Below are 112,563 nucleotides of genomic sequence, written 5' to 3'. Positions count from 1 at the left end.
GTCTCCTGGGGGCCGGTCCTGAAACCGAACGAGTCGCTGCAGATGATCGAGGCGACCAAGGGCATCAACAGCTATTACCTGACGTCGGACGGGGGCACCACCAGTTACCGCACCCGCATCCGCACGCCGAGTTTTCCGCATCTGCAGCAGATCCCGTCCGTGATGCGCGGCGGTTTTATACCGGATCTGATCGCGCACCTGGGCAGTATCGATTTTGTCATGGCCGATGTGGACCGTTAACCGGATGGATCGATTATGAGTGAGCAGGCTGACAAGACACTGGCGACCGACGGCTTCGAACTGCACCCGGACGACCGGGCGGCCATTCAGGCGGAGTTGGGGCATTTCGAGCAGCCGCAGGCGGCCTGCATCGAGGCGTTGAAGATCGTCCAGCGGCGTCACGGCTGGGTGCCGGATGCGGCCATTCCGGCCATCGCGCGCGAACTGGGCGTCGGCCCGGCGGCGGTGGAGGGCGTGGCCACCTTTTACAGCCTGATCTTCCGTCAGCCGGTCGGCCGGCACGTCATTCTGGTGTGCGACAGCAGTTCCTGTTACCTGACAGACTACGAGATGCTGCGCGATGCGCTGTTCGACCACCTCGGCATCCAGTACGGGCAGACCACGCCGGACAACCGTTTCACGCTGTTGCCGGTCTGCTGCCTCGGCGCCTGTGATTCAGGCCCGGCGATGATGATCGACGACGACACCTATGGCCCGGTCGCCCCGAAAGACCTGGCCGAGCTGCTGGAGGGCTATTCATGACCGACGGCACCCCCGGAACCGTGAATCGCGTCCGCTACCGGAGCCGGTTGCACCAGACCGAAAGCGAGCGCAAGGCGGAGACGCATCCGCTCACCTGGCGGCTGAAAGACACCGGCGAACGGGTCGATCTGGCGGATTACGAGGCCAAAAACGGCTACACGGTAGTCAAAACCGCGCTGAACGGGCAGTCGCCGGACGACGTCATTGAGTCCCTGAAGACCGCGAACCTGCGCGGTCGCGGCGGTGCCGGCTTCTCGGCGGGCCTGAAATGGAGCCTGACGTTGCGCGGCGAAGGTTACCCGCGCGGCTACCTGGTCTGCAACGCGGACGAGATGGAACCCGGCACCTTCAAGGACCGGCTGTTGATGGAGCAGCAACCGCATCTGCTGATCGAGGGGATGATCCTCGGCGCCTACGCGAACAACTCGAAACTGGGGTACATCTTCCTGCGCGGCGAATACATCGAGGCCGCCCAATCGATCCAACAGGCGCTGGAAGAGGCCCGCCAGGCGGGCTGGCTCGGCGACAATATCGCCGGCAGCGGGTTCGATTTCGACATCGTGCTGCACACCGGCGCCGGGCGCTACATCTGCGGCGAAGAAACCGCGCTGATCAATTCCCTGGAAGGCAAACGCGCCAACCCCCGCGCCAAACCACCGTTCCCCGGCCAGTCCGGCGCCTGGGGCAAGCCGACCGTGGTCAACAACGTCGAAACCCTGTGCAACGTACCGGCGATTCTGGAACACGGCGCGGACTGGTACCTGAACCTCTCCGGGGACCGCAGCAGCGATGGCGGCACCAAGCTGTTCGGCGTCTCCGGCCGGGCGGAGAAGAACGGCCTCTGGGAACTGCCCATGGGCACCACCGGGGCGGAGATCCTGGACCGGGCCGGGGGCATCCGGAACGGGGCCAAACTGAAAGCCTGGTTGCCGGGTGGTGGCAGTACCGGTTTGTTGTTGCCGGAGCACCTGGACCTGCCGCTGGATTTCGACTCCATCGGCAACGCGGGCAGCCGACTGGGCACCGGCTTGCTGACGGTGGTGACGGAAGAGCAGAGCATTGTCGGCTTGTTGCGGAATCTGGAGGAGTTCTTCGCTCGGGAATCCTGCGGGTGGTGTACCCCCTGTCGGGATGGATTGCCCTGGTCCGTCAAATTGCTGCGGGCGCTTGAGAAGGGCGAGGGTGAAGAAGGCGATATCGAGATATTGGAGATGCTGGCCCGGGATCTCGGGCCCGGTAAGACGTTTTGCGCGCATGCGCCCGGGGCGGCGATGCCGTTGGAGAGTGCGTTGACGTTTTTCCGGGAGGAGTTTGAGGCCGGGGTTGGGCGGAAGAAGGGGCCGGCGGGAGTGGAGACTGTGCCGCTGGGTGAAGTCTAAGGCACGAACCCTGTAGGAGCGCAGTCCCCTGCGCGACCTTTGCTCCTTCTCCTGGGGGAGAAGGCTGGGATGAGGGGGCTTTTTCTGACGCCTGCGGCGTCCCCTCTCCCTAGCCCTCTCCCGGAGGGAGAGGGGATTGATGGGGTTGCTCCTTCTCCCGGGGGGAGAAGACCGGGATGAGGGGATCTTTTGATCTTTTAAGAGGCACAACAGGTCATGGCGACAATCTTTGTAGACGGCCACCCCTACGAGGTGGATGAACAGGACAATCTGTTGCAAGCCTGCCTGTCGAAAGGGCTGGACCTGCCGTATTTCTGTTGGCATCCGGCCATGGGCAGTGTCGGGGCCTGCCGTCAGTGCGCGGTGATCCAGTATCAGGATGAGCACGATACCGAAGGCACGCTCACCATGGCCTGCATGACGCCGGCGGCCGATCAGACCCGCATTTCCATCGAGAACGCCCAGGCGAAAGAGTTCCGGGGCGAAGTCATCGAGTGGCTGATGATCAACCACCCGCACGATTGCCCGGTCTGCGAGGAAGGCGGCCATTGCCACCTGCAGGACATGACGGTGATGACCGGCCACGACCGGCGCCGTTACCGCTTCCGCAAGCGCACCCACCGCAACCAGGATCTGGGCCCGTTCATCGCCCATGAGATGAACCGCTGCATCACCTGTTACCGCTGCGTGCGGTTCTACAACGACTACGCCGGCGGTGAGGATCTGGGCGCGTTCGGGGCGAACGACAATGTCTATTTCGGCCGCTACGAAGACGGCACCCTGGAAAGCCCGTTCTCCGGCAATCTCACCGAGGTCTGCCCGACCGGGGTGTTTACCGACCAGACCCATTCCGAACAATACACCCGCAAGTGGGACCTGATGTTCGCGCCGAGCATCTGCCACCAGTGCGCGGTGGGCTGCAACACGAGCCCGGGCGAGCGCTATGGCTCGATCCGCCGCATCGAGAACCGGTACAACGGCAGCGTGAACCGCTATTTCCTGTGCGATCGGGGCCGGTTCGGTTATGGCTATGTGAACCGCGCCGATCGGCCGCTGGTGCCGCGCTGGCGGGAATCACGCTCGACCGATCCGGTCGATCTGAGCGTCGATGCGGCGCTGGACCGGGCCGGAGACCTGTTGCGCCAATCGCGCCGCATCATCGGCATCGGCTCGCCGCGTGCCAGTCTGGAGAGCAATCATCAGCTCCGCCTGTTGGTCGGGGCGGAGAATTTCTCGACCGGCATCGCCCGAGCGGAATGGGACTGCGTCCGCCTGATGGAGACGCTGAACCGCGAATGCGGGCTGACCACACCGACGCTGCGCCAGGTGGAAGACCACGACGCGGTCTTTGTCCTCGGCGAGGACCTGATCGAAAGCGCGGCCCGGGTCGGGCTGTCGGTCCGCCAGGCGGTGCTCGGCCTGCAGTTCGATTTGGCCGGGGAGCGGGGCATTCCGGAATGGAACGCCGAGGCGGTGAAAACCCTGGGGCAGGACGCCGGCCACCCGCTGTACACGGCTTACCCGACCCGCACCGGGCTCGACGGCATCGCCACCGGGCACTGGTCGCTGGCGCCGGACGACATCGCCCGGTTCGGGTTCGCCGTCGCCCATGCACTCGACCCCAAGGCCCCCGAGGTGCCGGACCTGGACGACGCCATGCGCGAGGCCGCCGAACGCATCGGGCAGGCCTTGCTGGACGCCCACAACCCGCTCGTCGTCAGCGGCGGTTCGCTGCAATCGACCGCGATACTCGAAGCGGCCGGCAGCGTCGCCCACGCGCTGGCCAAACGGGAAGGCGAGGGCAGTTTGTTGCTGGTCCGCCGCGAGGCCAACACCACAGGCCTCGGTCTGATGGGCGGGCACACGCTGGAATGGGCGCTGGAAACCCTGCACCACAACGATGCCGATGCGGTGGTCATCCTCGAGAACGATCTGTATCAACGGTTACCGGCGGAGCCGATCGATACCGCCCTGAACATGGCCAACGCGGTCGTGGTGCTCGACCATCAGGCCACCCGCACGCTGGACCGGGCCGATCTGGCGTTCCCGGCGGCGAGTTTCGCGGAAGGCGACGGCACCCTGGTCTCCCTGGAGGGTCGGGCGCAGCGGTTCTATCAAGTGTACGACCCGGCCTATCAACGGCCCCAGACCCGGATCCACGAAAGCTGGCGTTGGTTGCACGCCATTCGCAACAACGAACTGCGCCACCCGGTGGCGGACATCAACCTGGATGCGGCCACCGAGGCTTGTGCCATGGCGCATCCGTCCCTGTCGCCACTGCAGCAAATAGCGCCTGATTCCGACTACCGTGTAGACGGTATGCGCTATTCCCGCGCGCCGCACCGCTACAGCGGGCGCACCGCCATGCGGGCCAACCTGAACGTCAGCGAGCCCCGGCCGGAGCAGGATACGGACACGCCGTTCGCGTTTTCGATGGAAGGCTATTACGGTCACGACCGTCCGCGTCGGGACGTGCCATTCGCCTGGGCGCCGGGCTGGAACTCGCCCCAGGCCTGGAACAAATTCACCGATGAAGTCGGCGGGCATCTGAGCGGGGGCGACCCGGGCGTTCGGTTGATCGAACCGTCCGGGCATCTGCACCGGTACTCGCCGAATATCCCGGCACCGTTCCAGGTCCGGGAAGGGCAATGGCAGTTGTGCATCCTGCCGCGTCTGTTCGGCGGCGAGGAGACATCCAGCCGCGCCGAGCCCATCCAAGTGCGCTCTGCCGAGCCCTGTGTGCGCCTGCACCCGGATGATTTGGCTACACTGTCGACGATTGAGGGCGACCGAATCGCGCTGCAACAGGGCGAATTGACCGTTGAAATGCGGGTCGAGCCCGATGACGGGCTGCCCCACGGGGTAGTCGCTCTGCCGGCCGGCCTGGAAACCAGCCTGGTCCATGGCGACTGGGTGCGGCTGACGACGAAGGAGGGCACGGTATGAACTGGTGGACGCCCACGGTCGAAGCCGCCGTGATCGCCATGGCCAAGGCCCTGGTGATTTTGCTGGTTGTGGTCTTGCTCGGCGCGCTGCTGACCGTCATCGAACGCCGCCTGCTGGGGCTCTGGCAGGACCGGTACGGCCCCAACCGGGTCGGCCCGTTCGGCTCGCTGCAACTGGTGGCGGACATGATCAAGATCTTCTTCAAGGAAGACTGGATACCGCCGTTCGCGAATCGGGTGCTGTTCGTGCTCGCCCCCGGCCTGGCTATGGCCTCGCTGCTGCTGGCTTTCATTATTATTCCGATCACCCCGGGGTGGGGCATCGCCGAATTGCACATCGGGCTGTTGTTTTTCCTCGCCATGGCGGGGCTCAACGTCTACGCCGTGCTGCTCGGCGGCTGGGCCAGCGGCAACAAATACGCCCTGTTCGGGGCCATTCGCGCCTCGGCGCAGACGGTGAGCTACGAAGTGTTCATGGGCCTCTCGCTGATGGGCATCGTCGCCATCACCGGCAGCTTCAATATGCGCGAGATCGTCGAAGCGCAGGCCGGGCTCTGGTTCATCGTCCCGCAGTTCTTCGGGTTCTGCACCTTCCTGATCGCCGGCATCGCCGTCACCCACCGCCACCCGTTCGACCAGCCCGAGGCCGAGCAGGAACTGGCCGACGGCTACCACGTCGAGTACTCGAGCATGAAATTCGGGCTGTTCTTCATCGGCGAATACGTCGGCATGGTGCTGATATCAGCGCTGATCGCGACCTTGTTCTTCGGGGGCTGGTTGGGGCCGATCCTGCCGCCGGTCGTCTGGTTTGCGTTGAAGACCGGGTTCTTTTTGATGTTCTTTATTTTGATTCGGGCGTCGTTGCCAAGGCCGAGGTACGACCGGGTGATGAGTTTCGGGTGGCTGGTGTGTTTGCCGCTGACTTTGGTGAATTTGTTGGTGACCGGGGCGGTAGTGTTGTTGGTATGAGTGTAACTGTAGGGCCGAAGAGTGATAACGACATCGGCCGCCGACGTGGCAATGGTCCGATTCTCGGGCAATGCGTTCTTCCACGGCCGATGTCGTTATCACTCTTCGGCCCTACAAATGGGGTTAATACGGTTATCCAGGGGGTCGAATATGCACATATTTCGAGGAGGTGAATCATGCTTGGCTGGCTGATACGAGGCACCGGCACCCAACTCCGGACCATCTACAAAATCTTCCTGCACACCTTCCGCAAGCGGGAAACCTTGCAGTACCCGGAAGAGCCGCTGGAACTGCCCCCACGCTACCGGGGCCGCATCGTGCTGACGCGGGATCCGGACGGGGAGGAGCGCTGCGTCGCCTGTAACCTCTGCGCCGTGGCCTGCCCGGTGGACTGCATCTCGCTGCAAAAGGGTGAGAAAGACGACGGCCGCTGGTATCCGGAGTTTTTCCGGATCAACTTCTCCCGCTGCATCTTCTGCGGCATGTGCGAGGAAGCCTGCCCGACCAGCGCCATCCAGCTGACGCCGGATGTGGAAATGGCCGAGTACAAGCGGCAGGAGCTGGTGTATGAGAAGGAGGATTTGTTGATCAACGGGCCCGGGAAGGACCACGACTATCACTTTTACAAGGTGGCCGGTATGGCCATTGGTGGTAAGGATAAGGGTAGGGGGTACAACGAGGCGGAGCCGGTGAATGTTAAGGGGTTGATGCCGTAGGAGCCACTGAACAAGTAGGGCAGAAGAGCGACAGCGACATCTGCCGTCGGAAGAACGTTCTGCCCAGGAACCTTGCTATAGGCTCCGTATGCGACCCACGGCAGATGTCGCTCCGCTCTTCTGCCCTACGAGAGCAACCTGTGCCAACACAAACAACAACCAGGAGCACACAATGGAACTCGCATTCTACCTAAGCGGCCTGGTCGCCATTCTGGCCACGCTGGGCGTCATTTCGGGCACGCACGCGGTCCATGCGCTGCTGTATCTGATCGTGTCGCTGCTGGCGGTGGCGATGACGTTCTTTGCGCTGGGGGCGCCGTTCGCGGGGGCGTTGGAGATCATCGTTTATGCGGGGGCGATCATGGTGCTGTTTGTGTTCGTGGTGATGATGCTGAACCTGGGTGAGGATACGCAGGAGCAGGAGCGGGCCTGGTTGAAGCCCAAAACCTGGCTCGGGCCGAGTCTGCTGGCCGGGGTGCTGATGCTGGTGATGATCACAATGCTGATCGAGGCCGGAGACGGTCGGCTGATCGATGGCGATCTGCTCACCGCCAAGGCCGTCGGGCAGTTGCTGTTCGGGCCCTGGTTACTGGTCGTGGAACTGGCGGCCTTTCTGCTTCTGGCCGCTTTGGTTACGGCCTCTCACGTCGGGCGCCTGTCGGCGTTTCAGGGGGAGCGCGAATGAACGGGATACCGATGGAACACGGCCTGATCCTGGCCGCGATTCTGTTTTCGCTCGGGCTGATCGGGCTGATGATCCGCCGCAATCTCATTTTCATGCTGATGAGCCTGGAAGTGATGCTCAATGCCACCGGTCTGGCCTTCGTAGTCGGCGGTACGGCCTGGGACCAGCCGGAGGGGCAGGGCATGTTCCTGCTGGTCATCACTCTGGCCGCCGCCGAGGCCGCCGTGGCGCTGGCGCTGTTGTTGCAGCTCTACCGGCGCTTCCAGACGCTGAATATCGATGCCGCCAACAGGATGCACGGATGATGAGCGATTGGATGGGTGTACTACTGGTTCTGACGTTTGCCGTGCCGCTGGCCGGCACCGCTGTGCTGGCGTTATCGCGCGGGCGCTGGTCCGAGTCGGCCAGCGCCGCTGTGGGCGTGACCACGGTGGGCGTGGCGGCGCTCTCGACTCTGGGGCTGTACATTGGTTTTTTGTCCGGCACCGGCGAGGCGCAGACACTGACGCTGTGGAACTGGATCACGGTTGGCCATTTCCGACCCACCATTGGCCTGGCGGTGGACGGGTTGTCGATCACCATGCTCGGCGTCATCACCGGCGTCGGCTTTCTGATCCATCTGTTCGCGTCCTGGTACATGCGCGGGGAAGACGGCATCACCCGTTTCTTCGCCTACATGAACCTGTTCGTGTTCAGCATGATCCTGCTCGTGCTGGGCGACAACGTCCTGATGCTGTACCTGGGCTGGGAAGGCGTCGGCCTGTGCAGTTATCTGCTGATCGGCTATTACTACAAGACCTCGGCCAACGGCTGGGCGGCGTTCAAGGCTTTCATTGTGACCCGCCTGGGCGATGTCTTCCTGGCCATCGGCCTGTTCCTGATCTTCCGGGACCTGGGCACGCTGAACATCGCGGAAATCCTGGTCCGGGCGCCGGTGATCTGGGGCGAGGGCGACCCGATGGCGACCTGGGCGGCGCTGCTGATTCTCGGCGGGGCGGTCGGCAAATCCGCCCAGCTGCCTCTGCACACCTGGCTGGCGGACGCCATGGCGGGCCCGACGCCGGTTTCGGCGCTGATCCACGCGGCGACCATGGTGACCGCCGGGGTCTATCTCATCGCCCGCCTGAACGGCATCTTCCTGCTCGCGCCCGAGGTGCTGGAACTGGTCGGCGTCGTCGGCGCCATGACGTTGCTGATCGCCGGCTTCGCGGCCCTGGCGCAAACCGACATCAAACGGGTGCTGGCCTATTCGACGATGAGCCAGATCGGCTACATGTTCCTGGCGCTCGGCGTCGGGGCCTTCGACGCCGCCATCTTCCATCTGATGACCCATGCGTTCTTCAAGGCGCTGCTGTTCCTCTCCGCCGGGGCTGTGATCGTCTCCTGCCATCACGAGCAGGACATGCGCCGGCTGGGCGGGCTCTGGCGCACTCTGCCATTGCCGTACATGGGGTTTGTCGTCGGCGGGGCGGCGCTGGCGGCTCTGCCACTGGTCACGGCGGGCTTCTTCAGTAAAGACGAGATCCTCTGGCAGGAATTCGCGGCCGGAAACTACGGGTTCCTCGCGGCCGGGCTGATCGGCGCCGTGTTGACCTCGATCTACACGGTGCGTCTGGTGGTCGGCATTTTCCACGGCGAACCCCGCAGCGAGGCCGCGGCGCACGCGGAACACGGGCGAGGTTTCAGCCATGGCTTGCCGTTGGTGGCCCTGGCGGCGCTGTCGACCTTCCTGGGCGGCTTGCTGCATCCCCCGGCGTCCGATGTGTTGCCGCCCAGCCCGGCCGCTGATGTGCATGAAGGTCATCTCACGCTCGAGATCCTGGCTTCCGGCATCACACTGGCGGCGCTCGCCTTCGCGCTCTGGCTGTTTATCACCCAGCGCGCTCGGCTCGCCCGGGTTGTTCAGCGGGGCATCGGCCGCACGCTCTGGCAGCTGTGGAACCATGCCTGGGGCTTCGACGGTTTCTATCACCGCGCACTGGTGCGCCCCTATCAGGCGCTGGTGCATGGGCTGCGATCGGATTGGCTCGACCGCTTGCTGGCGCTCTCCGCCTGGGTGGCGAAAGGGCTCAACGCGGGGCTGACACGCACACAAAACGGCCAGCTACGGGCATACGCCACCTGGATGGTTGGTGGCTCCGCCGTGGTGCTGGTGTTGTTGATGGTTTGGGCTTGAGACTTTGAGTATAAGACAAGGATACGGCTTACGATGACGTTGCTTTGGTTGATCCTGATTCCCTTTATCGGCGGGCTGCTGTCGTGGCAGGCCGAACGGTGGGGCGAGCAAATCCCGCGCTGGATCGCGCTGTTGACCATGGTTCTGGTGATGGTGCTGACGCTCGGGCTGTGGTGGACGCGCGACTTCAACCTGCCCGGCGACACCGCCACCTGGGCGCTGGAATGGCAACGGGCGTGGATTCCGCGCTTCGGAATTTCCATCCATCTGGCGCTGGACGGGCTGTCGCTGGTGCTGATCGCCCTGACCGGGTTCCTCGGCGTGCTGGCGGTGTTGTGCTCCTGGCGGGAAATCAATCGCCGCATCGGCTTCTTCCACCTGAACCTGCTGTGGATCCTGGGCGGGGTGGTCGGGGTCTTCCTGGCGATCGACCTGTTCCTGTTCTTCCTATTCTGGGAGATGATGCTGGTGCCGATGTTTTTCCTGATCGCGCTGTGGGGCCACAGCGGCTCGGCCGGTCGCACGCGGATCCGCGCCGCCATCAAGTTCTTCATCTACACCCAGGCCAGCGGGCTGATGATGCTGGTCGCCATTCTGGGGCTGGTGTTCGCCCATCAGGCGCAGACCGGCAGCTACAGTTTCAGCTACGAGGCGCTGCTGGGCACCGAGTTATCGGAACCCTTGGCGAACATCTTGATGCTGGGCTTTTTCGTGGCCTTCGCCGTCAAACTGCCGGTAGTGCCGTTCCATGGCTGGCTGCCGGACGCCCACGCCCAGGCGCCGACGGCCGGTTCGGTCGATCTGGCCGGCATTCTGCTGAAAACGGCGGCCTACGGCCTGTTGCGCTTCGCGCTGCCGTTCTTTCCCGAGGCGTCACAGAATTTCGCGCCCGTGGCCATGGCGCTGGGCGTGGTGGGCGTCTTCTACGGCGCCATCCTGGCCTGTGGGCAAAACGACATCAAACGGCTGATCGCCTACACCAGTATTTCCCACATGGGCTTTGTGCTGATCGGCATCTACGCCGGTACGCCGTTGGCGTTGCAGGGCGTGATCGTGCTGATGGTCGCGCACGCGTTTTCCGCCGCCGCGCTCTTTATCCTGAGCGGGCAGTTGTACGAGCGGCTGCATACGCGGGACATGCGCAAGATGGGCGGACTTTGGGGGCGTTTGGGCAGTTTGCCGGCGTTTTCGCTGTGTTTTGTCGCCGCCTCGCTCGGCCTGCCGGGCACCGCCAACTTCGTCGGCGAATTCATGGTGCTGTTCGGCAGTTTCCCGGTGGCGCCGGTGATGGTCGTCATCGCCTGTGGCGGGTTGGTGCTGGCGGCGGTCTATTCGCTGTTCCTGATGCAGCGGGTGCATTTCGGGCCGCCCGAGGACGACAGCCGGCTCGGCGGTCTCGACAAGCGCGAGTTCGCGATGATGCTGTTCACGCTGGCCCTGGTGTTTTGGGTCGGGCTCTACCCGCAGCCGTTGCTGGACACCACCGAGTCGGTCACCAACGCAGTGTCCGTAGTGTTCAATGAGACGCCTTCCGATCGCGTGGCCGAACTGGCCGGGGGAGGGCGCTGATGCAGACGTTCAACGATGTTTTCGCCCTGATGCCGCTGATGCTGGTGGGCGCCACGGCTGTGGCCATCATGGTCGGGATCGCCTGGCGCCGCCAGCACGGCGCAACGGCCATTGTCACCGCCGTCGGTCTGAACTTGGCGCTGCTGTCGCTTGGCTGGTTGAGCCTGCTGGGCATCCCGGGCACGGCCTATTTCGTGCTCGACGGCCTGACCTACATGGCCAGTGTGCTGATTCTGGTGTCGGCGCTGGCCTGCGTGACGCTGGCGCATGATTATCTGGGCGGCTATTCCGGCGCCCGCGAGGAATTCTATCTGCTGTTGTTGTGTGCCGTCGGCGGCGGGCTGGCCCTGTCCGCCAGTCAGCATCTGGCGACGCTATTTTTCGCGCTGGAGCTGATGTCGATGCCGCTCTACGGGATGCTGGCCTACACCTATCGTGACCAGCGCTCGCTCGAGGCCGGCCTGAAATACCTGATCCTGTCCGCGGCCGGGACGGCCTTCCTGTTGTTCGGCATGGCGTTGCTCTACGCCCAGAGCGGCCGCCTCGATTTCGAGGGCCTGGTCACGAGCATGACCTCGCGCGGCAGCCTCTGGACGCTGGCCGGGGTCGGCCTGATCCTGGTTGGGCTGGGGTTCAAGCTCTCCATCGTCCCATTCCACCTGTGGACGCCCGATGTCTACGAAGGCGGGCCCGGCCCGGCGATCACCTTCCTGGCGACCGCGAGCAAGGTGGCGGTGTTCGTCGTTATATTAAGGCTGATTCTGGCGGCGCCGGCGTTCCAGTCGGGGGCTTTGGAACAGGTGCTGGTCGTGCTGGCGTTCGTCAGCATGCTGGCGGGTAACTTGCTGGCGTTGCTGCAATCGAACCTCAAACGGCTGCTGGGCTATTCGTCCATCGCCCATTTCGGCTATCTGATGGTCGCGCTGGTGGTCGGGGAGGGCCTGGCGGTCGAGACGGCCGGGGTTTATCTGATCTCCTATCTGCTGACCAACCTGGGGGCGTTCGGGGTCGTCACCCTGGTCTCAAGCCCGTACAAGGGCGAGGATGCGGCCGCCTTGCACCACTATCGCGGTCTGTTCTGGCGGCGGCCGTATCTGGCCGCTGTGCTGACGGTGTCCCTGCTGTCGCTGGCGGGCATTCCCTTCACCGTCGGGTTCATCGGCAAGTTCTACGTCATCGCCCTGGGTGTGGAGGCCGCGCAATGGTGGCTCGTCGTCGGTGTCATCCTGGGCAGCGCCATCGGCCTGTTCTATTACCTGCGGGTGATGGTGACGCTGTATCTGGTCGAACCCGGCATGCGCCGCCGCGATGCCGTCGATGCCTGGGGCTGGCATCCGAGCGGCCTGGTGGTGGTCGGGGTCGTCATGCTGGTGGTCGTGCTCGGCATTTACCCGACGCCGATGATCGACTGGATGCACTGGGTGGCGGCCGCCAGCCGCTAACCCGGGATTTTCCACCCGGTTGAAATCCTCTGTTTGGCTCGCATAGACAGGGACAAAGCCTGCTGAACAGGGGAAACCTAATGGATATCAAAAGCTTTCAGGACCTCATCGACTGGAGCCGGGAGCTGCACCACCACTTGGCGCGTTGCATGCGCGAGAGCATGGACCAACAGAAGGACGAAAAGGCAAAGGCACTGCTCGAATACCTGGCCGATCACGAAGACCGGCTGGAAAAGGTGGTCGAGGCCTACGAACGTCAGACCAGCGAGAACACCCTCAACACCCGGGTCTACGACTACCTGGCCAACGGCCCGGTTACCTCGCACCGTACCTGCAGCGTGGCCTACAGCCAGCTCGACTACGAAGGCATCTGCAAAGAGGTGTTCGACTACCACGATCAGGTCATCGACCTCTACAAGAGCCTGATTGGCAAGGCCGAAACTGCCGATGCCCATGAGGTAATGAAGTCATTGCTGGAAATGGAAGAACACGAAGCCATGCTGCTGGCGCAGCAGGTGGATCAGGGGCGTTCGCTTTAATCTGATTGGAACATTCAGGATTAACCCGTTAAGGTATAATCATGAATTGTCCCTATATAGAGCAGTATTAAGCTATGTTCGACGATCCAGTGCTTATATTCCAGCTGATGATTATCTCAGCTGGATTTTTATCGGCGTGGTTTATTCTCCCTTACAAGAAACTATACATGTGGATCGCGCCCCGTGGTTGGAGGCAGCATTTATTTTCAATAGCCATCGCACTGCTGGTTGTCGTCGGGGCAGAGATAATGGTCTCCGTTCTGGAATTGAAAACCGTAGCAATTGTTGGTGGTGAACTTTCTGCCATCGCCTTGTTAACCCTTTATGCACTCGCAATAATGTCCATATTTGCTATGAACTGTGCGAGAATTTGGGAATATCGGCGTAATCGATATCCCCAAACCCAAGATAAATCAACAGAGTCTGAGTTAGATACCAAATGAGCGAATTCCATTGGTATTTAAATCGCTGCTCCTGAATCTCCCTTCCCATTCAGTTTCATAGTGTTCCGCCGGGAAGTCGTCCGGCGACTCGCCCCGCTCGAAGCGTTCCTTGCACTGACGTGCATACTGGACGTTTTTCTCGCACCAGGGGCTGGCGGGAATGTACATGACGTTTCCCCAGCCTTGCTGATCTTCCACCGGGTCCACCCCGTGTATTACATCACAGTGCCACCAGACAGAATCGCCCGCTACTACATCCGGGATGGTGGTCTTGCCGCGCATCAACAGAGGGTGCCATTGCTCGCTCACTGGCAGCACTCGACGCGGGCTGACGCCACACAGTTCGTCCTCGGGGACGTCGTCCAGCAGTGGCCGCAGCAGTATGTACGCCATGGCGGCCGGAATCGGAATGGTGAACAGCACGCCCTGGTCGTGTTTCATGTCCGACAGGGCCGTCCACCCCTGAAAGGTTCGAAACGAGGAACACAGGGTGGTGCCGCCGGCGTATTCGTTGACCTCGGTCCGGTAGGCGGCGTCCCAGGGGTCGTATTGGCTGAAATCGCCGTTGTAGAGGTGCCGGAACACCTTCTGGTAGGCCGGCAACAGCCATCGTTCCAGTGCGCCGGAGTCGGTGTGGGCGCCGAGGCCCTTGGAGGTGGTGCCCGGTGGTCGGCGGCGGATGCGGTCCGGGTAGATGCAGTTTTGCGTCGGGTCGAACCAGGTTTGTCCGTTCGATTCATGCTTCCAGAGCCGGTTCAGGAACACCTGAACCGCCGCCATGCGCTCGCTCTGACGGGCTTCCATCTGCGGGGGTGACCAGTAAATGGGGTAAATCTCTGGTCGGGAAGCGGCGAGCGTGCCGAAGAAGTCATCGCCCGGGCCGCAGTATTGGTTGTCAAAGTCGTTGCGCTCGACGTAGTCGACCAGTTGCCGGTCCCAGTTTCGAGCGGTTTCTGCCGGAAAATGCCCCTTGATCACCGCACAGCCCCGGCGATGCAACAGTCGAATCTCTTCGTCGGTTACGCGACCGGCTTCGATATCCGCATAGTCGATCACCGGCCAGACGGGCTCACCCCGGGCCTTGCGGGCTTCTATATCCTCGATTTCGGACGTGATAAAGGCACTGACCTCGTCGAACAGCGCCTGGACGTCCCCGATCTGATCGCGCAACTGGCGTTTCATGGCGCGAATCGCTTCGGGTACATCGTCGGGTAGGGTCGCGGAAAAAGGAGTGTCGGTCATGTCGATCACCTCAGGTAAGTAAGCTTTCCTAACTAATAGTGAAAAGGTATGCTGATCGCTCGTAGAGGTAAAGCCTTCCACGCAAAAAGTTACGTTTAGTTACGTTAGGAGAACCGATGGCCCGTCCGGATACCCGGCGACGACTCCCCCGACCCAGTGAACTGGCGACGATGACCGACCGGCGGTTCTTCCGTTGCCTGCTCGAACAGGGCCCCATGTCCCGGGCCGCCATCGCTCAGGCGACAGGGATTTCCAAACCGACCATCTCCGAATCCGCGCAGCGGCTTCTGGCTCAGTCGCTGATTGTTGAGACAAGTCGGCGCACTCAAGGGCATCAGGGGCGCAGCGGGGTGCTGTACGACATCAACGCGGAACGGGGCCACAGCCTCGGCATCGCCCTGGAAAGCGGGCGGCTGCAGGCCCGAGCGCTGGATCTTAAAGCCGGTGAAGTCTGGCGGCACGAGGTGCCGCTGGCGACAGCCGGGTCGCCGGACGATCTGGTGGCGCTGGTCCATAAAATGATCGCGCTGGGCCGAGAACAGACCGGTACCGAGCTGTTGTCGCTTGGCTTTTCGGTGGCGGACCCTGTGGATCCGAAGACCGGGGAGGTGGTGCCACTGCCGGATTCACCGTTTCCCGTCGGGCATGACTTGAACCTATTGAAGGACTTCGATACCGCCGGCTATCCCGTCACGCTCGACAACGACGTGAATTGGGCCACACTGGCTGAGAAGGCGTTGGGCTGCGCCCGTGATGCGGATGACTTTCTGTACGTCTATCTGGGGCAGGGCATCGGCGCCGGGCTCTACCAGTCCGGCCGGTTGCAGCGCGGCAATGAAGGGCTGGCGGGAGAGATCGGTTATGTACAGACACCCGACGGTGAGACGCTGTTGAGCCTGACCAACCGCCAGGCCGGCCAACCCTGGGATGACTTAACACTGACTTCGGTTGGTCACGCCATCGCGATGGCCACGGTGCTGTTGAACCCGGCTCTGGTGGTGCTGGGTGGGCCTCGAGTGGACGCATCGGATGCATTCAACCGCCTAAAGGCGGTTATTGAAGCCCGTACACCGCGCCCGGTGAGCATTGAACCCAGCGGGATGCGATCGGACGGACCTCTGGTTGGGGTGTCCATAGGTGCCCATCAGGCGGCTCTGCGGCATTTGGGCATGACCGAGCCAGCCTGATCGCCAATGTAGCGGGCGGGAATGGCTCATAACGTCTACGCTGTAGACAAAATAGAGCCTGACGCATGATCCGGAGAACGGCGAATCAAAAACCGTTCGGCCGCTTGATCCAGGTCAGCATCGCTGGGAGAGAGCGGGAGTAGCGTTAAGGCTTGACCGCTGTGTGCTTCTCGCGTGGGAGGGAATGGCTCAATGCGCGAACGGATGTCCAATGTCGATACTGCCTGGTTGCGTATGGATCGGCCCACCAATCTGATGATGATCACCGGGTTGATCATGCTGCACGACCCGCTGCCCTTCGAGACTCTGCGCAACCGGGTGGAAGACCGTTTCCTGGCGTTTAAACGCTTCCGTCAACGGCCGGTACTCTCCGGCAATACCGCGTACTGGGAGAACGACTCGCATTTTGCCATCGAGCGGCATGTGCACCGCGTCGCGCTGCCCGGCGAGCATGGCCGGGCGGAGTTGATGGACCTGGCCAGCGATTTGATGAGCACGCCGCTCGATTCAACAAAACCGATGTGGCAATTCCATCTGGTCGAACGGTATAACGGCGGCTCGGCCGTCATCGTGCGCATTCACCATTGCTATGCCGACGGCATCGCCTTGATGCGGGTGCTGTTGTCGCTGACCGACACCCACCCCATGACGGCGTCGCCAACGGTGTTACCCCATCGGACGGAAGACCACGAAGATCTCTTCTATTCCCTGGTCGCCCCGGTCTCGGGGCTGTTCAACAGCACCGCCAAACTGGGCGCCGGTGTTCTGCGCGGTGGTCTGGCGTTGATGCGCAACCCGGTCAAATCCTCGATGGAATACGCCCGCACCGGCGCCCGCTACGCGGCCGAAGGCACCAAGTTGGCCACCATGCCGGCGGATTCGCCCACACGGTTCAAGGGCAAACCCGGCGTCAACAAGCGGCTTGCCTGGATGGAGCCCATTCCGCTGAAGGAGGTCAGGGCCATCGGCAAAACGCTGAATTGCTCCGTAAACGATGTCTTGTTGTCCAGCGTGTCCGGTGCGTTGCGCGAGTATCTGGTGGAGCAGGGCGATTCGGTGGATCGGGTCAATGTACGGGCCCTGGTGCCGGTCAACCTGCGTCCGCAGGGCGACTTTGGCCTGGGCAATAAATTCGGCCTCGTGTTTCTGGAACTGCCGATCGGCATCCAGCATCCGCTTGAACGTGTGTTCGAGGTCAAACGACGCATGGCGCAATTGCGCGACTCAGTGGAGCCGGTTTTCGCCTATGGACTGCTCGGCACCGTGGGTGTGGGCCCGACGATCCTTCAGGAAACCGTTCTGGGCATGCTGGCGGCCAAGGCCAGCGCCGTGATGACCAATGTCCCGGGGCCGCCATACCCGCTGTACATGGGCGAGTCGGAAGTCGACGAGGTCATGTTCTGGGTACCGCAAAGCGGCGAAATCGCCATGGGCGTGAGCATACTGAGTTACAACGACAAGGTGCTGTTCGGCGTCGCCACGGATGCCAAGCTGGTGCCGGACCCGGAGGACATCGTGAATCGGTTTGCCCAGCAGTTCGAACAGCTCGTTCTGGCGACTCTGATGAGTGCGGATTGACCGGTAAATACGAGTAAAAGCCAAACATCTCAATAGAGTGACAGCCCTCACAAAAACATGAACCAGCGACTGAAAATCGATATGAGATGTTCCCAGAGGAGTCTTTTTTAGGGTAGATTTCACCCGTTTTAATTTGCCATCCAGGGTGGGGCGGTTCAGGAAACAGGGAGCCGGGCTCGCCGCACAGGGAATATTGCAGTACCCATAACGAAAAAGGAGCAAACCGTTATGTCCGTAATTCCATTCTCTCCTTCTTCCCAAAAGTCTCTTAGCGTACAAAAACGGTGCGAGGCCGTCGTCCTTGAAACCACGGATTCCGGGCGCTGCCGCCTGTTAGCCGTCGATGGCGAACCCGTCCCGGTTCCCTCTGACAAGGCTGGACGCCTATTGGTGAGCGTCCATGATGTTGTCATGGCCGATGTTATGGAGGACGGAACAGCCCGGGTCGCCTATGTAATCGCAGACGACGGCGATTGTGTGACTCCTTCGATGCGTCTGCACGGCAACGCGGCCCGCTGGGAACTTCCCGAGGGCATCGACCGCCTGTTGCTCCAGGTGGATGCCAACAGCCTTCTGATTGATCGAGACGGAGTGCAGGTTGTCGCCGGTCGGATACAACTCAGCTCCGAAGGTCGGCTAACGCTGGCCGGCCGGGACCTGAACGCCGAAATCGACGATTTGTGTACTCTCGAAGGACGAGAGATTCACCTCAACTGACCCACCTGGTCAAGCTGACCACTTCTTCGCGATCAGGGATGCCATGAACCACCCACACCTCGATGGAGCCAACAGCGCTTTGCGTTCTCGCGATCGCCGGTTGGTCCGATTTCATCTTGCCGAGCTCGATCATTTGTCGGGCATTGAACACAAACTGTATGGCTATTTACTCGGCCTGTCCGAAACCGTGACGGAACCGGACCTCACCGATGAAAAGCACCGTCTCCTGAACCTGTGCCTTCTTGCCTTCCAGCCCGGATTCCAGGCCGAAGCAAAACAAAGAGCAGCCGATCTGATGTCGGCGGGTGTCCCGGACTGGGCCGAGGACTTGCTCAAGGCCATCGACATTACCGGTGCTTGCCACTGGCGACCGGTAATCCAGGCGTTATTACAGCATGAAGACTTATCTGAAACCCTGTACTGGCGCTTGCTCACCTACTGGCCGGACAGCACCTCGCCGGAACAGTTGGCGGGTCCCCTGCGCTGGACAGGTGCCCAGTTCGGTGAGATTGCAGCCCGGGTGCGACTGGAATGCCCCGACTGGACTGATTTTTCGTCCGAAATTCGCGACAGCTTTACCGACCCCGATCGTCAGGAGGATTTGCTCTGGTTAGTACTGGGCGGACTGGTCGATACCGACAAAACCGCCGCCCATGCGATGCTGCGGGATTGGTTGATCGCCAACCCCAACTCGACCGACGCTTTGTGCGCGGCCACGGTCAGTGGCGACCCTGACTATAACGATGTCCTGCAACTCGGTGTGCGAGACGGCCACATTCCAGCCTTCTGGCTCGCGGTGCATGGCCAGTCGGCCCACCTCGAATTTTGTCTCAATCTGCTGCGTAATCCCGCCGACAACCGGCAAACAGAAGCCGCCTGGTATGGTCTGACCGGGCAACGGCTGTCGCGTGTACCAGGAGCGGACTTGGGCCTGCCAGCGGCATCGAATAAGAAAAAGCAAGTACTGGCGGATTTTCGAATGGCTCAGCACTGGCTGCAACAACACCAACCCCAAGGGCGGTTGTGCCTGGGCCAGGACCACACAGAACGCCCCTTTCGCCCGCAACTGGGGCTCTTTTTCGGCGAGTGGGCGCGACCGGCCGCGCTTAGCCTCTGGGTGGACAGCGGCGGTACCGTCTTCACCCGCCACACGGAGTGCCACTGGCGTCGGGTTCGCGCTCTGCGGGAGGCCACAGTATGATCCTGATCAAACCCCGTCCTCATCCGTACTACCAGGCGTCGATAACCCCGGGGTGGACCGCGGATGGTCAATCGGCCCACGTTCTGGTGGTCAAGGCCAGCTATCAATCCGATCAGAATGGCTGTGTAACCCCGCTCGAACAAAGCGCTCCACTCTGTGAACAGGACCAATATCCCGACGATGATGCTGTTGGGCGTGCTCTCGAATTGGCCAGTGACCTCGCTCCCTTCAAGGCCGGTTCGGAAATTCTTTTGTACGCCCATGCCTGGTGCGCCAGTCCGCGCCCCAGTGTGAAGGTGAGCGCCGAACTCAGGATGGACAACGGCATTCAATGGGACAAGTCACTGGCCGTGATCGGTCGTCGTGTGTGGAAAAACACCCTGTTCGGCGCGACCCCCACCGAGCCAGAACAGTTGAGTGATCTGCCTATCCGTTTTGAATACGCTTATGGTGGCCATCACCCAGACGATCCGGACGATGCCTGCCCAACCAACCCGGTCGGGGTGGGGTATCTCGGGCGTGCCGGACGCCGCGTTGCCAGCAAAGGCATGCCATTGCCCCAAGTGGAAAATCCAAAGCGGCTGATGACCCGCCCCAACCAACGTCGCGAACCCCAGGGGTTTGGCCCGCTTCCATCGCACTGGCAGCCCCGGCAAAAAGCATTCAGTGGCATGAACGACGAGAAAGCCGCTCGAGGCGACTACCCCTACGACGGGCCGCTACCCGAAACAGCGTATCACAGCGCCCCGGGTGACCAATGGTTCGACCGGCCGCTGGAAGGGGACGGCACTCTGACGCTGACCGGTTTGACTAAAGGTCTGCCTGAACATCAACCGTTGAAGATTGACCTGCGGATTCCCCGGCTGGCCGTGGCCGTCAGGGACGAGAGTGAGCAGAGCCTCTCTCTCGCCGCCGACACCCTGATCGTGGAGACCGAAAGCCAGCAGTTCCATGTTCTGTACCGTCATGCCTTCCACGGTCTGCCCGAGCGTTATATAGCGGAAGTCGAGCTGGATGATGACTCGCCCACGCGCCGACAGGAGAGCCCCGATGCCTGAACGCATTTATACCGTGACCGAGGCATACGGTCGAACACTGGGCGGAGAGACTCCTATCGGGGCCTATGCCACCCTGGCCACTCGGCAAGGCAGCTTTCATGCTCCCGATCTGGATGAGGCCGACGAGTTAACCGTTCGGTTTCAGGGCATGGAGCTGCCGTGTTTCGCCCGCCCGCTCGGCCCACCCAGCGCGGACGGCCACCATCGCACCCTGGAATTGGCCGCCGATGCCTTGGCAGGCCTGTGGCATACGGCCGACAGTTGGCCTGATGATGCCGTGCTGGCGCTGAACCTGGCCTCATGTCACAACCCGACACCGAATTGGGATCGACTGCGGGCCGACCTGATCCATACTCTGGAACTGGCCGGAGAATTGGCCCTGGCTGGATGGTGTGAACACGCCCTCTGGTTCCCATTGCACCGGCCCGAAGACTGGCAGGCGATTGAACCGAACCAGACCGTTATATGGCTCAGCGCTGACTCTCTGCTTAACCAATCGACTGTAAAAAAACTGGCAGGGCGGGTTGCCACCCGCTATTTCGATGCGGGCCTGATCCTCGGAGAAGCCGCCACCGCTGTCCGGCTGGACTCTCAGCCCGGTGTCGGCAAACCCCGCCTGACCATCCATACCGATGCCCTGACGCCGCTCGACCGCGAACAGCCCGCATTGACCGGATTCAATCCCTATAGTGAGGCTCTGGTTGCTCATCTGGATCCCGGTCAAAAGCACGAAGTGCGTTGGCAACGTTGGCTTGACCAGTATCCCTGCCCCTCGCCGTTCGACCGCATCCAATCGCTGCCGGCAGTGCTTGGCTTTGGTTACGTCGGCAGTGCCGGGCCTGGTTTGAACGTCCTGTGTGCGTTGGGGCGGCAACGGTTGCCGTGTCCGCCAGCCACGCGCCAATGGATGTTCCACCAATCGTTGGACAACCGCTACCAGCTCATGGTGCTGGATGTCCCAATGAACAACGCATCTCACCCCACAACCCAAGCCCCGGAGCAAAAAGGAGGTCTCAGTGGCTGACAACGTACAATTTAACGCCCGTGGTGCCGTTCACGCCGGTTCCAACGGCGTTTTGAATACCATTGACGTCTGCCTCACACCCAGCGGAAACTCTGTGGTGCCTATCCCCTATGCCAACATTGCCCGCTCAGCGGACGCTGATAAAACCGCCGGCAGCGTGTTCGGGAATGGCAATCCACTGTGCCATAACAAATCCGAATTCAGTAAAAGTACCGGCGACCAGCCCGGGCGCAACAAAGGCGTCGCCTCCGGCACCACCGAAGGCAAGGCAACCTTTTTAACCGCTTCGACCAATCTATATAACGAAAGCAACCCGGCCGTGCGCTCGTTGGACATGATGGTCTCCAACAACCGCAATACGCCGCCATCCGCACTGATGCAAGACGTCGGTCTACCTGCACTGCCAACTCCGGTTCAGGCTTTGGAAGAACAGGAGCCCGACGGCCCGGACCGTCTTCCCGTACGAATACGCGGCGCCTCCGGCCTTGGTCTGGATTGGCTGACCGGCGAAACCGACGACTAACCCCTGGGCTAACAAGGAGAGCACCCATGAGAATGATCAGCGTCGCCCAGCCGGGCCACCCCGAGGGCAACAACGCCGAGCACCAGCGGGAATTGATTCTTGAGAAACTCACCCCTGGCCGAAAACGGCTTTCCCTCATGCTGCCGGACACACAGCACGAGTTTCATAAAATTCCGCTCGGGTTCGGCGAGACCGTCGCATTCGACGCCGACCTCGGCGAACCGCCGGCCGACCTGGTGCCTGTCACCTTCCTGCGGCAGATCCCCGACGAAGGGCTCGGCCCACTGCGGGATGGCTGGGTCTACGTCTTTGTCAACGGCTACCTATGGCGCGAAGTTCGCTTCAGCCTGGAAGGGCACCAATTGAGAGACGTTCACCTCGGCTGGGAAAAAGGCCTGGACAAGCGCCGTGCCAGCGGCCAGGCCAACGACGTGATGATTCTGCCCTGGAAGCTGGACCATGCCGAATGCACCGTTCAATTGGCGTTCTCTGAAGAACAGTGGAGTTGGGACCGCATCGACCAGTTGGGCGGTATGAACCCCGAAGATCCGCGCCAGAAACAGGGCGAGCGCTTTGAGAGTGCCTACGATACGGACTTCAGCAAACAGCAACGTCTTGACCGCCTGGTCACACTCGACCTGTCCGCTGTCGAGGACGACTTCCAGTCGGTGCCTGAAGATAGCCCCATCCGCAGCGTGGAACCGGGCGAACTGGCCCACACCCGCCAACACTACAACACCCACTTCGACAAAGGCGTCGCCAGCGTCATTCTGCCCGACCGGTTGGGCGAAGCCCGCTACGCCGCCGAAAGCCATCACGAATACCTGACGTTGCTACAGGCCGTTGTCGATGAAATGCTCGGCGTCGCCCCGGACAGCGCCCCGAAAACCCTGGACGAACAAAACGCACTGGCCGAACGCAAGCTCGCCGCCCTGTTCGCGGACCAATTGTTCGCCGGCGCCGACCGCAAATTGCGCGATGGCCCGGTAAGCGACGCCGAAAAAGCCGCCATCGACAAACGCATCGAGGCCCGGGAATTGCTCGACCGCGATGCCCTGGAAACCGCACTGGAAAAGGACGGCTGCCGCCAACTGCTCGACGACGCCCTGAACGAACGTCTGACCCTGATGGCGCTGCTCGACGACCCCGCTTTTTACGCCGAACTCCTCGACCTGCACACCCTGAGCAACCCGGGTTACGTCAAGTTTTTCGAAACCGTCGGTCGCTTGATCCGGCATTTCAACATGCCCATCACCCAACCGTACAAAGACGGCTTTCTCGACCTTGCCGAACAGGAACAACTGCAAGCCCAGGACCCGGGCCCGGACTTCCTGCTGCGCCTGACCGGGGCCCACCCCGAAGAGAAACCCCACAAGCTGCACGCACTGCTGTTCCCGCAAGCGCCGGACGGCGACCCTGGACACGCTAACCCGCTGGTGTGGGATACCACCGAGCCCGATGAGGAAGAACACAGGCTGAGTCCGGCCAAGGTAGAAGAGCTGTTCAAGGACCTTCACTTCGATGCCGGACAGGACTTGCAGCACGACGGCAAAGCCTTCAAGGCCTCGCTCTACGCAGCCCACGCCTTTAACACCCTGCTGGAGCCGCTGGCCGTGGTGGTGCACAAGGATGTGCGGGGCGTACAGGGGACGGAGCAGGACAGAGGAGAGACTTCCCACCAGAAGCAGCAAAAACAAGACGCTTTCGATGCTGCTGTTAATCGGCGGCGCGATCTGATCCAAGAAAACCGCCAACACCACCGCGACTACCAAGCCTCCCTTGATCGCACCCGGGAATCGGCTCAGCAACGTGACCAGTTGATGGATGAGCGCCAACGCTTGTTGGGTAACACCACGCCTGACGAGTTGCGCCGCAACAACCGGGTGGCGGCCGCACGAGTTGACCGGCTTGAGGAACGCATCGCCGAGCTGGACCAGCAACTGGAGATGGAGACTGAAAACCAAGGCCGCCTGACTGCGAAGAAAGCCCACGTTGGTCGCTCGTTGGAGGCCATGGAGAGCCGTATAGAAACACTCCAAAAGATCGGTGACGATACCGGCCCGTTCTCCCTGTTCCAGCGCGCCCGCTTCAACCCCAACACCGCCCCGGTGCGGCTCTATGCTCTGATAGCCGGCGAACAGCTCGAATCCCTCTCGATCAGCCACGACGACTGGATGCACGGCCGGACCCCCGCAGGCATCCTGCCGCCCGGCCACCAGGCCCGCATGGCACGGCTGACTCGCATACGCGACATCGCCGAACGCATCGAGACCCATCGCGGCCCACGCGTTGAATTTGAGTTACCGAACGAGAAGACGATCCGCGTACCGGCTGATCTGGCATTGGAAGACACCGCCAAGTTACACGAATACCTAGCCCACTACGCCCGCCAGACCATGGACACAGCCGAATCCAAGCAGGCCGAGAAGATCGTCCAGATCGGCTTGCGACGCGACGCCAATGTCCGCGCCCGTAACCAGACGCAACTCACGATGGTCGCCCACGACCAGCGCGCCACCATGGCCGAGATCATGGATGAGGCCATTGCCAAGGCCGATGCCGAACTGGTGGAAAACCGCGAAGGCCTGTTCATGTACGAACAGAATTTTTACGCCAGCCGACAAGCCCTGCGGGACAACGCCCAGTTTATGGCGACCACACGCCAGACCATCGCCGACCTGAACGCACACCTGGCGACCTTGGACGAAACCCAAACCCGAGTGCGGTTCGAGAACCGGCTGAAGGGGATGATCCTGGGTGGCCGGGCCATGGGGGTATTGGAGGCGTTTAATGTGACCAATGCGTTGGCAAAGGTGAGTTATGAAAACAAGCGGAGCTTGGCAGACGCATTTTCTGCAATAGTCGATTTAACGGCCACCATCTTAGGCGCTTTCAATGTCGTCCACGAAGGCAAATACGGCGATGTCAAAACCATTAGAGCCCGACTAAAAAACAGGGCGTTAGAAGCCTACGTCAAGACGTTTCCTGTAGATGAGAAAATCCTGGAAAAAGCATCAAAGTTAGCCAAAGCCAGCAAAGGCTTTAACTTGGCATCTGGAGCCTTGGGATCCGCCCTCAGCGCCCTGGATGCCTACGACCGCTGGCTGATGGGCGATCGGGATGCCGCCATGGCTCACGGTTTAATCGCCTCCGGTTTTATGCTCACTGCGGTGAGTGTGTTTACCGATGCCACAATTGGTATATTCACCGTCTCCACTCTTGGGGTATTTGCTGGTTTTTCCATAGTGGTGGGCGGCATTATCTGGAGCGTGTTCGCAGAAGACACTCCCTTGGAGCAGTTGCTGAACAATTCACCGTTCGCGGTTGACCGGACCAAAGCATTCAGCGCCGACCGGGCGGACACGCAAGAAGCCATGGCGCGTTGGGGCTTGTTGACGCCCAATACCTTCGAACACTGGCGCCTGCAAAAACAATGGGCTTTCCACGAAGCGGCGACTCACTTTTTCCACCCCCGGGTCCACTTCTTCAAAGACAGCTTCGTGCGGGACTTCTTCGAGATCAACATCCAGACTCCGTCACTGGAAAGCAGCGGCGACTGGAAACGGGACATTCAGATACGAATCCTGCCTGACGAGCACTGGCACAGCCTGGCTTTGACCACCGGTGCCGGAAATTGGAAACAGGAAGCCAAACCCGGACAGGTCAAAATAAAGTCGGCTGGTGAGCGCCACCGAATATTGATACACCGCGACCTGATCAAGGCGTACGTGCCTGATACCGCCTTGAGCGGAGCACACTTGAGTGTAATGGTCCGAATACGAGTGCAAAGCTGGCCCTTTGGTGAAGATAATGGGGTGCTTCCCGGCTCGGAAGTCCCCTACGTGTTGCCTGCTCCGATGCGCAACGCCGAAGGCCAACCCTTGGTGGACGATAAAGTTGTTTCCGAGCAAGAAGCCGCCGAGCAGAGCTGGCTGATTGCCGAGGGTGAAATCACCTTGATCAAAGACCTGACCTGGAACTGAGTGCGATGCCCTATCTTGAGGAAAAAATGCTTGATGCCCTGGATAAGATAACTGACCCAATAGGCAGGGTCCTATTCGGGCAACAGCGTAAACTCTGGCCCAATCTAAACAGCACAAGAATCTTGACCGAAACAGTTAAGCCTGCCAGGCGCCGAAAGCGTGGCCGAGGCCGGCTGGTCAAGCCTCTCAAGAATTACAGCTTTCACACAAATTTCGATGTTCGAACGGATGGGAAGCAGTGGTTGATTCGATGTGCAACCGGGTACATAGGCAGTAGAGCAACGGGGGGGGTAGTCGCTTTCCTGGCATCCATGCTCTTATTTTTTGGTATTATGGAAGTTTTGACTAATCAGCCACCCTTTTTATTTTTATACCTAGCCTCTCCACTAGTCCTCATAGAAATTTACTACATCCTCAAAATCCGCACCGGCGGCGAAGACACCTGGATCCTTCTCGACCGAACTACCGGTAACGTCTGCTTCTGGAAGCGTAATTCCAAAAAGTCACTGACGGTGCCCTTCGACCAGGTGGACTGCTACTGGTCCACCCGGGCCGGCAGGGGCGGGCCCAGTCACCAGATCGCGCTTATGCCCAAAGTCAACCTACCCAACGAACGTTATCGCTACTGGGAGATCATGCTCGGCTCCGCGGCCATGTATGAACAAGCCCAATATTTCTGGCGGGTTATGAACGACTTCATGGACCGCACACGACCCATTCCCGAAGTACCGGGCCTCATCCATCAAGTCCGCTCGATGGAAAAGCTGGGCTGGAGACTGGAGGACATCACCCACGGCGGTAAAGAGGTACCCATCGAGGAATGGGAGGAAGTGGAAAAGGAGCTCCGTCGAGATGCCGAGGCGCTGGAAGCACGCTTGGAGCGCTTGTTCACTCCTGAATACTTCGATGCTCAAACCGTTTACGACTTTTACCAGAAAGCTCCGGTTCACTTTAAGCGGGATGCGTTGCGTAACATTCTGAGTAAATATGAGATGTTTGCGGGGGCGGGACGTTATCCTGGTTTTGAGTATTGGAAAGAGGAATACGACTCGGAAGTCATCAAACTAGGTGAATTGCTATCCAAACTCCCGTCCCGGGAAAGCTTTTACATGGATTACAGTTAATACTCCAGAGGCACACTTTTGAACAGTTGATGAACAATTCGCCATTCGCGGCGGACCCGACCAAAGCATTCAGCGCCGACCGGCTGGACGAACGCAAGTGGTCCCTGTTAACAAACTGGCTTTCCCATTAAATACAACAGGATCCCACCGCCCGGTGCCTGACCGGGCGGTAAGTGCCTGTTTTAACTCAATTCTTCCTTGGCCAGTACCCAGTCGAGATGCGACAGAGCGTCATACGGGTCCAGTGACACTGCTCGCTCATACAGTTCAGTCGCCTGACTGACCTTTTTCTTGCCGTACATCATCAGCAAACCATCGGCGTATTCGGTCAGCGCGCTGATCGAATGCGGCGCCAGTTCGATGCCGCGCTGGTAGTGCGCCACCCCCTCGTCCCGGTTGGCCCCGTAAGTGACCCCGCCGAACATAGCACCCATTTTGTCGATGATTTCAGCGTGGTAGGTCCCCAGTGCCGTGTGGGCGTCGGCGTGATCCGGTTCCCGGTCCAGCACCGCTTCCAGGCTGTTCTTGACGTGACCGGCCACGCCCTGTTTCCACGCTTCGGCCACGGAAATCACCTGACTGTAGCGCCCCAAGGCAAAGGCGCGATGGTAGTAGGCATTGGGGGTCCCCGGCATGGCTTTGGCCATCGCTTCCATGCGGTCGGAGACCTCCATCAGCAGGTTTCGTTGAACCGACTTGTCGGTTTCCAGATAGTGCGCGTAGGTAGCCTGGGCTTTGGCCCAAAGCGTCGCGCCGACCAGCCCCAGGGACTCCCCAATATCGGCGGCCGCGGCGAAATCGCCCCGGTGGAAATGCCCCCAGCCGGTGAGCAGCTGTTGGGTGGCCGCCTGGGCGTCGCAGCCCGCCTCTTCAGCGACACGGGGGATGTCTTTGAACAGGACCTTTATCCAGTCCGGTGCCGGAAAGGGTTCGCGATCGCCGGCGTGCAGAACAGACCAGTGTTCGGCCAGTTCCTCGTGAGAATAGTCGTAGTCGGTGGCTTCGTAGGGGAACGTGCGCCATTGAGAAACAGTCATATGCAAGCCTCACACGGTAAGTACATCTCAGAGTCTTCAAAATGCACCGACCTGCGCCTCGCCGCCATGACCTGAATCAATGGTTAATGATTGCACAGGCGTAATCTTAAGCTGTGTCGAGCGGCGTCAAGGATGTAGGGACGATCGCCCGATCGAGCCTCTTTTAGTGTGTTTGCTCTAAAGCCAAAGGCTACTCTGACATTGCAAGAAGGGGTATTCCCGGAACATTTCACAGGAGGACACGACCATGTCCAAGAAATTGAAAGAACTCACCCAAGAAAGAGAAGGCTATCGCTCCAAAGTGATGACCTCGGCCCGTCAGATCTATCTGGCCGGTCTGGGCGCCTTCAGTCGTTCAACCGAGGAAGGCCGCAAGCTGTTCGATACATTGGTCACCGAGGGCGAGAAACTGGAAGGGCAGTCCCGCGATTATGCGGAGAAAAAGGTCAGCGGTGTGGTGGATCGGGCTTCCGACAACTGGGACCGCCTGGAATCCGTGTTCGAGGAGCGGGTCGCCAAGGTAATCAACCGGCTCGGGGTGCCCACCCACAACGATGTGAAAGACCTGTCGCAACGGGTGGATGAGCTGAATCAATCGGTGCAGAAAATGCTTGGTTCCGCGTCCAAACCGAAAGCCCCGGCTCGCAGCACGGCGAAAAAGACGCCGGCCTCGACCGCCAAGCAAACGTCCAGTGCGGAGTAGGGCGGATGAACAGTCCCCGGCATTCGGCCGGGGGCTGACGCATGAATGACCGATACGAGGGCGCGCACTATGACTCACACTGATCAGAACCGTGAACTCCGCCGGCACAGCGACCCACCGCGTGTGGCGTTGGCGCTGGCCGGCGGTGGTCCCCTGGGTGGTATCTACGAGGTCGGTGCCCTGCGCGCACTGGATGAAGCGCTGGACGGCGTGGATTTCACCAACCTGTACGCCTATGTGGGCGTCAGTGCCGGCGCCGTTGTAGCCGCCCAGTTGGCCAACAAGATTACCAGCCGTCAGCTCGCACAGATGTTGGTCGGAACCGAAGCCGGCAGTCAGCGGCTGCGTCCGGAAATATTCTTCAAACCGGCGACTCGCGAATACCTGAAACGGGCACTCAGTATGCCCGGCCTTTGGGTCCGCGATGTCGCCGCTCTGGCTCGACGGCCGTTCCGAACCGGCATGACCGAGTTCGCCAGCCGTCTGCATCACGCGCTCCCGCCCGGGGCGTTCGACAACGAACCGATCCACAAACATCTGGACGAGTTGTTCAAGGTCCGTGGCCGCACCAACGATTTTCGCAAACTGGCCAACCGGCTCTTTGTCGTCTCGGTCGAGCTGGATACCGGCGAGGTTGTCGTATTCGGCCAGGACGATCGTCAGGACGTCCCGATTTCCCGTGCGGTACAGGCAAGCACGGCCTTGCCCGGTCTGTATGTGCCGGTAGAAATGGACGGCCACTATTATGTGGACGGCGCCTTGAAGAAAACCCTGCACGCTTCGGTGGCACTGGATGCCGGCGCGGATCTGGTTATCTGCATCAACCCGCTGGTGCCCTACGATGCCAATCTGGCAGCGGCGAACGGTGCTCCCAAGGTCAACAACCTGGTGGACGGGGGGTTGTCCTCGGTCATGTCCCAGACCTTCCGGGCCCTGATCCATTCACGCATGGAAGTGGGCATGGGTAAGTACGCAACGGATTATCCGGACCGGGATGTGGTTTTGTTCGAGCCGGATTCGGACGATTACCGGATGTTTTTCACCAATGTGTTCAGCTTTTCGCAGCGAAAATACGTCGCGGAACACGCCTATCAGAACACCCGACGCTCCTTGCGCGCGCGCCGGGAAACACTGGAACCTGTCCTGGCCCGGCACGGTATCCGGATTCGAAACGACGTACTGGACGACCCGCATCGCCACTTCCGTCTGGCGCGGGCCGAGCTGGACCCGGTCATGAGCCGGATGCACCACCGCAAACACCCGGTGACCAATCAGCTCAGCGATGCACTGGATCGGCTTCAGATAACCATGGCGACGTCGAAGGAGCCTGAGGGTCGGCAACGATTCTGACGAAATCCTCCAAAAAGCGCATTAACCATCTGTTTTACAAGCCTTAAATTAACTATTTCATCACGTGCAGACGATGCGTTACCTGCTGTATTCCCACACCCAGTAGCCAAAAGCCGTGGCACATAAAAGCCATGTGCCAATAACGACTGCGGCCGCAACGTGGCTGATCGGCTTGATTGCCACTTTAGCTGCTTTCGAGCGACTTGCTTCTATCACATTCGATGGCGTCAGCTTGATGACAAGGACGATGCCCAGCGGGACCAAGATAATGTCGTCAAGATAGCCCAGGATCGGCATGAAGTCCGGAATGAGATCAATTGGACTCATGGCGTACGCTGCGATTGCGAGCAGCCGAACGACTATGGGGGGTATTCGGGTCTCGCGCCACAAAATAACCGTCAGCGCATCATGCTGAATGCGTTTTGCCGCAGCTCGCAGCCTGCCAAAGATCACGGTAGACATCTAACTACTTCTTGCGCGATTGGCATCACTCGCAACTCTCAGGGATGATCAGGCCGAGACAATAGCGGGCTATTTAGCCAGGCTTGTTTGTAGTTGTTTCAACTGACCCTGGAGGACAGCTTTTTCCTGCAGTAATTCGCGATTCTGATCGTTGAGAAACTGGTTTCGGTCGTCAGCCGCTGCCACGCGCTCTCTGAGGTCGGAGATCCGCTGCTGGCAGGCCGCGAGATGTTTTTCAGAATCCGTTAGGGCCGCACCAAGCTTCTCCCGGTGTTCGGCGTCGCTATCTCGCTCCAACTGGAGGCGGTCGACTGTCGCTTCCAGCGTTTCTGTTCGCGTTGCCCATTGCGTTATGACGGCCTGGCTCGCGTGCAATTTTTCTTTCAAGTTTTCAGCGTGATCCTGACTGGCCTCATAGCGCTGGTTTATTTGGTCGCGATGTTGTCTCAGCGTGTCGCGGTCCTGTTCGCTGGAACGGAGCTGCTGCGTCAACTGATCCACCTGACCCTCCAGCCCTGACTGGGTCCTGTGGAACTGGTCCCGTTCATGACGGCGATCCTCGGCAATCTCCTGCTGGTAGTGCTCGAAATGGCTGCGGATATCGCGGTTTTCCTGCTTCATCTCTTGGACGGTTGCAGTGGTCTCACTGAGTTTCTCCTGACTTGCCTCCAGTTTGGACGTGAGTGAGGCCGCCCGGAGCTGTTCCTGTTGAAGAGCGTGGGCCTGGGCATCGCTTTCGTTGCGAAGCGCTTCATTGGACTTCTCCAGCCCGCAGCGTTGCTCTTCCAGTGACTCGCACCGCTGCCGCACCTCTTCCAGCTCGGTGCGCCACTGCTGTTCCAGCGTCTGGTGCGCTTCGCGCTCCTGCGTAATACGTTCATCGGCCGCGTATTGAGCTCGCTCATGCAGGGCTTTCACGGCGGCCACCAAGTCAGCCGGGAGTCCGTTCAGATCCGCTGCGGCTTCGCTGCCTGTTTTCCAACGTTTCAGCATTGGCCCGAGAGTGCTGCGACTGCCGGTACCGAGTTCCGATCGCACCCGGTCGACAGTGGGCTCGTCACCGCGTTGGCGGACGCGTTGCGCAGCGTTGGCGACATCCTGGTAAGTAATTCCGGCGCGGGCCATGACATGCCTCATTTTTATCATATAACGTGATATGTAATATTACATTATTTATTCGATAGTTAACAAAATTTATTTAAGATTCCTAACGCACGTTAAATCGCGTTAACGTGCGTTAGTGTGTGGTCTGTTCTATCCTGCTCCTGTAACGCCGGTACATCAGCGGCTCTTGAAAGCACGCCTCGAATTGGAGCGGTCATGGATCCAAAACCCACCGTCAAGTCCACATTACGTAACGCGGAAAAGACCGTATTAGCCGATACGGCTAATCGGTACATCCACATGGCCACCACCGACAACACGCGGCGGACCTACCGTGCGGCCATTCGCAGCTTTGAGCGCTGGGGTGGACGTCTCCCGACACAGCCGGCGACCCTTGCGGCCTATCTGTCCGATCAGGCAGACGCGCTTAATCCTCGCACGCTGGATGTTTACCTGACGGCCCTGGGGCGCTGGCACCAGACTCAGGGATTGCGTGATCCCGCTCGAGACCCCGGCGTGCGCAAAACGTTGGAAGGGATTCGTCGCGCCCATGGTCGGCCGAAACGGCAAGCCCGGGCGCTGCGCCTCGAACACATTGCGGCCTTCCTGGAAACACTCCAGCAACAGCCTGACTCGCTCAAGAAGCATCGTGACTGGGCCCTGCTGCAGGTCGGTTTTTTTGGGGCGTTTCGCCGCAGTGAATTGGTAGCGATTGAGGTGAAGCACTTGTCGTGGGAGCCGGAAGGGCTGGTGGTGACCCTGCCGCGCTCTAAAACAGACCCTCACGGTGAAGGCCTGAAGCGGGCCCTGCCTCGGGGCAACGAGCTGGTCTGCCCGGTCAGCGCCCTCGAAACCTGGCTAGAGCATGCCGGCATTCACGAAGGCCCCGTCTTCCGCGCCGTCAACCGCTGGGATCGGTTGCAATCCCAGGCCCTTTCAGGCGGGTCGGTGAACCGAATCCTGAAAGCGCTTGGGGAAACCTGCGGCCTGGACTTCGTGCCGACCCTGAGCAGTCACAGCTTCCGGCGCGGTCTATCCACCGCCGCCGCGCGGGAAAAGGTCGACTTTGCGCAGATCAAGCGCCAGGGTGGCTGGAAGCATGACGGGACGGTGCGGGGCTACATCGAGGAAGGACAGCAATTTACGGACAACGCCGCAAACACCTTACTGACCAAAGTCGCCAGGTTGATCCGGGACACCGACTAATGGTGAGTGTGGTCGCGGCTGGCTACGCTGCCCGGAAGCACTCAGAATACGATGAACAGGTATCTGTAGTGGCTCACAAAGCTAATCTGTTGGGCCCGCAATTATCCTGAGCAGTGGGACCACATTGGGTGAGAAAGGGCGCCCGGTTGGGCCCAGATTAGCTACGAACCGACCAACCCCTGACCGTCATACTCGACGGTTCCGCAAGGCAGCTGTTCCCGCACCTGCACCACCTGGTCCGTCGTCCAGTTGAGCGACGCTGCAAGCCGCTTAAGAGTGACAGGACGACCCTGGACCAGCTCACGCAATAGCGCCACATGAAGCGTGGCCTCCGCTTCTCCGGTCAGGCCCAGCCGATTCACGATTTCTCGCATATCATTCACGGGGCCTTGCCTTATCCCGCGCAGCAGGATAGTTGTTTGACATCCTTTATAGTCGCCGGTCAGGTTGATGTGCTCCCAGCCCAAGGGAGAAAGATGCCGCAGAAGCGTCTCGTCGATATCCCGGCCGTCTTCGCGCAGTGCTTGAACCGCCCGCTCCATATAAACCGTATTCCAAAGGATAATAGCGCTGACGACGAGATTGAGTCCGCTTGCACGGTAGCGTTGATTCTCGTAACTGCGATCGCGGAGTTCACCGAGCCGGTTCAGGAAGACGGCACGAGCCAGCGCGTTCTTAGCCTCGCCCTTATTCAAACCAACCTGCACGCGGCGACGCAGTTCGACGTTTTGCATCCAGTCGAGTGCGAATAATGTTCGCTCAATGCGGCCCAGCTCGCGCAATGCGATCGCGAGGCCATTCTGACGCGGATAGCTCCCGAGCTTGCGCAGCATCAGTGATGCGGTGACAGTGCCCTGCTTACTTTATTTCGAATTAGTAAGTGCAAGGCTGTCCTTGCCCACCCTTAAGGCCACACCTTGAATTGCTGCCCGTTTCCAGATCCACCCCACCATAGTCAGCACCTGGAAGCGCGACCTATTGGAGAGCGCGTCCGACCTCCTCGAAGGCAAGAGTATAGTCGGTAAGCAATTCGATGAACTCAGCACGGACGAACTGTACCGTGAGATTCGCCGACTGACGGTGGAACGCAATTTTTGTTGCTTAAGCTCCTGGGTGGCTCGTTCCACTTTGGCTGAGCTCCATGTATTTCACAGAGCCCTTCGGAAAATCCTTGCGAACCAAAAGCACTTCATCAAACTGTCACGTCAGTGACACGACGGTGTCATCTCTCAGCTTTATCGTTCAATTGTAACTCGCAATACGGCGAGCTTATTTATTGCAAAAGGTGATCCTATGGCCCCAACTCAATCAACCAATGTGATGCTTCGAGTCGAGAGTATGGGCGTAACCTACCCGGGAAACGTCCTCGCGCTCAAACCCACCAACGTTCACTTTCACAAGGGCGAATTCACCGTGCTACTGGGACTTTCAGGCGCGGGTAAATCCACTCTGCTTCGTTCACTGAATCACCTGGTTAAGCCCACAACCGGGAAGGTTGTGTCTGGCGAGTTTGGTGAACTGACCAACCGTAGAATCCTGCGACAGCACCGCAGCCGCACCGCCATGGTGTTCCAGCATCACCAGCTGATCGAACGATACACCGTGTTACAGAATGTGCTGACAGGCAGACTTGCGTATCACGGTACTTGGCGAAGCCTGCTTCCCCTGCCCCGGCAGGACCTGGAGTTGGCTCTGCAATGCCTCGACCGCGTAGGTCTGGCTGACAAAGCGCTTTCCCGAGTAGATCAGTTGTCCGGCGGCCAGCAGCAGCGGGTTGGAATCGCCAGAGCATTGGTGCAGCAACCATCCATGATTCTTGCCGATGAGCCCGTTGCCAGCCTGGATCCGGCCACTTCTGAAAAGGTACTCGGCCTACTGCGCGATATTTGTCAGGAAGATGGAATCACCGCGGTTATTTCCTTGCACCAATTGGAATACGCCCAGCGTTTTGCAGACCGGATCATCGGCCTTTCGAACGCTCATATCGTTTTTGACGATGCTCCTGAAAACCTGAAATCGAAACACCTGGACGAGATTTACCACCGTTCACCCAGCGTGGTAGCTGCGGAAGGCAAACCAGCCATCCATAAACCTAAGACCACCCCGATAACAACAGACGTACTGGAGATAGCACAATGAAGACAATGATTCACTCTTTGCTGGCTCTGATAATGATGCTCGGCATCCATTGGTCAGCCCATGCCGCAGATACAGACCCTGATCTTTTGAAAGTTGCCTTGCTGCCGGATGAGAACGCGTCAGAACTGATCAAGCGAAACCAACCTTTGAAGGATTACCTGGAAACCACTCTTGGTAAGGAAGTAGAACTGATTGTTACCACCGATTACTCCTCCATGATCGAAGCCATGCGTTTTGGCCGAATTGACCTGGCTTACTTTGGTCCGTTGTCCTATGTGATGGCCAAGAGTAAGAGTGACATTGAACCCTTTGCCGCCATGGTGGTAGACGGGAAGCCGACTTATCGCTCCATCATTATTGCCAATGCGGACTCTGGCGTTGGCTCCTTCGCGGATATCAAAGGCAAGAAAATGGCCTACGGTGACCGCGCATCCACTTCCAGCCACCTGATCCCCAAGACCGTACTCCTTGAGAAGGCAGAGCTCGAAGCCGGAAAGGACTATGAGGCTCATTTCGTCGGTAGCCATGACGCTGTTGCGGTTAACGTCGCCAATGGCAATGCCGACGCCGGAGGGTTGTCCGAAGTTATCTTCGAGCATGTGATGGACCTCGGTTTGATTGATCGGAGCAAGGTCAAAGTGCTGGGCTACAGCGGTGACTTTCCTCAATACCCCTGGGCCATGCGTTCGAACCTGGCCCCTGAGCTGAAGAGCAACATTCAGAAAGCCTTTCTGCAGATCGATGACCCGGAGATTCTCGACAACCTGAAGGCTGAGGGATTCGCGGCAATTACCGACGAAGATTACGATGTCATCCGCGCTATGGGTGTCCTGCTCAATCTTGATTTCGCAAAAATGTGAGGAGTGCCCCATGAACTATACAACGACGGAACCGGCGACTCTGTCGCCGGCCCCGTCGGCCTCCGTGCTGGATGAGCACGCGAAAGGCTGGCGGAAAAAACTCGGACAGTCGCTGTTAGTGCTGCTCATCATTTTTGTCGCAAGTTGGTACGTAGGGCTGCTCAATTTCAATACACTTGCCAATGGCGTGCCAGCCATAGGCACACTCATTGGCGAATCTCTTCCACCTGACTTCACCAATGTGGCCAGCTGGGTGTCGCCGTTAATCGACACGCTTGCGATGAGCATTGCCGGTACTGCCATTGCAGTAACCTTGTCTGTGCCACTGGCATTCCTGGCTGCGCGCAACACCTCTCCACATCCGGTGGTGTTCCAAGTAACTCGAACCCTTTTAAACGGTTTGCGTTCAGTCCCGGAACTGATCATGGGCATCATCTTCGTGGCTGCTGTTGGTTTTGGGGCGTTGCCTGGCGTACTGGCGCTCGGTCTTCACTCCATTGGCATGGTTGGAAAGTTTTTTGCCGAAGCGATTGAGCATGTAGATGAGGCGCCAGTGGAAGCGGCCGATGCTGCCGGCGCTACTCGCTTGCAGGTGCTCTATCACGCCGTGCTGCCACAAGCACTTCCTCAATTCGCGGACGTGTCCATTTATCGCTGGGAATACAATTTCCGTGCCTCGACCGTAATGGGCATGGTGGGTGCCGGTGGTATTGGCTTCGAATTGATGGGCTCGCTGAGAATCATGCAGTATCAGGAAGTCAGCGCCATTCTCATTGTCATCTTGTTGATGGTCACCGTCGTGGACAGTCTCAGTGGCCGCCTTCGTAAGAAATTCAAATAAGGAACGTCGATGAAACCCAAGGTTGTGATAACCCATAAGATCCATGACAGTGTTCTGGATGAACTTGCCCAAGATTGCGAGCTGGTCACCAACCAATCCGGCGCCACGTTGCCCCAGGAGGAAGTGGCTGCGCGCGTTGCAGACGCTGATGCGATGATGGCGTTCATGCCAGACCGAGTTGGAGTGGAGTTCCTACAGGGGTGTCCGCGCTTGAAGGTGATTGGTGCAGCCCTGAAAGGCTATGACAACTTTGATGTGGATGCCTGCACGCGTCATGGGGTTTGGCTGACATTTGTACCGGATTTGCTAACCGTGCCTACTGCAGAGCTAACGGTCGGGCTGACGATCAGTCTCACCCGACAAGTCAAGGCGGCGGACCACTTCGTTCGATCCGGTGAATTTACTGGCTGGACACCACGCTTCTATGGGCAGGGGATCGAAGGCTCACGGATTGGTATTGTGGGTATGGGGGCCATCGGCCAAGCGGTGGCGCAGCGCCTGAACGGATGGGGAGCGGATTTAATCTATTCCCAGCCGGAACGTTTACCCGTGCAGCATGAGCAGGCACTGGGTTTGTCCCATACTCCCCTCAAGATGCTGCTGGCCCAGTCAGATATTGTGATCCTGGCACTGGCGCTCAATGAGCAAACCCTCCACACCATTAATCGCGAAACGCTAACAGGAATGAAACCGGGCGCATTCCTTATCAATCCCTGCCGTGGATCTGTGGTGGATGAGGGTAGTGTTCTGCAAGCGCTTCAATCCGGTCAGTTGGGGGGGTACGCCGCTGATGTGTTTGAGATGGAAGATTGGGCGAGAGAAGATCGTCCGAGGGAGATCGCCCAGGGGCTCAGGGCCCACCCCAACACGCTGTTTACTGCTCACATCGGATCGGCAGTCAGCCAGGTGCGTCTGGCTATCGAGCAACGCGCTGCTCGGAACATTCTGCAAGTGCTTCGGGGTGAGCGGCCGGATGATGCGATCAATGATCCCAGTGGCCGCGAGAGCGGCCCATGCTGAATCTTGTCTGGCTGAAGAGTTTCGTGGCGGTGCTGGACCACAACGGGTTTCAGGCCGCAGCCCGCCAGTTGGACATCGCACAACCCACACTGTCCCAGCACCTTCAAAAACTCGAAAACCAACTTGGCGTTTTATTGGTCCACAGGGGGCGCTCTGGCTGTGAGCCAACCCGGGCTGCCTTAACCTTGTTGCCTTTTGCCCGAAGTCTGCTCCGGCTGGAGGAGCAGGCGAGATCTTCCATTATGGAGGCTCGACTTCGCGTTGGGGCGAGCTCCAATATTGGGATTTATATGCTCCAGCCCTACATCCGTCGTTACAAGGAGCTGGGCGTAGGGCCCGAGGTGGATGTGGTAATAGATTCCAATCCGACTATTGCACGGCATTTATCGGACGGTGAGCTGGACGTGGCGATTATGGAGTGGTGGCATGATCTACCCGGATTCCATGCTCAGGCGTGGCGTAACGAGCCCGTTGTTCTAATCGTTCCGCCTGGTCACCCGTTAGCCCGTCGAACCGATATCGACCGCGATACGCTGTCTAACATGGCTCTGATCGGCGGCGAACCCGGCACCGGCACTGGCCGGCTTTTGGCGACCTACTTCGGTGAGCATGGGCCATTTCCGACGGTATCTATGCAGCTGGGTAGCACCGAAGCCGTCAAGCAAGCGGTTAAGGTCGGACTTGGCGCATCGTTGGTGCTTGAAAGTTCTGTACGGGAGGAGGTCCAAAATGGAAGTCTGGTGGCTATTCCCGTGAGTGAGCCTGGCCTTAGCAAGGAGCTGATGGTGATTTATCCGAGCAGCCTGGACAAACACAGGCCAGTATACTCGTTTGTTGGGCATCTCTGTGAATAGCTATTGGGTCCACCTCACGCATATCTAGCTGGGAATGCAGATACTGAGCCTCACGCTCACTTCGACAACGCAGTATTCCGTCATCTGCATATCGGCAGAATGGGATATCCGGATGACGAACGGTCAGCCAACGATCCAATGCATAATGCAGAAACAGGTTTGCCAGAACTGGCGATAACGGGCGGTAATCCCCCCGAAAAACAGCGGTGATCAAAAGTAGAATTTTCCGTAAGCTAGACGCAGGGAGATTCTGCATGAAGAAGTCACGTTTTTCCGACAGCCAGATCCTGTCGATCCTCAAGCAAGCCGAGAACGGCGTGCCGGTCCCGGAGCTGTGCCGAGAGCACGGCATGAGCAACGCCAGTTTTTATAAATGGCGGGCCAAGTTCGGTGGCATGGACGCGTCCATGATGGCTCGCTTGAAAGAGCTGGAGGATGAAAACCGCCGGCTCAAGAAGATGTATGCCGAGGAACGATTGAAGGCTGACATCCTCAAGGAAGCTATCGAAAAAAAGTGGTAAAGCCGTCTCGTCGCCGTGAGATGGCGCAGAAAGCCGTCAATGAGAAGCACGTCAGTATTCGCCTGGCTTGCTGGATGTTCAGCATCAGCGAGACCTGCTATCGCTACCGGGCAAAGCTCAGCAGCGAGAATGCCGAAATCGCGGACTGGCTGATCCGACTGACCCATAACCAGCGGAACTGGGGCTTTGGTCTGTGTTTCCTGCATTTGCGCAATGTGAAAGGCTTTGCCTGGAATCACAAACGGGTTTACCGGATTTATCGGGAGCTGGAACTGAATCTGCGAATCAAACCTAAAAAGCGCCTGGTTCGTGAAAAGCCTGAACCCTTGGCCGTGCCGGAAATCATCAATGACAGTTGGTCGATGGACTTCATGCACGACCAGCTTAACGACGGTCGCAGTTACCGACTGCTGAATGTGATTGATGACTTTAACCGGGAAGGCCTTGGCATCGAAGTGGACTTCTCGCTTCCGGCAGAGCGGGTTATCCGATCACTGGAGCAGATCATTGAGTGGCGTGGGAAACCGCGCTCTATTCGCTGTGACAACGGTCCTGAGTACATCAGCGGCAAGCTGTCAGCCTGGGCCGACAAACAAGACATCAAGCTGGCGTTTATCCAGCCGGGCAAACCGCAGCAGAATGCCTATATTGAACGCTACAACCGAACAGTCCGTTACGATTGGCTGGCGCAGTATTTGTTCGACAGCACTGAAGAAGTCCAGGACTATGCCACTCGCTGGCTCTGGCACTACAATCACGAACGACCCAATATGGGACTCGGAGGGATTACCCCTCAACAGAAGTTGGCCATGATGGCCTAAGGTCTACTTTTGAACCCCGCTAAAAATGGGGGGATTACCCTGATATTCATTCGCGTACCCGCTATTGGAATTAACGGCGGATTTCTCGCTCTGTTCGCCCAATGAGTGTAGTTGCAGAATTGAATTTTTAAAGCACAACTCATGCTGAAATGAAAATTATTTAGCAAGGGCCAGTCGTCGACTAATTACTGCGCAACTTTATGAATTGTGGAAAAAATGGTGTCGATATCATTGATGCCAAAGGCTTAGCGTACAATTTTTTCCGTTTCGTGAACTGACCCCTGCTTGGTGGTGTAGAGCATCCGGGCCCGCATCACCTCGAATGAGTAGCCCCGGCCATCGCGGTTCTTGTCCTTGGCCAGCCGGTTGATCGACTCCGTGAAGGCATTGGTGACTGGGATGTCGTCAATCCAGGCAGCCAGCGCCTGCTCAGCATCTCGCCGGCTGGCACAGTCCCAGATGTGGTAGAACCGCTCCTTGTGCTCGTAGGCTGCCAGGAGCTGGGGGAAGGCCCCCATTCAGGTTTCCATGATGAGACGTTCGCGGTCGGAGACGTCGTGAGCCCGCTTCAGCAAGGTCTTCCGGTCACCCTTGAGGGTTCGGCGTTGGTTGGCCTTCAGCTCCTTCCTGAGCCCCTTGCGGACCTTCTCCAGGGCTTCGTTGGCCATACGCACAACATGGAACTTATCGACCACGATGCGGGCCTGTGGCAGCGCCGCCTGGACGGCACGGCGATATGGCTTCCACATGTCCATGCTGACGATCTCGATCTTGTCGCGCTCGGTCATGCTCATGAGCCGCTTCGTCACTGCCTCCTGCTGACGACCGGGCAGCAGGTCTAACAAGGTACGCTCCTCCAGGTTGGTCAGGATGCAGAGGTAGCGGCGGTTCAGGTACAGCTCGTCGATACCTAGGTAGCGGGGTGTCTCGAAGCGGTGCGCACTTGCGGTACCTCGCAGACTTCGCCAGGTTGCCGATCCAGGCACCGGAACCCCCCAGGGCGATCAGGGCCAAGGTGCCCAGACAGCAGGCCGACGCGAGCAGGCTGCAACCCCGCCTGCGATTAACGACTCGCGACCGGATTGTGACTCGGAATTCAACTCTGATATTGCAATTACACCTTCTACGGCCTTGTTCGATAGGTTAAGCTTGAGGCCGTAGTCAACTACGGAGTCAAGGCAAATGCCGGATGAAATGAACTCATTGACCATCGGGGGGCTGGCTAAGGCGGCGAACGTCTCAGTTGAGACCATCCGCTACTACCAGCGACGTGGGTTAATACCTGAGCCCCAGCGTCCTCTCGGGGGTATTCGACGCTACGGTCCCAGCGATATCGGCAGGTTGAGCTTTGTGAAAACATCGCAGCAGTTAGGCTTCAGTCTCGATGAGGTCAGCGACCTGCTCCGACTCGAAGACGGCACCCACTGCCAGGAAGCCAGCACTCTCGCGGAGCGCAAGTTGCACGACGTACGTGGGAAGATCGAAAAGCTACAGCAAATTGAGGTTTTACTGAGCGCCATGGTTGATCGGTGCTGCGCCCAAGAGGGCAATATCTCGTGCCCCTTAATTGCGTCATTACATGAAGGGGTTGGGCGAAAATTTTGTACCTACCCTAGCCAGAGTGGGCCCCCTGCCAAACCTCAGTGACAAAGGGCAACCCCGCAGGCCCTCAGAATGTCCAGTGTGACCAGCAGAGTACGGCGGGGAAGTTTTTGGGCAACAGCCCCAAACAGAGGTGCTATTAGGGCGTAGGCAATCATCTTCAGGGCCAGCGCAATGCCGAGCACCTGGCCCGCACTGCCGCCCGTCAGTCATGGGCCAGCGGCGCCAGCGCCACCGTCGTTAGCCCGGTCCCTGCCAGAGCGATTAGCTGGGCACTAGAAAGGCGTTGGTAGGTGTGAATGATCAGTGGGGGGGGAAAGATGCTCAATGGCCATAGCTCGAATCAGTCTGCGGTGTGGTGTAACGATTCAATAAATCGGGGAACCGGCGATCGATGACCGAATAATCCCGTAACGTAAAGCGAGCGTGGCGTTCACAAAATAACGGGCGGTTCCTTTGGTCTTGACGAATTGCTGCCTACTATAAGCAATGCCCCCCTCAAGAGCGAAAGTACTGTGGGCTAATGCCTTTCACTGGAACCCCATAGCGAAGAACTGCGTATGAGTAGCCTCCATGAAACCGCCTATCCGCGATTGAAGGCGGTGGTCTCGGATCAAGAACTGGCAGAAATTTATACACCCTCTACCCAGGAACGATCCTTTGCCCGAAAGCACGGTCGAACTCCGGCTGCTCGTGGCGCCCTACTCATTCTCCTGAAAACAGTGCAGCGTCTGGGCTACTTTGTCCATCTCAAAGCCGTTCCCCAATCCATTACAACGCACATTCTGGCGTGCGACGACCTTTCACATCTCGCATTGAGCCAGCTCAGGGTCTACGACCGCAATGGCGGCGCCCGTCAGCGGATGCTGGAGACGGTTCGTCAACAGGTGGGCATCAAGGCGTTCACCGTTGAAGGCAAGGCAATTGTACGGGAACTAGCGCGTGAAGCGGCCACCACCAAGCAGGACCTGGCGGACATCATCAATGTGGTGATTGAAGAGCTGGTGCGCCAGCGTTTTGAGTTACCGGGTTTTTCAACGTTGCAACGGACCGCGCGTCAGGCTCGCAGCACGGTCAATACCGGTTACTTTCGGACGCTCAATGTGGGTTTGACAGCGCATCAAAAAAACGAATTTGACCAGTTGCTGCAAGTGCCGGATGATTCCCCTCATACCAGTTGGCATAAGTTGAAACAGGAACCCAAAAAGCCGACCAATACGGAAGTGAAGAAGTATCTTCAGCACCTGGAATGGCTTCAGGGTTGGTGTCAACAATTGCCCGCTGTTGATCACATTCCCGCCGCCAAATATCACCACTTCATACTGGAAGCACGAGCGCTGGGCGCGGCCAACATCAAGGCCATGCAAAGCACCAAACGCTACGCTTTGATGGTTCTGCTGGTCCATGCCCAATTGCGTCGCGCGATGGACGATGCGGTCGACATCTTTGTTCGCAAGATGCGCAACATCAAAACCAAGGCAGAAGCCAACCTGAACCAGTATCACCTGGATCACATGAAACGCATGGACAGGCTGGTGGCTCAACTGCGTGACGTACTGACCGCCGTCCAGGAAGCGCCAACGGACTCCGAGCGAGGTGCCCGAGTGGCGGCTGCCATCCAGAGCGATCCTGATGAATTACTGGCAGAGTGTGAGGAACACATGGCCTATGCTGGCAATAACTTCATCCCGTTCATGCTGCAACCCTACCGCCCGTTACGCCCCCTGTTATTCAATTGCCTTGAACTACTGGATCTGGCGGCAACCAGCCACGATCAATCTTTGATTGAGGCGATTGCGACTCTGAAAAAGCACCGGCACAGCCGTAAGGAATGCCTTGTCCTCAGTAGTCAACCCGTCGACGTGTCCTGGCTACCGGAGCGTTGGCGCCGTTTGGTATTGGGGACCGGGCCAAGCCAGCTGCCCCCCGGGATGGTCTACCGGAAGTATTTCGAGCTGGGCGTACTGACACAGGTGAAGCGTGAACTGATTTCCGGCGATCTCGCGGTCGCGAATAGCGACCAGTACAGTGACTACCGCGATCAGCTGGTGGATTGGAGTGTCTATGATGCCCAGATAGCGGACTACAGTGCGATGATTGATATCGAATCCGACCCAGCCGCTTTTGTGGTACAAGCCCACTCCCGGTTGAGCGAAACGGCCGACCGCATTGACCGTGGCTTCCCGGAGAATGAATACGCCGTCTTCCATGGTGAAGATCTGGTGATCCGGAAGCACCGCCGTAGAGCGCCTCCGGATGGGTTAGCTGAGATTGATAAGCAGTTATCCCAAAATATGCCCGAAAAGAACATTCTCGACATCCTGGTGGAAGCCGAAAAATGGCTGGGCCTCCACAAACGCTTTGGGCCACTTTCCGGATTTGAGGGCAAGCTGGACGACCCCCGTACCCGCTTTGTTTCGACCTTATTTTGCTATGGCTGCAATCTCGGGCCAACTCAGACCGCGCGATCCATCACGACGCTTAATCGCCGGCAGGTGTCCTGGCTCAACCTGCGGCACGTCACCGAAGAGCGCCTGGAGCAGGCGATTGTACAGGTTATCAATGCCTACAACCGCTACCGGCTGCCGCGACACTGGGGAACTGGCCAGCGGGCCTCCGCCGATGGCACAAAATGGAACCTGTACGAACAGAATCTGCTATCGGAATACCACATACGGTACGGTGGCTATGGCGGGGTGGGCTACTACCACGTCTCGGACAAATACATCGCGCTGTTCAGCCACTTCATTCCTTGCGGCGTTTATGAGGCCATTTACATCCTTGATGGACTGATCAAAAACGACTCCGATATCCAGCCTGACACCTTGCATGGCGATACTCAGGCGCAAAGTGCGCCCGTCTTCGGGTTGGCTTACCTGCTGGGTATCAACCTGATGCCCCGCATCCGGAATCTGAAGCAGCTGGTGTTCTACAAGTCTGACAAACGCCAACGGTATGAGCACATCAATGCTTTGTTCAGCGAGACTATCAACTGGAAACTGATTGAAACCCATGTGCCGGACATGCTCCGGGTGGCGCTATCGATTAAGGCTGGAAAAATCGCACCGTCTACGGTACTGCGACGTTTAGGTACCGCAAGCCTCAAGAACAAACTCTACTTTGCTTTCCGGGAACTGGGGAGGGTCGTTCGGACAACCTTTCTTCTGGACTACATTGGCAGCGTGGAGTTGCGGCGAACCATTCATGCGGAGACGAACAAAACGGAAGAGTTCAACCAGTTCGTGAAATGGCTGTTCTTCGGCGGCGAGGGGGTGATCGCCGAGAATATCCGTCACGAGCAACGGAAGGTGATCAAATATAACCACTTGGTGGCCAACCTGGTCATTCTTCACAATGTGGAGTCGATGACGTTAACCCTTAAAGATCTCAAAGAGCGCGGTCATCATATTGATCACGATATTCTCAAAGGGCTGGCCCCATACCGCACGGACCATATCAACCGATTTGGCGATTATACGCTTGATTTTGATCGGCAGGTTTCACCCATGAGCTACAACGCCAAAATAATTTAAATACAATAGGTTAAGGCAAATTTTGGAGGATTGCGTCAGAATCGTTGCCGACCCTCAGCCTCATCCCCGGGCACTGCCGGCGGGGATTCCCGATACTGACGACTGAGGGTTTCCAGGTAGTCCCGGGCGTCGGGCGTCAACCAGGAGGCGACCAGGGCGAACACTTGGCGGATGCCCTGGTTGATGGCCGCCTCATCCAGCGATGTCACACCCCGTACATATTCGAAATTCAGCCAGAACGTGGTGATCAGCGCGATGTTTTCCGCCAGGGAGTCGATCTCTTCGTCTGTGGCGTTCAAATAGCCCGCGGTTTTCAGCCCCTGGCAATACGCCCGGGAGGTCACCACTTTGCGGTCCATAACGTGCCGAAACCGCCGTCGCCAGAACGCATTGCCGGACAGTAACCGGTTCAACTCCCAATAGATGAAGCGATAGCGGGCTATGGTCTCGAACACCAGATGCAGGTAAATCCAGGTGCCGGCCGGGTCGGCCACGGGTAGGTCGGGCGGCTGTAATACGCAGTCGATCTCCGCCTCGAACCGGTGGAAGAGGGCGTCGACAATGTCGTCCCGGCTGCGGAAGTGGTAATAAAGGTTACCCGGACTGATGTTCAGCTCGTCCGCGATGTGATTGGTGCTGACGGCCGTTGCGCCATGGACGTTGAACAGCGCCAGCGCGCCGTCGAGGATGCGCTGTTTGGTGTCGGATCGCGTCACGGGCGTCTCCCTGTCGTCGAATTCAGGACGCCCGATGATTGTCCGTTGCCCGAAGCATCCGGGGGTTGATGTGCGTCAAGATTCGCGATCGGGCGATCCGTATTCTGGAACCCGGACCGATGAATGCGCCGATCCGCGCCGCGATCCCAAACAGGACGAGCCCAGTGCCCGTCAAGTCTACGAGAGAGGAGTTCGACCATGACTGAAGCAAAGGAAAAACACCCGGGCGCTCACACCGCCATAGAATTCACCCGTCAGATCTGGCTGGCCGGATTGGGCGCTTATGTCCGGGCCACCGAAGCCAAGAACCGGGAAGCCCTGGACAAACGCAGAACGGACATCGAGCAACACGTTCGTTCCTCCTGGGACGACTGGATCGGCAAGGCCACCGAGAGCTGGAGTGACTGGAGCCAGACACTGGAAGACCAGTTTTCGCGCACCCTCGGCAGCGTAGGGGTCGCGACCCGCGACGATGTCCAGCGGCTGGCCGAACAGGTAGAAGCGCTGAACCGAACCGTCCAGGAACTTAAAGACAGTCGTGATGAAGGGAACAGCTGATTACGCCTCAAGAACCGCTTGAATGTGGGCGCGCACCTGTCGATTGAAAGCCATTTCAAGGTGCCCTACCGCGCCCACCGGTATGTTGTGATGGTTGGGAGCCGGGGGGAGCAGGGCACTTTGGCGCGGCGAGACGATGGTGTCGCAACGGCTGTACAGGTTGAAGATCGGTACCGGCGTAGGGACCCGGTTCAAGGTCTGGAGCCATGGGCTGTCCGGCTCCATTTGCCGGGCATTGCGGCCCAGCCCCCAATACGCCAGGCCCGTACCGTGATGCGGCGTGCCCAGCAGGATCAACCGATCGACCCGATTGGCGCCATACCGCTGCAGGTAGCGTCGCGCCACCAGGCCGCCCATGCTGTGCGCCAGGATTGTGATTGTTCGCGCCTGGCTGCGCAGGCACAAGGCTTCGATGGCGGTGTTCAACTGCTCTACGTGACTGTCCAGATCCCCGAAAACCGGTTCCAGATTCAGCGTTTCCAGGGGCCGATTCCCCTGCGCTTCGAGCGACCGCAGCAGCGGTCGCCAAAAACCCTCGTTGCAGGCGTAGCCATGGACCAGCAGTAAAGGTGGTATGTCACCGGTGACGGGTTCGGTCACGGCGCGGTGCCTGGGAAACACCTGCAGTGCCGAATACAACTGCGAGAGCGCCAGCCATTCCGCCAGGAACAATCGCAACCCGGATCCGACCGATAAACCGGCCTCGGGATCCTGTTTGTCCGCATATCGGTGGGACAGGATGAAGAGCAGGGCGGTCGCCACCGTCCGAAGCGCCAAAGCCAGCAACACAATGCCGGACATCGCCTGCCATCCAGACAGACGTTCGGTTCCGATGGCAAGCGCGATCAGCAGTGCGTAAGCCAGCAGTTCGAAGGCCAGCAACCCCTGTAATCGACGCGCCAGCATGATCGGTTACCTACCAGTGCAGCCCGCGCATCAGGTTGGCCAGTAACAGCTGTTCCTGACTGGGCCGGCTCTCTTCAGGCATGGCTTCGTGTTGGCCGAGGGCGGCGGACGACTCCGGAAACATGCGAAACGCCGTGTTCATCAGGGTCTGCATCATCCTCGGCGAGACCGCATGAGCGACCTGGGCCGCCTTGCCCAGTCGTGTCGCCAGACGCTCCGGTTTTTCGATGATGGCGCGGGCCACCAGATCGGCCGCCTGCTCCGGTGTCAGAGTCGGAACGCTCTGGTAAATCTGCGTCGGGGCGATCATCGGGGTGCGCACCAGGGGCATATTGATGGTGGTGAAGTCGATGCCGGAATCGGCTAATTCGGCGCCGGCACAGCGCGAAAAGGCCTCCAGTGCGGCTTTCGAGGCCACATAGGCCGAGAAGCGCGGCGCATTGCTGAGCACGCCGATACTGGAAATGTTCACCACATGCCCGCGTCCACGCTGCTCCATGCTCGGCAGAACGCCCATTGTGACGCGCAAACAGCCGAAATAGTTGAGCTGCATGGTGCGCTCGAAGTCGTGGAAGCGATCGTAGGAGTGGTTGATGGAGCGACGGATGGAACGCCCGACGTTATTGATCAGGATGTCGATCTGGCCGTGGTCGTTCAGGACCTGGCCCACGAACCGGTCGCAGTCTTCCATGTCCGAGAGGTCGGCACTGTAGATAAAGGCCGTCCCGCCTTTTTCCTCGATCTCGGTCTTGGTCTGCTCCAGTTTTTCCACCCCGCGGGCCGCCAGAACGACTTTGGCGCCGGCCTCGGCCAGCTTGAACGCGGTGGCCTTGCCAATGCCCGATGAAGCGCCGGTGATGACGACCACCCGGTCTTTCACCTGGCCGGCGAGACTGCGGTCGATAAACAGGTCCGGGTCCAGATGCCGTTCCCAGTAATCCCACAGACGCCAGGCATAGTCTTGCAGTTCGGGGCATTGAATGCCGGAACCGGCGAGCAGGCGTTGGGTCTCGCGGTCGTCGTAGCGTGTCGGCCAGTTCAGGAACTGGAAGACATCGGGTGGCAGGTCCAGCTCCCGCAACAGCTCGTTGGTGACCCGCTGTATCGGTTCCAGACCACCCAGCGTCCGCAACAGGGCCGGCGGGATAATGTCGAACACACGTGCGTTGACGCGCAGCGCCATTTCCGGGGCATGGGCGGCCTTGGCGAAGATATTCAGGATTTCACCGAACCGGTGAGGGTGGGAATCGACCAGGTGAAAACAGCGATTGTCCTCGCCGGGCACGTGCGCAATGTGGTCCATGGCCGCGACCACATAATCCACCGGCACCAGATTGAAGCGCCCGCCTTCGAGCCCAACGATCGGCGCCCAGGGTGGCAGCAGTTGCCGGGTCTTCTGGATCAGTTTGAAGAAATAGTAGGGGCCATCGATCTTGTCCATCACCCCGGTATTGGAATCGCCCACGGCGAAACCGGGCCGGTAGATACGCCAGGGTACCCTGGCTTCGCGCCGGACAATGCCTTCGGATTCGTGTTTGGTGCGGAAGTAGGGGTGATCGAGGTCTTCGGCCTCGTCGAACATGTCCTCGCGGAACACACCCGGGTAAAGCCCGGCGGCCGCGATGGAACTGACCAGATGCAGACAACCGACGTTCAAATCGTTGGCCAGCTCGACCAGATGGCGTGTGCCATCGATATTGGCCAGTTGCTGGCTTTCGGCCGAGGCTTTGAGGTCGTAAATGGCCGCCAGATGAAAACAGTGATCGATCGTTCCGGTCAGCCGCCGGCGATCCGCCTCGCTGACGCCCAGGCCGGACTCGGCGAGGTCCCCCGTGATCGGGATGATGGTCTCACTCGAGGCGCCGCAGAATTCCAGCAGTTGCTCATATTTGGGCCGCGACCGGGCGCGGACCAGTACAAATACCGTACCGCCGCGCTCAACAAGACGCTGGACCAACCGTTTACCGATAAAACCGGTCGCACCGGTGACGAAATAATTCATGGATCCGGACCTCCCTCTGTCCGCCGAAGGCACTGACGCCATCACCCGTCTAGATTAGCAACCCGGCGAGGGGGAGAAGTGATCTGAGTCATGGTTTAGCTTCGGAGTCATTCCGCTTCCGTAGCCAGCGTGTGAAAAAACCGGCGAGTGGCCTCATCGGACGGAAAATAGCTCTCGATCATCAATTCCTGCAATCCCACATCCAGCGCGGTACCGAAACTGCTGAGCGTGGAAAACACGCTGAGGTGCTGACCGTTTATCTCCAGCTCCGAGGTCAGCATGGGGCCTTCCCAGCCTTGCGGCTCCGGGGCGTGCCAGTCTGCGGGCGGGTCCATGCTCAACAGCGTCTCCAACAGCTCGCCAAGTTCCGGGTTTGGCCGGGTTTGCAGCTGCAGCGTGAGGCGTCGTAACAACAGAGCGGCGACGTCATCCCAGTTCGTCATGTAGGGCCGCAAGCCCCGATGGTCGAAGATAAGTTCCAGCATGTTGATGCGACCCTGCAAGCGATCTGGCGGTAACAACAGGGACATCAGTCGGTTGAGCGAGCGGTTGGCCATGTGCAGATCCCAGAGGCTGTTCAGCACGACAGCCGGGTAGGGGTCCTGGTTGTCGAGCATGACATTCAGCGCCTGGCGGACCGGTTGCATGGCGGCTTCGTCCAGCGGCCTGTCGAAATATACCGGAGCGTAGCCACACTCTGTCATGAGACGGTTGCACTCGCGATGGCTCAGGCCCATGACCTCGGCGAGCTTCAGCAGGATGTCGCGGCTGGGCTGGGCACGTCCGGTTTCGATAAAGCTGATGTGACGGGCTGAAACTTCGGCTTTCAGGCTGAGATCGAGTTGCGAGAGTCGTTTTGTGCGTCGAAATTCCGCGAGCGCATGGTTTGCTGATCCCATCGGTGAGGTTCCGTTGCGACTTCGTGAATGGCCATTCTGGCCCAAGGACGTTGGCAAGACCATTACCTGTCAGGTAATTGAGCCGCAACCACGAGAAGCGGACAGTACAGGCTCAATCCGTTGAAAAGAGGAATCCAGCCATGATGAAAACCCCCAGCTTGTCCGCCACCTTGCTCACCAATATCGTAACGTCGGCGATTGCCGGCATTGTATTGATCTCAGCGCCCGGTGTTATCGGACAGTTCATGGGCGGCGTGGCACCCTGGCTGCTGCGACTGGTGGGCGCAGGCCTGGTGTTGTTCGCGTTGGGCGTCTACGGCGTAAGACGCAACTTGCCAGCCGCCAATACCGGTGTCGCCTGGGTACTGGCATTGGACCTGGCTTGGATCGCGGCGACACCGGTCGTCATGGTGGTCTACGCACAGGCGCTCAGCCTATGGGGACATCTGCTATTGGCCGATGTCGCTTTGTTGGTCTCAGTGTTTGCCGGGCTTGAGTGGTACTGGCTGAAACGCTTGAAAGGGACCGCCGTTGCCTGAGCAGCCAGAACTGATTGTGGGATGAACTGACGCGTTCGCGCGTTGAAGCTCGTGGCCGGGTGATTGAAAACCCGGCCGACGTCCGTACGGATGTATAGCTGATTCATTTTGGCCGGCTGTAGAGTAGAGTTGGGCTGACCGCATACTGATCCTCTATTTCCTGTAATCTTTATTACAGGAAGTAAGGGGTTGGCGGGCTTTACTGCGGGTTAACCTTCGATCAGTTCCGATCTGTCAACCCCATTTTTAAGGCTAAATTGTTCTAAGGCGGACGACTGCTCACGGCGGTTTTCGGCCTGCTTTTCCAGCACTTCGACGCGATAGATCAACACTGGAAACTTCTTATCCAACTCTTGCACGGTCGCCCCCAACCATAGCACAACGGCCAGGGTCACGCTGGACGCGACCGCCGACACGTTCACTTGCAGGTTTCCGGCTTTGTCAGTCGTCGCCATCGGCTTCACCGGTGTCGGCCTCGATGTCTTCGACGGTCAGCGCTTCCAGCACCACGGCGGTACCGCTCACAATGGCCTGTTGTGTACCCGGTGCCAGGTTCACGCCCAGAGCCAACGCGCCCAGGGACACCAGACCGGTCAGCGAGACGCGTAACGCCTTGCCGCGCAACTTGTTCAGTAGTCGTTTGATCATGCCCAGGCTTCCTCTATTGCGGTGTAATATTGATCTCCGTCCCCGTCGTCCAGGCCCGCCCAGGTGGCCGGCTGGTTCGGGTCGCGGTCGCGTGTGTCCAGGTGCAGCCCCGGCCAGGGCTCCCAGTCGGGATAGGCCCCAACGCCGCCGAACACACCCACGGCGCGAGCCTCGGCCACCAGGCCCGGAAGATCGGCGACAGTCGCGCCCGGTATCAGCACATCGGCCGCCCGGACCTGGCCCCACTTGGTGACGTTGTGCATGGAATCGCCCGCACCCGGACGCCCCAGGGCTCCGATTGCGGGGCTGATCTGGACCGGTCGCCCGATGCGGCGGCGGAACTCATCCAGGCCGCGCAACAGGTCTTCATCCATCAACGGCCACCACTGGCCGAACTCGTGCGGTTTGAAATAGCGTAATCTCACAGTTTGCCCCTTCCAGACCCAGGCCGCGCCGTACAGCGCCGCCAGGCCGCCCAATACGGTCGGCCAGTTCATTACGCCGACACCCTTGGGGCCGACATGGCATAGACGTTGGTATCTGTAACCGTCGCGTCGTCTTTGGTGTCGTACCAGGTCACCAACACCGTGTGCTGGATGCCGCTCAACACGGCCAGATCGGAATACCCGAACTCGGCATCAGACGCCGCCCCGCCTCCCGATGCTTCCGACTTGATCAACTTGACGCGGGTCGCGTTCGCAATCACATCATCGGGGGCTTGAAAGAAGTATTCCGCTGACGCTTTAACCAGGTACAGATTCCAATCCGGGGACCGCGCCCCCCAGGACAAATACACGTCGTTTTCGTGTCGGATGCCGGTTAATGGCGTCGGCGTGTTGATGGCCTGCCCGGTCCAGGTGCCGAACTGCACCCCGGCCCAGGTGGCCCCGCCGTCTGTCGTTCGGAAAAAATAGAACCGTTCCGGGTTGTCGCCGTCGCGGACGCACAGTACCACCCGATTGTTATCGATTCGTACCGGAACGCTTTCGCTGAACGTGGCGCTGGCCTGCTGGTTATCGTGGATGGTGACCAGGCCGCCCCAGGACTGGCCGTTGTCGGTGGAGAACAGCGCCCAAATCTTGTCGCTCGCATAGAAGATTTGCATCAACCCTTGCGCGGTTTCCACGCCCTTGCCGAACGGTACCGCGACCGGCTCCGCGCCGAACAGGCCCATGATGCTGGTCGGGCTGTTCCAGGTGGCCGCGTTGTCGTCGCTGTACATGTAGACCAGATCGACCTGCGCCGTGCCCGAATTGTATTCGCGGGCAAAGACGATGATTCGCCCGGTCGTCGGGTCCAGGCACAGGCCCGGATTCCGCCCGGCGTAACCGCTGGCCGGGTCATAAAGCGTTGTGTCTGCGCTCCAGGTTTTCCCCCGATCCGCTGAGGTTCGGTAGACGATCCGGGTCGTGTTGTCGTCGTGCAGCTGCGCCCGCTGATGGACGCACAACAGACGCCCGTCTTTCATTTCCACCACGCGCGGCTCTGAATGGTAGTCGGTGCCGTCGCTGGACTGGCCGACCACCACGCGATCCAGGTAATACTCGGTGTTTCTTTTCAGCTTGACCGCACCCGGTGCGCTGACATGACTGCCCATTACCATGGTTACGGTCTCCGCAGTTCCAGAACGGTCACCGCCTCATCGACGGACCCCACGCGAATGCCATAGACGGCGCTTTCCGCGTTCAACGTCACGGTGCCGCCGGGTTCAAGCTCCAACCCGCTCCCGGTCGTCACGCCCGCGCCTCCAATGCGAATCGAATCCGCCGCCGAACTGGGCAGGCTGATCATGACTTCGCGCCGATCCACGTTGGCCGGTACGATCTGGGTCGCCGCCGCGCCCACGGTCACATCACCGGGCATGGAAAAGGTATCGCTCGGCGACAAGGCTTGTTGCAGGCTGTCGAGGTTGCTCACCGCGACGCTTGACGCCGCTGCCTGTACGTCCCCCTCACCGCTGGCGATAACGATCAGTTCCAAGGAGTTGCTGTTGGTGTGGGTGTTCTCCACCCGCACCGTCTCCGCGACCTGCTCGAAGGTGATGGTTTCTCCCAGGTCGGCGGGGGCGGTCTCTGCCCCGGTGCGGAACAGTACCGGCCCGTCTGCCTTGCGCACCTTGATTTTGCGCACCAGTCCGGCGCCTGGCATGGTCATCTGCTGACCGGCGGCCAGCTTCATATAAATCGGCTTCATGCGCGGGCACCCCAAATTGCCAGACCGGCCAGAACCACAAGGCCGATCATCATTTTTTGCGACGTGGCGGCCACTTGCGCCCCGTTGCTGGCTCGGGCGGTGGTGGACTCCACCAGGTCATAGGTTCGTCGGTTGTTGGTGTCGATGGCGTCGAACACTTCGGCGCTGTTGTCGCTCACCAGTTCCAGCGAATCGCGCCCGAATCCGTAGGATTCAACGAGCGACCGCTCCCCAAAATCCAACGCCCGGTCGGTGGTGGACTCCGACAGGTCGAACGCCTCCCCGGCCAGGTCTCCGGCCATATCAATAGCGCCGCCGTCCGTAATGGTCACGTCGCCATCGGAGCGGATCGCGCCCGCCGCCAGGTCACCCTCTTGAATGTTGGTGCTGTTGTCCTGGCGGTTGTCGTAGTTGTAGGTTTTATCGCCCGACTTTTTAGACGAGCCAAACAGATTCAAGCCCATGCGGCCCCCTTATCGGTTCATGATCCAGAGGCCACCCAGGACAACGGCGGCAATGCCGATCAAGCCCGGCATGGACACCGCGCCGCCCCGGCTGAAATTCCGGTCGCCGAAGCTTCCGCCTGAATTTTCGTTTGCGGTGTCGCCGCGCGTTGATTCGTCGCCCGCGCTCAGGCTCCAGCCATCACCGCCCAATACGTCGCCTATCGGTCCCATGGTTCGGCCCTTAGTTGTGCTTTGTGTAGTAGTAGATGCCAGCGACCACCAGGCCGCCCACCAACAGCTTGTTGGTCAGGTTGGAAAAGGTCAGGCCGCCGATGGCGAACCCGCCGGTAAACAACCCGATGGCCCAAATAAACGGGAGCGGCATATCCCCTCCCCTTACTTGAGAAACTTAGAGGCCAGGGCCGCCGCCCCGACCAGGGCGCTGATGGCGGTCCAGTTGACACCCTGCATCAACGGCTTACCGGTCCCGCCGGTTTGGTCGTTGGTGCCCGGAATGCCGCTGTTTTCGGCTTCGAGTTGCTCTTGGTCGTCACCGCCCCACCACTCTTGCACGCCCTCGATCTTGCCCGAGACGTAGCCGGTGGTTGCGTCGTAATAGTCGCCCACTTTTTGCCAAAGGCTCATGTTTCACCCGTTCTTTGAAGGAATGACAAGGGCCGGTTTCCCGGCCCCGGATGGCTTACCGGCGACCAATGCCCCGGCGGCCTTTGGCCTGACCCGCGGGCTTGGTGCTGCGCCAGTCGCGGGCCTGCTTCGCGCTGATGCGCTCCACCAGGATTTCGACGTTGCCCGATGCGGCCATATCCAGCTTAAAGGTCAACTGGTCGGCGGCGGTCACGAACGAATCCAGGCGCGGATAGCCGCCCTTGATCGGGTCGAAGTGGAAATAACCGGTTTGCGGCGTGCGGTGCTCGCGGGTCAACAGGTAGTCGTTCCGACCGCTGTCGATCTCGAAGACTTTCAGGCGGTTGCGCACCACTTCCAGGCCGTTCATGTCGCCGGTCTTGAAGTGCATACGCAACACGCGGTCACCGCGCTGAATGGAATAAAACTCAGCGATACCGGCGGCGGCCACGGGCACGGTGTAGCGCTCAAACTTGCGCACCACTTCGCGCACTTCGCGGAATGGGGAGGTCTCGGCGAACGCCTTCAACGTCGGCGCGGTCGCGGTGCCGTCGATCTCGACGTTAATTACGCAGTTGTCACCCGGCCCGATGACCAGGGAGGTGAACCGTTCGGACTGGGCGCTGATGGCTTCTTCCATCTGGATGGGGAGCGCGTAGCGATACGTCGGCCCAGCGAAGGCAATGCCCTTTTCCTCGTAGTCGTCCAGCATTTTCAACTCAGTGCCGGACAGGTCGAAAATCTGCTCCGCGTTCAGTTCCAGGCGAACGCTGTTGATTTGCGCCGGGGGTACGTTGGTTTCCAGATAGATACCGTCATAGGTGACGCCCGGCGACAACACCAGGTTGGCGGTTTCGCCCGCGCCTACGGCGGAAAAGGATTCCAGTTTGATCACGTTTTGCATGGTTCAGTGTCCTGTTGTTGTGTGGTGTCAGTCGCGGCTCGCCCTACGGGTCAGAACCAGCCCTTATCGCCCAACAGGTCGTTAACCTGATCCACGTTATTCGCGGCCCAGACCACAGCGGCGGCGGTCACGGCGGAAATCAGTACGGCTTTTTTGGTGCCCTTGTTCATCATGGGTTGTTGCCCTCGGTTGGTTGTTCGGTTTCGGCAGGTGCATTGCAGCCCAGCCCAGGGCAGACGGTCTAGCGGTTTCCCGTACGTAGGTACGTAGGGAAAACCCGGCTTTCGGGCACAAAAAAGGGGGCTTTCGCCCCCTACGGTGTCGGTACGGTCGCCCCTACTTACCCTTGATCAGCTTCCAGTCCCCCCGCCCCAGGTACAGAATTTGGTCAAAATGCGGCTTTGGCCGTAGGGCTTTGATGGTCTCCACGGGGACATCGGTTTCCTTCGCCAGATATTGGGCGTCAGCGGTGCGCGACTGGTAGCCGATCCATAGGTGGGTTTTGTTGCCGATCAACGTTTTATCGATCTCCGGCGCTCGCTGGGCTCCGGCGCGGATTTTCAGGCCCATGGCCCGGCCCAGGCTGATGACGTTATGCCAGTGCTCGGGCGCTTTGCTGGGGGTCGTCACGTTGCCCAGTTCATCGACCAGGACCACGGCAGGCCGCCGGGCGTCGGCCATGGCCATGACCGCCTCGCAGAAGCGGGCGAAGTTGGCCGCCCCGGTGGCCTGATACGCGAACCGGCCCTCATTGGCCCCGCTGGCCGCCTTGAGCCACTGGCCGAAGTCGTGAAACGCTTGGAAGCCCTGCGCCCCCAAGGTGCCCTTGGGATCGAACGCCAGAACGCGCCGCGCCCCTTCGCAGTCTTTCAGCATGTTGAACGTTTTACCGGCCCCGGTCGCACCGAAATAAGCCCGAACGTCGGCACTCAAACTCTCATCAATCCGGCTCACCCTCACCCCCTTCGTCGTTGGTTGATTGTTGCTTGTCCTGGCGCTTGGGTCGGCCCTGCACGGCGTCCAGCATGATGCGCGGCCCGATGAGGCCCGCCGCGACAATTGCCAGATTGCCGACCGGCCCGACGTTGTCGAAATCGGGGATAAACCGGTGGATGACCTGCGCCGTTGCCACGCCCAGGCGGTGGCCGTCGTCGGGCGTGATCTGCCAATGGTCGCCGCGCTTCTTCGCGACGACACCAAAGCCGACCCCGTACCAGACCTTTATGTTTTCGGCTATCACCGGGTCAAACGGCCAGGAGCCGCCGCCCTGTTGCTCGCGCCGGTTCAATTCGTCGTAGGCGTCGGAGGGGTCCGGCCCGTCGTCGTTGGCCGACTCCCCCAACAGCCGGGCGACCGCTTCCGGGTCGCCGTATTGCGTCGCTTGTTCGGTCATTCTCCGCGCCCCCAGGCTTCTAGCCAGTCCTCTTGGGTGTCACCGTCGCCGGTTTCGGTTTCCGGTACCGGCTCCGATTCCGTCTCTCGCAGTTGTTCCGCCACGGTCGGTCCCTCTTTTTCTGGCTCCGGTACCGGCTTCGAGTCCAGGCTGGGCAGGCTTTCGCACCAGGCCCGGAACTTCGGCCCGCGCCCGTTCCAGGGGCCGCACGTCGAACAGGTCAGGAAGGCATCGCCCAACCGGTTCGGCTTGACGAAGGCGACACCCAGGCAGGCCGGGCACTGTACGCGCTTTTCCTCACACATCGGCCACTCCCTGCGCTTTCAGTGCATCCACGACACCCCGCATGAATTCCAGTTGCAGTCCGGCCAATTCCTGCGCGATTACTTGCGCCTGTTGGCCAAGGCGCATTTTTCCAGCTACGTCGAACGCTCCCAGCTTCCCGGCCTCATCGGCCAGGTCATCCAGGGCATTGATTTTCCCGGCGGTCTGTTCCACCAGGTCGGTTAGGGTGTGGTGTCGATCCATTTTTGAAGGTCTCCGGCGGTTTCTATTTTCGGTTTTGTGATTCCGGGGATGGGTCCCCCGGCATCCGTACAGTTATTGACACAAGTCCAAGGCGTGACCGGCTTCGCCGGTCCCGTTAAGAGCCGCCCCCAATCCGGGGGCGACTCGGGAGACGGCGGCCCCGGTGGCCGTCGCCTCAATTCCCAGTAAAAGGGCCGGGTTTGGTACCGGCGCCCGTTGATGCTGATCCCGTCGACCGCCACCACGGGCAGCCCGTAGCGGCCCCGGCAGGGCTCCCGGCGGGTTTCGGGATGCTTGAGGATTTCGCCCGTCACCGGGGATACGCTGAACCACTCCTTTACTTCCTCCCGCTGGCGTTCATCCAAGCGGATTTGGACCCGCTCAGACCGCCACAGGGCGCAATAGGCGGCCCAGGCTTCGGCCTTGTCCTCCTGCTCGGTCTGCTCGAACAGCCCTTGCAATACCAGATCGGGCGCGGTCTCGATGTTGAACAGGCGGCGCAACTCTCGCCAGATACCGACCGGCGGGCCGCCGAACTGTTGGAACTGGCGCACGCCATGAGTTGAGGACCAGGCCCGCACCCGCTCGGCGTTGTCGGCCACGGTGCCGCCGCCGGTGTAGTCCACGGCTAGGCCGTCCCGCGGCGTCGGTTCGTCGGTACCGGGCTTGGTAAACTTGCCGTCGAGGTTTTTGGCAATGTATTTCGCCACATACCCGGCGGCACTATAGGGCTCGCCGGTCTCCGGGTTGATCCCGGTTTTGATGGGCTCGCAGTCGAACCGGGCTTGTTTGGCTCCCGGTTCGTCGGGGTTGTCTTCAAGGGCGTAATGCCGGGCGATCTGCGCGGCCTGGCCCAACAGGACCGGGCGGCGCTTCCCACGGTTGAACCACTGAACCCCGGCGGGCGTCGGCTCGCCCTTCTCCGGGTAGGCGCTGGCCGCGTCCGACTGGACGAATACCACCAGGTGCCAGTGTGGGCAGCCGTCGCCATGGGGTTCGGCAATGCGGAAGCCGAACAGGTCCAGCCCCTCCCGCTTGAACTTGGCGCGGATGCGTTGCCAGGTGTCGCACAGATACGCCTGCGCCTCCCGCACGGTCGGGCGTCCGGCCTCGACCCAGGCGCGGTTAATGGCTTGGATTTTCCCGCCCTTTTTCGGGTAGACGGTTTTGGCCGGGTGGTACCGGCTGGGGGCGGTCATGGTCCAGAATTCGGCCTTATAGCCCAGGTCGCGGGCGTGAATCTCGAACCCCCGTAGGCGGGTCATCAATTCGGCGCGGCGGATGGCTGGATTCGCCAGGGAGGCCTCGACCAGATCGGCCAGGGGCACCTCGACGGCTTCGCCATGCTGATCACTGACGGCATCGGTCGCGGCCAACATGGCGCGATTGGCGGCCTGTTGCTTGCGCCAGGTCGACAAGGTGGCGTCGGCACAGTATGGGGCCAGACCCTTACGGACTTGACCCAGGGCGCGGGCGATCTCATCGACGCGGCGGGCTTGGAACTTGCGCCACTGGCGTGCCCACCACTTCGGGTTGATGATTTTTTGCAGGGCGACCAGGGCCGACGCGGGCGGATCCAGTTCGCCCAGGCCATCCACTTCAATGCCGTGTTCGTCCAGTTTGGCCCGCACTTCGGCGCGGGGCTCGATGTGCCACCAGGCCCAAAAGGCGCGGGGGTTCAGCTTGCCCATATCGTGACAGAGACGGCCAAACCACATCGGCCACGGGTTGTTATCGACCGGCGGCAGAGTTGCGCCATACTGCGCCAGGATGCCCTCTACCTGCTCGGCCTGCTGGGTGGTGTAGTCGCCCGCCTCGATGTCGTCGGCATCCCAGGGCAAGCGACCAAAGGCGGCGCGTTCGCCCATGGCCTGCGCCGTGTCGCGCATCCGGCGCAGGGCGACGTTTTGGCCGTAGTCGTTGACCGGCAGGCCCTTGGGCTTGATCGGCCCCAGGGCAGCGCGGCATCCGGCCCGGAATCGCCAGTTGTCGATTTCGTGGCGCTTCACCGGGCGACCTCCCGCGCCAAGCGGTTCAGAATCTCCACAACACGCGCCAGGTCGCCCACATTTTGCTCACCCTTGCGAACGCGGCTCACAATGTCGCGGGCCGTCTTGAGCATACGGCGGCGGCCTGCAGCGCTTACCCGGTCAGCTTCGACCAGGGCCGGGAGCCCGAGCGCCCACGCGGTTTCCCCGCTTTTCAGCATTTCGGCCAGCAACAATCGGCGCTGCTCGCGGCTGAACTGGTACCAGGCGAACCCGTGTAGACCGGCGGTGGATGGATTGCGGCGGGCGTAGCGGTACCGGTATTGCCGGTTCAGCGTGTCCCAATAGCTGATTTCTTGGGAGCGGATGGATTCACCCGCGTAGATTTCGACCCGATCCAGTCGGGCCATTCGGCGGGCGCAGACTTCGCACGTCATGGCGTTGCGGTCGTCCGTCGTCTTCATTTGGAGCAACCAGGGTTCCCGGTTGCAGGCCGTTACCGGCCATCCTTGCATTAACAGGTGCATACTCTCCCCCGATGTCTACACCACATAAAACGATCACTGGCACCAGGGCCAGTGCCTTAACCCCGTTCGGTACGCGCAACGTGGACCCCCTCGAATCCCGCCAACAGGCCGCCCAGCTTCCGGGCGGCGTCTTTGATCTTGTGGCGTTGCTTTTCGGTTAGTTCGGACCAGGACCGGCCCGCCAGAATGGCGATAGTGCCGCGCTGGGCGTGTGGGTGCGGTTTGGCGTTGTCGTACCCGGCCAGGCGGACCAGGGCTTTACGCTGAACAATGTCCAGCTTCGCCCAGGTGCGGGCGTCGGTCAGGCTCGGGCCGCTGAACTGGGCTTTTAGGTCGGCAAAGAAACGCCCGGCAGATTCCGGGCGTTCCAGGGCTTGAGCCGTCATCACGCGGCCCCCGCGATTTCCTGCGTCATGTCCTCGGCGGCCTCATTGTGGGCGGCGATCTCGGCGCGGATGTCGTCGCTCAGGCGCTCCAACTGGCGGGCGTAGGCGGCGGCCATATCGGCCCGGAAGTGTCGCCCGGCGGCGCTGGCTTTGGCCTCCTCTTTCCGGAAACTCTCGGCGCGGCGGTCGATCTTGGAAACGATGGAATCGGCTGTGATGGTGTTCTCAAATTTCACGGTTAGTACCTCCCCTATTGGTATCTGGCTCCCTCGGGATCGGGGCCGGGCGGCCCGTCTCCCGGGGAAGTGCTGCATACCCTAATACTGTCATGGGTTGATAGTACATAGTGCCACTTTTTGTACTAAAGTCGCTTATACCCGTTCGTTTGGTTTAAGAGGGACCCCGCCATGTACCGCACTACCGCTGATTTTATCCAACTGCTCAAAGATGAATACGGCCTCACCAGCAACTATAAGGTGGCCCAATTCCTTGGAAAGACAGATACACAGGTGGCCCACTGGACTAAAGGTCGCCACACCTTCGATGATTCCACCGCTTTGATTATTGCCGAGGCGTTGAAAATCGACCCCGCCGAAATCATGACCTGTTGTCAGATTGAGAGGGCTGAAAAACAAGGGAAATTCGACGTTGCGGGGGTGTATCGCAAGATGCTCTTTCGACTTGAAGGGGCGCTAACGGCGGGGGCTGCAGCGGTTTTCGGCTTGGCGATTCTGGCCCCATACATGGCCGCGATTCCGTCCCCCTTCTAGGGGGGTCAAACTGGCTCAGAATCTTTATTACAGGAAATAGTGTGAAGTTGGTCAAGTGGCCTGCGATTCGGACTTTCCAGTGTTCATCGGTTAGCCAACCAGCTCCCCATATTAGAATAAAACGATCTAAACGATACCGGCGCCAGCTGTCCCGGCCTTTTAGCCGCTGAGTTATTGATCTAAAAATATCACTTAGTTCACCTCCCAAAAACTGGAGACACTTTCAGGATACTGCGCCGGCCAAAACGTGACGATTTGGGCTGTCCGGCTTTAGTATTCTACTGTACCGGATCTATAAGCAGATCCTGAGTTTAGTTGTTTTCGCTCCGGAAATATCTTGGGTCTAACACAATATTTCCATCTGATTTTTCACTTCTTAATCTATATAAGTATACGGGCATATCCGGTTTTAATTTTTCCCCTCTAATGTCTAAAGAGACAATAATTGGGGATCCAAATGGGCAATTGCTGCATTGTAATACTTTCAGAACCTCAATCTTTACCCCTGCATCTAATCTATATGTACGTAAAACTTCTGGGCCGCTCATTCGTTGCTTTGTTACTACATAGTAGTCCACCGGTCCTTGGTAGTCGTTGTCGGAGGTAAGCTCGTTAATTGCTAAACCTTGAAGAGTCGTATATTGACTTCCAACAATACCTTCGAACTCTGGTCTATCACTAATTTCTTCATACTCTTGCTTACAGCCAGCAAGTGAAAGCGTGAATAAAATTAAAAGCCATCTTCCCCACCCCGTCATCATCTTAGACTCCATGCTTTGCTTTTTCTGCTCCTAAGAGTTTAAAAAGCACTTTGCGCTTTCTGGAACGCTGTTAGCTGGTAATGAAGACATTTTCGAACCCGCAGATGGGTGTCTCGTCGTCTTTTTCCCGGCTTTAAAGCACCACAGCCGCCATAGGGCCCTGATCCTCTCTATTCCATTTCATCAACAGTGGCTCCAATGGAACTTTACGCCGGCAATCGGGTCACATCTTATTACCGACGGCAACTCAACGAGACTGACATCCATGGTATCTCCCGGCAAGTTTCTATTAATGTGCCTCCTCAGCCTGCTTGGCACAGTCAGTGTGGCTTTGGCCCATCCGGTGAATGTGAATTCTGACGGCGTTGCGATCAATGGCTACGACACGGTCGCCTACCATCGGATGGAGGAAGCCATTCCGGGCTCTGAGGAATACTCGACTGACTGGAACGGCGCGACCTGGTGGTTCAGCCGGGCTGAGCATCTTGAACTGTTCACACAAAACCCCGAGGCCTATGCACCCCGATACAACGGACATTGCGCAAATGGCATCAGCGATGGCCACAAAGTACCAGGCAACCCGGAAATCTACCGAATCATCGACGGTGACCTCTATCTGTTCTTCTCCCAATGGGGTCGTCTACAGTGGCAGTTCAATCAAACGGAGCAGATCGAACTGGCCGATCGGAAATGGTTGCGGTTTCAGCGGGAATTGGGCTATTTGCGGGAATAGAGCAATCTCTTCTCACCGGTATTCGCCAGGATGCGAATTATTGTAGAATTTCCTCTTTCAGGCACATTCAGTAGGCTTGTAGTGTGCGCATTAGGTGTTGGAGGTTCATTTGACAGCGATCGGTTGGGCAAAACAGAGAGTACACGTGGATGCAGCGTGATTATTTCCCTAAGCCCGATGGGCGCCAGATAGAGGCCGGTCGCGCACTCGTCTCGTTCCTGCAACGATTGTCCGATGATAACCTGGTGGCGTTGAACTACTTGACCGCCCTATTCCGACTTTTTGAGGAGGATGATCTGGCATTGGGGCAGCTGTTCGAGCAGCACGGTGGCCACAGACGGCGTTTGTTGAACCGCCTGGAGGATAGACGGTGGGTATCCAGCCGTATCCTGAACGCCCCCGGTACCGACCGTAAGGCTCGCCGATATCGGCTGACACGGTCGGCCCGTACGAAACTTGCTCGATTGGCAGACCATATATGCCCTGTCCTGCCGGACCGCTCCGGGCTTTCTGAGTGGCTACAGGAAACCGAAGCCCTGGGTGAATTGAGTTTTATGCGGTTGATGATTTTGGGCCGGTTGACGACCGAAACAGGATTACAGCAGAAAGAACTGGTGCGCTACAAGTCCGGATATCGACGTGATCAGTTGGATGTGTTGATTCTGGATGGACTGGTAAGCGAGATGTGGCCAGAGGATGGATCTGACCATCGATTGCGTTATTTCGCCACTCGGAGGTGGCTCGCGCATGTGGGGCGCTTTCTCGATTCAGATGAGTGATGATAAAGGCATTGTCTTAAAAACGGGTTAAACAGACAGATTCAGTAAGCTCACGCAATTTATAAACTTCCGCTTCCAACCAATCCATTTCCTCCTGCGTGATCACAAAATGATCAGAATACCGGGCATCGACATAAGCTCTTTTCAGTCGCTGAAAACTACGGCGGTGAAATTTATTGTCAGCGGGGAACAAACTGGAAAATTGCAGATCCTGTTGAGCACAAAGTGACCGCAAATGCTCAAGGTTGTGAGTCTTCGGAAGATAATTCGTGCAAGTTAATAGCGTACAACTAAAAAAACGCTCGGTGGACTGATGCAGTAGAAACGATGCTTCATTCAGAAAGCCCCTTCCCAAGGCATCCTGATATAAAGTGAAGAAATTTAACGCGCTGTTAAACCACTTATCAAAGTGATTCCGGGCAATCTCCTTCCATTCTTCCTCGGTAAGTTTCCCCGGCATCGGCAATTCCCGTCCATTGGAGGAATACAGCTCTATGCCCTCCTCCCGAATATCTTTGAAGAAGTAATTCCCCTTCTGCAGTTGCTCGTTCACATCGGCGAGCGTGTGCACAATCAGCCCCAGCGGGGCCTGAACGCGGCGCTGAATCTTGTCCTCGGCTGCCTGCCAGACCTCGTATTCATCCACCACAGCGTTCTGGTTGACGATAACGAGGATGTCGTAGTCGCTCAGGTAACCGTTGGCCGGGTCATCCACCCAGGTGCCCTTGGCATGGCTGCCGAACAGGATGATCTTGAGGATCCGGTAGTTCAGCTTGCTGCCGGTCTTGCCTTCCAGGTACTCGTCCAGCGCGTCGCGCAGCACTGTGGCGATGGTCTGGATGTCCCGCTGTTTGCGTTCGGGCAGGTGGTCGAAGGTGGTTTTCATGACGGTCATCTTACACAGATCGGTTTCGGACTTGATAGCGCACTACCAGATTGACCGGACATGCTTGTAGGCTCGAATTTTTTCATCTGCTGTTACCAGTGGAGCATTAATGTGCCGTGCCAATGCTACGATCATCCGGTCAGCGGGGTCCTTATGAAAGTCACCCGGCAACCGGGTGGACTGAACCGCAACTTCGTTGTCTACCGGCTCGAACCTTAAACCATCTATTTCAGCGGCCACTTCCAGCCAGTCTTCCACGTCCATTGTCAGCGCGAGGCGACCCTTGTCGACCAACATGGCTATTTCCCAGGATGATATTGAAGAAACGATGATCAGCCCTTCCTCGTCATCCAGTTCTTTCTGAATAGCCGAGTTTGCGCTTGGCGACAAAGAAGAGTCTCCGTTTACCCACCAAAGTAGCGTATGTGTATCGAGGACGATCAATTCAAAGCCTCCCAATCATCCTCTCCAACCGGCTTGGTCGGTTCCACATACTCGACAACCGTGCCGCGTAAACGGTCCAAGGGTGAGCGTTTATCGCTGCGGTACCGACGAACTTCAATAGTCGGCCGCCCCTTGTCGGTTACGATAACCGTCTCTCCGGAAGACTCCACTGCCCGAAAGAATTCCAATGCTTTAGACTTGAATTGGGATTTCGAAACCTGTTCTTGAGACATTGTCGATGCCTAGTCACTGAGTATAGTCACCACTATAGTCCTACTCGGTGACTACCACAAGTGGTCATCATTCTGTGTTGTTGACGAAGGCTTGGCCGAATAGTCGCCCTTGGGTGCTGGCCGTGCGCTGTCTAGTCCCAGGTACTGGCTCTGGAATACTACACGGGTGCTTTATCTGACGCCTAAACACTGGCCCTGGCTGGACTATTTGCGCAGATCATTCAAGTGTGACTCGGCATTGGCTTTTCGCGCCGCCTGTGCCACATCATTCTTCACAACAACTTTCCCGATAGGTGCAATAGCGATGCCGGCCAATTTCAAATGCTGAATGCCGAAAGGGATGCCAATGATGGTAAGGAAGTTGAAGATTGCCCAAATCAGGTGCAGCACCGCTAGCCAAAATCCCGCAAACACAAACCAAATAACATTACCCACAATACCTGCCACCCCCGTTCCTACATCGCTCTTCTGTGACAGCTCTTTACGACTGATGGCGTCCCGCCCAAATGGGAAAAATGCTAATCGACCCATTTGGAAACAGGCTCGCCCCCAGGGGATGCCAATAATGGAAATAAAGGCCAGTAGGCTCCACAACCACCAGGCCAACCCCAATACTAGCCCATTGAGAAGAAACCAAATTAAATTTGCAGCGGCACTAAGCATAGACTTACTATCCTTTTGAATGTTTATGTATATATCCCAGTATGTGTTTTCATATCTAGTTCACCGCAATACACGGTATGGCTGTACACGCGTGCACGGAAGCAACAAGGGAAAGTTCGAAGAAGGACTATTGCTTATAGCAGGTCCCTAGACGGAGGGAAGCATCTCCCGAGGCTCACTTAGTGTCAATCCGTTGATGTCACATCCGTCCGCCCAGCGCTAATTTGCCCCTAGGTCTATGCGAGAGGCGGAGAGGTCATATTCGTCCAACGTTCTTACCCATGACCCAATCATCACGACTCAGAAGAATAAGAGTACCGCCGGGTTCCCGCTTGTCAGCGATGAGCACCCGGGCTGCGCCGGCGAATGTCATCTTTCATCAGCCAAGCGCCACCCAGACAAGCCCTGCGAACACCAACACACTGCCCGCCAGCTTGGGCGCAGTCAGCCGCTCTTTCAATACCGTCAGCCCCAGGGCAACGCCCAGCAGAATACTGATCTGACGAAACGCCACCACATAACTTACGTCTCGGGCATAAGCCATCGCCCAGACCACCATAGCGTACGTTCCCATCAGCAATATGCCGGTTTGCAGGGCTTGGCTGTGCAGGGAAAAAGTGGCCGGGGCGTTTTCCCGCCACGCCGGTTTGATCCAGATCGCCAGGTATAACCAGCCTGCGGTCGACCATGCCTGCAAGAACACATAGATAAGCGCGATATGTCCGGCGGAAAGGGATAAGCCGGGCAATGCCCGAATCAACCGGGTCGCCTGGTCGTCGATCAGTGAATACCCCGCTGTACCGGCAGCCGCGATCAACGCGAACAAGGTGGCCCAATTGACATAATGTGCGAGCTTGATGTCCCGAAAGTGGTTCATGGGAAGAAAAACACAACCGCATACGATCAGACCGATGCCCACCATCGCCCCGATGCCGACGTCTCCGGGCAGATCCAAAACAAAACCCACCACGGGCAGAATGACCAGGGGCATGGAACGAAGTAAGGGGTACACCACGGAGAGCTCGCCGTTCTGATAAGCCAGCGTCAGGCCGATCATGTACAGGGCCTGAGAGAAACCGGTGGCGATCACCAAACCGATAATAACGGTATTGAACGACGCGACCATATCCCAGGCCTGGATAACCCAGGGCAACCCCACTATCCCGACCCAAAGAAAGGCCAATGCATAAAGCCCCACGCTTGTTCGCCGGCGCTTGCCCAGGAAGTTCCAGCCGGCGTGCATGACGGCCGACATTAAGATGAGGATGATACTGGCCGTAGACAGGAAGCCTCCTTATTTGGGCCTGTTTGCGTTTGGGAAGTGATTGAGGGAGAGGTTTGTCCGCGCCGGACGTTTCCGGCCGTTGGGTCGGGACTACCCGGCGATCAATCGGAATCCTGCTCATACCGCCGAGCCCCGATCATCACCGCGCGGTAGAACAAGACCGCTTCCCGGGCGATGTCTTCGCCCTCTTTCTCCGTCTCACCGTACAGCCACTCTTCGATCAGTTCCAGGGTCGCCCCGACGAGGGCGATGGAAGGCAACCAGTAGTTCCGCTCCGGCAGCAGCCCGTTTTTGGTCAGGGTATCGGCCTGAAACTGGATGAGTTCCGCGAATTGATGCACCAGGCGGCGCCGGCGTTGCTCCATTGCCTGGCTGACGCCGACGGTTTCCAGGCACACGATCCGGGCGCGTCGCCTGTCTTCGGTCAGGTAGACGACCACTCCGCGAATGGCGTCGCTGACCCGCCCGGTCATGTCCCGGCTGTCGTTGGTCAGGGCTTCGCTCGCGATCGTCAAGGCGCCGCTGACTTCCTCGCTCAACAGCGCGTCCAGCAGCGCTTCGCGGCCGTCGAATTGCTCATAGAAGTGGCGCGTGGTGACGCGGGCGGTCGAGCAGATCAGTTCGATGGGGGAGTTGGCATAGCCCCGTTCGGCGAACAGCGACAATGCGGCTTCCAACAGTCTTTCCCGGCGCTCGGCACGCAGTTGTTCGGGCGTTTGGCCTCGATAACGGCGGGTTTTCGGGGTCTTGTCGTTTTCGGCATTGATCTTAGTCACAGCGGGTCCTTTTTTCCATTTCCTCATTCTAACCGCGCCAGTTCGCATTAGGAAACAAGGGCGGTTGACAGTCGGAATGCCAAGGCATAGGTTCCGGAAAGACTTCTTTTCGAAAAGGAGTCTTTCCGGTTTAAAACCCGCTAGTCCGTACCCAAACGGGCCGCCAATGGCCCGGTTAACAACAATAAATGACACCTCTATTGGAGAACCGCAGTACCGCTCAGAGGCCACGATCAGGCTTGCTGTTGTATGCGTGTCTATCCGTGGTGTCTGCTTGGAAGCGTTTCCGGTGAGGTCCCGATTCGATGGAGCACACAGGATGCACACTTTCAGGACTCGACCGCCCCGGGCCTTATTCACCGTTTTGCTGGCCGGCCAATCCCTGGCCGCCACGGCCGCGATGGGCAATCTGGCGACCACCTACGGCCTGCTGCCCGAGGACATCGCGTCGGCCCAGGCGGCGTCTTTGTTCAACAGCGGGGCGTCGGCCTCCTACTACAACCCGGCGTCCCTGGCGGCCGACAGTGGCGGCGAACTCACCACAGGCTTGTACAACGCCGATTACTCGCTGGAAGCGGACAGCCAGGGCGGTAGCCATCCGCCACAGCGGGATGGCGATATTCTGCAACACAACCGGACCCAGCCGGTTCTGTTCGGCCTAAAAACCGACCTGTCGGAACTGACCACATCCCGTCATCCGGTTCAGTTGGGAGTGCTCGCCGGCGTCGAAGACTACGGCCGAAAAATGCTCTCCTTCGAGTCGCACACCAGTCGTGAAGGCCAGTACTTCGACTATGGACGGGAGTCCCTGTTCCTCAGCCTCGGTGCGGGAACTCAGGTGTGGCGCGGCATCGATCTGGGTCTCGGCACCCGGGTCACGCTGCACAACAAGGCCACCCTGGTCGCGGTCACCGATATGGCCGGCAATACCGAGCGGGAATCCCTCAAGGTTGAGGCGGAACCGCAAATCAAGGGCATCGTCGGGCTCTTGGTGGATTGGGGGGATACCCTCTGCCCCGACGGCGGCTGCCTGATGGACGGCTTTGAGTCCGCGCTCAGTTTCCGGCAATCGTCCGCCTTCCAGACCGATGTGGTCGCCAATACCACCATTCCCGGCACTATTCCGGAGCCCGGTTTGACGCTTGCGATCAACACCATCGACGGTTACCAACCGCCGACACTCGCCGCCGGGTTCGGTTGGCGCCGGGATGCGTTGCGGCTGGACCTGACGCTGGAACAACAGTTCTGGCAGCAATTGGAGGATGAGTTCGAGGACGACACCGTTAAGGACCAGGCGGATTGGGCGTTCAACGACATCGTGGTTCCCCGACTCGGTGCGCGGTACGACTTCGGCGATCGTTTCAGCCTGATCTCGGGGCTTGCCTACCGGGCGTCGCCCCTGTCGAACACTCGCTCGCTGGACGTGAACTATCTGGATACGGAACGCTGGATCGCCGGTCTTGGGCTGTCCGCGACCTTCCAGGCCCCCTACTTTCTGGCGCAGCCGCTTCGTCTGGACCTGGGCTATCAGTACCAGCGATTGACGGAGCGGGACTTCCGGATGACCGCCAGCGACGCGCCGGAGAACCCTTACGAAACCGTAACCGGCGGCGGGCAGGTGCATGTCCTGGCCGGTTCGCTGTCATTCCAATTTTAGGCCAGGAGGCGGACCCATGCGCATCATCACCCTACTGCTGCTCTCCGTTTTACTGAGCGCCTGCGACACCGGCATCACCCCTCCGAACGCGGATTTCTCGTCCTGGGAGAAGGCATCGTTGATCGATTCCTACCCTTACGACGGTCAGACGGAAGTGCCGGTCAACGCACCGGTGGCCCTGCGGTTTTCGCATCAGGCCTGGCCGGCCGAACCGGATGAGTCAGTCACCTTCGAGACGGCGAACGGTGAGGCTGTGGCGTTCACGACGCGTTCCATCGCCGGCGGCCAGGGTCTCGTTGTTCAGCCGGACAGTCCGTTGGCTCCGGCGACGACGTATCGCATCCAGCTCGCGCCGATGGACACCGAAAAAGGCGCACTGCGGTTGCCCCGGAACGGCATCCGTTTCACAACGGGCACCCGTACCCGGGGCGCAGAGGAAGCGACCCGGACGGAATCGGAGTTCCGGGTCAGCCGATTGATACCGGATGGCGAGTCGTTGCCCATGCTGGATTTCTCCACGCTGCGTCTTCAGTTTACTCAGCCTCTGGACCGTGATTCTCTGGTCTATGGCGAGAACCTCACTTTAAAGGACAGTGACGGCCGACTCGTGAAAGCCCATATCGTGCAAAAGGGGCGTTACCTCACGCTCGACCCTCGGGAAGACCTCAATGCCGGTTCCCAATACACGCTCTCGGTCGGCTCCGGGTTGCGCAGTGTGTCGGGCCGGTCGCTGAACCCGGGCGAATTCGCGGAGTTTACACTGGAACCCCAGACAACGACGCCTCGGGAGACGCTCGTGCAGCAGGCGCAGGCGTCGAATGCCAGCACGGACGACGCCTGCGGCCCGGATCTTGAGGGCGACCAGCTGTCACCGCTGTTCGGTCAGCCGATCAATTGCGTGCCGATGGTCGCCCGGTTGCTGGGTGACGCGTCCAGCTCGCAGCAAAGCGGCGATCTTCATGTGGAATTGGCCTACCCGCCCCGCTTTCCCGAAGTCACGCCGTTCCGGGTGCCTCGGGGTACACGCCTGACCGGCTCGTCGGTCGATGTGATGATCGGCGGGGTCACACCGGCCGGTTACAGCTCCGGGCCGCTGGAGGTGCTGTTTGTCACCGACGCGGTCGGTTACCTGATGCCCAACGGCTATTCCGATCATCCTTCGGCCCCGAAACGCGTCCGTATGTTCATGGACGTGGCCATGACGGCCGACTCGGCCCAGGCCAACGGCGGTCTGAGCCAGGATCTGCTGCACCTGGAACTGGTCGGCAGCGCCATCGTGCGCGACGGCGTCATGGAATTGGATGCTTTGGGGATCGTGGCGCCCCGTGTGCTGGGTATCGATCAGGGGTACGGCATCGTGCCTTTCCACATGACGTCCTATCGGGACCAGACCGAGGCGCCCTCCCCCGTTCGGGACACCGAGGCGCCAGAGCTGCAGTCCTGGATGCCGGGGCAGACCGATGCGGGCGATATGCGCCCCGGCGACCCGATAGTCGTCAACCTGAGCGAACCGGTGGACCGGGACAGTCTGGCCCGCGACGGTGCCATCGATCTGGTTCGCGATGGCGTCAGTGTCGCGTTCGATTGGCGTCTCGACGGCGGGACCCTGGTCGTCCAGCCCCGCGTTCCGCTGGCCCACGGCAATCACTATCAACTGCACTTGAACCATCGAATCACCGATCTGGCGGGCAATCCGCTGGCCGACGACTACAGCCTGGATTTCACTTTGCCGCACCACATCGGCGGCGCCGACCGGGCGCCGGTTGTTACCACCGTCTACCCCGGCTATGGCTGCGTCACGGTCGACCGCGATCTGGCCAACAATGACCACGGTCGCTGCCAGGGCGGACAGGCGAGCGACGATCATCTGCCCGTCACCGAATTGCCGGCGGATCGGCCGATCGTGGTTCAATTCTCCCAAACCATGGACCCGAACAGCGTCGAACTGGACGGCAGTTTCACGGTGGCGCGCAACAGTCGGACCGACGGCCAGGGCACCTGGAACACGGTAGCCGGTCGCCTGGAAACCGGCGCGCGGATACTGCGCTTTCACCCCGAGCAAGCCTGGGAATCGGGCGTGCTGTACCGCTATACGCTCGGCTCCAATGGCGACCCGTTTTCCAGCGAGGCGCAGTGCGATGGCAGTGACGCGCTCTGTTCGCTGCGACCGGATGGCTCGATCGGTTACCCGCTGCAAACCCGGATGCTGGCGCAATCACCGGACGAGGCCCCCATCGCCACTGGCGGCGGACCGGACCTGACGGTTTATTTCCGGGGTGGCGCACCGGCCGATGGTGTCCTGCAGACCTTCCGCAACCTGCCGACATTGGACGTCAACGCCAACTTTATACACGACGGGCGCGGCGTCGATGACGACCAGAACGGTTGTATGGCCGCCAACTGCGAAGCCTTGCCGGAGCACGATGACGAGGGCCAAGTCGTACTTGAGGAAAACTCGACTCGTATCAACGCCGTTGGCGCCGGCGGGTTGGCTTCCAACGCCAACACCGGTTGCGGTTTCGAGGGCGGAGAGCCGATGGACTGCCCCGAACGCCAACATGTCTGGCTGACCGCCGGGTTGAATTCGGAAGTGATGGGCATCGACTCTTTCCCCGGAACCGGGAAGGAAGCGGTGAAGGTGCGGGTGTTTCCGAACATCATCATCACCTCCAACCTGGACGTCTACGCGCAGATGTTGGGGCTCCCGGTCCACAACGCGTCCGGTCCGCAGATCATGCGGGTCCGTTACGACCGGGGACCGGATGGCGAGCTGCAACCGCTGACCGGTTGGATCTACGAGACTGAAAACGGGCCCTACTTCCAGGTGGATGTAACGATTTATCTGGACGCGCCCTATCTGTCACCGCCGCTGGGCCTGTCACACAACCTGCACAGTTACGAGGCCGGGTTCACCTTGCAAGGACCGGTCAACTTCCTCGATGACGGGCGCATGCAGGTTCAGTTGAAAAACACCGAACCGGTTCCGGTGAATGTCAGCGTGGGCAGCGGTACGATCAAGCTCGACCTGCACATGCCCGCGCAGGGCATTTTCCTGAACTTCACGGCATTGCCGATCAAACAATGAGGTAGGTGAACGACGGTGTCATGCCCCGTTACGGGTTGGCACCGTTGAGAGCGTCACGCATTCCAGATGGCTTGCCAGTCCAGGTCCGCCAGGTCCAGTCCGTAAATGGAGGACAGGTCCGCATACAGCTCCGGGTTGTATTGCCTGAGTTCGCGGGCATTGGTGAAAAAGGCTTCCGAGGCGGTCGCGAAGAATTCGACATCGGTGTGGAAGGCGGCGTCCGGGCTGTCGAAGAGCGGTTCAATAGCGGCCGTATCGGTGAAACAGTCGGCGATCGGGACCCATCGCCCCTGTTGAATATCGTCCACGTACCGCTCGAAGCCCTCTCTCAGCCCCGGTGTACTGCTGGACAGGCCGAATTGGGCATCCAGAATGTGTGAGAACTCATGGACAACCAGGTTCTCACCCGGCCTGGGGTGTCTCGATTCTTCGACGCATAAGTCCGAATCCAGCCTGACGGTGGAGGACTCGTAGGCATCGCCATCGACGTCCAGATCGTCCGCGCACAGGTACAGCCACTTCACCGACGAAAAACAATGGGTTTTCTGGGCGGCGCCCACTAAAGCCGCATTCGCGGCGATGACCAGCAACGCATCCTCCACATCGGTTATGTCCGGATGCGCGTAAACATGTTTCCCCTCATAGAACTGACGCACAAAGTCTCGAATAACCGCTTGTTCATGATCCGCCAGAAAAGTGTATAACCTCATGCGGGATTGAAGCTTCCGGTGCAGGTCCGCATCCCGGCCGGTATTCAGTGGAACGGAGGACTCCGGGTTCGGATTTGTCCCGGTGTATCCGAACCAGCCCGCCAGTATCCGGTAGAGCAGCTTTCTCATTCATCACACTCACGGTAATGCGTGGAGACCGCCAATCGAGTCAACATGGGCGTCATTTTCCAGCGGGTATGTCAAAGCACTCTCGCTCATTCACCCGTTTTTCATTGATGTAATACAGAATGTCGCCGGCTCGGACTCTTTCTTCCATGTCCGGGTTGATCAGGATGTGTTCGCTGCCACCCTTGCGCAGCCCGATGATGGTGGCGGTCAGGTTGTGCTTGAAATGGTCGAACAGGTCGCCGTACGCCAGATCCTGGTTGCCGTTGTACAGGACGCTGTATTGCGTCATGCCTTCGGTACTGTCCAACAATTGGCGGTGCAACTGAGAGGAGCCCGGGTCGAGCGAGGCCTTGGCCAGAAGTTCAGTGCCGATCGACGGGATGCATTCGACGTTCGGGCAGTGCTCCTTGAGCAAACGCCCGATGCTTTCGTCTTCGAAATAGGCGGTTTTGTGGCTGTCGGGGCTGGCCTTCTGGCAGAACAGTGCCGTGGTCAGGGTGACGTCGTCCTGGGGCGTGTCGATCACGATGCGCGAGGCTGTATTCAACGAGGCCCGTGCCATGGATTCCTCATGTGAATAGGCGTCGACGCGAACAAAGTCGATTTCGCCCGGCATGGGGTTTTCGATGTCCGTATCGACACAGAGTACGATCTTCGCCTGGATGGCGTTCGTCTTGGCCTTCATCAGCTCGATCAGTCGGTGCGTACGGGCCTGGTTCCAACCGATGATGACGATGTGATCCTTGAGGTCGAGCATGCGCAGCCCCTTTTTGCCTTTCTGAAAGAGTTCGGAAATGAAGATCCCCATTCGGGTCAGCACCAGCGCGAACAGGCTGAGCCCCACGGGAATCACCCACAGGCTGACGGCCAGTTTGGCGGCATCGTTCGTAGGGGACAGATCGCCGTAACCGACGGTCGAGGCCGTGACCACCAACCAGTAAAAGAAGGCTGTTGGTTCCAGCAGGCTCTGTTCGCCGGTCAAGTACAGAATCAGGTAACTGGAGGCGGCATAAAGGACCGCGGCGATCACCACGGTCGACATCCGCGCCTGCAGGAACAGCGATGCCAGTACCAGTCGAATCTTATGGATTAACACCGGAACTCCATGAGTGTCGAAGAATTCGGAACCGGCAAAACTAGCACGAATCGCATTACGCGGGTATTCGTTCGGCTCCCCAACTGTTTTCGAGCAATTCGATGACCGAATGGATCGAGTCGGCTGGTATGGATTCCGGTTTTCCTTTTTCAAGCGGGTCGAAATGATAGATGTACAGCCGTGAAGCGAACTGCTCGAAGGGCAACGAGGCTTCGCCGTAACGTTCGCCCAGACCGGCCGTACTCACCACCACTCCCAGTCCCCAATCCTGTCCGCTGTCATTGTTCGGGTTGAAGAAATAGACCCGCATGACGCCGGCGGGGTCCAGTGCGACCCGCAAGATGGTGATGGCGTGCCAACCGATGAAGCGTCCCGCGCTGTCGGTTACGGCAATGCCGGCCGGCTGAGGATGTACCAGGGGTTGATTGCCGTTGTAGTACGGGTGGTAATAGGCGTAGAAATGGCGGTAGAAGGATTCCGGCTCGATGATATGACCGGTCTCCACATCGACATTGATGAAAAAGCTGCGCCCGGTCCACCAACCGTGGAATTCCGGGTTGACCCAGCGATGCGGGTCTCCTTCGCGATCGGCGCATAGTTCGATCATTTCCGCGTAGATCCGGTCCAGGTGCGGCACGACCAGCAGCGAGACCGGGTCGAGGTCCATCATCAGGGTGCTGGCGACGCCGATCTCGCGCTGAGTCGATGACACCGGTTTTCCCTCGAAATGCATGATGATCTCGTCATCCCGGGCGGCCCAGGCGACAATCTGCAAAAGATAATCGGGGTCGTTGTTGGACCACATCGACAACGCCCGGGCCGACTGGCAGGTGGGGTTATTGCCCTGCCCGATGCCGAACGGTTGACCGAGCAGCATCAGAACTCCGGCCAGGAGCCGATCTTCCGGCGGGGTCTGGTCACCGTACGCCAGAATCAGGCGCTGACGCGCGTTGTCACTGAGCGGTAAAGCCAGTTGACGCCACAGCGCCGGTGCCATGGCCGGATGATAGAGAATGCCCCGCTCCAGCATCTGGGATAAACCGTACATCGCCTGCGCTGTGGCCGGCTTGATGGCTTTATTGATCAGTTCCTGGACAAGGTCCGAATAGCACAGAAGACAATCGCGGCCGGTAGCCGACAGGCCCAGGGCTTCGGACAACAGGGACAATTGTTCCGGTTCCAGAAACCGCAGCAGCGCCGAATGGTACGGAGACACCAGCCCTGTGTCGTGCATGGCACGGGCGAAGCCGACGGCCTCGTTGTGGAGCGTCTGATTGTCCATCGAGCGCAAACGGTCTTCGTAAACACTGAGCCCAGGGTCTTCCTGGCAGCCGCGGGTCGGCATGTAGAGGCTGCTGACCAGCCGTTCGGCGCCCTGCCCGCTCGGGCCGAAATTGATCTCCGGGTTCTGACGACATATGGCGACGTGAGTGATCATCTGGACGACGGAGTCGACCTGAATGGGACGCTGGTTCAGGATACGCCAGATCTCTTCGATCAACTCGTCGATGATGTGCTCGAAGCCGATCCGGTTGACAAAATGCTGGAACAACCCGCGTGATATGTCGGCCAAACGCCCCTGTATTTCCCGCTCGGCTTCGCTCGGGGCGCCGAACAGCAGCTCGAGGTTCAGCGCCATAACCTGGCTCAGGAAATGATGCGCCTGTTCCGATGACAGATGCGGGTGCCAATAACGCGATTGCGCCACAGCCAGCATCCGCAACTCGCTGATCGCTTCGAGAATGACCCAACTGCTCTCGCCGCTGCGCAGCGATGCACTGGCCAGCGAGGGGATCAGGATCTGGGGGTAGGCCCAATCGGTATCGTTGAAGACACCGGCCCGTTCCAGGCGTTCGGCGCGACTTTCAATCGCGTCGAACCCTCCCTCTGTCAGCAAAACGCGCCGGGTGAGGTCCAGCACCGGATTCAGATGCTGAATCTTGGCAAAATCCCGAGCCCTGTTCAGGGCCTCGATGGCGTTATCGAGTTTGGCTAATAATCCTTCCAGCCTGGACGCCTGGGTCGGATCGGTCGTGCTGTTGTTGGGATCAGTCAATGGAACTCCGGGCCTAGACGTAGAAATCCAGCTCTTCCTGGTGTTTGAGCAGATCCCGCATCACATAGGGATCCTCGCCGAAGAAATATAACAGGCCCCAGTGCGTACCAAAAGCGGTACGTTTGGTGACGGTCTGTTCCCGCGGCGCTGCCAGGTCGTTGGATTCGTAATACGGGTGATCTTCCGTTTCCGCCGGAATCTCCAGTTGGCTGACCACACGTCGGCGTGGATAGACGCCGAAACACCCCGCGAAACCCTTGGCATCGACGACTTCTTTCGGGAAGAAGGCGGTGATTTCCTCTTCGGTGGTTTTCGGGTCGAATGTCAGGATCAGCCCCTGATAGGCGTTGAACCCATAGGCCCGTTCAAGCAATTCGAAGACTTTGAAACCGGGCGGACGGTAAGCCACTTCGCCGAAGTACATCTCGCCGTCGCTGGTCACGAAGTATTCCGGGTGTACGAACCCGAAGTCGATATCGAAGGTCTTGATCAGCTTTTCGATTTCCCGGGTGATCTGCGGGCGATACTTCTCAAGATCCGGCGTGGCCGGTACGAACACGGAATACCCCAGGGTGACGTATTCCGAAATGTTCAGGAAGCGGATCTTGCCGTTATGAATCCAGGCTTCAACGGCGAATTCCCAGCCGTCCAGGTGGGATTCCATCAACGACGGAAACTCTTCGTCCGGAATGGAGTCGACATCGTCCGGCGTGCGGATCAACCGATGCCCCAGGCAACCGGCCTTGTCGAAGGCCTTGAGGTGAATCGGGTCATTGGGGTCGCCGTCGAGTTTGAGCAAGGTCTGGTTGACGCGCTTGAGAAAGCGAACCACGTCTTCTCGGTCGTGCGCTTCCTCGAAAATGCCGACACGGATGCCCCCCAACTGGGCGCGGCGCTTCATCAGCGATTTGTCACGCAGCAGCATGGACTGGCCAAGCAGCCGAGGGTTGTCGAGCAGGACCGAGTTGATGGCACCGGCCCATTCGACGGTTTCTTCATACAGCGGGATGGAGACATCCACACCCATATCTTTCAAAGTATTCGCGATTTCCAGCGAGCGTTCGTTCAGTCGCTCGAAGTTCCAGGGGATGTAGGGAATCTTGTGCTTGAGGCAGTATTCTTCCGCCCATTCCGGGGCGACGACGACGTAGCGTCGGTCGAATGAGTCGGCCGCCTCGATCGCGTTCAGGCTCCAGCCCAATAACGCGACGTAGCCCTTCTCAGGGTTGTAGTTTTGTTCGGTGTCGGTTGCTGTCATGGTCCTCTCCTGTACGGGTACAGAGTGGAACAGACGTCCTTTTTACTGCTGGGGGGCGCCTGCCCGATGTTGCCGGGCCGCCTCGGAACCGCCCCTGTCGTTACCGACGGAACCGGGGGTCGGGATGGCCTGAGTCTTCATGACCCAGGTTGTGGATAGGCGACAGTATAGACGATCGGAGGGATCAGCAACCTTACGGTGTTAAAGGTTTATGAACTTTGTACGGAAACGTTTGCGTTCAGGGGCCCCCCTCCAGAAAGTCGACAGCGGGCCTTTTCAGGTGCGTCTCGTTCCAGACCAGGTCTTCGATGAAGCGTTCTTTCAGAAGCGACTCTTTATGGCGGTCAGGCTCACGTTGAAACCACTGGTAGGCGATTCGACAGGCGGTGGCCAGGCTGCGTTCACGCGAAGCCCGGTCCAGATAGCGCTCGATCACCGCCAACAGCCAGGAACGGGGCCAACCGGCGAGCTGTTCCTCGATCCGTTGTTGCCGCGTTTGCTGGTTGGACGCTTCGTGTTCGGCCACCAGTTGGGGCAACGATTCTTCCAGGGCCTGGCTCAATGTGGCGAAACCGCCCGCTTCGGCGAGATTCTTCAGCCAATGATGAGCGGCCGGCGTCAAAGTGAGGTTGACGGGTGACTGGTCCAGCCGGCGCTCCCTTCTCCGGCGGCGACGTGCGGACAGCGTTTTGCGCAGGCGGTCCCAATCCGGCCGGGTGAGGCTGTCCGTCAGCAGGCTTTGCAGCGCTTGGCAGTCCGGGTGAGTCGGTTGACTGGCGTAACGGCACTGGCGAACCCGGTCCTGGAAGGTGGCGAGCCCAAGCCGGTGGATCGGGTGCTGCTCATCCAGCAACCAGGTGGGTTGGCTGAGTTGGTGATCGAGCCAGTCCAGGGTGTCGAACCAGTCATCGGGCCCGATAACGAAACGTGGGCGTGGCATATTGTCTACACGGTAGATTGATTTAAGCCAGTATCCACGCCGAAACGGTCTAGATCAAGCCCAGTTCCAGGGCCTTCAGGACAGCGCGGGTCCGATCGCGAACATTGAGCTTGGCGAGGATGTTCGACACGTGGTTCTTTATGGTGCCTTCGGACTTGAAAATAGCCCGGGAGATTTCCTTGTTGCTGTAGCCACCGGCCATCAGACGCAGGATTTCGATTTCGCGCTGGGTCAGCGGCTCCTGCACCGGGTCCTTCTCGACCTTGCTGTCGCCCTGCAATTCGGTGAAGCCCTTCAGTACCCGTTCGGTGACGGCGGGCTGGATCAGGGTTTCGCCGTTTTTGACCGTCTCGATCGCCTCCACCAGGCTTTCCAGCGATACGTCCTTGAGCAGGAATCCCCGGGCGCCGGCGCGAATGCCGTTCAGAACCAGTTCGTGGTCGTCGAAGGTGGTCAGGATGATCACCGGGGTCTGGATGCCCTGCTCTTTCATCTGCGTCATGGCCGCGATGCCGTCCATGCGTGGCATGCGGATATCCATCAGCACCACATCGGGTTGGCAGCGCGGCAATTCTTCCAACGCTTCCAGTCCGTCGCTGGCTTCGCCGACGATCCGGACGTGGCCGGCCAGTTGCAACAGGGATTTGATGCCTTCGCGGACCAGGGTCTGGTCGTCGACCAGCATGACGTTGACGGTGTCGCTCATAGTGCCTCCATGACGGGAATTTTGATGTTCAGTTGAAAACCGGCCTGTGTTGCGATGTCCAGTTGTCCCTTGAGTGCCTCGATGCGTTCGCGCATACCGCGCAGCCCGGCGCCCTCGCGCCAGTCGAATCGGCAACCGCCGTTATCCTGGATGTTCAGTCGAATGTCGTTCGGGCCGTGATGCAGGGCGATGGTCATCTGGCTGGCGTTGCCGTGTTTCAACGTATTGGTGATCGCCTCCTGGATGCAGCGGAAAAGTGCCTCGGCGACTTCCACATCGCCGACGCTGATGTGTTCGTCCAGTTCAAGGTTGATTTTCAGGCGCGGCACCTGGGAAATCAGGGCTTCGAGCGCGTCCTTGAGGCGGATGCTGGAGTCGCCGCGCATTTCGTGCACGGTGTTTCGGACATCGGTGAGCAGCAGGCGGGCCAGTTGATGCGCTTCCTCGACCCGGGTGTGTGTCTCGTCCTGGGTCGTGTGAGTCAGGTACTGCAGTTTGAGAATCAGCGCGGTGAGATGGTGCCCGAGGCCGTCGTGCAGGTCCCGGGCGATGCGTATCCGCTCGTTTTGCTTGGCGGACTCCTCCAGCAGGGCCTGGGTGGCCAGCAATTCGCGGTTAAGCGAGGTGATCTGGTCGCGGGCGTCCTGCTCCTGGATGACCCGCTGGCTCATCAACAGGGCGAAAAAGTGGAAGGCGGCCCCTAGGGCTGACCAGATGATGGCGTCTTCGGTGCTCCAGATCAGCGCATTGAACACCAGATCGATGGCGACCAGTACGGTAACGCCTGCCAGCGAGGTCAGGCGGGAGAACAGAAACGGCAGTTGGGCCGCCAGGGCCACGCTCAGGATGGCGATCACGCCGGATTCGGTCGCCAGGCGGATGCCGAACACCGCCAGAAACTGGGCGGTGAAGGCCAATTGGCGGATGCGCATGTCCATCCGCTCGTATTGGGCGTCGCGCGTGGTGAAGTAGAACCCGACGATGTACAGCAACAGGCCGGCGACAATGCCCATCAGCCGCAGTTGGCCGCCGATGGTATCCGCCGGTTCGTTGCTCAGAGTCAGATAACAGACGATGGCCCACGCCAAATAACCAATGGCGCCTTCCAGCGTTTGTGCCAGGGAATTTCGATACAAGCCTGTGGTCCTCGATCGCAGCCGGTCACGATTATAAAACTGTGACCCGAGTTTAGCCGTAACCCGAGCGCGCTCACAGTGCCCAAGGTCATCTTGTCGATGCGATCCCGATTTGCGATATCGGTACGGCGCATCGCCTTGTCTTCCCACCGGGCAACCGCACATAATGAGACATGATCAATCCAGACCAGCGCCATCCGACACTACCGGCCAATACCCTGGGCCGCGACTTCTTGGTCGCGGATTTGCACGGTCACCGGCATCGACTGGACCAGGCTCTGGAAGAACGCCATTTCGACCCGAGCCAGGACCGTTTGCTGTCCGTGGGTGACCTGATCGACCGCGGCCCGGACAGCCCCGGCTGTCTGGACCTGCTGAACGAGCCCTGGTTCTGGGCGGTTCGGGGCAATCACGAACAAATGCTGGTCGATGCCGTCACCACGGACGAAGCCCAGGCGTGGAGCCGCTGGTTGATGAACGGCGGCAACTGGGCACTCGAACGGCCCGAACACGAGCTCTCAGACTGGGCACGGCAGATCGACGCCCTGCCCATGACGCTGACCATCGAACACCCGCTCGGCACAGTGGGCCTGTGCCACGCTCAGTACCGGCTGCCGCATTGGGATGATCGACGTCGGGAGACCGAGACGGATACCCAGGACTGGCTCTGGGGTCGCAGCCGCCTGTACCGGGCCGAACCGGCCGCGATTGAAGGCGTTGACTGGGTCTTCCACGGCCATACCATCATTCCCCGGGTCACCGCCCTGGGTAATGCGGTCTTTCTGGACCGGGGTGCCTTCACCGGCGGTCCTTTGGTGGTACTCTCCCTGGATGAGTGGATGAACAACCCGTCCACCCGACGTATCAACGAAACCATCGATTGACGATGGTTCAGCAGGAGAACGGTCTTGAGCCCGGCAGTTCCGCATCCGGTTCCTATTTTTGACAACCTGAGCCATATCGAAAACCCGTTTCGCCACCCCGCCCGGCCGTCCGAGGCCATGCGGAAAGCGGCCCGGGTGTCGGCGTCCACGCTGCAGTCCGACCTGCAGCTGTGCAGCGAATTCCTCTACAGCTACCGGGGCAGCCCCGACACCTTCGGATCCTATCGACGGGAAATCGAGCGATTCACACAATGGTGCTGGTTCATCCAGGGGCTGGGGCTGGCCGAGGTTCGCCGACAACACATCGAGGCGTTTGTCGAATTCTGCCAATCGCCGCCGAAGCACTGGATCGGCGGCAAGAGCGTGGCCCGGTTTCTGGACTCGGGCGGCGAACGGGTGGCGAACCGCGAATGGCGACCGTTCGTGGTGAAGGTCTCCAAACGGGACCACAAACTGGGCCAGGCCGCCGATGCCGGTCGCTACACCCTGAGCCAAAGCGCGCTCCAGGCGATCTTTTCGGTGCTGAGCACCTTTTTCAACTACCTGATCCAGGAAGAGCACGTCGAACTGAACCCGGTGGCCCAGATCCGGCAGAAGGGGAAATTCCTGCGCAAGCGTCAGGGTGCCCAGAGCATCCGGCGGCTGTCCGAGGCGCAGTGGCACGAGGTGCTCAACGCTATCGACCAGGCGGTTCCGGAAAACCCGGAACGCTACGAGCGGGCGATGTTCATCGTCAGTTGCCTGTTCGGGATGTACCTGCGGATCTCGGAACTGGCCGAAAGCGACCGCTGGCAGCCGAACATGGGCGATTTCCGGCAGGATGCGCACGGCAACTGGTGGTTTACCACGGTCGGCAAGGGCAACAAGGAACGGGATGTCTCGGTATCGGATGAGATGCTGATCGCCTTGCGCCGCTTCCGGACCTTTCTCGGTATGACACCCTTACCCCTGCCGGGTGAGAACGCGCCGCTGGTCCCCAAGGTTCGTGGTAAGGGCGGCATCACCAGCACGCGTCAGATCCGGTTTATCGTCCAGGAATGCTTCGATATGGCCGTGGACCGATTGCGCGCCCAGGGCGAGCCGGAGGAAGCCGATGCGCTGCAGGCCGCCACCGTGCACTGGCTGCGCCACACCGGCATTTCGGAGGATGTGAAATTCCGACCGCGCGAACATGTGCGGGACGATGCCGGCCATGGCTCGAGCGCCATCACCGACCGGTACATCGACGTGGAACGCCAGGCCCGACACGCCTCGGCCCGGAAGAAGAAGATCAGCCCGGCCTGAGCCAGAGCAAATCCCGTAGGGCAGAAGAGCCGAAGGCGTTATCTGCCGTGCCCACCCTACCCGTCTTTACGAAACCTTACGGCCTACGGTGCGGCTGGGCGTCCGCATGGTTACAAACTCCTCCGCCGCCGTCGGGTGAATGCCAATGGTCCGGTCGAAGTCGTCCTTGGTCGCACCGGCCACCATGGCCACCGCCAGACCCTGGATGATCTCACCGGCATCTTCCCCGGCCATATGAATGCCCAGCACTTCGCGCGTATCGGCGTTCACCAGCAACTTCATCAGCGTTCGCTCGGTATTGCCGGACAAGGTGTTGCGCATGGCCTTGAAGTTCGCGGAGTAGACCTCGACCCGATCGAACTGATCGGCGGCTTTTTCTTCGGTCAGCCCTACAGTGCCGATGTTGGGTTGGGAAAACACAGCCGTCGGGATGGTGTTGTAATCCACCGTTTTCGGCTGTTTGTCCTTAGAGAACAGGTAATCCGCCACGTACATTCCTTCAGCCAGAGCGACGGGCGTCAACTGAACCCGACCGATAACATCGCCGAGGGCGAAGATATGGGGCTGATTCGTCTGGTAATGTTCATTGACGGGTACATGCCCCTCCTCGGCCAGCATCACGCCCGCCTTGTCGAGATCCAGACCGTCAACGAGGGCCTTACGGCCGGTCGCACAGACGATCAGATCGGTCTCGCGGACCTGCCCGTCACTGAAGGTGGCCGCATAACGCCCGTTCTCCAACTGTTCAATGGATTCGATGGTGCAGTTGTACAGTAACTGCACGCCGGATTCCGCGATCTGCTCGGACACGAATTGACGCACTTCCTCATCGAACCCCCGCAAGACCGGCTCGCCTCGGTAAACGAGGTGGGTGCGGGCACCGAGACCATTGAAGATGCCGGCGAATTCCACCGCGATGTAGCCACCGCCGACAACCATGACGTCTTCCGGAAAACGGTCCAGATAGAACACCTCATTGGAGGTAATGGTGTGTTCGGCACCGGGAATATCCGGTTTGGCCGGCCAACTGCCGGTAGCGACCAGGATGTTGGCACCGGTCAGTTCCCGCTCATCGTTCACGACGACGGTGTGGTCGTCCTTGAACCGGCCATGACCGTTGATGATCTCGACACCGGCCCGGGTCAGCAGGCCATCGTATATACCGTTCAGCCGCTCGATCTCGGCGGTTTTGTTGTCACGCAGCGTCGGCCAGTCAAAAGCCGGCATTTCGTCTACCGTGTAGCCAAATCCAGCCGCATCCTTGAACGCCTGGGGGTATTCGGAGGCATACACAAAGAGTTTTTTCGGCACGCAGCCGACATTGACGCAGGTGCCGCCGAGGTAACGGGATTCGATGACGGCCACTCTGGCCCCCTGGGTGGCGGCCATGCGAGCGGCTCGCACGCCGCCGGAGCCGGCGCCGATGACAATGAGGTCGTAGTCGTACTGAGCGGTCATGAGTCGGTATCCTGTCATTAAAAACCCCGGTTGGACCGGGGTGTGTATCAGAAGTTCCTTATTAATAAGGACGTTCCCAACCGATTAAACCCCGGTAGCCTTTGGTGGCTTCGGGATTCTACGGTGCCACCGCCTTGGTGCCCGGGTTGGCTAGTGTGCCAATGTCCTGGTGCCGGGCTGGTTTGGATACCAATAACCCGCACCGGGAGACGGGGTATGCTCTTCCAGGGACCGCTGTGAACCCTTCCATGGGCGCTTAGCTTCGGCATCCATGCCTCAGATGTCCCTTCCAGAGCATACCCCGTCTCCCGGTGCTAGCCTTCTGAGGCTCTATTTAACTCTTAACTGTCCCCTCGGTTTTCCTGGGAAGTGATATTCATGGCTTTCTTTCGTTTTGGTTTGTTTTGGAAGAGGCACCGTAACGAGTGACGATTGCCTGGGGTGGCCTCCACGGGGAAGTGGGCAGCATGGATGCTGCCGTCTAGCTTACAGGGATGTATTCACAGCGACCCCGTGGGGGCCACCCCAGGGAGTCGGCACGGACTATGGGCGCCCAAGCCAACCCGGCCACCAAGGCGGTGGCACTGTAGAATCCCAGGCGCTCTCAAGTAACCAAGTCAGGCGGCTTTTTCTTCGATGTAGTTGGGGTTCGGGCGGAACAGGACATATTCCTTCAGATCGCCGACGGGGATTTCCGTGAACCGCTGGTAGTCCAGCGATTGGTAGAAATCGAGGTAGCGGTTGTTGCCGGTATCGAGGAAGAGGCCGATGGACTCGGAATCGCTGTCGCTGATGGCGTGTACGGCCTCCATCAACTTGCGTCCCAGGCCCTGCTTCTGGAACTCCGGGTGGATGCCGATCAGGCTGACCACACGGTGGTGCTTGTTGGGCAGGCTGTTCTGTACATCGTTGTAGTACTGAATGAAACGGCGGGTGCCCTCGAAGCCCGCGGTCAGGGTCATCTTCAGGCGCCAGCGGAACTGACGGGAGATGTCCATCTTCAGCCCGACATCGCTGACGAAGGCGACGCCCAAAACCCGTTGATCGTGCCGATTCACAACGCCCAGCACCGTCTCGCCGCGCTCGAAATGCAGGCGGATCAGTTCGCGGATGGTCGCGCGGATGCGTTGCTTGTACCCCGGACGATGCGCGTCCAGCAGGTACTGGAAGGTCGGTTCATGGCGGTAGGAGTGGTACAGCAGGGAACGGGCCTGGCGATAGCAGCGTTCGTCCAGGCGGACCACGTCCACGTCGTTCAAATCAATCTTGGCCATGCGGGCTCCGTCTGTTCGGTTTCATCGTTATTATTGCCCCGCCCTACCCCCGATGAGGGACAGTGGCAGCTTTCGGTAATGCTGCCACTAATCCGATCGAAATGGAATCAGCGCTGAAAGCTGGCCCTGACCGAGATCAAGCCCGGTTCGCTGCGCGCCTCGAGCGTGACCTGGTCGGTCGACACACCGGCACTCTCGAGAGCCGCCAGCCACTGCACGACGGGCCCGTATTGGGCTTCATCGATACGTACGCGGAGCAGGTCACCGTCGGGTTCGAAGCTCTGAATGGACAGACCAAAGCGGTTCGCCTGACGGCGCAATTCGGTATTCAGCGATGCCGTGTCGCCACCGCCATTTTGAGCGCCACCCGCCATGGCCTCGGGGGCCTTCGCGACCAGTTCCTGGTAGGTGTCCCGAGCGGCTTCGAGTTCGCTGTTGGCGCTGGCCTGCCACTGGCGGACGGGCTGGATCAGGGCGAACCAGACCAGCAAAAGAGCCGTGCTGATCACCAGAACAATCAAGGCGCGACGGTCGCGTTGCGGCAGGCCGTTCACGCGATCGATCAGTGGTTGAAAAAGGCTGGTTAAATCAAACATCAGGTTGCTCCCTCCAGAACGGCCCGATACTTACCACGGACGGCGTCCCGGTCCTGGCTGGCTGAATACTCCACGCTGTACCCCTCGGATTCCAGTTGTGACTTGACCCGTTCGAACCGGGCAAAAGCATCGCCTTCGGTTTCGGTCGACTGTTTCAGGGTGAACAGCATCTCGCCCCGGTTCTGTTGGAACCGGAAATCCTCGACCAGCAAGGCCGGATCGATCTGACTGAGTGCGTCCAGTGATTGCAGTACGGAGTGCCCCTGGTCGCCCTCGTTCGAATTCAAGGAAACGATGCGGTTATCCATCTCGCGGACCATCAGCGGTCGCTGGATGCGCTTGTCGGAACCGAACACCTGGCGGAACACGTCTTCGCTGGCGTCCCAGGTCTCACTGGCCAGCTGTTGATTGCGCATGGCCTCGGTAATGGTCACGCCGGACCAGATGACCAGCGCAAAGGCGGCGGCCACGGTAATCGGAACCCAGAGTGCCGTATGATTGCTGGATTTACGCTGGGAAAAAGCACCGATCATCAGATTGCCGGCCGCGTGGCTGTCGCGACACTGCTCATCCCAGTCGGCCAGGCCCGTGGCCGGGGTGACGACCCAGTCCAGGGTGTCGCCGCCGGCTTCCAGTTCGGTGCGCAGTTGCCGGCCCTGGTCGGTGGAGTCGCGGCTGGTCATGCGGATGGAGACCGGTTCCTCGCCCAGGCCTTCCGTGGATTTCCACAGCTCGAACCATTGGCTGAAACCGTTCGGGTGGATCTGATGCAGAATCCAGCCGGAACGCACCAGGATCCGTTCCTGATCGACGTCGATGTGGACATCGTTGGTGACCGGTTTGTCCAGTTGGAACCAGCCGGCATCGAAGGCCTGGACGATCTGCATGCCGGTTTCGGCCAGTGTGGAAGACACCTGGCTCAACCGTTCCCGTTCGATCACCAGAACCGGCATCTCGCCTTTTTCCGGTTTCGACAGCGGGACGATGTGCAGACTGTCGATGTCCTGCGCCAATTGTTCCTCGGCGGCGAATCGCAACACCTGCTCCGGAACACGCCGGGCGCCCCCCGGAACCTTGACCGTCAGGGAGGTGAACCAATCGTGCGGCAAATAGACACGCACGAAGACCTGATCCAGGTTGCGTTCCTGCTTCTGGTCCACCAGTTCGTCCCAGCGGCCGTCGTATTGCTGGTCCTCACCCTGCCAGAGCCAGCTGACTTGTTCCGGCCCTTGCCAGTAGATGGATAGTTGAGGGCTCATGTTGTCTCCATATTATTCCGTTTTGGCACCGGTACCGCCCAAGGCGTTACCCAGGCCCGGGATGCTTTGCCCAGGGGTCGGGAGTTGACCGCCCTGGCTACCCTGAGACGCATCGCCCGGTGCGGTGTTCGCTTCCGTGATCGCCTGCGTACGTCGCGTGACCAGCGCGGACTCCGATGTCCGGTGAATCGTACTTTCCCGGATATAGGTGCGGTCATTGAGCGTTACCTGACTGTAGACATCGAACCAGTGGGACTCGACCGTCAGTTGGTCTATCAGAATCCGGCCGTTGGGATTCTGTTGGAACACCTGCGTATCGGTGACCTCCGAGGTGCTGGTGTATCCATTGTCTTTACTGTCTCGTTCGCTGACAAAGCTTTGGGCATCCTGTTCGCTGATGAAGCTGGCCAGCGTCATGAACACCGGTTCCGAAGCCGTGTTGATATTCAGCGGCGTGTCCGGGGGCAAAGCTGACAAATACGGTGCCAGCTTTTCGTAGTCGGTGATGTTGTCGTCGCCTTTTCGTTCTTTCGCATCCACGGATTTCAGCAGTTTCATCTCGCTGACATCGGCCATGGGTTCGAAGGAAGGCCGATACGCCGGATCCAGATCGCTGTAGTTGAACAAGGCGTTGCTGTCACTGTCGAACCAATCTTTCAGTTCGTCGGCGATGGCGGGATCCAGCTGCAAGTGAATCAACAACCGCTTGAACCCCTGAGTCGCCGCTTCCCGGTTGGGAGCTGAAGGATGCAGCCAGTTGACGTTGAACCGACCTTGTAAGTCATTAGCCTTGACGTACATTTCCGCACCGTTGTAATCCAATGGAACTCCCTCATTCCAGTAGTCCCCAAAATGGTCGGTCTTGGCTTGCGATAAATCCGGTTCCATTTTTAATACAACACGAGCAAAGTCTTCGATGCTGTTCAAATAGGCTTGCGCCTGACTCAACGTCAAGGATTGATAGGCGCGCTCCACCTGAATCTTCTGTTCGTATTGCAGCCTGGTGACTACCACGGCCAACATGGCGAAGACCAGCAATACCTGAATCAACGCGAATCCACGTTCAGTCCGCACCGCTGCCTCCCGATTCTTCATTGGAACCGCTGTTACCGCCGGTAGTCGTCGGGTCGGGATTACGCGGAACGGCGACCATGCGCGTGATGGCATCGCCCTCGCCGGTCGTCAAAGTAAACTCAACGGCGAACAAATCGGGTTCGCCCTCCTGTCCGAAGGGAACGTCCGGTGGCCACTTGTCGAACTCGCCCGTTTCCCCGTCGTATCGTGCCATGAACGAAAATGACATGGTCTTCACGGGCCGAAGCAGGGTCTGGTGGCGCCATTCCAAACTGCCATCGTCATCCAGCTGGAGCGTATGGCTTCGTACCAGGCAGCCCCCCTTGTCGTTTTCGGCCTCCTCGTCCAGCCATGGGCACAACTCGCTGCCCGGTACCGCGAGACGATACTGGACGCGCTGCAACGAAGACCGCTCCAGATCGACGAACTGGCTGAGTCCCCAGCCATTGCGCGTTAACGACAAGCCGTCCACTTCATCCAGGTGCATGGCCGCCTGATTGTCACCGAACGCATCCTTGACCGGACGATCGGGCGCCCACTGAGTGAAGTCATTGGTCAGGGTTCGGATCACCCGGGTTAACTGGGACTGGTATTCATTGCTGACCGTCAACGTTTGATAGGTGGTACGCGATGCCTGAACCAGAAACAGGGTGCCCACAGCCAGGATCGCCGATATGGCAATGGCAATGAGCAATTCGATCAGGGTGAATCCACGGGCCGAACTCATCATGGGTCACCCAATATGGCATAGAGCGCATCGGCATGTGTGTCGCTTTCCGGGGGAAAGGCGCGTAATTCGACAGATCGAGTGCGTTGTCCGATTTGTTGTTTTACCGATTGGACAGCCGGATTTTCCTGAGCAACTTTTTCAAAAGGACTAAATTCCGTCACTTCGATCTCAACGGTCCATGTTTGCCCATTGAATTCCACTTTTTCGGTTTTTGACCCGAGATCCGGCGCGGCGGACAGGCGCATACGGGCCAGGACATTTTCGTTTACCCAGCGACCCTGAGTTTGCTGCTCAATCTGATACGCGGCCGTCAAATTTTGTGAATTGGCCATGGCGATGGCCCCGGCCATAACCGCAAAGATAGCCACCGCGATCATGACCTCGATCAGCGTAAACCCGGACTCAGTTCTCGACACGCTTCACCTCCAGCCGGTTGAAGCCATCGCCGATGACCTGGATGCTGGCATCCATTATATCTTCGTGCTCTATGTCCAGTTGAAAAGCCGGCGTGTAATCTTCGGACGGCAATAAAACGACATGAGGTTGAATCAACAACGGGTCTTCCGGCAGTTCGTCGTTGAGTTCGACCCACTGGCTGTCCAGTTGCAATGAAAGGCGAGCCTCGTCCGGCGCTTGCCATTCGATCGGTTCGGCTTCGCTCACAGACCACATGATGGGTTCTTCGCCTTCCATAGGATCGCCTTCGCGCCATTCCAGGAACGTCGCCCCGTGGGACAGAAACAGAATGCCGCGTTCGGTATTGCTCAACAGCACGCGATCCTGAGCCTGCCCCACTGTATAAGCCAGTTGCTCGGCCGAGTGCTGGATATCCGCCAACGGATCCTTCTGGGTAACGGCCAAACGCACAGCGCTGGCGGCCACACCGATAATGACGATGACCACCAGCAGTTCGATCAGAGTGAAACCCGACGGTCGCCGATGCGAGCCGGTACTTTGGATCAGGGCCGGGGTCATTCGGTATCGGTGGACGAAATATCCTCGTCGATATCGCTGCCGCCGGCCTGGCCGTCAGCGCCGTACGAAATGATTTCGTAGGACGTACCTTCCCGGATATAGCCGTACTCATTACCCCAGGGATCCTTCGGCGATTGCTTCAGGTAGGGGCCGCGCCAATTGTTGGGTTCCGGGCTGCCGGACGGCTTGGATACCAGTGCTTCGAGCCCCTGGTCCGTGGACGGATAGTGGGAGTTGTGCAGTCGATAGGTATCGAGCGCGTTCTCGATGGTACGGATATCCGTTTTGGCCGCCTGTACCCGTGCCTCGTCGCCCCGGCCAATGACATTGGGTGCCACCAGGCCGAACAGAACGCCCAGGATGACCAGGACCACCATCAATTCAATCAGTGTAAAACCGCGTTGCTTGTGATTCATTGTCTTTTCCTAACCTACAAAGGTATTCATTTCCATAATGGGCAGAACGATCGACAGGACGATGATCAGTACGATGCCCCCCATCAGTACCACCATCAACGGCTCGAACAGAGCCAGGACGGTGGAGATGAGCTCCTTCACTTGCTGGTCTTCCGCATCGGCCGTCCGTTGCAGCATATTGTCCAACTCGCCGCTGGCTTCGCCACTGGCGATCATGTGCAACATCATCGGCCGAAAATAGCCGGCATCGGTCAACGCCTTGTTCAGGCTGCCGCCCTCGGAAACCCGAATGGCGGCTTCGCGAACCCGGGCCTGGATTTCCAGATTGGAAACCACTTCCGACGCGATGCGCATGCCTTCCACCAAAGGAACACCACTGCCGCTCAGAATGGCGACGGTGCCGATGAACCGGGCGGTATTAAAACCGCGTGATACCCGCCCGATCAGCGGCAGACGCAGTAACAGACGGTGCGTCATGCGCCGGCGGGTGGGGTTCCGGTTCCAGATGACCAGGGCCAGCCAGGCTCCGACCATAGCCAACAAGGTGGCCAGCCACCAGGACTGCACCCACTCGCTGACGGACAGCAGGACCCGGGTGGGGCCCGGCAGGGATTCACCCGTCGAGGCGAATACACCCACGATTTCCGGCACCACCGAATTCAGCAGAAACCCGACGATCAACAGTGCGATCACCGTCAAAATGCCGGGATAGATGGACGCCATCTGAACCTGCTTCCGGGTTTTCTGCTGATCCTCCATGTAATCCGCCAGGCGGATCATAACCCGGTCAAGATGACCGCTATGCTCGCCCGCATCAACGGTTGCACGGTAAAGAGGAGGAAAAGCCCGCGGATAGTCGCCCAGCGCCTTGGCCAGACTGAACCCTTCCAGGACCCGGGCGCGCACGCCCATCATCAAGCTGCGGACCCGGCCCTTCTCGGATTGTTCGCCCACGGCGCGCAGGCATTCCTCCAGCGGCATACCGGAACCCACCAGGGTGGATAACTGACGCGTCACCAGCGCCAGGTCCGCGATCGAGATCGAAGGGCCGCCAAACAGGCCGGTGCTCCGGCTCTGCTGCTTCTGGGTCAGCTCCACATCGACCGGGAACCAACCCTTGTCGCGCAGTTGCTGACGAACCTGGCGGCTGCTGTCGGCCTCCAGAACCCCTTTGCGTCGTTTGCCGCGCTCGTCCAGCGCCGAATATTCGAAAGCGGCCATCAATAACTCCGGTAGACGCGCAGGACTTCTTCGACCGTGGTCAGCCCGTTCAGCACCTTGTTCTTGCCATCGTCCAGAATGCTGGGCGAAAGCGTGCGGGCGTGCCGCTCAAGATCGATGTCGCCGGCCCGGTCGTGGATCAACTGACGCATGGCCTCGTCCACCTTGATGAACTCGTACAAGCCCAGGCGACCCCGATAGCCGGTCGCTTTACAGGAGGAACAGCCCTTGGCGTGGTAGATCGTTGGGGGCTGGCTCGGGTCGATACCCAGGAATTCGCATTCGGCCTTGTCGGCCTGGTAGGGCGACTTGCAGTCCGGACAGAGGGTGCGTACCAGACGCTGGGACACCAGCCCGATCAGGCTTGAGGCCAGCAGAAAGGGCTCGATGCCCATGTCCTGCAAGCGGGTTACAGCCCCGGTGGCGCTATTGGTGTGCAGCGTCGACAGCACCAGGTGACCGGTCAGACTGGCCTGAACGGCGATGTCGCCGGTCTCGTAGTCGCGGATCTCGCCGATCATCACCACGTCCGGGTCCTGACGCAGGATGGCGCGCAGGCCGCGGGCGAAGGTCATGTCGACCTTGGTGTTCACCTGCGTCTGGCCGATACCGGGCAGGCTGTATTCGATCGGATCCTCGACCGTCATGATGTTGCGGCTGTGGCTGTTCAGAGCCTGCAGCGCCGCGTACAGCGTCGTGGTCTTACCGGAACCGGTCGGACCGGTGACCAGGATAATGCCGTGGGGGCGTTGAATCAGATCCTTGATGGTGTCGTAATCCCGATCATCGAGGCCAAGATGGCTGATATCGAGACGGCCGGCCTGCTTGTCGAGCAGACGCAACACCACCCGTTCACCGTGGTTGGATGGAATGGTCGATACCCGCAGGTCCACTTCCCGACCGGCGACGCGCAAGGCGATCCGGCCATCCTGAGGAACCCGTTTCTCGGCGATATCGAGCCGCGCCATAACTTTGATCCGGGACACCAGCAGCGGAGCCAGGGCCCGCTTGGGTTGCACCACCTCACGCAGCACGCCATCGACCCGGAACCGGATCGACAGTCGTTTTTCATAGGTCTCGACGTGAATGTCCGAGGCGTTTTCACGCACCGCCTCGGTGAGAATGGCGTTGATCAGCCGGATGATGGGCGCGTCGTCTTCCTGCTCCATCAGGTCTTCGGTTTCCGGGACCGATTCGGCCAGGGAGCTCAGGTCCATCGAATCGCCGAGCCCCTCGACCATCTGCATGGTGTCGTCGGAGTCGGTCTGATAGGCGCGATTGAGGTGCTCGGAGAATTCCTGTTCATTGACCTGAACCTGGGGCAGTACGCGCTGTACGATGCGCTGCGCCTCCTGGAGGGCGTTCAGGTTAACGTCCGGCCGGTACAGCAGGCGCGGTCCATCGGCGTGACCGTAATCGATCACGACACCGTGTCGCTTGGCAAATGCAAAGGGCAAGCGCCGCTCCATGACGCCCGGTGGTACTGCTGTCATTGACCTGTCCTGTTTGTATTGGGTTCGTTGCTAAGTACTTGGTTTGAAAAGAATATCACTCCGGGAGCCTCCATCAACCTACCCACCTTTGAATCAAAGTGACCAGGTTCTCATAAGACACCGGTTTGGTCATGAAATCGTCCATGCCGGCGGCCAGGCAGGCACGCTCCTGTTCCGGCGTATCCTCGGCCGTCATCGCGATGATGGGAACATGATCGCCCGAGCTTAACTCGTGTTGGCGTATCTTGCGGGTGGATTCCAGGCCATCCATGCGCGGCATCAGGCAATCCATGATGACCAGGTCATAGGGCGAATCCGTCGTGGCCATGCGAGCCGCTTCCTGGCCGTTGACACAGGTCTGCACCGACACACCCATGCGTTCGAGCAGACGGGATACGACCTTCTGGTTGACCATATTGTCTTCCGCCAACAACACTCGCGTGTTGCTGCACCGGTACTCTTCGACCTTGTCGAGATGAGTTTCCTCCAGCGACTCGCGCAGGTGACGCAGCAAGTCGTCTCGGCTAACCGGTTTTTCGATGAAATGAAACGGCCCCGTCAGGCCGCTGAACAAGCCGCGCTGCAATTCCGAAGCGTACAGGAAGACACGGGCGCGATGGTCGGCCAGCCGGTCCAGCAACTGTTGGACTTGTCGCAGGTATTCCTGGGCGCGGGCGTCCTCGACCGGAATGTTCAGCAGGATGAAATCGGTATCGAGCTCGCCTTCGTCGTCCAGCAGGCGCTCGATCTGCCAGGCGGTAACCGTCATGTCCCAACTCATGAACTCGGCCGTCAGCGCCCGTTCGTTGATGGGCGTCATATCGACCAGCATCACCGAGCGGCCGGCCATGAAGCGCGCCGGGCGGAAGGAGCTGGCCTGCTGGGACGAGGACTTGATGGGCAGGGAAACCCGGAGTTTCTTCAGACCGTCCTTCTCGATGGCCTGAAGCTCGGCGCCCATCGCCTTGAACTGCGCGGCCGCGACCATCAGGGTCAACTGATCGGAGACGTCTTCGTCTTCTGGCAGTGTGTCCATGTTGCGGTTGATGGCGGCGTTCAGGTCTTCGACACTGCTTTCGTCATTCCCGAAATAGAAGGACAGCAACAATCGTTCGTCATCGGCTCGGTTGTCCAGGGCGATGCGAACCGTGATCTCCCCTTCCTCGGCGCTTTCCAGGGCGAAGTCGAGCAGGCGGCGAAAGGCGTTGGACAGCCACTGAGGGTCGGATTCGATCCGTTCCGGCACTTCCGGATGGTACATGTACGCCAGTTCCAGACCGTGCTCATGCGCCTTGCTGCCCATATCCGACAGCGCGTGTTCCAACGTTTTGCGCAGGTTGAAAACGATGTTCTGCGGTACCCGGGACTGGTCACGCTGTTCGATGAAGGCTTCCAGATCGTTGACCAGATCCAGAATCGAATGGCCGCTGCGCCGGGCGATGTTCAACATGCCCTGGTGTTCGCTGGACTGCTCATCGTGACTGAGCATGCCGAGCACGCCCAGCAGGCCACTGAGCGGGTTTTTCACCCGGTGCAGCAACTGGTTGATGAATCGGCGGTTGGAACTGGCCTGGATGACATTGGCTTCGCGGGCCTGTTCCAGCGCGCGCAGTCTCTGTTTCAGTTCGTGGTTGTGGGTCAGAAACCCCCAGACCAGTTCCGAGACGCGCCCGGCGGTACTGACCAGGTAAAAATACAGAGCCACGAACGCCAGACTGATGTACCAGTGACTGTCGCCCGCAGCGCGAAACGCGTAGTACACCGCCACGGGCCAGAGCAATATGGCGAGATAGATACGAACGGTCCGCCCATACAGGGAGTAAACAAAGGTTCCCCCGGACGCGACGGCCAGGGTGTAGAGCAGCCCCAGAAGCTCGATCGGATGGTCCGGCCCGGACAGGCGGTAAACCATGTAGGCGGTCCAGACCGCCGCATGCAGAAAGCCCGAGGCGATGAACCAGTCCCGCCACCGGGCCGGGCCCCGGCCGTACCAGTCGCTGAACTGGGCGATCATGATGAAACGCCAGGCGGCCATGACGACCAACAGCAAACCGAAGACATAACTGCCCGTCGGCGTCGGTCCGACGTCCAGCCATTGCCATTCCAGCAACAGGAATACCAGGAAATGCAGGATCGCACTGGGCAGACCCTGGCGACTCAGCGTTTCGTCGATGCGTTTCAGGATCGCCCGATCTTTTTGTGCTTTATGTTGGGGCGTGTAAAACCAGCTCATAGACACCCGTCTGTTAAATGGCAGTCATTCCCTGTCCCCTCGGCCGCACAATCCGGCCGGTAATCCCGCGAGAGACACCACGGGACGACGGGGACGGGACCTCTGTATATGGGTCCCGCCGAAAAAATGCCGCAACTATACTCTCAGTTTAGGCTGGACCCAACCGCCACGCGGTTTTCCGTGCCAGTTTTGCGAAAACCTTACCCGCATTGACGGGGCTCGGTGGAACGGGGTTTGGATTAGCCCAGAGGTTGAATTTGAGGCGTTGTATCGGCCCGGGCTGGCCGTACACTCGATTGTCATAACAACAAGGCAAGCCGGTTTCCGATGAACCGCCAATCATGATCGACCTGAACCTGTACCGCGTTTTCGACGCCGTCTACCGGGAGCGAAACCTGACCCTGGCCGGTCGTCGTCTGGGCGTTTCCCAGCCGGCGGTCAGCAATGCACTCGGACGACTGCGCAGTCATTACAACGACCCCCTGTTCATTCGTCGCGGGCGCGAGATGCGCCCGACGGCATTGGCCGAACGAATCGTGCCGACCGTGCAGCAGGCGCTGATGATGCTTGGGGAAACCCTGGAGCCAGGCCGGTAGGCGCCCGGACCGCCCCGTGCTCGCAGTATAAGTACACCGAAGTGTCGAACCACCATGTACAAACACTGCTCCTGCACCCCGAAACGTCGGACCACCTTGTACTCGCAGCATAAGTACTTCCATTCACAAAAAAGCCCGGCAACAAGGCCGGGCTTTCTCGAATACCTACCGTTTCAATCAGAGCGACTGTTCCAGCTCCGGCAGGGCTTCGAACAGGTCCGCCACCAGGCCGTAGTCCGCCACCTGAAAGATGGGGGCGTCTTCGTCCTTGTTGATGGCGACGATGACCTTGCTGTCTTTCATCCCGGCCAGGTGCTGGATCTGACCTGAAATGCCGACGGCGATGTAGAGCTCCGGTGCGACGATCTTGCCGGTCTGACCGACCTGCATGTCGTTGGGCACGAAACCGGCATCGACGGCGGCGCGGGAGGCGCCCACGGCGGCGTCCAGCTTGTCGGCCAGCTTGTACAGCAGCTCGAAGTTCTCGCCATTCTGCATGCCGCGCCCACCGGAGACGACGACGCGGGCGGACGTCAGTTCCGGGCGGTCGGACTTGGCCAGTTCCTCGCCGACGAAACGGCTGACGGCGGCGTCCGAACCGGCATCGATGGTTTCGACACTGGCGGAACCGTCCATTTCACAGGCATCGAAGGCGGTGCCGCGAACGGTGATGACCTTGATCGCATCGGTGGACTGAACCGTGGCGATGGCGTTGCCCGCGTAAATGGGCCGCTTGAAGGTATCGGCGGACTCGACCCCGACGATGTCGGACAACTGCTCAACGTCCAGCAAGGCGGCGACGCGCGGCATGAAGTTCTTGCCGGTCGTGGTGGCCGGCGCCAGGATGTGGCTGTAGTCCTTGCCCTGCTCGGCCACCAGGGTGGCCAGGTTTTCGGCCAATGCGTGGCCGAAGGCGGCGTTGTCGGCCAGCAGAACCTTGGCGACCCCGTTCAACTTGGCGGCTTCATCGGCGGCGCTCTGGGCGTTTTCGCCGGCAACCAGGACGTGGATGTCCCCGCCGATAGCCTGAGCGGCGGTTACGACGTGCGCGGTGGCCGAGGACAGTGAGGCGTTGTTGTGTTCAGCGACGATCAGAATACTCATGACAGCACCTTAGCTTCGTTCTTCAGTTTCTCGACCAGCTCGGACACGGAGCCTACCGTGATGCCACCTTGACGCTCGGCGGGTGGCTCGACCTTGAGGGTGTTGACCGTCTTGCGGACTTCCACGCCGTAATCGGCCGGGGTTTTCTTGTCCAGCGGCTTGCGCTTGGCTTTCATGATGTCCGGCAGCTTGGCGTAGCGCGGCTCGTTCAAACGCAGGTCGGTTGTTACAATGGCCGGCAGCTTGAGGGCAACCGTCTGCAGACCCCCGTCGATTTCGCGGGTCACCTGGGCTTCCTCACCTTCGACCACCAGCTTGCTGGCGAAGGTGCCCTGCGGCATCCCGGTCAGGGCGCCCAGCATCTGGCCGGTCTGGTTGTTGTCGCTGTCGATCGACTGTTTACCGAGGATAACCAGGCCCGGCTTCTCTTCGTCGACCACGGCTTTAAGCAGCTTGGCGACGGACAGTGAGCCCGGTGCTTCATCCGTGGTGATCAGGATGCCGCGATCGGCACCGAGGGCCATCGCTTTGCGGATCTGCTCTTCGGCCTTGGCTTCGCCGATGGAGACGACGACGATCTCGTCGGCTACGCCCTGCTCTTTCAGGCGCACCGCTTCCTCGACTGCGATCTCGCAGAAGGGGTTGATGTCCATTTTGACGTTCGCCAGGTCCACATCGCTGTGGTCCGGCTTGACGCGGACTTTTACGTTGTAGTCCACAACACGCTTCACGGGAACCAGTACTTTCATAGCGTCCTCATTCTGTGTATGAGCCCGGGGGACCCCGGCCTGGGGCGATCTTCCGAGACCCATTTAATCCGTTTTAAACGAAAATTTCAAACAGTTGTTTTAATTTTTCGCGACAAGAGGGTAAACTGCCGCCCAAGTTAAGTTGGCCCGAACAGGATGGCGCCAACGCGAATAATTACAATGACACCTTCTTGATAGCGGCGGATGGCCGTGTCAGTCCCGCTGGACAAGAAGCTTAAGATCACCTGCCAGGCCCACCCGGCCGGGCGGCAACGTTCAGGAGGTCCCTATGGAACGTGAATCCATGGAATTTGATGTGGTCATCGTCGGCGCCGGTCCTGCCGGTCTGTCGGCCGCCATCCGACTGATGCAGGGCGCGCAGGCGTCCGAACAGGAATTGTCGGTGTGCGTCGTCGAAAAGGGATCCGAAGTCGGAGCGCACATTCTCTCCGGTGCCGTGTTCGAACCGCGCGCCCTGAATGAACTGATTCCGGACTGGAAAGACAAGGGGGCGCCGCTGAATACCGCCGTCACCGGCGATGATATTCATGTCCTGCGGGGTCCGGAAAGCACCATCAAGGTACCCAACTTTTTCGCGCCGTCGACCATGCACAACGACGGCAACTACATCATCAGCCTGGGTAACCTGAGTCGCTGGCTGGGCGAACAGGCCGAAGAGCTCGGTGTCGAGATTTTCCCCGGCTTCTCCGCGGCCGAAGTGCTGTACGCGGACGATGGCTCCGTCAAGGGCATCGTCACCGGTGACATGGGTGTCGCGGGCGACGGCAGCGAAAAAGACAGCTACATGCCCGGCATGGAACTGCATGCCAAAACCACCCTGTTCGCCGAAGGCGCGCGCGGTCATCTGGGCAAATCCCTGATCAACCATTTCAAACTGGACGCGGACGCCGAACCCCAACATTACGGCCTTGGCATCAAGGAGCTGTGGGACGTCGACCCGGCCAACCACGAACTGGGCAAGGTGGTTCATACCGCCGGCTGGCCGCTGGACGAGCACGACGCCGCCGGCGGCTCCTTCATGTATCACCTGGAGAACAACCAGGTGGTCGTCGGCCTGATTACCGACTTGAGTTATGAAAACCCGTATTTGAGCCCGTTCGACGAATTCCAGCGCATGAAGCACCACCCGGTGTTCGCCAAGGTGCTCAAAGGCGGCAAACGCGTCTCCTACGGTGCTCGCGCCATCGCCAAGGGCGGCCTGCAGAGCCTGCCGAAAATGCACTTCCCGGGCGGCCTGCTGATCGGCTGTAACGCCGGTACACTGAACTTCGCCAAGATCAAGGGCAGCCACACCGCGATGAAGTCCGGCATGCTCGCCGCCGATGTCATTCTGAACAAAGCCAAATCCGGCTGGGAAGCGGGCCAGGATCTGGCCGAATTCGCCACGGCCTTCCGCGAAAGTTGGGCCTGGGAAGAGCTCAATCAGCAGCGCAATTTCGGCCCGGCGCAGCACAAATGGGGCAACATCTTCGGTTCGGCCTATGCGTTTGTGGACATCAACCTGTTCAAGGGCAAGCTGCCCTGGACGCTGTCCGACCCGAAACCGGATTACGCACAGACCAAGCCGGCGGCCGAATGCAAACCGATCGACTATCCCAAACCGGACGGTGTGCTGAGCTTCGACAAACTGAGTTCCGTGTTCCTGTCGAACACCAATCACGAGGAAGACCAGCCGGTTCACCTGAAACTCACGGACCCGGACATTCCGATCCAGAGCAACCTGCCGAAATACGCCGAGCCCGCCCAGCGGTACTGCCCGGCGGCGGTGTACGAGGTGGTCGAGGACGATGCGGGGCAGAAGCAGTTCCAGATCAATGCCCAGAACTGCGTGCATTGCAAAACCTGCGACATCAAGGACCCGGCGCAGAACATCACCTGGGTGACGCCCGAGGGTGGTGGTGGGCCGAATTACCCCAATATGTAATAACAAAAAGCCGGCGAATCGCCGGCTTTTTTACGTAGGGTGGGCACCGCCCACCATTGACCATACCGTGACAACCTTCCAACCATGGTGGGCCGTGCCCACCCTACATTTCCGCAAGCTTGAACCGTTCTCCCGCGCTATCCAGCCACAGCACACCGTCCTCATCCGGCCCACCCTGCTCCAGTGCCCAAGTCTGCCAGTGGTACATCAGGTTCTGGTGGATCCGCGCTGGTAGGTTGCGGCGCCAGGTCATGACCGGTTGTTCGGAGTCACTGAGGGCATCAAGTGGGTGCTCAGCGTCGAGCGGCGCCGACTCTCCCAGGTTGTTGGTGACAATCCAGGTACCTTCCACATACTCCGCCGTGGTGGCGATGAAGGGCGTGGCTTCGACCCGGATACCGACCTTCTCGACCGGCGTGACCAGGTAATAGTGCTCCCCTTCCCGCTTCAGTATCGATGCGAACAGCTTGACCATGGCCGGGCGTCCGATGGGCGTTCCCTGGTAGTACCAGTCGCCGTTGCGGCGGATTTCCATGTCGATGTCACCGCAGAACTCGGGGTTCCAGCGCTCCACCGGAGGGTGTTTCTGGTCGCCGATCTGTTTCAACAGGCTTTCGAGTGTCATTCACTGGCCTCCCCGACTTCCGCGACGGCTTCGGCGAGGAACCGAACGAACCCCCGCTTGTCCGGAATCATTTCGTGATACAGGTCGTTTCCGGACAGGCTGGCGACACCGGATGTCAGTGCCCAGACCAGGCCGTAGTAAAACCGCAGGTTATCTTCGTAGGAACCTTTGTCGACGCCGTGGTGTTTGCGCGCGCATTCGGAAAACAATTCGATGTGATTGCGCCTGAGACGCTGCCACTGGACAAACCGCTCCAATTGGCAGTCCGCGCGCAACAACTTCTCTTCTACTCTGACAAAAAACCGATGTTTTTCAACACTTTGCAGACGATACTTAACGTATTCCTTCATCAATCCGGACAGGCTGCCCGCTTCCAGATGCTTGCGGAGGATCGGCCCCACTCCGATCTCGTCCGCCAACAGCAAGGCGGCATAGATGTCCTCCTTGCCGCTGAAGTAGTGATAAAACACCGATCGACTGATGCCGGCCGTCTGGATCAGGCGGGTCACGGAAACCTGATCTTCGCCGGAGAGCATAAACAGATTCAGGGCCGAATTGAGAATGGCGGTTTCGGTGGGATGCTGGTCCTTGACTTGCAAGACAGGGTGAAGCATGAGGCCTGCGTTGGTGCGGATTCGGGATCTAGTCTATAACTGAGTGTATGAGAACGAAAGCGATCCCGACGGGATCGGGAGCGAGTGAATGAGACTGTTTTCCGCGATCTATCGAGCCGTTACGCGTTGGCTGACCGAAGAACCGGTCAACGATGCGCATCCGATGAGCGATTTCAGTAAGCTGCGGCGCGAAATCCGCAGCTGCGACGTCATTCTGGTCGAAGGGTACTCCCGCGTTGCGGAGACCATCGGCAGCGTCACCCAAAGCCGCTGGATTCACTCCGCCCTGTACATCGGGCGGCTGCACGATGTCGAAGACCCCCGCTTGCGCCTGAAAATCCGCGAGTATTTCGACGGCCAGCCGGATGTCCAATTGATCATAGAGAGCCAATTGGGCATGGGTACCGTCATCCGCCCGCTGGACACCTACAAGAACCGCCATCTGCGCCTGTGCCGCCCGCGCGATCTGACGTACGAGGACAGTCAGCTGGTCCTGAAATACGCGATCCATCGCCTGGGCACCGATTACGACGTGCGACAGATTCTGGACCTGCTCCGGTTTTACCTGCCGTGGAGTTTTCTACCCAAGCGATTCCGCTCCTCCCTGTTCGAATGGAAACCGGGCGGCAGCACCCACACCGTGTGCTCCACCCTGATCGCCGAGGCCTTCGGGGCGGTCTCCTTTCCCATTCTGCCGCTGGTCAAACGTCAGGAAGGCGGCGAGGTGAAGCTGTTCCAGAGGAACCCGAAGCTGTGTACGCCCAGCGATTTCGACTACAGCCCCTATTTCGACATCATCAAGTACCCTTATCTGGAGTTCGAAGGCTCGACAACCCCGGTCTATCGGTTGATGCCCTGGCATGGTCACGGGGTTCTGGATGATGAGGAAGCCTTGATGTATATGGAAGCCAAAATGCAGCAGACGATGCCGGACGGGGCCGAACCGCCGCCGCGCCGGATCGACTCGAAAGAGCATTTATAGGGTACGGGAGACGGGGGACACCGGAGGTCGGACGTTGCGTCCGACCGGAGTCACATGGTGTGGGTCGGTTTGTCCGAGTTGAGGGCGCCGGCCAGGTAGGTTTCGATCTTGTCCTTGGCCAGTTCATTCTTTTTACTGAATTGCACGCCGATGCCGGTTGCACGGTTACCCTGGGCACCTCGTGGGGTTACCCAGATGACCTTGCCGGCCACTGGGATTTTTTCGGGCTCATCCATCAGATTCAGCAACAGGAAGACATCGTCCCCCAGGTTAAACTTCTTGTTGGTGGCGATGAACAGGCCGCCGTTCTTGACGAAAGGCATGTAGGCCGCATACAGAACGGCCTTGTCCTTCATCGTCAGGGACAGTATGCCGTTGCGTGGGCCGCCGAGTTTTGGATTCATAATTGCAGTTCCAGCCAACGAGCCGCCAGCTGCTCGCTCCACATCTGTTGATTCAAATTCGCCTGGTTCTGCAGGCTGCCAGTCAGCTCCAGAATATAGTCTCTGAAACGAAAAAGCGAGGCACCCTCGACCTGGCTCAAGCGATCCACCAGGGGCCGATCAGTATCGGGCAGGATCACCTCGGTATTGTGCTGCATTCGCAAGGCGGCATCCACCCACAGCAGCAATTGTCGCAACAATCGCTGCGGTATTTGCTGGTGGATAAAAGCGGCCAGAGCGCTGAAGTCGCGCTCGCGCTGGAAAGTGGCGACCTGGCGGTTCCAGCTTTCGAGGGCGTCCTGATCGAAGGCCACGGCCTCCATCGGAGCGCCTTCGGCCATGCTCAGCCGATGGTTCACTTCGGTAGCGTCCACGCCCTGCCCGCCCAGGTATGAAGCCGCCTGCTCGAACGTGGGTCGGTCGAGCTTGTAGATGCGACACCGAGAGCGGACCGTGGGCAGCAATCGCGACAGCGATCCGGCTTCCAGAATCAGGTAGGTGTCCCGGTTGGGCTCTTCCAGCATCTTGAGCAGGGCGTTGGCCGAGGCGATGTTCATCCGGTCCGCTCCGACCAGGCGGATGACCTTGTTGCCACCCTGCTGGGCCGTCTCGTGCATGAAATGACCGACTTCGCGCACCTGGGCCACCTTGATGACCTCGCTCTTGCCTTCGGGTTCGATGGTCAAGCGATCCGGATGGACACCAGCCTTGAGCAGCAGGCAGCTCTTGCACTGACCGCAGGGCCGGTTGTCCGCCTGGCACAGAATCAAATCACCGAGGTAGCGGCCGAGTTCGTGAAGTCCGTCACCAGGGCGTCCGATCAGCAACAGGGCATGCGGCAGCCGCCCCTGCGCCAAAATCTGTTCGACGCGATGTGACAGCGGCGTCAACCACTCGGGCAAAGGATTCATGCGCAACGCTCCTCCAGAACGGCCACAAGATCGGCGCTGACCGCTTCGATCGATTGGGCGGCGTCCAGCCGGATGACGCGATCGGGGTGTTCGCGATGACGACGCTCATAGGCGGCGCGGCAGCGCTCGAAGAAGTCGATGTTTTCCTGTTCGATGCGGTCGAGTTCACCGCGCTGTCGGGCCCGGGCCAGGCCGATGTCGGCCGGGCAATCCAGCCAGAGCGTCAGATCCGGCTGAAAACCCTCCAGCACCAGGGACTCCAACGCCTCGATGCGTGCCCAGTCGATGCCCCGACCACCGCCCTGATAGGCATAGGTCGCGTCGGTGAACCGATCACTGACCACCCACTGCGACTGCGCCAGCGCCGGGCGTATCTTTTCGGTGACATGTTGGCGGCGGGCGGCGAAGACCAGCAGAAGCTCGGTCCAGGCATCCATGGTCTCGGTATGATGCCCGAGCACCAGATCGCGAATCTGCTCCGCCAACGGTGTTCCACCGGGCTCCCGGGTAACCAGCGGCGAGCCGTGATGGTCGGTCACCCAATTCGCCAGGACGGACAATTGGGTGGACTTGCCGGCGCCTTCGAGCCCCTCGATGGTGATGAAACGGGCGGTCACGGTTGCGCCTCCTCGTCAGTCGACGACTCATCCGGGGCCGAACGGTAGTCTTCGCGCCGACCGAAACGCTGAAATTGGCGCACGGCGGCGTCGTGCTCTTCGTAGGTATCCGAAAACACGTGGGTGCCATCGCCCTTGGCGACAAAGAACAGCGCGCTGCCGGGGGCCGGGTCCACGGCCGCCTCAAGCGCCCCCCGGCCGGGGTTGGCAATGGGCGTGGGCGGTAAACCGGCGCGGGTGTAGGTGTTGTAGGGCGTATCACCACGCAGGTCGGCCCGGGTCAGATTGCCGTCGTAGGCGTCGCCCAGGCCGTAGATCACGGTCGGGTCGGTCTGCAGCCGCATCCCCTGCTCAAGGCGGCGGGAAAACACCCCGGCGATCTGCGGGCGTTCAAACGCCGCTCCGGTTTCCTTTTCGACAATGGAGGCGAGGATCAGGGCCTCGTACGGTGTCTCGATCACCAGTCCATCGGCCCGGTCCTTCCAGGCCCGATCGAGTTCGTCCCGCATTTTTCGGTGAGCCTGGAGCAGCAGGTCGGCGTCGGTACGGCCGCGCTCGAAATGGTAGGTATCGGGGAAGAACCAGCCTTCGGGATGGTCGATGTCGAGCTCCAGTTTGGTCAGGACCGCTTCGTCCGACAATCCGGTCAATGTCTGGGTCAGGAATTCGTTGGCCTCGATGGCCTGGCGGAACTGTGCGAAGGTCCAGCCTTCGATGAATTGAACCGTGCGCAGAATCTTGTCGCCGTCGACCATGCGTTCGACGACCTGAACCGCCGTCTCGCCGGGGCGAACCTGGTATTCACCGCGCTGTATCCGGGTCGTTTCATGATACCGCAGCCAATATTCGGGGATGCGGGCTTCATCCAGCCAGCCGACCTGTTCGAAATCGGTCAATACCCGGCGCAGAGAGGCGCCCCGCTCTACCTGGTAGACCGTGGGCTCATCCAACGTCAGTGGTTTATTCAACTGATCGTATGCGTAAAAGCCGAGCCCGACACTCAGGCCGGCTCCGATCAGGACAGCGAACAGAAACAGTCGTTTAATCACTCGATAATCCAATAGCCGTTCGAAACCGGGACAGTTCGTCCCAGGCGGGGGGTGTCAGCGGACGGCCGTCCAGACTGACCACGGGCACCAGGCCGATCAGGGAATTGCTGATCATCAGTGCCTCGGCGCGGTCCAGATCCGACCGAAGGAGATCGGCGACCCGGATCGTCTCTTCCGTCTGCCGGAGCAGACGACGGCGAATGATGCCATCCACGCCGGCTTCGGCCAAGTCGGGTGTGAGCCATTGACCGTCCCGTTTCAGGTACAGGTTGCTCATGCTGCCTTCGACCAGGCGGCCATCGGCACGGGACAGCAATGCTTCGTGGGCCCCGGCACTTCGCGCGCTTTGGCGGGCCAGTACGGAGTCCAGCCGGTTCATGTGCTTCAAACCGGCCAATGTCGGATTGACGCTGGCCTGAACCTCGGACAGCACCAGAGTCGCGCCTTGCAGATGCCAGGGCTGGGCTTGGTACGGAAAGACCTGCACGATGCGGTCGGTGCGTTGCCGATCGGGGTCGAAATCGTATCCGCGCCCCTGGACGCCTCGCCCCAGGATCAGCTTGCAGACCACGACGCCCTCAACGTGAGCGAGCACGGTCTCGATCTCGGTCTCAAGGGCGTCGCGATCCTCGCTCGTCCAGATCATACCCAGGCGAGCCAGTCCGTTTTCCAGACGATTCAGGTGGTCGTTCCAGAAACGAACCCCCCGCCGGTCGGCCAGACAGGTTTCAAACAGCCCGTCGCCAAAAGCGACAAGACGATGATCGCTGTTCAGCCGGGTCTCGACGGTTCCGTTGATCAGACAGGTCAGCATAGGAGGAAGCGGGGCCTCACGGGCCCCAGAAGTCGCATCAGACTTTGCTGAAGATCAAGGTGCCATTGGTACCGCCAAAACCGAAGGAATTGGACAGCGAATGGTTGATCGTCAGTTCGCGGGCGTTCTTCGCGACGTAGTCGAGATCGCAGCCTTCGCCCGGATTGTCCAGGTTGATGGTCGGCGGTGCCACCTGATCGCGTATCGCCAGGATACTGAAGATGGCCTCAACCGCGCCGGCGGCGCCGAGCAAGTGGCCGATCATCGACTTGGTGGAACTGATGGCGACCTGGTCGGCATCGGCCCCGTACAACGATTTGACGGCTTGCGTCTCGGCAATGTCGCCGGCTGGTGTCGAGGTGCCATGGGCGTTGATGTAACCAATCTCGGTCGGGTTCAGGCCGGCATCCGCCACGGCGTTACGCATGGAGGCGCAGGCGCCGCTGCCGTCTTCCGGTGGCGAGGTCATGTGATAGGCGTCGCCACTCATGCCGAAACCGGTCACCTCGGCATAGATGGTCGCACCACGGGCCTTGGCGCGTTCGTATTCTTCAAGCACCAGAATGCCGGCGCCGTCGCCCAGTACAAAACCGTCTCGGTCCTTGTCCCAGGGGCGGCTGGCCTGCTCGGGCGCATCGTTGCGGGTCGACAGCGCGCGCGCGGCGCCAAAACCGGCAATTCCCAGTTGCGTGGACGCCATCTCGGCGCCGCCTGCGACCATGACATCGGCATCGCCATAGCCGATGGTGCGGGCGGCGTAGCCGATGTTGTGCGTGCCGGTGGTACAGGCCGTGGTGATGGCGATGTTCGGGCCCTTGAAGCCGTAGTCGATCGACAGATAGCCGGCAATCATGTTGATGATGGCGGCGGGCACGAAGAAGGGGGATACCCGGCGCGGACCGGACTTCAACAGGGATGAATGGTTGCGCTCGATGGTATCGAGACCGCCAATCCCGGCGCCAATGGCCAGGCCGATTCGATGGGCATCGGCTTCCGTGGCTTCGATGCCGCTGTCCCGAATGGCTTCGATGGCGGCGGCGTAACCATACTGAATGAAGCCGTCCATCTTCTTGGCTTCTTTCGGATGGATGTAGTTCGCCACATCGAAATTCTTCACCTGGGCGGCGAATTTGGTGGCAAATTTCTCGGTATCGAAATTTTCGATCGGGGCCGCACCGCTTTTGCCGGCGAGAATGCCGTCCCAGGTGCTTTTGACATCGTTACCCAAGGGGCTGATGCAGCCGAGGCCCGTCACTACGACGCGACGACGTGACATAGGTATCCTCCACGGGGTGTGTGTCCTGACCGTCCGTCTGTCACAGACGCCGGTCGGATACTAAAAAGCCGTACTGCCTGGCGACAATACGGCTTGAATTCAATACGGATCGGCCAGTAGCCAGGAACCGATTAACCCAGGTGCGCGTTGATGTAGTCGATCGCGTCCTGAACAGTAGACAGCTTCTCGGACTCTTCGTCCGGAATCTCGGTTTCGAATTCTTCTTCCAGCGCCATGACCAGGTTCACGGTGTCCAGAGAATCGGCACCCAGGTCATCGACGAAAGAAGCCTGTGCGGTGACGTCTTCTTCTTTGGCGCCCAGCTGTTCGCAGACGATTTTCTTAACGCGATCTTCAATGTTGCTCATTATGAACACTCCCTAATTGGAATAGCACCGTTCGGTGCGCAATAGTGTATTAAAAGGTATTCGTTACCGGCAAGTCAAAACCCGCCGCCTCAACCCATGTACATGCCACCATTGACATGCAGGGTCTCACCAGTGATGAAAGACGCCTGGTCACTGACCAGGAAACTGACGGCACTGGCAATTTCCGCCGGATCCCCCAGTCGGCCGAGCGGAATCTGCTTGAGCAGGTTCTCGCGGACCGCCTCGGGTAATTCGTGTGTCATGTCGGTCTGGATAAAGCCGGGTGCGACCGAATTGACGGTGATATTACGCGAACCGACCTCCCGGGCCAATGTTCGGGTGAAACCTTCGAGCCCGGCTTTGGCCGCCGCGTAGTTGGCCTGGCCCGCATTGCCGGAGGAAGCAACCACCGAGGAGATGTTGACGATACGCCCCCAACGCGCGCGCGTCATGGACTTCATGACCGCTTTGCTCATGCGGAAGGCCGAGCTCAGGTTGGTGTTGATGACGTCATCCCACTGCTCGTCTTTCATGCGCAGAAAGATGTTGTCCTGGGTAATACCGGCGTTGTTGACCAGAATGGCCACATCGCCCATCTCTTCCTTCAGCGTCGCCAACAGTGTCTTGATGGACTCCGGGTCGGTCACGTCCAGGCGATAGCCTTTACCGTCGATACCCGCTTCTTTCAGCCGGGCGGTGATCTTCTCGGCACCGCTTTCAGAGGTGGCGGTTCCGGCTACGCGATAGCCCAGGCGGCCCAGTTCATCGGCAATGGCGGCACCGATGCCACGGCTGGCACCGGTGACTAAAACCAGTTTGGCGTCGCTCATGAGGCGCTCCCTATCCGTTCTTGAAAGGCTGCCAGACTCCCGAGGGAGGACAGCGTCAGGGATTTTTCAATCCGCTTGTTCAGCCCGGACAATACTTTGCCCGGACCGCATTCGACCGTCTCGGTCACGCCCAGCTTCGCCAGTTCGGCAACGGTCTGGGACCAGAGTACCGGACGGTAGAGTTGTTCAATCAGGTTTTGCTGCAGTGCGTCGGCCCGGGTCTCGGGCTTGGCCGTCACATTCTGCACGATCGGCCGCGCCGCGTCCTTCAGTGTCAGGCCATTCAGGTAATCGGCCAGCTGCTCCGCGGCGCCTTTCATCAGGCTGCAATGGGACGGTACGCTGACCGGCAATGGCATGGCACGCTTGGCTCCGGCTTCCTTCAACTGCTCAATGGCACGTTCCACGGCGGCGGTATTGCCGGCAATGACGACCTGACCCGGCGTGTTGAAGTTGACGGCTTCGACCACGTCACCCTGCTGTGCCGATTCGCAGCCCTTGACCACAGACTCGTCGTCAAGCCCCAGGATGGCGGCCATACCGCCCTCCCCGGCCGGTACCGCAGCTTGCATCAACTGACCGCGCTTTTCGACCAGTTTCACCGCGTCGGTCAAAGACAACACCTCGGCCGCGACCAGAGCGGAGTATTCACCCAGGCTGTGGCCGGCCAGGTAATCCGGTTGAGTGCCGCCTTCGGCCTGCCACAAGCGCCACAGTGCGGTACTGGCGGTTAACAGAGCCGGCTGGGTTTTCTCGGTCTTGTTCAGTTCGTCGGCCGGGCCGTCGGTGACCAGTTGCCACAGATCGTATCCCAGCGCCTGGGACGCCTCTTCGAAGGTTTCCCGAATGGAACCGTAGTGTTCCGCCAGGTCCGACAGCATGCCCACCTGTTGGGAGCCCTGCCCTGGAAACACAAACGCGAGATTGTCGGCCATAATTCGAATCCTGTCGCTGATTGCGCCGTTAGATCACGGCTTTTTTCGCTTGCGGTGCATTATGGTCGCCAAGCCGGTTCAGTAAAGGGAGGCCCTGTTAAAACATTTATGACGATGCGGAACAAAAACATCGACATTATTAACCCCTTTGTGCGAATTCTGGCCCGGTCTCAACGAATTAACTGATCCAGCCGATCCAGAATCCGACCACACCAGCGCCCTTCGACGGCGTCGACCGCCCGACCGATCGCCGCCTGGAAGGCCAGGGCATCGGCGTCGCCGTGGCTCTTGATTACCGTCATCGGGCTGCCGGCCAACAGAGCCCCGTTACTGCGGCGCGGGTCGAGCCGAACGAATTGCGGCTTCAGGCGACGATTGAGGAAATAACCGAGTACGCGCCCCAGCCAATCTCCTTGCAGTTGTTCGCGCAGGGCGGACAGTGTCAGATCCAGGGTACCTTCGGCCGATTTGATGACGGCGTTGCCGGTGAAACCGTCGGTGATCACCAGGTCCAACCGCCCCTGAAATATCTGATCGGCCTCGATGAAGCCGCGAAAATCGAGATCCGGCCATTGCCTGAGTTGCTCGGCCGCCAGGCGCAATGAGTGCGGCCCCTTATTGGCTTCAACGCCCAGATTCAACAACGCCAGGCTTGGCTTCCGGGCGCGGGATTCCGAGGCGATGGCCTGACCGATGGCCGCAAACCCGAGCAATTGCTCGGCACTCGCCGAAAAGGAGGCCCCCAGATCCAGCATCACGATCGGCTTGCGAGCCGTGGGCACCCAACTGACCAGGACCGGACGATCGACCGCTGGGTGCGGCACCCCGTGACGGTGCATTAAAGCCATCAATACACCGGTGTGCTCCGACGAGACAACGGCATCCACCCCCTGATCCGCCAGCGTTTCATAGGCGAGCTCAAGTCCGCTGCCGTAACGGTGACGCAGTAACTGGGCGGGATTCAGTTCCGCCGGTAAATGATGATGGCAGGGTTTAAAGTCGACATTGGCCGGTAAGCGGGTCGGCAGATGGGGTTTGCAGGAATCCGTCAGGCCGAACAACAGGCCGTTGTGTTGAGGGTGCTGCTGGAAGTAACGAAGGGAGGCGGGGATGAGATGGGAGGGGCCCAGGTCCCCTCCATGCAAGTCGATGGCCAGATCAGCCATCGGGACTTACTCGCTGTCGGCGTCCGCAATGACCTTGCGGCCCTTGTAGAAACCGTCCGGGGATACGTGGTGACGACGATGCGTTTCACCGGTGGTCGGATCCACGGACAGCGCGGTGCCTTTCAGTGAATCGTGAGAGCGACGCATTCCGCGACGGGAACGGGTCTTTTTATTTTGCTGAACTGCCATGGCCTAGGCCTCCTAAACGTCATGTTAATCGTCAGCGGGAATTGTCGGACTGTCCGACCGACCGCGCTGTTAAAACCATAAAAATGTTCAGGATCTCTTTTTAAGAGATTCCAACACTTTGAACGGATTGTCTTTCTGAGTCGACGTTTCGCCAGCCTCAGAGTCATCCGGTTTGAATTCGGTTTGTATTTCGCATTCGCCCTGCGCATGCATGGCATGCATGGGCAACGAGAGCAAAACCTCGTCCTCGATCACCTCAGCCACATCAAGCGGCTGATCCGGAAGCAACATCAAGGGTTCGAGGCCCGACGGCAGTGCCTTGGCCATTTCATCGTTATAGACAATCGCCAGATGAAACCGGCTGTCTATCGTATGCTTGACCGCTTGCAGGCAACGCTGACATTCCAGCTCTACCGACCCGGATACTTCACCTGTCACGACGCGGCGTTGCTCAGCGTCACGATTAAAGTCCAAACTCGCTTTGAACTCGGCATCCTGACTCAACACCGCCTCGGCCAGACGCGACAGCCGCGTGGACGACACCACACCGTCAAGGTGGGTTAACTGGTCGGCCAACTTATAGGCATCGACGCGATCTGGGAGCTCGGATTTCGACATAGGCGCGGTATGATACGGATGAGCACTTTCAAGTCAAAGGTTTTTAATGATGAAAGCCCCATTATTACTGGCTTCCACCTCTATTTATCGCGCCGAACGGCTCGCCTGCCTGCAAATCCCGTTCGAGCAGGCGTCGCCACGGTGCGATGAAACGCCCCATCAGGGTGAAACGCCGGCCGATCTGGCTTTGCGCCTGGCCCGGATCAAGGCAGATAGCCTGACCGACGATTACCCCGACCATCTGATCATCGGCAGCGACCAGACCGCGTCCGATCCGGACGGTCGCTTGCTCGGCAAGCCCGGTACGGCCGAGGCCGCCGCCCGTCAGCTGAAACGCTGTTCCGGCGGGACGGTCATCTTCAATTCGGCGGTTGCTCTGGCCGGCCCGATTATTGAGGCCTGGAATGTTACGACCGAAGTTCGGTTTCGCACACTGAGCGACGCCGAAATCGGCCGGTACATCGAAAAAGACCAGCCATTGGATTGTGCCGGTAGCTTCAAGGTGGAAGCGCTGGGCATCACCCTGTTTGAGTGGGTACGAAGCGACGACCCCAATGCCTTGATCGGGCTGCCGCTGTTGTCACTGTCCCGGCACCTACGGCGGCTGGGCTACGAACTTCCGTAGGGTGGGCATGGAGGCTGTGAGAGTATTTTTTTGCCGGCATCACATTGGTTTTAGGCTCGTTCATGCTGGTTAGAATGCCCTCCGGCACCCGCAATTGGTATTTCGACCTACTATTGCGGATTCTTTCGTCGAGCGACCTGGGGCGGTGGTGTCTCCTCTCACCGCGCCCATCACTCGAGTTGCCGGCCGCCGAGCCTATCTCCCCTGTAATGCGGCTTTGGGATCAAGATGCTCCATCAGGCCATCCATTCCAAGGATGCTGATCACGCGGCTGAAGTTGTAACACAGCGCCATCAGATTCCATTCTCCCCGCACCTTTTTAAAGCTACGCACCAGGAAGTGAGTCCAGCCGGAGCGACACTTCAAGGTACCAAAGGGGTGTTCGGCCAGCGCACTGCGCTGGCGCATCCGATCCTCTTGGTCCGCCTCCATGCGCTGGCGGTGCCGATCCAATACCTCCTCATGCTCCCAGCGGTAGATCTCCCGGAAGGTGCCTTTCTCCGACAGGCACTGA

General features: G+C 59.5%; 116 protein-coding genes and 2 pseudogenes (1 of these 118 running past the window's edge). 46 read left to right on the top strand and 72 right to left on the bottom strand.

All coding sequences use genetic code 11. The features are described from left to right. The 13 genes from nuoC to IE111_RS09915 all read left to right on the top strand — a co-directional run. On the top strand, positions 1 to 240 hold the final stretch of the coding sequence (gene nuoC, locus IE111_RS09975; protein ID WP_189608528.1) for an NADH-quinone oxidoreductase subunit C/D. 1,518 nt of this gene lie to the left of the window's left edge; 240 of the gene's 1,758 nt are visible here — the last part of the coding sequence; its start codon lies off the left edge, out of view; it ends in the stop codon at positions 238 to 240. A 15-nt stretch (positions 241 to 255) separates the two neighbouring features. Then, positions 256 to 762: an NADH-quinone oxidoreductase subunit NuoE gene (gene nuoE / locus IE111_RS09970; RefSeq protein WP_189608401.1), complete on the top strand. Its 507-nt coding sequence runs from the start codon at positions 256 to 258 to the stop codon at positions 760 to 762. Continuing rightward, positions 759 to 2,141: an NADH-quinone oxidoreductase subunit NuoF gene (gene nuoF / locus IE111_RS09965; protein ID WP_189608400.1), complete on the top strand. Its 1,383-nt coding sequence runs from the start codon at positions 759 to 761 to the stop codon at positions 2,139 to 2,141. Before nuoE ends, nuoF begins: the two co-directional genes overlap by 4 nt. 216 nt (positions 2,142 to 2,357) lie before the next feature. Next, positions 2,358 to 5,087 (top strand): NADH-quinone oxidoreductase subunit NuoG, encoded by a 2,730-nt coding sequence (gene nuoG, locus IE111_RS09960; protein ID WP_189608399.1) that lies wholly within the window; start codon positions 2,358 to 2,360, stop codon positions 5,085 to 5,087. Continuing rightward, positions 5,084 to 6,055, top strand: a complete 972-nt coding sequence (nuoH, locus tag IE111_RS09955) for an NADH-quinone oxidoreductase subunit NuoH (RefSeq protein WP_189608398.1) — start codon at positions 5,084 to 5,086, stop codon at positions 6,053 to 6,055. Before nuoG ends, nuoH begins: the two co-directional genes overlap by 4 nt. Positions 6,056 to 6,231: 176 nt before the next feature. Next, the gene (gene nuoI, locus IE111_RS09950) at positions 6,232 to 6,771 is read left to right on the top strand and encodes an NADH-quinone oxidoreductase subunit NuoI (RefSeq protein WP_189608397.1); all 540 of its coding nucleotides are present in this window, start codon (positions 6,232 to 6,234) and stop codon (positions 6,769 to 6,771) included. Positions 6,772 to 6,943: 172 nt separating this feature from the next. Next, positions 6,944 to 7,456: an NADH-quinone oxidoreductase subunit J gene (nuoJ, locus tag IE111_RS09945; RefSeq protein ID WP_189608396.1), complete on the top strand. Its 513-nt coding sequence runs from the start codon at positions 6,944 to 6,946 to the stop codon at positions 7,454 to 7,456. Beyond that, complete coding sequence (gene nuoK / locus IE111_RS09940; protein ID WP_189608395.1) at positions 7,453 to 7,761, top strand: NADH-quinone oxidoreductase subunit NuoK; 309 nt, start codon at positions 7,453 to 7,455, stop codon at positions 7,759 to 7,761. Before nuoJ ends, nuoK begins: the two co-directional genes overlap by 4 nt. Before the next feature lie 11 nt (positions 7,762 to 7,772). Then, positions 7,773 to 9,632 (top strand): NADH-quinone oxidoreductase subunit L, encoded by a 1,860-nt coding sequence (nuoL, locus tag IE111_RS09935; protein WP_189608394.1) that lies wholly within the window; start codon positions 7,773 to 7,775, stop codon positions 9,630 to 9,632. A gap of 33 nt (positions 9,633 to 9,665) precedes the next feature. After that, the gene (gene nuoM, locus IE111_RS09930; RefSeq protein WP_189608393.1) at positions 9,666 to 11,201 is read left to right on the top strand and encodes an NADH-quinone oxidoreductase subunit M; all 1,536 of its coding nucleotides are present in this window, start codon (positions 9,666 to 9,668) and stop codon (positions 11,199 to 11,201) included. Then, positions 11,201 to 12,643 carry an NADH-quinone oxidoreductase subunit NuoN gene (nuoN, locus tag IE111_RS09925; RefSeq protein ID WP_189608392.1) on the top strand — a complete coding sequence of 481 codons (1,443 nt, stop codon included), beginning with the start codon at positions 11,201 to 11,203 and terminating at the stop codon, positions 12,641 to 12,643. Before nuoM ends, nuoN begins: the two co-directional genes overlap by 1 nt. Positions 12,644 to 12,723: 80 nt before the next feature. After that, on the top strand, positions 12,724 to 13,182 hold the full coding sequence (locus tag IE111_RS09920) for an ATPase (protein WP_189608391.1): 459 nt from the start codon (positions 12,724 to 12,726) through the stop codon (positions 13,180 to 13,182). Positions 13,183 to 13,256: 74 nt separating this feature from the next. Then, positions 13,257 to 13,625, top strand: a complete 369-nt coding sequence (locus IE111_RS09915) for a hypothetical protein (protein WP_189608390.1) — start codon at positions 13,257 to 13,259, stop codon at positions 13,623 to 13,625. Here IE111_RS09915 and IE111_RS09910 read toward each other — a convergent pair. Then, entirely contained in the window at positions 13,611 to 14,867 is a 1,257-nt protein-coding gene (locus tag IE111_RS09910; RefSeq protein ID WP_189608389.1) for a DUF1479 domain-containing protein, read from the bottom strand. The genes IE111_RS09915 and IE111_RS09910 overlap by 15 nt on opposite strands. 116 nt (positions 14,868 to 14,983) lie before the next feature. On the opposite strand from IE111_RS09910, the gene IE111_RS09905 reads away from it, so the two are divergent. The 9 genes from IE111_RS09905 to IE111_RS09865 all read left to right on the top strand — a co-directional run bounded on the left by IE111_RS09905 (position 14,984) and on the right by IE111_RS09865 (position 27,262). Further along, positions 14,984 to 16,054, top strand: a complete 1,071-nt coding sequence (locus tag IE111_RS09905) for an ROK family transcriptional regulator (RefSeq protein WP_189608388.1) — start codon at positions 14,984 to 14,986, stop codon at positions 16,052 to 16,054. A 192-nt stretch (positions 16,055 to 16,246) separates the two neighbouring features. Further along, a complete protein-coding gene (locus IE111_RS09900; RefSeq protein WP_189608387.1) occupies positions 16,247 to 17,632 on the top strand; it encodes a WS/DGAT/MGAT family O-acyltransferase in 1,386 nt (461 codons plus the stop codon). Positions 17,633 to 18,043: 411 nt separating this feature from the next. Continuing rightward, complete coding sequence (locus IE111_RS09895; RefSeq protein ID WP_189608386.1) at positions 18,044 to 18,349, top strand: hypothetical protein; 306 nt, start codon at positions 18,044 to 18,046, stop codon at positions 18,347 to 18,349. Positions 18,350 to 18,392: 43 nt separating this feature from the next. Beyond that, the gene (locus tag IE111_RS09890) at positions 18,393 to 19,550 is read left to right on the top strand and encodes a hypothetical protein (RefSeq protein ID WP_189608385.1); all 1,158 of its coding nucleotides are present in this window, start codon (positions 18,393 to 18,395) and stop codon (positions 19,548 to 19,550) included. After that, positions 19,547 to 20,608 (top strand): DUF2169 family type VI secretion system accessory protein, encoded by a 1,062-nt coding sequence (locus IE111_RS09885; RefSeq protein ID WP_189608384.1) that lies wholly within the window; start codon positions 19,547 to 19,549, stop codon positions 20,606 to 20,608. Before IE111_RS09890 ends, IE111_RS09885 begins: the two co-directional genes overlap by 4 nt. Continuing rightward, positions 20,601 to 21,632 carry a hypothetical protein gene (locus IE111_RS09880; RefSeq protein WP_189608383.1) on the top strand — a complete coding sequence of 344 codons (1,032 nt, stop codon included), beginning with the start codon at positions 20,601 to 20,603 and terminating at the stop codon, positions 21,630 to 21,632. Before IE111_RS09885 ends, IE111_RS09880 begins: the two co-directional genes overlap by 8 nt. After that, complete coding sequence (locus IE111_RS09875) at positions 21,625 to 22,155, top strand: DUF4150 domain-containing protein (RefSeq protein ID WP_189608382.1); 531 nt, start codon at positions 21,625 to 21,627, stop codon at positions 22,153 to 22,155. Before IE111_RS09880 ends, IE111_RS09875 begins: the two co-directional genes overlap by 8 nt. Positions 22,156 to 22,181: 26 nt before the next feature. Continuing rightward, a complete protein-coding gene (locus IE111_RS09870) occupies positions 22,182 to 26,138 on the top strand; it encodes a hypothetical protein (RefSeq protein WP_189608381.1) in 3,957 nt (1,318 codons plus the stop codon). Positions 26,139 to 26,143: 5 nt separating this feature from the next. Next, positions 26,144 to 27,262, top strand: a complete 1,119-nt coding sequence (locus IE111_RS09865; protein ID WP_189608380.1) for a hypothetical protein — start codon at positions 26,144 to 26,146, stop codon at positions 27,260 to 27,262. A gap of 182 nt (positions 27,263 to 27,444) precedes the next feature. On the opposite strand, the gene IE111_RS09860 is transcribed toward IE111_RS09865, so the two are convergent. After that, positions 27,445 to 28,299: a tetratricopeptide repeat protein gene (locus IE111_RS09860; protein WP_189608379.1), complete on the bottom strand. Its 855-nt coding sequence runs from the start codon at positions 28,297 to 28,299 to the stop codon at positions 27,445 to 27,447. Between the two features lie 247 nt (positions 28,300 to 28,546). Here IE111_RS09860 and IE111_RS09855 point away from each other — a divergent pair, with 247 nt between their 5' ends. Then, positions 28,547 to 29,002 (top strand): phasin family protein, encoded by a 456-nt coding sequence (locus tag IE111_RS09855; protein WP_189608378.1) that lies wholly within the window; start codon positions 28,547 to 28,549, stop codon positions 29,000 to 29,002. A gap of 69 nt (positions 29,003 to 29,071) precedes the next feature. Next, a complete protein-coding gene (locus IE111_RS09850) occupies positions 29,072 to 30,352 on the top strand; it encodes a patatin-like phospholipase family protein (protein WP_189608377.1) in 1,281 nt (426 codons plus the stop codon). A 78-nt stretch (positions 30,353 to 30,430) separates the two neighbouring features. Here the strand turns inward: IE111_RS09850 and IE111_RS09845 are convergent, their stop codons facing one another. Next, positions 30,431 to 30,814, bottom strand: coding sequence for a YkvA family protein (locus IE111_RS09845; protein WP_023007037.1), 384 nt, complete (start codon positions 30,812 to 30,814; stop codon positions 30,431 to 30,433). Positions 30,815 to 30,883: 69 nt separating this feature from the next. Beyond that, a complete protein-coding gene (locus IE111_RS09840; RefSeq protein WP_158611314.1) occupies positions 30,884 to 31,939 on the bottom strand; it encodes a DNA-binding protein in 1,056 nt (351 codons plus the stop codon). A 195-nt stretch (positions 31,940 to 32,134) separates the two neighbouring features. Here IE111_RS09840 and IE111_RS09835 point away from each other — a divergent pair, with 195 nt between their 5' ends. Continuing rightward, positions 32,135 to 33,124, top strand: coding sequence for a site-specific integrase (locus tag IE111_RS09835; protein WP_063091982.1), 990 nt, complete (start codon positions 32,135 to 32,137; stop codon positions 33,122 to 33,124). Between the two features lie 161 nt (positions 33,125 to 33,285). On the opposite strand, the gene IE111_RS24465 is transcribed toward IE111_RS09835, so the two are convergent. Next, positions 33,286 to 33,498 (bottom strand): hypothetical protein, encoded by a 213-nt coding sequence (locus IE111_RS24465; protein ID WP_223305241.1) that lies wholly within the window; start codon positions 33,496 to 33,498, stop codon positions 33,286 to 33,288. A gap of 57 nt (positions 33,499 to 33,555) precedes the next feature. Further along, positions 33,556 to 33,984 (bottom strand): annotated as a pseudogene (locus IE111_RS09830) (Tn3 family transposase); the annotation flags it as partial. A 433-nt stretch (positions 33,985 to 34,417) separates the two neighbouring features. On the opposite strand from IE111_RS09830, the gene phnC reads away from it, so the two are divergent. From phnC to IE111_RS09800, 6 genes are all read left to right on the top strand, one after another. Further along, positions 34,418 to 35,263, top strand: a complete 846-nt coding sequence (gene phnC / locus IE111_RS09825) for a phosphonate ABC transporter ATP-binding protein (RefSeq protein ID WP_041154772.1) — start codon at positions 34,418 to 34,420, stop codon at positions 35,261 to 35,263. Then, the gene (phnD, locus tag IE111_RS09820; RefSeq protein ID WP_189608376.1) at positions 35,260 to 36,123 is read left to right on the top strand and encodes a phosphate/phosphite/phosphonate ABC transporter substrate-binding protein; all 864 of its coding nucleotides are present in this window, start codon (positions 35,260 to 35,262) and stop codon (positions 36,121 to 36,123) included. Before phnC ends, phnD begins: the two co-directional genes overlap by 4 nt. 10 nt (positions 36,124 to 36,133) lie before the next feature. Continuing rightward, positions 36,134 to 36,964, top strand: a complete 831-nt coding sequence (gene phnE / locus IE111_RS09815; protein WP_011784781.1) for a phosphonate ABC transporter, permease protein PhnE — start codon at positions 36,134 to 36,136, stop codon at positions 36,962 to 36,964. Positions 36,965 to 36,973: 9 nt separating this feature from the next. Continuing rightward, a complete protein-coding gene (locus IE111_RS09810) occupies positions 36,974 to 37,984 on the top strand; it encodes a phosphonate dehydrogenase (protein ID WP_062363463.1) in 1,011 nt (336 codons plus the stop codon). After that, positions 37,978 to 38,838, top strand: coding sequence for a LysR family transcriptional regulator (locus IE111_RS09805; protein ID WP_011783503.1), 861 nt, complete (start codon positions 37,978 to 37,980; stop codon positions 38,836 to 38,838). The genes IE111_RS09810 and IE111_RS09805 overlap by 7 nt, the downstream gene beginning before the upstream one ends. Positions 38,839 to 39,092: 254 nt before the next feature. Further along, positions 39,093 to 40,180, top strand: a protein-coding gene (locus tag IE111_RS09800; RefSeq protein WP_225316971.1) for an IS3 family transposase whose coding sequence is annotated in 2 segments (ribosomal slippage) — positions 39,093 to 39,354 and positions 39,354 to 40,180 — 1,089 coding nt in all. Because the reading frame shifts where the segments join, the coding sequence is not laid out codon by codon here. Positions 40,181 to 40,425: 245 nt separating this feature from the next. On the opposite strand, the pseudogene IE111_RS09795 reads toward IE111_RS09800, so the two are convergent. Further along, positions 40,426 to 41,118 (bottom strand): annotated as a pseudogene (locus IE111_RS09795) (ISL3 family transposase); the annotation flags it as partial. A 244-nt stretch (positions 41,119 to 41,362) separates the two neighbouring features. On the opposite strand from IE111_RS09795, the gene merR reads away from it, so the two are divergent. Next, positions 41,363 to 41,827 carry a mercury resistance transcriptional regulator MerR gene (merR, locus tag IE111_RS09785; protein WP_063091985.1) on the top strand — a complete coding sequence of 155 codons (465 nt, stop codon included), beginning with the start codon at positions 41,363 to 41,365 and terminating at the stop codon, positions 41,825 to 41,827. A 515-nt stretch (positions 41,828 to 42,342) separates the two neighbouring features. After that, on the top strand, positions 42,343 to 45,315 hold the full coding sequence (locus tag IE111_RS09780) for a Tn3 family transposase (RefSeq protein ID WP_189608375.1): 2,973 nt from the start codon (positions 42,343 to 42,345) through the stop codon (positions 45,313 to 45,315). 35 nt (positions 45,316 to 45,350) lie between these two features. Here IE111_RS09780 and IE111_RS09775 read toward each other — a convergent pair whose 3' ends face one another. Beyond that, on the bottom strand, positions 45,351 to 46,031 hold the full coding sequence (locus IE111_RS09775; protein ID WP_189608374.1) for a TetR/AcrR family transcriptional regulator: 681 nt from the start codon (positions 46,029 to 46,031) through the stop codon (positions 45,351 to 45,353). A 198-nt stretch (positions 46,032 to 46,229) separates the two neighbouring features. Here IE111_RS09775 and IE111_RS09770 point away from each other — a divergent pair, with 198 nt between their 5' ends. After that, positions 46,230 to 46,589, top strand: coding sequence for a phasin family protein (locus tag IE111_RS09770; RefSeq protein WP_189608373.1), 360 nt, complete (start codon positions 46,230 to 46,232; stop codon positions 46,587 to 46,589). On the opposite strand, the gene IE111_RS09765 is transcribed toward IE111_RS09770, so the two are convergent. From IE111_RS09765 to IE111_RS09755, 3 genes are all read right to left on the bottom strand, one after another. Further along, entirely contained in the window at positions 46,590 to 47,495 is a 906-nt protein-coding gene (locus tag IE111_RS09765; protein WP_189608372.1) for a lipase family alpha/beta hydrolase, read from the bottom strand. A gap of 10 nt (positions 47,496 to 47,505) precedes the next feature. Beyond that, positions 47,506 to 49,497 carry an SDR family oxidoreductase gene (locus IE111_RS09760; protein WP_189608371.1) on the bottom strand — a complete coding sequence of 664 codons (1,992 nt, stop codon included), beginning with the start codon at positions 49,495 to 49,497 and terminating at the stop codon, positions 47,506 to 47,508. A 107-nt stretch (positions 49,498 to 49,604) separates the two neighbouring features. After that, positions 49,605 to 50,396: a helix-turn-helix transcriptional regulator gene (locus IE111_RS09755; protein ID WP_189608370.1), complete on the bottom strand. Its 792-nt coding sequence runs from the start codon at positions 50,394 to 50,396 to the stop codon at positions 49,605 to 49,607. Between the two features lie 140 nt (positions 50,397 to 50,536). On the opposite strand from IE111_RS09755, the gene IE111_RS09750 reads away from it, so the two are divergent. Then, a complete protein-coding gene (locus IE111_RS09750) occupies positions 50,537 to 50,935 on the top strand; it encodes a hypothetical protein (RefSeq protein ID WP_189608369.1) in 399 nt (132 codons plus the stop codon). Between the two features lie 209 nt (positions 50,936 to 51,144). Here IE111_RS09750 and IE111_RS09745 read toward each other — a convergent pair whose 3' ends face one another. From IE111_RS09745 to IE111_RS09660, 19 genes are all read right to left on the bottom strand, one after another. Continuing rightward, positions 51,145 to 51,390, bottom strand: a complete 246-nt coding sequence (locus IE111_RS09745) for a hypothetical protein (protein WP_189608368.1) — start codon at positions 51,388 to 51,390, stop codon at positions 51,145 to 51,147. Then, positions 51,377 to 51,583, bottom strand: a complete 207-nt coding sequence (locus tag IE111_RS09740; RefSeq protein WP_189608367.1) for a hypothetical protein — start codon at positions 51,581 to 51,583, stop codon at positions 51,377 to 51,379. The genes IE111_RS09745 and IE111_RS09740 overlap by 14 nt, the downstream gene beginning before the upstream one ends. Then, positions 51,580 to 52,080 carry a hypothetical protein gene (locus IE111_RS09735; protein WP_189608366.1) on the bottom strand — a complete coding sequence of 167 codons (501 nt, stop codon included), beginning with the start codon at positions 52,078 to 52,080 and terminating at the stop codon, positions 51,580 to 51,582. The genes IE111_RS09740 and IE111_RS09735 overlap by 4 nt, the downstream gene beginning before the upstream one ends. Continuing rightward, positions 52,080 to 53,186: a sialidase family protein gene (locus IE111_RS09730; protein ID WP_189608365.1), complete on the bottom strand. Its 1,107-nt coding sequence runs from the start codon at positions 53,184 to 53,186 to the stop codon at positions 52,080 to 52,082. The genes IE111_RS09735 and IE111_RS09730 overlap by 1 nt, the downstream gene beginning before the upstream one ends. Positions 53,187 to 53,188: 2 nt before the next feature. Further along, the gene (locus tag IE111_RS09725; RefSeq protein ID WP_189608364.1) at positions 53,189 to 53,776 is read right to left on the bottom strand and encodes a hypothetical protein; all 588 of its coding nucleotides are present in this window, start codon (positions 53,774 to 53,776) and stop codon (positions 53,189 to 53,191) included. Further along, positions 53,773 to 54,240 (bottom strand): hypothetical protein, encoded by a 468-nt coding sequence (locus tag IE111_RS09720; RefSeq protein ID WP_189608363.1) that lies wholly within the window; start codon positions 54,238 to 54,240, stop codon positions 53,773 to 53,775. The genes IE111_RS09725 and IE111_RS09720 overlap by 4 nt, the downstream gene beginning before the upstream one ends. A gap of 9 nt (positions 54,241 to 54,249) precedes the next feature. Further along, complete coding sequence (locus tag IE111_RS09715; protein WP_189608362.1) at positions 54,250 to 54,453, bottom strand: hypothetical protein; 204 nt, start codon at positions 54,451 to 54,453, stop codon at positions 54,250 to 54,252. A gap of 10 nt (positions 54,454 to 54,463) precedes the next feature. After that, positions 54,464 to 54,607: a hypothetical protein gene (locus IE111_RS09710; RefSeq protein ID WP_189608361.1), complete on the bottom strand. Its 144-nt coding sequence runs from the start codon at positions 54,605 to 54,607 to the stop codon at positions 54,464 to 54,466. An 11-nt stretch (positions 54,608 to 54,618) separates the two neighbouring features. Then, a complete protein-coding gene (locus IE111_RS09705; protein ID WP_189608360.1) occupies positions 54,619 to 54,867 on the bottom strand; it encodes a hypothetical protein in 249 nt (82 codons plus the stop codon). A gap of 55 nt (positions 54,868 to 54,922) precedes the next feature. Then, entirely contained in the window at positions 54,923 to 55,771 is an 849-nt protein-coding gene (locus tag IE111_RS09700) for a major capsid protein P2 (RefSeq protein WP_189608359.1), read from the bottom strand. Between the two features lie 50 nt (positions 55,772 to 55,821). Then, on the bottom strand, positions 55,822 to 55,944 hold the full coding sequence (locus IE111_RS24620; protein ID WP_268245023.1) for a hypothetical protein: 123 nt from the start codon (positions 55,942 to 55,944) through the stop codon (positions 55,822 to 55,824). A 163-nt stretch (positions 55,945 to 56,107) separates the two neighbouring features. Further along, positions 56,108 to 56,725, bottom strand: coding sequence for a hypothetical protein (locus tag IE111_RS09695; protein ID WP_189608358.1), 618 nt, complete (start codon positions 56,723 to 56,725; stop codon positions 56,108 to 56,110). After that, positions 56,712 to 57,164 carry a hypothetical protein gene (locus IE111_RS09690; protein ID WP_189608357.1) on the bottom strand — a complete coding sequence of 151 codons (453 nt, stop codon included), beginning with the start codon at positions 57,162 to 57,164 and terminating at the stop codon, positions 56,712 to 56,714. The genes IE111_RS09695 and IE111_RS09690 overlap by 14 nt, the downstream gene beginning before the upstream one ends. Next, positions 57,161 to 57,469, bottom strand: a complete 309-nt coding sequence (locus IE111_RS09685) for a hypothetical protein (protein ID WP_189608356.1) — start codon at positions 57,467 to 57,469, stop codon at positions 57,161 to 57,163. The genes IE111_RS09690 and IE111_RS09685 overlap by 4 nt, the downstream gene beginning before the upstream one ends. After that, the gene (locus tag IE111_RS09680) at positions 57,462 to 57,692 is read right to left on the bottom strand and encodes a hypothetical protein (protein ID WP_189608355.1); all 231 of its coding nucleotides are present in this window, start codon (positions 57,690 to 57,692) and stop codon (positions 57,462 to 57,464) included. The genes IE111_RS09685 and IE111_RS09680 overlap by 8 nt, the downstream gene beginning before the upstream one ends. Beyond that, on the bottom strand, positions 57,671 to 59,701 hold the full coding sequence (locus IE111_RS09675; RefSeq protein ID WP_189608354.1) for a replication endonuclease: 2,031 nt from the start codon (positions 59,699 to 59,701) through the stop codon (positions 57,671 to 57,673). Before IE111_RS09675 ends, IE111_RS09680 begins: the two co-directional genes overlap by 22 nt. After that, on the bottom strand, positions 59,698 to 60,144 hold the full coding sequence (locus tag IE111_RS09670) for a hypothetical protein (RefSeq protein ID WP_189608353.1): 447 nt from the start codon (positions 60,142 to 60,144) through the stop codon (positions 59,698 to 59,700). Before IE111_RS09670 ends, IE111_RS09675 begins: the two co-directional genes overlap by 4 nt. Positions 60,145 to 60,263: 119 nt before the next feature. Further along, positions 60,264 to 60,593 carry an HMG-box domain-containing protein gene (locus tag IE111_RS09665; protein WP_189608352.1) on the bottom strand — a complete coding sequence of 110 codons (330 nt, stop codon included), beginning with the start codon at positions 60,591 to 60,593 and terminating at the stop codon, positions 60,264 to 60,266. Beyond that, the gene (locus IE111_RS09660) at positions 60,593 to 60,829 is read right to left on the bottom strand and encodes a hypothetical protein (protein WP_189608351.1); all 237 of its coding nucleotides are present in this window, start codon (positions 60,827 to 60,829) and stop codon (positions 60,593 to 60,595) included. The genes IE111_RS09665 and IE111_RS09660 overlap by 1 nt, the downstream gene beginning before the upstream one ends. 171 nt (positions 60,830 to 61,000) lie before the next feature. Between IE111_RS09660 and IE111_RS09655 the strand changes: the two genes are divergently transcribed. Further along, a complete protein-coding gene (locus IE111_RS09655; RefSeq protein ID WP_189608350.1) occupies positions 61,001 to 61,363 on the top strand; it encodes a helix-turn-helix domain-containing protein in 363 nt (120 codons plus the stop codon). 311 nt (positions 61,364 to 61,674) lie between these two features. Here the strand turns inward: IE111_RS09655 and IE111_RS09650 are convergent, their stop codons facing one another. Continuing rightward, entirely contained in the window at positions 61,675 to 62,124 is a 450-nt protein-coding gene (locus tag IE111_RS09650; RefSeq protein ID WP_189608349.1) for a hypothetical protein, read from the bottom strand. A 343-nt stretch (positions 62,125 to 62,467) separates the two neighbouring features. Between IE111_RS09650 and IE111_RS09645 the strand changes: the two genes are divergently transcribed. Together IE111_RS09645 and IE111_RS09640 are read left to right on the top strand one after the other, a co-directional pair. Continuing rightward, a complete protein-coding gene (locus tag IE111_RS09645; RefSeq protein WP_189608348.1) occupies positions 62,468 to 62,857 on the top strand; it encodes a YHS domain-containing (seleno)protein in 390 nt (129 codons plus the stop codon). Between the two features lie 149 nt (positions 62,858 to 63,006). Then, complete coding sequence (locus IE111_RS09640) at positions 63,007 to 63,636, top strand: hypothetical protein (protein ID WP_189608347.1); 630 nt, start codon at positions 63,007 to 63,009, stop codon at positions 63,634 to 63,636. A 16-nt stretch (positions 63,637 to 63,652) separates the two neighbouring features. On the opposite strand, the gene IE111_RS09635 is transcribed toward IE111_RS09640, so the two are convergent. The 5 genes from IE111_RS09635 to IE111_RS09610 form a co-directional block, all read right to left on the bottom strand. Next, entirely contained in the window at positions 63,653 to 64,522 is an 870-nt protein-coding gene (locus IE111_RS09635) for a HEPN domain-containing protein (protein WP_189608346.1), read from the bottom strand. A gap of 42 nt (positions 64,523 to 64,564) precedes the next feature. Continuing rightward, positions 64,565 to 64,981, bottom strand: coding sequence for a type II toxin-antitoxin system VapC family toxin (locus IE111_RS09630; RefSeq protein WP_229805307.1), 417 nt, complete (start codon positions 64,979 to 64,981; stop codon positions 64,565 to 64,567). A gap of 422 nt (positions 64,982 to 65,403) precedes the next feature. Continuing rightward, on the bottom strand, positions 65,404 to 65,862 hold the full coding sequence (locus tag IE111_RS09620) for a YccF domain-containing protein (RefSeq protein ID WP_189608344.1): 459 nt from the start codon (positions 65,860 to 65,862) through the stop codon (positions 65,404 to 65,406). Between the two features lie 379 nt (positions 65,863 to 66,241). Continuing rightward, positions 66,242 to 67,105: an EamA family transporter gene (locus tag IE111_RS09615; protein ID WP_189608343.1), complete on the bottom strand. Its 864-nt coding sequence runs from the start codon at positions 67,103 to 67,105 to the stop codon at positions 66,242 to 66,244. Positions 67,106 to 67,248: 143 nt separating this feature from the next. Beyond that, positions 67,249 to 67,923: a TetR/AcrR family transcriptional regulator gene (locus IE111_RS09610; protein WP_189608342.1), complete on the bottom strand. Its 675-nt coding sequence runs from the start codon at positions 67,921 to 67,923 to the stop codon at positions 67,249 to 67,251. Positions 67,924 to 68,242: 319 nt separating this feature from the next. Between IE111_RS09610 and IE111_RS09605 the strand changes: the two genes are divergently transcribed. Beyond that, entirely contained in the window at positions 68,243 to 69,580 is a 1,338-nt protein-coding gene (locus tag IE111_RS09605) for an OmpP1/FadL family transporter (RefSeq protein WP_189608341.1), read from the top strand. A gap of 16 nt (positions 69,581 to 69,596) precedes the next feature. Further along, positions 69,597 to 72,665: an Ig-like domain-containing domain gene (locus IE111_RS09600; protein WP_189608340.1), complete on the top strand. Its 3,069-nt coding sequence runs from the start codon at positions 69,597 to 69,599 to the stop codon at positions 72,663 to 72,665. A gap of 53 nt (positions 72,666 to 72,718) precedes the next feature. On the opposite strand, the gene IE111_RS09595 is transcribed toward IE111_RS09600, so the two are convergent. The 7 genes from IE111_RS09595 to IE111_RS09565 form a co-directional block, all read right to left on the bottom strand. Next, a complete protein-coding gene (locus IE111_RS09595; protein WP_189608339.1) occupies positions 72,719 to 73,504 on the bottom strand; it encodes a zinc-dependent peptidase in 786 nt (261 codons plus the stop codon). Positions 73,505 to 73,556: 52 nt separating this feature from the next. Continuing rightward, a complete protein-coding gene (locus IE111_RS09590) occupies positions 73,557 to 74,600 on the bottom strand; it encodes a potassium channel family protein (protein WP_229805306.1) in 1,044 nt (347 codons plus the stop codon). A 55-nt stretch (positions 74,601 to 74,655) separates the two neighbouring features. Beyond that, positions 74,656 to 76,656 (bottom strand): hypothetical protein, encoded by a 2,001-nt coding sequence (locus IE111_RS09585; protein WP_189608338.1) that lies wholly within the window; start codon positions 76,654 to 76,656, stop codon positions 74,656 to 74,658. Positions 76,657 to 76,669: 13 nt separating this feature from the next. After that, positions 76,670 to 77,914 carry an ATP-grasp domain-containing protein gene (locus IE111_RS09580; RefSeq protein ID WP_189608337.1) on the bottom strand — a complete coding sequence of 415 codons (1,245 nt, stop codon included), beginning with the start codon at positions 77,912 to 77,914 and terminating at the stop codon, positions 76,670 to 76,672. A gap of 238 nt (positions 77,915 to 78,152) precedes the next feature. Further along, positions 78,153 to 78,854, bottom strand: coding sequence for a hypothetical protein (locus IE111_RS09575; protein WP_189608336.1), 702 nt, complete (start codon positions 78,852 to 78,854; stop codon positions 78,153 to 78,155). Positions 78,855 to 78,903: 49 nt separating this feature from the next. Then, positions 78,904 to 79,560, bottom strand: coding sequence for a response regulator (locus IE111_RS09570; protein ID WP_189608335.1), 657 nt, complete (start codon positions 79,558 to 79,560; stop codon positions 78,904 to 78,906). Beyond that, the gene (locus IE111_RS09565; RefSeq protein WP_189608334.1) at positions 79,557 to 80,696 is read right to left on the bottom strand and encodes a sensor histidine kinase; all 1,140 of its coding nucleotides are present in this window, start codon (positions 80,694 to 80,696) and stop codon (positions 79,557 to 79,559) included. The genes IE111_RS09570 and IE111_RS09565 overlap by 4 nt, the downstream gene beginning before the upstream one ends. 173 nt (positions 80,697 to 80,869) lie before the next feature. Between IE111_RS09565 and IE111_RS09560 the strand changes: the two genes are divergently transcribed. Both IE111_RS09560 and IE111_RS09555 read left to right on the top strand, forming a co-directional pair. Further along, entirely contained in the window at positions 80,870 to 81,580 is a 711-nt protein-coding gene (locus IE111_RS09560; protein ID WP_189608333.1) for a metallophosphoesterase, read from the top strand. A gap of 24 nt (positions 81,581 to 81,604) precedes the next feature. Beyond that, positions 81,605 to 82,864 (top strand): tyrosine-type recombinase/integrase, encoded by a 1,260-nt coding sequence (locus tag IE111_RS09555; protein WP_189608332.1) that lies wholly within the window; start codon positions 81,605 to 81,607, stop codon positions 82,862 to 82,864. Between the two features lie 66 nt (positions 82,865 to 82,930). Here the strand turns inward: IE111_RS09555 and gorA are convergent, their stop codons facing one another. From gorA to IE111_RS09495, 12 genes are all read right to left on the bottom strand, one after another. After that, the gene (gene gorA / locus IE111_RS09550; RefSeq protein WP_189608331.1) at positions 82,931 to 84,322 is read right to left on the bottom strand and encodes a glutathione-disulfide reductase; all 1,392 of its coding nucleotides are present in this window, start codon (positions 84,320 to 84,322) and stop codon (positions 82,931 to 82,933) included. Between the two features lie 617 nt (positions 84,323 to 84,939). Continuing rightward, a complete protein-coding gene (locus tag IE111_RS09545) occupies positions 84,940 to 85,596 on the bottom strand; it encodes a GNAT family N-acetyltransferase (protein WP_189608330.1) in 657 nt (218 codons plus the stop codon). Between the two features lie 107 nt (positions 85,597 to 85,703). Then, positions 85,704 to 86,192, bottom strand: coding sequence for a type II secretion system protein M (locus tag IE111_RS09540; protein ID WP_189608329.1), 489 nt, complete (start codon positions 86,190 to 86,192; stop codon positions 85,704 to 85,706). Further along, the gene (gene gspL, locus IE111_RS09535) at positions 86,192 to 87,451 is read right to left on the bottom strand and encodes a type II secretion system protein GspL (protein ID WP_189608328.1); all 1,260 of its coding nucleotides are present in this window, start codon (positions 87,449 to 87,451) and stop codon (positions 86,192 to 86,194) included. Before gspL ends, IE111_RS09540 begins: the two co-directional genes overlap by 1 nt. A gap of 12 nt (positions 87,452 to 87,463) precedes the next feature. Next, positions 87,464 to 88,525, bottom strand: coding sequence for a type II secretion system minor pseudopilin GspK (gspK, locus tag IE111_RS09530; RefSeq protein WP_189608327.1), 1,062 nt, complete (start codon positions 88,523 to 88,525; stop codon positions 87,464 to 87,466). Continuing rightward, positions 88,515 to 89,252, bottom strand: coding sequence for a type II secretion system protein GspJ (locus IE111_RS09525; RefSeq protein ID WP_189608326.1), 738 nt, complete (start codon positions 89,250 to 89,252; stop codon positions 88,515 to 88,517). The genes gspK and IE111_RS09525 overlap by 11 nt, the downstream gene beginning before the upstream one ends. After that, positions 89,252 to 89,671 carry a type II secretion system minor pseudopilin GspI gene (gene gspI / locus IE111_RS09520; protein WP_189608325.1) on the bottom strand — a complete coding sequence of 140 codons (420 nt, stop codon included), beginning with the start codon at positions 89,669 to 89,671 and terminating at the stop codon, positions 89,252 to 89,254. Before gspI ends, IE111_RS09525 begins: the two co-directional genes overlap by 1 nt. Next, a complete protein-coding gene (gene gspH / locus IE111_RS09515; RefSeq protein WP_189608324.1) occupies positions 89,658 to 90,230 on the bottom strand; it encodes a type II secretion system minor pseudopilin GspH in 573 nt (190 codons plus the stop codon). Before gspH ends, gspI begins: the two co-directional genes overlap by 14 nt. Continuing rightward, positions 90,227 to 90,646 (bottom strand): type II secretion system major pseudopilin GspG, encoded by a 420-nt coding sequence (gene gspG / locus IE111_RS09510; protein ID WP_189608323.1) that lies wholly within the window; start codon positions 90,644 to 90,646, stop codon positions 90,227 to 90,229. Before gspG ends, gspH begins: the two co-directional genes overlap by 4 nt. A 9-nt stretch (positions 90,647 to 90,655) precedes the next feature. Continuing rightward, a complete protein-coding gene (gene gspF, locus IE111_RS09505) occupies positions 90,656 to 91,867 on the bottom strand; it encodes a type II secretion system inner membrane protein GspF (protein WP_189608322.1) in 1,212 nt (403 codons plus the stop codon). Continuing rightward, positions 91,867 to 93,360, bottom strand: coding sequence for a type II secretion system ATPase GspE (gene gspE, locus IE111_RS09500; RefSeq protein WP_189608321.1), 1,494 nt, complete (start codon positions 93,358 to 93,360; stop codon positions 91,867 to 91,869). The genes gspF and gspE overlap by 1 nt, the downstream gene beginning before the upstream one ends. Positions 93,361 to 93,433: 73 nt before the next feature. Then, positions 93,434 to 95,593, bottom strand: coding sequence for a response regulator (locus IE111_RS09495; protein WP_189608320.1), 2,160 nt, complete (start codon positions 95,591 to 95,593; stop codon positions 93,434 to 93,436). Positions 95,594 to 95,934: 341 nt separating this feature from the next. On the opposite strand from IE111_RS09495, the gene IE111_RS09490 reads away from it, so the two are divergent. Continuing rightward, positions 95,935 to 96,189: a LysR family transcriptional regulator gene (locus tag IE111_RS09490; RefSeq protein ID WP_189608319.1), complete on the top strand. Its 255-nt coding sequence runs from the start codon at positions 95,935 to 95,937 to the stop codon at positions 96,187 to 96,189. A 177-nt stretch (positions 96,190 to 96,366) separates the two neighbouring features. Here IE111_RS09490 and IE111_RS09485 read toward each other — a convergent pair whose 3' ends face one another. After that, positions 96,367 to 97,293 carry an electron transfer flavoprotein subunit alpha/FixB family protein gene (locus IE111_RS09485; RefSeq protein WP_189608318.1) on the bottom strand — a complete coding sequence of 309 codons (927 nt, stop codon included), beginning with the start codon at positions 97,291 to 97,293 and terminating at the stop codon, positions 96,367 to 96,369. Then, a complete protein-coding gene (locus IE111_RS09480) occupies positions 97,290 to 98,042 on the bottom strand; it encodes an electron transfer flavoprotein subunit beta/FixA family protein (protein WP_189608317.1) in 753 nt (250 codons plus the stop codon). The genes IE111_RS09485 and IE111_RS09480 overlap by 4 nt, the downstream gene beginning before the upstream one ends. Positions 98,043 to 98,331: 289 nt before the next feature. On the opposite strand from IE111_RS09480, the gene IE111_RS09475 reads away from it, so the two are divergent. Next, positions 98,332 to 99,987 (top strand): electron transfer flavoprotein-ubiquinone oxidoreductase, encoded by a 1,656-nt coding sequence (locus tag IE111_RS09475; protein ID WP_189608316.1) that lies wholly within the window; start codon positions 98,332 to 98,334, stop codon positions 99,985 to 99,987. A gap of 103 nt (positions 99,988 to 100,090) precedes the next feature. On the opposite strand, the gene IE111_RS09470 is transcribed toward IE111_RS09475, so the two are convergent. Continuing rightward, positions 100,091 to 100,612 carry a DUF1285 domain-containing protein gene (locus IE111_RS09470; protein WP_189608315.1) on the bottom strand — a complete coding sequence of 174 codons (522 nt, stop codon included), beginning with the start codon at positions 100,610 to 100,612 and terminating at the stop codon, positions 100,091 to 100,093. Next, on the bottom strand, positions 100,609 to 101,226 hold the full coding sequence (locus tag IE111_RS09465; RefSeq protein WP_189608314.1) for a TetR/AcrR family transcriptional regulator: 618 nt from the start codon (positions 101,224 to 101,226) through the stop codon (positions 100,609 to 100,611). Before IE111_RS09465 ends, IE111_RS09470 begins: the two co-directional genes overlap by 4 nt. 88 nt (positions 101,227 to 101,314) lie before the next feature. Here IE111_RS09465 and IE111_RS09460 point away from each other — a divergent pair, with 88 nt between their 5' ends. Beyond that, positions 101,315 to 102,208 carry a hypothetical protein gene (locus IE111_RS09460; RefSeq protein ID WP_189608313.1) on the top strand — a complete coding sequence of 298 codons (894 nt, stop codon included), beginning with the start codon at positions 101,315 to 101,317 and terminating at the stop codon, positions 102,206 to 102,208. A 50-nt stretch (positions 102,209 to 102,258) separates the two neighbouring features. On the opposite strand, the gene IE111_RS09455 is transcribed toward IE111_RS09460, so the two are convergent. The 12 genes from IE111_RS09455 to IE111_RS09400 all read right to left on the bottom strand — a co-directional run bounded on the left by IE111_RS09455 (position 102,259) and on the right by IE111_RS09400 (position 111,424). Beyond that, entirely contained in the window at positions 102,259 to 102,612 is a 354-nt protein-coding gene (locus IE111_RS09455) for a PilZ domain-containing protein (RefSeq protein WP_189608312.1), read from the bottom strand. Beyond that, positions 102,609 to 103,562, bottom strand: a complete 954-nt coding sequence (locus IE111_RS09450; RefSeq protein ID WP_189608311.1) for a DNA polymerase III delta subunit-related protein — start codon at positions 103,560 to 103,562, stop codon at positions 102,609 to 102,611. Before IE111_RS09450 ends, IE111_RS09455 begins: the two co-directional genes overlap by 4 nt. Further along, positions 103,559 to 104,179, bottom strand: coding sequence for a dTMP kinase (gene tmk, locus IE111_RS09445; RefSeq protein ID WP_189608310.1), 621 nt, complete (start codon positions 104,177 to 104,179; stop codon positions 103,559 to 103,561). Before tmk ends, IE111_RS09450 begins: the two co-directional genes overlap by 4 nt. After that, positions 104,176 to 105,228, bottom strand: coding sequence for an endolytic transglycosylase MltG (gene mltG / locus IE111_RS09440; protein ID WP_229805305.1), 1,053 nt, complete (start codon positions 105,226 to 105,228; stop codon positions 104,176 to 104,178). Before mltG ends, tmk begins: the two co-directional genes overlap by 4 nt. After that, positions 105,221 to 106,042, bottom strand: a complete 822-nt coding sequence (gene pabC / locus IE111_RS09435) for an aminodeoxychorismate lyase (protein WP_189608308.1) — start codon at positions 106,040 to 106,042, stop codon at positions 105,221 to 105,223. Before pabC ends, mltG begins: the two co-directional genes overlap by 8 nt. A 37-nt stretch (positions 106,043 to 106,079) precedes the next feature. Further along, entirely contained in the window at positions 106,080 to 107,318 is a 1,239-nt protein-coding gene (fabF, locus tag IE111_RS09430; protein WP_189608307.1) for a beta-ketoacyl-ACP synthase II, read from the bottom strand. Positions 107,319 to 107,449: 131 nt separating this feature from the next. Next, on the bottom strand, positions 107,450 to 107,686 hold the full coding sequence (gene acpP / locus IE111_RS09425) for an acyl carrier protein (protein ID WP_189608306.1): 237 nt from the start codon (positions 107,684 to 107,686) through the stop codon (positions 107,450 to 107,452). An 89-nt stretch (positions 107,687 to 107,775) separates the two neighbouring features. Beyond that, entirely contained in the window at positions 107,776 to 108,516 is a 741-nt protein-coding gene (fabG, locus tag IE111_RS09420) for a 3-oxoacyl-ACP reductase FabG (RefSeq protein ID WP_189608305.1), read from the bottom strand. Continuing rightward, complete coding sequence (fabD, locus tag IE111_RS09415; protein ID WP_189608304.1) at positions 108,513 to 109,451, bottom strand: ACP S-malonyltransferase; 939 nt, start codon at positions 109,449 to 109,451, stop codon at positions 108,513 to 108,515. Before fabD ends, fabG begins: the two co-directional genes overlap by 4 nt. Before the next feature lie 170 nt (positions 109,452 to 109,621). After that, on the bottom strand, positions 109,622 to 110,617 hold the full coding sequence (locus tag IE111_RS09410; protein ID WP_189608303.1) for a phosphate acyltransferase: 996 nt from the start codon (positions 110,615 to 110,617) through the stop codon (positions 109,622 to 109,624). A 6-nt stretch (positions 110,618 to 110,623) separates the two neighbouring features. After that, positions 110,624 to 110,806, bottom strand: a complete 183-nt coding sequence (rpmF, locus tag IE111_RS09405; protein ID WP_189608302.1) for a 50S ribosomal protein L32 — start codon at positions 110,804 to 110,806, stop codon at positions 110,624 to 110,626. Positions 110,807 to 110,893: 87 nt separating this feature from the next. Beyond that, positions 110,894 to 111,424, bottom strand: coding sequence for a YceD family protein (locus IE111_RS09400; RefSeq protein WP_189608301.1), 531 nt, complete (start codon positions 111,422 to 111,424; stop codon positions 110,894 to 110,896). Positions 111,425 to 111,473: 49 nt separating this feature from the next. Between IE111_RS09400 and IE111_RS09395 the strand changes: the two genes are divergently transcribed. Next, the gene (locus IE111_RS09395) at positions 111,474 to 112,049 is read left to right on the top strand and encodes a Maf family protein (RefSeq protein ID WP_189608300.1); all 576 of its coding nucleotides are present in this window, start codon (positions 111,474 to 111,476) and stop codon (positions 112,047 to 112,049) included. Positions 112,050 to 112,244: 195 nt separating this feature from the next. Here the strand turns inward: IE111_RS09395 and IE111_RS09390 are convergent. Continuing rightward, the coding region (locus tag IE111_RS09390) for a transposase (RefSeq protein WP_189608299.1) at positions 112,245 to 112,563 on the bottom strand (319 nt) is incomplete at its 5' end.

Source organism: Saccharospirillum salsuginis, assembly GCF_014651855.1.
GTDB lineage: Bacteria > Pseudomonadota > Gammaproteobacteria > Pseudomonadales > Natronospirillaceae > Saccharospirillum > Saccharospirillum salsuginis.
This window is presented reverse-complemented; position numbering and strand designations above follow the sequence as displayed.

What these genes read in the sequence shown, in the direction of transcription:
- nuoE (WP_189608401.1), top strand. Translation starts at nt 256, where the DNA reads ATGAGTGAGCAGGCTGACAAGACACTGGCGACCGACGGCTTCGAACTG.
- nuoF (WP_189608400.1), top strand. Translation starts at nt 759, where the DNA reads ATGACCGACGGCACCCCCGGAACCGTGAATCGCGTCCGCTACCGGAGC.
- nuoG (WP_189608399.1), top strand. Translation starts at nt 2,358, where the DNA reads ATGGCGACAATCTTTGTAGACGGCCACCCCTACGAGGTGGATGAACAG.
- nuoH (WP_189608398.1), top strand. Translation starts at nt 5,084, where the DNA reads ATGAACTGGTGGACGCCCACGGTCGAAGCCGCCGTGATCGCCATGGCC.
- nuoI (WP_189608397.1), top strand. Translation starts at nt 6,232, where the DNA reads ATGCTTGGCTGGCTGATACGAGGCACCGGCACCCAACTCCGGACCATC.
- nuoJ (WP_189608396.1), top strand. Translation starts at nt 6,944, where the DNA reads ATGGAACTCGCATTCTACCTAAGCGGCCTGGTCGCCATTCTGGCCACG.
- nuoK (WP_189608395.1), top strand. Translation starts at nt 7,453, where the DNA reads ATGAACGGGATACCGATGGAACACGGCCTGATCCTGGCCGCGATTCTG.
- nuoL (WP_189608394.1), top strand. Translation starts at nt 7,773, where the DNA reads ATGGGTGTACTACTGGTTCTGACGTTTGCCGTGCCGCTGGCCGGCACC.
- nuoM (WP_189608393.1), top strand. Translation starts at nt 9,666, where the DNA reads ATGACGTTGCTTTGGTTGATCCTGATTCCCTTTATCGGCGGGCTGCTG.
- nuoN (WP_189608392.1), top strand. Translation starts at nt 11,201, where the DNA reads ATGCAGACGTTCAACGATGTTTTCGCCCTGATGCCGCTGATGCTGGTG.
- IE111_RS09920 (WP_189608391.1), top strand. Translation starts at nt 12,724, where the DNA reads ATGGATATCAAAAGCTTTCAGGACCTCATCGACTGGAGCCGGGAGCTG.
- IE111_RS09915 (WP_189608390.1), top strand. Translation starts at nt 13,257, where the DNA reads ATGTTCGACGATCCAGTGCTTATATTCCAGCTGATGATTATCTCAGCT.
- IE111_RS09910 (WP_189608389.1), bottom strand. Translation starts at nt 14,867, where the DNA reads ATGACCGACACTCCTTTTTCCGCGACCCTACCCGACGATGTACCCGAA.
- IE111_RS09905 (WP_189608388.1), top strand. Translation starts at nt 14,984, where the DNA reads ATGGCCCGTCCGGATACCCGGCGACGACTCCCCCGACCCAGTGAACTG.
- IE111_RS09900 (WP_189608387.1), top strand. Translation starts at nt 16,247, where the DNA reads ATGCGCGAACGGATGTCCAATGTCGATACTGCCTGGTTGCGTATGGAT.
- IE111_RS09895 (WP_189608386.1), top strand. Translation starts at nt 18,044, where the DNA reads ATGGCCGATGTTATGGAGGACGGAACAGCCCGGGTCGCCTATGTAATC.
- IE111_RS09890 (WP_189608385.1), top strand. Translation starts at nt 18,393, where the DNA reads ATGAACCACCCACACCTCGATGGAGCCAACAGCGCTTTGCGTTCTCGC.
- IE111_RS09885 (WP_189608384.1), top strand. Translation starts at nt 19,547, where the DNA reads ATGATCCTGATCAAACCCCGTCCTCATCCGTACTACCAGGCGTCGATA.
- IE111_RS09880 (WP_189608383.1), top strand. Translation starts at nt 20,601, where the DNA reads ATGCCTGAACGCATTTATACCGTGACCGAGGCATACGGTCGAACACTG.
- IE111_RS09870 (WP_189608381.1), top strand. Translation starts at nt 22,182, where the DNA reads ATGAGAATGATCAGCGTCGCCCAGCCGGGCCACCCCGAGGGCAACAAC.
- IE111_RS09865 (WP_189608380.1), top strand. Translation starts at nt 26,144, where the DNA reads ATGCCCTATCTTGAGGAAAAAATGCTTGATGCCCTGGATAAGATAACT.
- IE111_RS09860 (WP_189608379.1), bottom strand. Translation starts at nt 28,299, where the DNA reads ATGACTGTTTCTCAATGGCGCACGTTCCCCTACGAAGCCACCGACTAC.
- IE111_RS09855 (WP_189608378.1), top strand. Translation starts at nt 28,547, where the DNA reads ATGTCCAAGAAATTGAAAGAACTCACCCAAGAAAGAGAAGGCTATCGC.
- IE111_RS09850 (WP_189608377.1), top strand. Translation starts at nt 29,072, where the DNA reads ATGACTCACACTGATCAGAACCGTGAACTCCGCCGGCACAGCGACCCA.
- IE111_RS09845 (WP_023007037.1), bottom strand. Translation starts at nt 30,814, where the DNA reads ATGTCTACCGTGATCTTTGGCAGGCTGCGAGCTGCGGCAAAACGCATT.
- IE111_RS09840 (WP_158611314.1), bottom strand. Translation starts at nt 31,939, where the DNA reads ATGGCCCGCGCCGGAATTACTTACCAGGATGTCGCCAACGCTGCGCAA.
- IE111_RS09835 (WP_063091982.1), top strand. Translation starts at nt 32,135, where the DNA reads ATGGATCCAAAACCCACCGTCAAGTCCACATTACGTAACGCGGAAAAG.
- IE111_RS24465 (WP_223305241.1), bottom strand. Translation starts at nt 33,498, where the DNA reads ATGCGAGAAATCGTGAATCGGCTGGGCCTGACCGGAGAAGCGGAGGCC.
- phnC (WP_041154772.1), top strand. Translation starts at nt 34,418, where the DNA reads ATGGCCCCAACTCAATCAACCAATGTGATGCTTCGAGTCGAGAGTATG.
- phnD (WP_189608376.1), top strand. Translation starts at nt 35,260, where the DNA reads ATGAAGACAATGATTCACTCTTTGCTGGCTCTGATAATGATGCTCGGC.
- phnE (WP_011784781.1), top strand. Translation starts at nt 36,134, where the DNA reads ATGAACTATACAACGACGGAACCGGCGACTCTGTCGCCGGCCCCGTCG.
- IE111_RS09810 (WP_062363463.1), top strand. Translation starts at nt 36,974, where the DNA reads ATGAAACCCAAGGTTGTGATAACCCATAAGATCCATGACAGTGTTCTG.
- IE111_RS09805 (WP_011783503.1), top strand. Translation starts at nt 37,978, where the DNA reads ATGCTGAATCTTGTCTGGCTGAAGAGTTTCGTGGCGGTGCTGGACCAC.
- merR (WP_063091985.1), top strand. Translation starts at nt 41,363, where the DNA reads ATGCCGGATGAAATGAACTCATTGACCATCGGGGGGCTGGCTAAGGCG.
- IE111_RS09780 (WP_189608375.1), top strand. Translation starts at nt 42,343, where the DNA reads ATGAGTAGCCTCCATGAAACCGCCTATCCGCGATTGAAGGCGGTGGTC.
- IE111_RS09770 (WP_189608373.1), top strand. Translation starts at nt 46,230, where the DNA reads ATGACTGAAGCAAAGGAAAAACACCCGGGCGCTCACACCGCCATAGAA.
- IE111_RS09765 (WP_189608372.1), bottom strand. Translation starts at nt 47,495, where the DNA reads ATGCTGGCGCGTCGATTACAGGGGTTGCTGGCCTTCGAACTGCTGGCT.
- IE111_RS09760 (WP_189608371.1), bottom strand. Translation starts at nt 49,497, where the DNA reads ATGAATTATTTCGTCACCGGTGCGACCGGTTTTATCGGTAAACGGTTG.
- IE111_RS09755 (WP_189608370.1), bottom strand. Translation starts at nt 50,396, where the DNA reads ATGGGATCAGCAAACCATGCGCTCGCGGAATTTCGACGCACAAAACGA.
- IE111_RS09750 (WP_189608369.1), top strand. Translation starts at nt 50,537, where the DNA reads ATGATGAAAACCCCCAGCTTGTCCGCCACCTTGCTCACCAATATCGTA.
- IE111_RS09745 (WP_189608368.1), bottom strand. Translation starts at nt 51,390, where the DNA reads ATGGCGACGACTGACAAAGCCGGAAACCTGCAAGTGAACGTGTCGGCG.
- IE111_RS09740 (WP_189608367.1), bottom strand. Translation starts at nt 51,583, where the DNA reads ATGATCAAACGACTACTGAACAAGTTGCGCGGCAAGGCGTTACGCGTC.
- IE111_RS09735 (WP_189608366.1), bottom strand. Translation starts at nt 52,080, where the DNA reads ATGAACTGGCCGACCGTATTGGGCGGCCTGGCGGCGCTGTACGGCGCG.
- IE111_RS09730 (WP_189608365.1), bottom strand. Translation starts at nt 53,186, where the DNA reads ATGGTAATGGGCAGTCATGTCAGCGCACCGGGTGCGGTCAAGCTGAAA.
- IE111_RS09725 (WP_189608364.1), bottom strand. Translation starts at nt 53,776, where the DNA reads ATGAAGCCGATTTATATGAAGCTGGCCGCCGGTCAGCAGATGACCATG.
- IE111_RS09720 (WP_189608363.1), bottom strand. Translation starts at nt 54,240, where the DNA reads ATGGGCTTGAATCTGTTTGGCTCGTCTAAAAAGTCGGGCGATAAAACC.
- IE111_RS09715 (WP_189608362.1), bottom strand. Translation starts at nt 54,453, where the DNA reads ATGGGACCGATAGGCGACGTATTGGGCGGTGATGGCTGGAGCCTGAGC.
- IE111_RS09710 (WP_189608361.1), bottom strand. Translation starts at nt 54,607, where the DNA reads ATGCCGCTCCCGTTTATTTGGGCCATCGGGTTGTTTACCGGCGGGTTC.
- IE111_RS09705 (WP_189608360.1), bottom strand. Translation starts at nt 54,867, where the DNA reads ATGAGCCTTTGGCAAAAAGTGGGCGACTATTACGACGCAACCACCGGC.
- IE111_RS09700 (WP_189608359.1), bottom strand. Translation starts at nt 55,771, where the DNA reads ATGCAAAACGTGATCAAACTGGAATCCTTTTCCGCCGTAGGCGCGGGC.
- IE111_RS24620 (WP_268245023.1), bottom strand. Translation starts at nt 55,944, where the DNA reads ATGATGAACAAGGGCACCAAAAAAGCCGTACTGATTTCCGCCGTGACC.
- IE111_RS09690 (WP_189608357.1), bottom strand. Translation starts at nt 57,164, where the DNA reads ATGACCGAACAAGCGACGCAATACGGCGACCCGGAAGCGGTCGCCCGG.
- IE111_RS09685 (WP_189608356.1), bottom strand. Translation starts at nt 57,469, where the DNA reads ATGTGTGAGGAAAAGCGCGTACAGTGCCCGGCCTGCCTGGGTGTCGCC.
- IE111_RS09680 (WP_189608355.1), bottom strand. Translation starts at nt 57,692, where the DNA reads ATGGATCGACACCACACCCTAACCGACCTGGTGGAACAGACCGCCGGG.
- IE111_RS09670 (WP_189608353.1), bottom strand. Translation starts at nt 60,144, where the DNA reads ATGAAGACGACGGACGACCGCAACGCCATGACGTGCGAAGTCTGCGCC.
- IE111_RS09665 (WP_189608352.1), bottom strand. Translation starts at nt 60,593, where the DNA reads ATGACGGCTCAAGCCCTGGAACGCCCGGAATCTGCCGGGCGTTTCTTT.
- IE111_RS09655 (WP_189608350.1), top strand. Translation starts at nt 61,001, where the DNA reads ATGTACCGCACTACCGCTGATTTTATCCAACTGCTCAAAGATGAATAC.
- IE111_RS09650 (WP_189608349.1), bottom strand. Translation starts at nt 62,124, where the DNA reads ATGATGACGGGGTGGGGAAGATGGCTTTTAATTTTATTCACGCTTTCA.
- IE111_RS09640 (WP_189608347.1), top strand. Translation starts at nt 63,007, where the DNA reads ATGCAGCGTGATTATTTCCCTAAGCCCGATGGGCGCCAGATAGAGGCC.
- IE111_RS09635 (WP_189608346.1), bottom strand. Translation starts at nt 64,522, where the DNA reads ATGAAAACCACCTTCGACCACCTGCCCGAACGCAAACAGCGGGACATC.
- IE111_RS09620 (WP_189608344.1), bottom strand. Translation starts at nt 65,862, where the DNA reads ATGCTTAGTGCCGCTGCAAATTTAATTTGGTTTCTTCTCAATGGGCTA.
- IE111_RS09615 (WP_189608343.1), bottom strand. Translation starts at nt 67,105, where the DNA reads ATGCACGCCGGCTGGAACTTCCTGGGCAAGCGCCGGCGAACAAGCGTG.
- IE111_RS09605 (WP_189608341.1), top strand. Translation starts at nt 68,243, where the DNA reads ATGCACACTTTCAGGACTCGACCGCCCCGGGCCTTATTCACCGTTTTG.
- IE111_RS09600 (WP_189608340.1), top strand. Translation starts at nt 69,597, where the DNA reads ATGCGCATCATCACCCTACTGCTGCTCTCCGTTTTACTGAGCGCCTGC.
- IE111_RS09595 (WP_189608339.1), bottom strand. Translation starts at nt 73,504, where the DNA reads ATGAGAAAGCTGCTCTACCGGATACTGGCGGGCTGGTTCGGATACACC.
- IE111_RS09580 (WP_189608337.1), bottom strand. Translation starts at nt 77,914, where the DNA reads ATGACAGCAACCGACACCGAACAAAACTACAACCCTGAGAAGGGCTAC.
- IE111_RS09575 (WP_189608336.1), bottom strand. Translation starts at nt 78,854, where the DNA reads ATGCCACGCCCACGTTTCGTTATCGGGCCCGATGACTGGTTCGACACC.
- IE111_RS09570 (WP_189608335.1), bottom strand. Translation starts at nt 79,560, where the DNA reads ATGAGCGACACCGTCAACGTCATGCTGGTCGACGACCAGACCCTGGTC.
- IE111_RS09560 (WP_189608333.1), top strand. Translation starts at nt 80,870, where the DNA reads ATGATCAATCCAGACCAGCGCCATCCGACACTACCGGCCAATACCCTG.
- gorA (WP_189608331.1), bottom strand. Translation starts at nt 84,322, where the DNA reads ATGACCGCTCAGTACGACTACGACCTCATTGTCATCGGCGCCGGCTCC.
- IE111_RS09545 (WP_189608330.1), bottom strand. Translation starts at nt 85,596, where the DNA reads ATGGCCAAGATTGATTTGAACGACGTGGACGTGGTCCGCCTGGACGAA.
- IE111_RS09540 (WP_189608329.1), bottom strand. Translation starts at nt 86,192, where the DNA reads ATGTTTGATTTAACCAGCCTTTTTCAACCACTGATCGATCGCGTGAAC.
- gspL (WP_189608328.1), bottom strand. Translation starts at nt 87,451, where the DNA reads ATGAGCCCTCAACTATCCATCTACTGGCAAGGGCCGGAACAAGTCAGC.
- IE111_RS09525 (WP_189608326.1), bottom strand. Translation starts at nt 89,252, where the DNA reads ATGAGTTCGGCCCGTGGATTCACCCTGATCGAATTGCTCATTGCCATT.
- gspH (WP_189608324.1), bottom strand. Translation starts at nt 90,230, where the DNA reads ATGACCCCGGCCCTGATCCAAAGTACCGGCTCGCATCGGCGACCGTCG.
- gspG (WP_189608323.1), bottom strand. Translation starts at nt 90,646, where the DNA reads ATGAATCACAAGCAACGCGGTTTTACACTGATTGAATTGATGGTGGTC.
- gspF (WP_189608322.1), bottom strand. Translation starts at nt 91,867, where the DNA reads ATGGCCGCTTTCGAATATTCGGCGCTGGACGAGCGCGGCAAACGACGC.
- gspE (WP_189608321.1), bottom strand. Translation starts at nt 93,360, where the DNA reads ATGACAGCAGTACCACCGGGCGTCATGGAGCGGCGCTTGCCCTTTGCA.
- IE111_RS09495 (WP_189608320.1), bottom strand. Translation starts at nt 95,593, where the DNA reads ATGAGCTGGTTTTACACGCCCCAACATAAAGCACAAAAAGATCGGGCG.
- IE111_RS09490 (WP_189608319.1), top strand. Translation starts at nt 95,935, where the DNA reads ATGATCGACCTGAACCTGTACCGCGTTTTCGACGCCGTCTACCGGGAG.
- IE111_RS09485 (WP_189608318.1), bottom strand. Translation starts at nt 97,293, where the DNA reads ATGAGTATTCTGATCGTCGCTGAACACAACAACGCCTCACTGTCCTCG.
- IE111_RS09480 (WP_189608317.1), bottom strand. Translation starts at nt 98,042, where the DNA reads ATGAAAGTACTGGTTCCCGTGAAGCGTGTTGTGGACTACAACGTAAAA.
- IE111_RS09475 (WP_189608316.1), top strand. Translation starts at nt 98,332, where the DNA reads ATGGAACGTGAATCCATGGAATTTGATGTGGTCATCGTCGGCGCCGGT.
- IE111_RS09470 (WP_189608315.1), bottom strand. Translation starts at nt 100,612, where the DNA reads ATGACACTCGAAAGCCTGTTGAAACAGATCGGCGACCAGAAACACCCT.
- IE111_RS09465 (WP_189608314.1), bottom strand. Translation starts at nt 101,226, where the DNA reads ATGCTTCACCCTGTCTTGCAAGTCAAGGACCAGCATCCCACCGAAACC.
- IE111_RS09460 (WP_189608313.1), top strand. Translation starts at nt 101,315, where the DNA reads ATGAGACTGTTTTCCGCGATCTATCGAGCCGTTACGCGTTGGCTGACC.
- IE111_RS09455 (WP_189608312.1), bottom strand. Translation starts at nt 102,612, where the DNA reads ATGAATCCAAAACTCGGCGGCCCACGCAACGGCATACTGTCCCTGACG.
- IE111_RS09450 (WP_189608311.1), bottom strand. Translation starts at nt 103,562, where the DNA reads ATGAATCCTTTGCCCGAGTGGTTGACGCCGCTGTCACATCGCGTCGAA.
- pabC (WP_189608308.1), bottom strand. Translation starts at nt 106,042, where the DNA reads ATGCTGACCTGTCTGATCAACGGAACCGTCGAGACCCGGCTGAACAGC.
- fabF (WP_189608307.1), bottom strand. Translation starts at nt 107,318, where the DNA reads ATGTCACGTCGTCGCGTCGTAGTGACGGGCCTCGGCTGCATCAGCCCC.
- acpP (WP_189608306.1), bottom strand. Translation starts at nt 107,686, where the DNA reads ATGAGCAACATTGAAGATCGCGTTAAGAAAATCGTCTGCGAACAGCTG.
- fabG (WP_189608305.1), bottom strand. Translation starts at nt 108,516, where the DNA reads ATGAGCGACGCCAAACTGGTTTTAGTCACCGGTGCCAGCCGTGGCATC.
- fabD (WP_189608304.1), bottom strand. Translation starts at nt 109,451, where the DNA reads ATGGCCGACAATCTCGCGTTTGTGTTTCCAGGGCAGGGCTCCCAACAG.
- IE111_RS09410 (WP_189608303.1), bottom strand. Translation starts at nt 110,617, where the DNA reads ATGGCTGATCTGGCCATCGACTTGCATGGAGGGGACCTGGGCCCCTCC.
- rpmF (WP_189608302.1), bottom strand. Translation starts at nt 110,806, where the DNA reads ATGGCAGTTCAGCAAAATAAAAAGACCCGTTCCCGTCGCGGAATGCGT.
- IE111_RS09400 (WP_189608301.1), bottom strand. Translation starts at nt 111,424, where the DNA reads ATGTCGAAATCCGAGCTCCCAGATCGCGTCGATGCCTATAAGTTGGCC.
- IE111_RS09395 (WP_189608300.1), top strand. Translation starts at nt 111,474, where the DNA reads ATGAAAGCCCCATTATTACTGGCTTCCACCTCTATTTATCGCGCCGAA.